Genomic DNA, 115,343 nt, shown 5'->3' with positions numbered 1-115,343 from the left:
TCTTCGCCCAGGATTTCCTTGGAATTCGCCTGGAGCCGGATCGTGATGCCTTTGTCCTCCAGCGATTTCTTCAAAAGATAGCCCGCCGCTTCGTCCAATTGCCGCTCCATGAGGTGGCCCATGATATGCACCACCGTGACATCCACGCCCCGTGCGGCCATGCCTGCGGCGGCTTCCAGCCCCAGAAGGCCACCGCCGATCACCACGCATTTGTGACCTGCGCCCAGGCCCATCATCCGCTCGGTGTCTTCCAGATCGCGATAGGCGATCACGCCGTCCAGATCATGGCCGGGCAGGGGGATCATGAACGGGTTCGAGCCGGTGCCGAGGATCAGCTTGTCATAGGGCACATGCCCGTTTTCGCCGACAACGACCTTGGCCTCGCGGTCGATCTCGAGCACCCTCTCACCGAAGCGGCAGGTGATGCCGCGCTCCGCATACCAGGCATCGTCATGGGTGACGATCTCGTCATAGGTCTTCTCGCCCGACAGGACCGGGCTCAGCATGATGCGGTTGTAATTGCCGCGCGGCTCGGCGTTGAAAAGCGTGATGTCAAACGCGTCCGGCGCGGCCTCGGTCAGGTGCTCCAACACCCGCCCCGAGGCCATGCCCGCGCCGATCACGACGAGGTTCTGTTTCATCTCTGCTCTCCCCTTGATTGGCGTGGCTGTGTCTGAACACAGGGCAGCGCCCGAGCCTGGCTGGGGGTGATAGCCCCCTCCCGGGGGGAGGGTCGGGGGCTGCCCGGCGATGCCGGGTGCAATAGGTTGATCAATGTCTGCATGCCCCTCACTCCGCCGCGATGGCCGTTTCCGGCTTTTTCGGTTTGGGTTTCGCGCCGTGCTCGTATTCCTCCAGAAAATCGAGCACTTCCTGCCGGTAGGTGTAGTAATCCGGGTGCTCCAGCAGCGCTTTGCGCGTGCGGGGGCGCGGCAGGTCCACCTCGGTGATCTTGCCGATTGTGGCCTGCGGCCCGTTCGTCATCATCACCACGCGGTCGGCCAGCAGGATCGCCTCGTCCACATCATGCGTGACGCAGATCGCCGTCACCTTCGTGCGCGACCACACCTCCATCAGCACTTCCTGCAATTCCCACCGCGTCAGGCTGTCGAGCATGCCGAAGGGCTCATCGAGAAGCAGCAGCTTCGGCGACAGCGCAAAGGCCCGCGCGATGCCAACCCGCTGTTTCATCCCGTTCGACAGATCGGCGGCCTGCTTGTCCATCGCATCGGCCAGGCCCACGCGTTCCAGGTAATATTCCACCACATCCTGCCGCTCGGCCTGGGACGCGCTGGGATAGACCTTGTCCACACCAATCGCGACGTTCTGCTTGGCGCTGAGCCAGGGGAACAGCGACGGCGACTGGAACACCACCGCGCGCTCCGGATCGGCACCTTCCACATGGCGCCCGTCGAGCTTGATCGCGCCCTTTGAGATCGCATTCAGCCCGGCCGCCATGGTCAGCACCGTCGACTTCCCGCAGCCCGAATGGCCGATCAGCGAAATGAACTCGCCCTTGTTGATCTTCAGGTCGAAATCCTCGACCACGGTCAGCGGTCCCTTGGGTGTCGGATAGACCTTGTGAAGCTGGCTGAAATCCAGGAACCGCTCCGCGATCATGCCTTCCTGCGCCTTCGCCACCGCACTGGGCACGCCGTGGATCGGCGTCACCTCGGGCAGCACCCGGCTGCCTTCGACCTTCGCCTCGATCCCCACATCCATCAAATACTTCGTCACCTCCGCACGCAGGCGCTTGAACGTCTCGTCATTGTTCATCGCGTTCCGGTCGCGCGGGCGCGGGATCGTCACCTCAAACGCCTCGGCCAACGTGCCATCGGGGTTTAACGGGATGATCCGATCGGCCAGCAAGATCGCCTCATCCACATCATTGGTGATCAGCACACAGGTCTTCTTGTCGGCCTCCCAAATCCGCTCGATCTCTTCGGCCAGATTGGCGCGGGTCAGCGCATCCAGCGCGCTCAGCGGCTCATCCAGCAACAGCATCTCGGGGTCCATCGCCAGCGCACGCGCCACATTCACCCGCTGCCGCATCCCGCCCGACAATTCCGCCGGGCGCCGCGTGGCCGCATGGCTCAGCCCCACCATCTTCACGTAATGGGCGACCTTGTCGGCGCGCTCGGCCTTGCTGAGGCCCGGAAACATCGTGTCGACCGCCAGGCCCACATTCCCGCTCACCGTCAGCCACGGCATCAGCGAATAGCTCTGGAAGATCACACCGCGCTCGGGGCCCGGTTCGGTCACCGGCGCGCCCTTGAAGGTGACACTGCCCTTCGTCGGCATCTCAAGACCCGCCATCAGGTTGATCAGCGTTGTCTTGCCGGTGCCCGAGAACCCCAGAAGGACAAGGAACTCGCCCTCCTGCACCTGAAGGTTGATGTCCTTCAGAACCGGCGTCTCGCCAAAGCTCTTGGACACGTCGTTTAGCTCAAGAACAGCCATTCCCATGCCCTCAGCGGTTGTTGGTGAAGGTGAAGAGCGATTGGATCGTGAACATCAGCCGGTCCAGCAGGAAGCCGATGATGCCGATAGTGAAGACAGCGACCATGATCTTGGCGAGGCTTTGCGACGATCCGTTCTGGAACTCATCCCAGACGAATTTGCCAAGGCCCGGATTCTGCGCCAGCATTTCGGCGGCGATCAGAACCATCCAACCGACGCCGAGCGACAGGCGCAGGCCGGTGAAGATCAGCGGCAGGGCCGAGGGCAGGACCAGTTTGGTGATCTTGGTCCAGGTGCCCATCTTCAGCACCTTCGAGACGTTGACCAAATCCTTGTCGATGCTCGCGACGCCCAGGGCCGTGTTGATCAGGGTGGGCCACAGCGAACAGAGCGTCACGGTGATGGCCGAGACCAGGAAGGATTTCTCGAACCAGCCATCATCGGTGGTGTAGACGGCCGAGACGACGATGGACACGATCGGCAACCAGGCCAGCGGGCTGACCGGTTTGAAGATCTGAATGATCGGGTTCAGCGCCGCATTGGCCGTCACCGACAGGCCCGCTGCGATGCCCAGGGGCACGGCGACGACAGTGGCGATCAGAAAGCCGAAGAAGACCGTTTTGATCGAGGTCCAAATCTGCTGATAATAGGTCGGCGCGCCGGTGAATTCGCGGTAGCGTGGCTCTTCGCCATTGGCGACGCGCTCGGCGTTACGTTCATCCTGACGCGCATAGAAAGCATCGGCGCGCTCGCGCGTGCGTTCGGCATCGGCATTCAGGTTGATGACCTGTTCCCAGACCTGCGTCGGGCCGGGAATGGCGCCGAGGGAGGTCTGGACCTGCGGTGCGACCGATCCCCAAAGAACCAGGAAGGCCGCAATCGCCAAAAGCGGCACACCCAGCAGCCGCCAGATCTCACCGACCTGGGCGCGGGGATTGTCGCCCGCCGCCGCGCGCAGCATCGGCGTGATCCAGGCCAGGCCCAAAACCTTGAACCAGGTGTCGGCCTTGTTGATCCGGGTGAAGGTCCGCTCGCGGCGGGCCTCTCGGTCGGCGTCGAAATTCGGGTCTACCGTCGTCATCTCTGGCGTCCTTTTCTGCAATGCAGCATGGGCGATGAGCGGGCGGCGTAACGGCGTGTGTAACTACAGAAAAATTACAGCTTCACGACAGGTTCATTATGCCGCTTTCGCCGCCCAATTTTTGGGCAGTCCTGCGGGCGCGCATCCTTGGCACCCGCAGCATTTTTTCGGGAACTATCCCTGCACCTCGCCATTCACGACGGTCTGTTCCCCGGTCAGACCGATGGGGAAGGCGTCGATATAGGCGTTGGGTGTGCGGCCATCATAGGTGATGCCATCGATCATCTCAGAGACCGGCTCGCGGAACCCGTCCGTGTCCCAGGGGAAGTCGGCCTCATTGGCCAAACCGTCCTCTACCAGGCTGCGCGCGGCCTCCAGATAGATGTCTGGGCGATACACCTGCGCCGCGACCTCATGGTACCATTCGTCCGTCTGCGGCTCTGCGATCTGACCCCAACGGCGCATCTGGGTCAGGTACCAGACCGCGTCCGAATAATAGGGGTAGGTCGCGTAGTAGCGGAAGAACACGTTGAAATCCGGGATCTCCCGCACATCGCCGGGCTCGAACTCGAACGTGCCGGTCATCGAGGCGGCAATCACCTCTTCATCCGCACCCACATATTCGGGGTAGGATAGGATGCTGACGGCCTCTTCGCGGTTGGCATTGTCGTTCTCGTCCAGCCACATGCCCGCCCGGATCAGCGCCCGGACGATGGCCTGTGTCGTGTTGGGGTTTTCCTCGGCAAATTCCTCGGTAATGCCGAAGACTTTTTCCGGGTTGTTCGGCCACAGCTGGTAATCGGTGATCACCGGCACACCAATCCCGCGCTGCACTGCTTGCTGGTTCCACGGCTCGCCCACGGCGTAGCCGAAGATCGTGCCGGCCTCCAAAGTGGCGGGCATTTGCGGTGGCGGCGTGACGCTCAGGAACACATCCGCATCGATGGTTCCTGTAATGTCTTCAGGGCTGTAGAAGCCGGGGTTCAACCCGCCAGCGGCCAGCCAGAAGCGGATTTCGTAATTGTGGGTCGAGACCGGGAAGACCATGCCCATGTCGAACCGTGTGCCTTCATCGCGGTATTGTTCGACCACCGGCACCAGGGCCTCGGCGCTGATCGGGTGTTGCGGGCGGCCATCGTCCATCGATGGGATATGCGGGCGCATCAGCTCCCATACCTCGTTCGAGACGGTGATGCCGTTGCCGTTCAGATCCATCGAGAAAGGTGTGATGATATTGGCCTGGGTGCCGTAGCCGATGGTGGCGGCGATCGGCTGGCCTGCCAGCATGTGGGCACCGTCCAGCGTGCCGTCGATGACGCCGTCCAGCAGGACACGCCAATTGGCTTGCGCTTCGAGGGTGACGAACAGGCCCTCATCCTCGAAATAGCCCATCTCGTAGGCAATAGCCAAAGGCGCCATGTCGGTGAGTTTGATGAAGCCGAAGGTCAATTCGTCGACTTCCAGATCCTGGGCGAGGGCCGGGCTGATCAGCGCGGTGGTCGCAGCCAAAGCAGCGATATACGTCTTCATGGAACGATGTCCTTTCCTGGCATCCAGTCGGCGCGGGGTGAGGAGGTTGGCTGACCGGAAAAACAAAAAGAGCCGCTGACACGCACCGTGAGATTTCACGGCGGGTCGAGCGGCTTTGCTCGGTCTTCCCTGTTTTGGGAAATAACGGGCCGAGACACCGTTGCCTCGGATGTATACAGGCTCACACTTCCGGAGAGGCGGCGCAAGCATCCGCATTAAGGTCGGGTCATTTGCGGGGTTGGAAATGCTGCACTGCCGAAAAATTGTGCATCAAGCCGGGCCAGGATCAAAAATGCGTCCATCGAAAAACCCATCCGGCTGCAAAAACAGCCGCCCACTCTCCGACGCCACCGGCGTCGGCTGCCGAATCGAGCCCTCGAGTTTGCTGGACGCGCCGGGCATCGGGGCGCCGGTGGGGGCCAGATGGTGCCGGTAGAGGTCGCTACGGAACACGTGGCGCGCCTTGCGGCTGGCCTGGGTTGGATCCAGCCCGGCCCGCCGCGCCACTTGTTCGGCGATCCACGCCGCCTGGCTGCGCCAGGGGAAGCTGGCCGCACCGTCGTGGAATTCCAGAAATCCAGGCGTGGCGCGCTGGTCGCCCTGTGGTGTGATCGTCAAATGGCCTGACAGGGATCGGTCAATGATTTCAGGCGCCATGCGCAGATAGTCCGGCCGCGCTAATATCTCTGCGGCCACAACCGCATTCGCAGGGACCGAGAGCCAACGCCCGGCATTCCACGTGGCGCGCATGATGCGGCCCAGCAGGCTTGGCTCGGTCTCGGCCCAATCGGTGCGGACAGCCAGAACCTTTTCCGGCGCAAACCGCCAGATCGCACTGCCTGGCAGCAACAAGCTGGCAATGCCACGCTCCACCGCGATGGATCCCCAGGGCTCGCCCACGCAAAAAGCGTCCACCTCACCGGCGGCCAACGCGTCGGCCATCAGTGGCGGCGGCACGGTATGGATTTCGGCGCGGTCGGCGGGCCACCCAACGGCCTGAAACCAATAACGCAAGATTTCGTGGTGCATCGAAAACGGAAACGGCACACCAAAGCGCAGCGGCCCGTCGATTGCCGACAGCAATGCCGCGCCCGCCGCGCCCGCATCTGCAAAGTCAAACCCATAGCCCGCGTCGCGCAGCCGCCCGGCCAATGCGTTCGACACCCCGATGGCATTGCCATTCACAGACAAGACCGCAACCGCCGAAATTGGCGTGGCCACGCCGCCCAATCCCAGCGCCATCGCCACAGGGATCGGGGATAGAAGATGCGCGGCGTCCACACGCCCGAAGGCCAGCATATCGCGGACCGAAGACCATGAGGGCGCGCGCACCAGATCCAGATGAACACCTTCATTGCGGGCGAAGCCCATTTCCTCAGCGATGATCAGGGGCGCGGCATCCACCAACGGGATGTAGCCGACGGAGACGGTCACATCGCTCATGACAACAGCCCCGCCGATGTTACCAGCGCTTCGGCCACATCTGCGACGCGGCGCCCTTGATCCATCGCCGCTTTGCGCAGCAGGGCATAGGCCTCATCCTCGCCGACGCCCTTGGCTTTCATCACCAGCCCCTTGGCGCGGTCGATCAGTTTGCGCTCTTCCAGGGCGCGGCGGGTTTCATCCAATTCGGAGCGCATCTGGCGAAACATCCGAAACCGCGCCGTAGCCGCGTCCAGCACGGGCTGCAGGCGTTCGGGTTTCAGCCCATCGACCACATAGGCCGACACACCCGCTTCAATCGCGCGCGTCGCCAGATCGCCTGCGCCGCCGCCAGAGGCAAACATCGCCACAGGGCGTTCCAACGGGCCGGTGGCAAGTGTCAATTCTTCCAACATATCGCGGGAGGGGTTTTCGACATCGATCAGCACGATATCCGGGCGCCGTGCCGCGATATGGCGCGCAAGACCGGTCATTTCGCTGATCACAAAGACGGCGTGGTCGCCATAAGCCTTCAGCGCGTCCACGATCTGAACCGCGCGGTCCCGGTCTTGTTCGACCACCACGATGGAAAGCGCCTCCGCCATGGCGCGACGAAACCGATGGGTGCGCGTCTTGCCAAGCATGCGCCCATCGCTTGGCAGCGGGCTCAGCTTTGGCTGCCGGATCTTCTGGCGACTTGCCTATTTTTTGAGCGGTTCTTGGATCGCGCCCAGCCCTCGACATCCACGGTGGTTTTGCCTTTTCTCAGGCACGTAGCGGATGATGGGGGAGGGGATGGAATGACGGCCCAGATGTTTGAGCTTTCCAACGGTCAAATCAGCGCTGGGATCACCGATTTCGGCGCCAGCTTGGTCAGTTTGCGGCTAAAAGGTTGGCCCCAAGATCTGGTGCTCGGATTTCCTGAGCTCAGCGATCAAGTGGCCGATCCCCACTATATGGGCGCGATCGTGGGCCGATATGCGAACCGCATCGCGGAGGGACGGATGCAGATCGGTGCCAAGCTTTATCAACTCGATCGCAATGAAAACGGGGTCACACATCTGCACGGAGGAAATGCGGGCTTTGCCCGGCGGATGTGGCAGGCGGCGGAGGTATCCCCGCAGCGTCTGACGCTGCGCATGGAAAGCCAAGCGGGGGAATCGGGCTATCCGGGTGCCCTGCAAGCAGAGGTGATCTATGAACTCGATGGCGCCGCCCTGCGTGTGAAGCTTATGGCGCGAAGCGATGCCGAGACCATCGTGAATCTGTGCCACCATCCCTATTTCAACCTCAGTGGAGCTACCGAGACAGACGCTCACAGGTTGTGGATCGCGGCAGAGCGCTACCTGCCGACCGATGCGGCCCAGATCCCCACAGGAGAGCAGGCACGCGTTTCAGACACGCGCTTCGATTTCACCACGCCGCGCGCGGTGCCGATGGGGGTGTTTGACCACACCTATTGTCTGCATGGGGAGCCGTCTGGCCGGATGGCCCATGCCGCAACGCTGTCCGCTGGCCCGCGCGCGCTGGAGCTTTGGACCACGCAGCCCGGTCTGCATCTTTACAATGCCGCTCATCTGGTGCCGGGGCCGAGTGGCCATCATGGGCAGCCTTATGGCCCGTATTCGGCGATTTGCCTGGAGGCGCAGGGATGGCCGGACAGCCCGAACCATCCGGACTTCCCATCGACCAAATTGCGCCCTGGCGACACATATCGCCAAGTCACGGAGTACCGTCTGTCCTAGCGGTGTCGGACCAAGGCCAAGACCGGATGCGGATCGCGCTCGCGCCGAGCGTTCAATCTGGAACGTGGCCTTCGAACAGGGGATCGGGCGTGACTCCCCGATCAGAGCCGAGCCATGCGCTATATCTGGCGGCGCAGCAGAGCGACGAAGAACACACCCCCGATCAGACCTGTGACGATCCCGATGGGCATGTCTTCGGGCGCCATGACCCGTCGTGCGATGATATCGGCCCAGAGGAGGAAGATGGCGCCTGCGATTGCTGAACAGGGCAGCACCCGCGCATAATCTCCGCCCACGATGGCGCGGACGATATGCGGGATCATCAGGCCGACAAATCCGATCATCCCCGAAAACGCTACCATCACGCCGGTGACAAGCGCCCCAATCACAAAGACCGACCGCCGGAAGGCGACCACAGGGATCCCGAGCGAGGTTGCGGTTTCGTCACCGATGGTCATTGCGTTCAGATCTGCCGCCCGTGACCAGAGCCAGATGGCACAGGGCAGTAGAACCATCAGCGGATAGATGAGGTGGCTCCATTGTGCCAATCCCAGACCGCCCAACATCCAAAACACGACCGTATGGGCCGCCCGTGGATCACCCAAAAAGATCAGCAGATTGGCGGCGGCCATAATCACGAAGGATACGGCGACCCCGGTCAATACCAGGCGATCTGCGCTGGAGGCACCAGCAAAGCGCGCCACGGCCAGCACCGCCGCAGTCGCAGCCAAGGCACCCAGAAACGCCATCAGCGGCACTGTCAAAAGACCTATGAACAGGCCGGTATGCAGCAGCGCCAGAATTGCCCCGAACCCCCCACCCGAGGAGATGCCCAGCAAGTGCGGATCGGCCAGCGGGTTGCGGGTCACCGCCTGCAGGCTCGCCCCGACCACTGCCAGCCCCGCCCCGACAATCGCTGCGAGAAGGGCGCGGGGAAACCGGATGTCCCAGATGATGGCTTCGCGACCGCTGGACCAATCCGGTGTGATCAGGCCCAACCCCATCTGGTTGGACAAGACGCCCCAAACCGTGCGCAGCGGCACCGAGACGGCGCCCACCGAGACCGCAAAGCTGAGCGAGACGAAGAGTATTCCAAACCCGGCCAGCACGATAAGTGGCATGCGCAGCGATACGCTACGTGACTGGCTGGGGCGGGACAGGCTCATTCGCCCCAGAACGCCTCGGCCAGGCGCCCGACAGCGGCGACATTGCGCGGGCCGGGGGTGGCCTCGACATAATCGAGCACGACGAAGCGATCGTTTTGGACGGCGCTGATGCCCGACAAAGCGGGGTTATTGCGCATGAAGTCCATTTTCTGTTCGGCGGTGACCTCGCCATAGTTCACGATGATCACGACCTCTGGGTCGCGTTCAACAACCGCTTCCCAACTGACGGTGCCCCAGCTTTCGCGGAAATCATCCATGATGTTCACGCCGCCCGCGGCCTGGATGAGGGCGGTGGGCATCGCGAAATGTCCGGCGGTGAAGGGCGTGTCCTCGCCGCTATCATAGACAAACACCCGCGGCGCGGGGCCGTCGGTTTCCAGGCCAGCCAAGATCTCATTCAGCTCGGCCTCGTAGCCGGCGATCAATTCCTCAGCCAGGGGCTCCACCCCGAAGATGATCCCCAGATTGCGCAAATCGTTATACATCAGGTCCAACGTGACCTGCTGCTCCATCCCCAGATGGATGCAGCTTTCGGTCAGCTCGTAGACCTTGATGCCGAAGCGGTCCAATGTCTCGGGCGTCACCTCGCCACCGACGCGCATACCGTAATTCCACCCTGCGAAGAAGAAATCCGCATCAGCGCCCGCCAGCACTTCGAGAGTGGGGTAGCGCTCTGCCAATTCCGGCAATTCGGCGACACCGGCGCGGATCTCAGGGTTCAGATGGTTCCAGCCCGAAATGCCGGTATAGCCCACCATGTGATCGGTCAGGCCCAGCACCAGCATCATCTCGGTCAGGTTCACATCGTGAGAGATGGCCGCCTGCGGCACATTGTCAAAGGTGATCTCGCGGTCGCAGCTTTGCACCGTTGCCTGGGCCAACGCAGCCGACCCCATTAGCGTTAGGCCAAAGGTGAGGAAGAGGGGTTTCATTGCAGCGTGCTCCGTTGGTTTTGCAGATGAAATGTAAAATGGCGCGCCGAGGATCGGTTGAGCCAATCGGCACGGGCCTGAACCTGGAAGGCGTCGGTCACCAATTGTTCTGTCAGCACATCTGTCGGCGGCCCAAAAGCCAGTGGATGCCCCTGATCCAGCACCAGAATGTCGTCGCAGGTCTCGGCGGCCAGGTTGAGATCGTGCAGGCTGGTGACGACGGTCACATCCAGGTGCCGGATCAACTCCAGCACCTCAAGCTGATGGCGGATGTCCAAATGGTTGGTGGGTTCGTCCAGGACCAGCAATTGCGGTTGTTGGGCCAAAGCACGGGCCACCATAACGCGCTGGCGTTCGCCGCCTGACAGAGTGCCGAACAGACGTGCGCTGAACGGCGCGAGGTCAAGCTGTGCCAGGGCATTGGCCACGATTTCAGCCTCATGGGCGCCTGCCATCTGGAAGCCTGTCCGGTGTGGCACGCGCCCAAGCGAGACAATCTCGCGTATTGTCAGCGCGAAGTCGGTGGGTTGTTCCTGCAGCACTGCCGCGACCTTGCGGGCCGCTGCGCGTGGCGGGATCGCCCAGATATCCGCGCCGCCCACCTGAATGCGGCCCGTCAGCGGAAGGTTGTAGCGGTAGAGCATGCGCAGAAGCGTGGATTTCCCAGCGCCGTTCGGGCCCACAACACCCATGATGCGCCCGGCCGACAGGGTGAAACTGGTGGGATGCAGGACAGGCGTTTCAGCGCGGGGTGCTGCCCAGGATACGTTCTCGACAATCAGCTCTTCGGCGTTCATTGCAGCACGTCCTGACGGTCTTCCATAACCGTTATCGCGGCAGGCACCCGGGCCAACGTGGTCTTGCGCAGCTTGCCGGGACGGTCGACCGACGAACACCAACCATCATCCAGATCGGCATATTGGCGCGCGAAGGTGACAAGATCGGCGATGTCCTCATCGGGATCGATATCGCCAAACAGATATGTTGCTTTGCGCGTGCCATGATAGGCGATCGTGCAGGGGCGGTCGCAGCCCGCCATGCAGGCGATCCCGGAAATTTCGAAAGTGTCGTTGATCGTGTCGCCCGCCATGTCGATGGCCAGGCGCAACCGCTGGATCAACTCATATCCTGGACGGCAATCGGTGCCCTTGTGCTTGCACGATGTGCAAACCGTAATGCGATGATGGGTGCTTGTCCGGGTCATGTCGCCCTCCGCGATGATGCGGGGGCGTCAAGGTACCAGAACCAAATGCGGCCCGTGCCGGATATTGCATTCTCAGTCTCCTTTCCGGGCACCCCGCCCGGGTTTCAGTTGGATCGAGCAATGGCAGGTCTCCTGACTTCGCGGGTCGCGGCGCATCGTCGGCCTTCCCGGGAGGGGTCCCAGTGGCGTGTTGCGAGGCGCTCACCGCTTACAGTTGCGGGGGCAGTCACGGACTTGGCGCTGTCGAAGGCGGCGCCGCACCGTGTTCCCTTTTCATCCGTCGGGCCGTGAGGCCGTCCGGAACCATTACATCTTTGACGGGTAAGTCGATTCCGCAGCTCCCGCAAGGCGAAAGAGTTTTGCGGGCGCGCGGGTCGATTTCGGCGCCTGTGCACCCTTGGGATCGCGTGGGTGTTCGAATGCGGGCGGGAATGCCGAACGGATCCGGCATTCCCGGTTTGTGCAATGACGTCAGAGCGTGATGCGATAGCGGGCAAAGCCATCCGGTCCGTCGCCCGCAGCCTCGATCGTCACGCCTTCGACGGCATCCATGAACTGCGCAGCGGCGGGGCCGGTATCAAACAGCACCGTGGTGCCCTCCATCGGCGCAAAGGTCCAATTGGCATCGGCTGAGGGGCTGACCGTGCCCTGTTCGACGATATAGCGCACGATGACGTCGCGGTTGGTATCCGGCCCTTCGAACACCACCGTTTCCGGTGAAGCGCCCGGGAAGTTGCCACCGCCGCCAGCGCGGTAGTTGTTTGTGGCGACGATGAAGACCTGCTCAGGATCGATCGGCGCGCCTTGATACATCAGGTTTACAATCCGATGCGCGTCTTGGGCGACGACCTCGCCGTCATTGTCGTAGCGCGAGGGTTGGCTGAGATCGATTTGATAGGTCACGCCATCGATCACGTCGAAATTGTAGGATGGGAAATCCGGATTCAGCAGAACCTGATCGGCCACCCCTGCCTCGATCTGGTTGAACATGCCCGCGGAACGCTCCAGCCATTCGCGCACCTCGGCCCCGGTGATCCGCACTGCGCGGACCGTATTGGGATAGAGGTACAGATCCGCGACGTTCTTGATCGCGATCGCCCCTGCAGGGACATCGGTGAAGTATTCCGGCCCACCACGGCCACCGGCCTTGAACGGCGCGGCAGCGGACAGGATGGGCAGACCTTCATTCTCGGTGCCCGCCATCATCTGCTCGATATACCAGGTCTGTGCGTTCGACACGATCTGCACCGAGGGGTCGTCGGCCACCAGAGCGAAATAGCTGTGTAATGGCGCATCACTTTGTCCAACCTCGGCGCGCACATATTCCAACGTGGCGTCATGATCGGCTTGGACGGCCTCCAGTACCGAAGGGACGCTGTCCACAAGTGGCGTGACCGAGCGGTCCTCTTCCCGGCGAGAAATCGGCCGCGCCTCAGACATATGTGAGGCGATCCGCCAGCTATTGCCGTCCCGCTCCAGCATCAGATCGACCAGACCCATATGGCTGCCCCAGAACCCGGCCATAACAGCCGGTTTGCCCATGATGGTGCCAGCCGCGGTGTCGACGCCGGGGGTTTCATCGTAGTCCGGGCCCGGGAAAACGCGGTGGTGGTGACCGGTCAGGATCGCGTCGATGCCGTTGATGGCCGCCAGCGGGATCGAGGCATTTTCCATCCCGTCAAAGTGATCCGCGCCTTCGATGCCGGAATGGCTGAGCGCGATGATCAGATCGGCCCCTTCCTCGCGCATTTGCGGCACATAGGCGCGCGCGGTCTCGATGATGTCGCGGGCCATGACATTGCCTTCCAGGTGGCGGCGATCCCATGTCATGATTTGCGGCGGAACAAAGCCGATCAGGCCGATGCGGATCGGATGCGCCTCTCCGGCGCCATCTGTGATTGTCCGGTCGAGGATCACATAGGGTGGGACGAGTGTGGTGTCTTCGGTGGGCGAAGCGCCCATTTCGGTCGCCACATTTGCGCAAACGACCGGGAAGCTTGACCCCGACAGCGAGTTCATCAGGAAATTGATGCCATAGTTGAATTCGTGATTGCCCAGGGTCGACGCATCGAAGCCGAGCGTATTCATCGCGGCGATGATCGGGTGGCTGTCACCTTCGGACATGCCTCGTTCATAGGCCATGTAGTCGCCCATCGGATTGCCCTGCAGGAAATCTCCATTGTCCAGTAGCAGAGAATTCGTCGATTCCGCCCGGACCTCTTCAATGAGAGCAGCGGTGCGGGCCAGACCAACCGTGTCGACGGGACGATCGCCATAGTAATCGTATGGGAAGATATGAACGTGCAGATCCGTGGTTTCCATCAGGCGCAGATGTGCCTGACCGGCCTGCGCGCGTGCCGAGAACGGGTGCAGTGCGATAAAGCCAGCGGTTGAGGCGAGAAAAGCCCGACGATTGAGTAGAAGCGGCATTGTAAAACTCCCGTTGTTGCAGCGCGATGCGCACGTGCTTAGTTGCAGCGAGAATGTCCGTTGTATCTCCAAAAACGGAATTCGTCCGATCCATGCTGCCGATATGTGACGATGACATGTCAGTCTCGCCCCTAAGTCGATGTTGGCACATAGGTGCAGCGCCGAACAGAGAGCGTAGGATCGGTTTGACAGTTCGGGCTGTTCGGGGATGATGCGCGCATGACAAACGCCTCTCGTCCGCCCAAGCCCAAAATCATTCCCTACCGCCCCGATCCGGACCGTTACGACAAGATGCTGTATCGCCGGTGTGGTCAATCTGGCCTGAAGCTGCCTGCCATCAGTTTGGGCCTTTGGCACAATTTCGGGGGGGATACGCCGCACAGCCTGAAGCGCGCCATGTGCCAGACGGCCTTTGACCATGGCATCACGCATTTCGACCTCGCCAACAATTACGGGCCACCTGCGGGCTCTGCCGAAGAAGCCTTTGGCGAGATCCTGAGAACCGATTTCGCCGGATATCGCGACGAGCTGATCATTTCGTCGAAGGCAGGCTATGACATGTGGCCCGGGCCCTATGGCGAATGGGGCTCGCGCAAATATCTGATCGCGTCCTGCGATCAATCGCTGAAGCGGATGGGCCTCGACTATGTCGATATCTTCTATTCGCACCGCTTCGATCCGGACACACCGCTGGAAGAGACGATGGGCGCGCTGGATCATATCGTCCGCTCCGGCCGCGCGCTTTATGTGGGGATTTCAAGCTACAACTCGCAGCGCACGCGCGAGGCGCTGGCTATTCTGTCGGATCTGGGCACGCCCTGTTTGATCCACCAACCCTCCTACAATCTGCTGAACCGCTGGGTCGAACATGATGGCCTGCTGGACACGCTGGACGAGCTTGGTGTCGGCTCCATCGCCTTTACTCCGCTGGCACAGGGAATTCTGACCTCAAAATACCTAAACGGTATCCCCGAAGGCAGCCGGGCGACCCAGGGCAAATCGTTGCTGGACGGTATGATCAACGAGCGGTCGCTTGCCAGTGTCCGTGCCCTGAATGCGCTGGCAGAGGCGCGTGGCCAAACCTTGGCGCAGATGGCGCTGGCCTGGGTGCTGCGCGGCGGGCGCGTTACCACCGCGCTGATCGGCGCCTCGCGCCCTGAACAAATTGTCGATTGCGCTGCTGTTATCGACAATCTTGAATTTAGCGACGCCGAGCTTGCGAGGATCGATGAAATCAGTTCGGAAGAGGCGATCAATCTTTGGGCCAAGTCCTCTGAAACGTCTTAAGGCGCAAGCGGACGGGTAGAGACATCGTCGGCGTTGTCAGACAGATCGCGCCGCCTTGACCGCGCCGGACCTCGGGGGGCGATCTAACCGCTCGACCCACACATACCTACTTCGTCCGCCGCGAAAGGGGCGGGGTATCCGAAAGAGCACAACGTCCAAATCGTCTGGGATGGGCGCCGATCATGTCAGTGCTCGGGCGACCTGCGCGAAAGACTATGGACTCATCCGACATCGGCCTGCTTTCTTACGGCCTGTCTGAGTAACACTGGATTGGCCATTACCACATGAAACGAATGCGGATTCTCGATACCGATGGGGGCGTCGATGATGCGCAGGCTTTGCTGATGCTTCTTGCGGCTGGCTGGGAGCCGGATTTCATCACGACCGTGTTTGGCAATGTCGCTTTGCCCGATGCGACGCGAAACATCCTCACCGTGCTTGCCGTGGCGGGCAGGGGGGATATCCCCGTCCATATGGGCGCGGATCGTCCCTTGATCCAACCGCTGTTGGACGCAACGGATATCCACGGGCAAGATGGTCTGGGCGGCGCTCCGCGTCCTGCCGCAATCCCGCAACCGGCCAGCGCCCAGGGCGTGCAGGTTCTTGTGTCCAGCCTGCAAGAAGCGGCGCGGACTGGCGATTGTGTCGATCTGCTGATGATCGGACCTCTGACCAATCTGGCCCTGGCTCTGCGGCTTGCGCCCGATTGCATTGCCGGGATCGGGCGCGTTACGATCATGGGCGGCTCGGCCCATGGACGGGGCAACATCACCCCCGCAGCCGAGTTCAATATCTTCGCCGATCCTGAAGCGGCTGCAATTGTCCTTGCCGCCGAAATCGAGATTGTCGTCGTGCCTTGGGAGACCTGCACTGGCCACCGGATCACCGGGGCCGACGTGGATGCGCTGTTTGACGCGCTCCCGGATGGGCCGGTCAAAACGTTCTCAAAAGCACTGGCCGCACATGCCCGCGCGACGATTTCGAGCTTCGGCGGTGGCGATCATTTTCGCTTTGTCGACCCTTTGGCAGCCGCGGTTGTGATCGATCCGGACATCATCACGCAGTCTTTGCACGCCTGCATGGATGTCGCACTGGCCCCGGGCATCACGCGGGGCATGACAGTGGCCGACCCATCCGGTCGCCTTGGTACACCGAAACGGGCGCTTGTTGAGCGGGTCGATATGGATCGGTTGGTTGATCTCTACCGCGCTTCGATCGCCTATGTGGCGCCAGAGGCATCGCTGGCATGACCCAGGCAGAGCGCCCAACAGATCATCTGATCAATGCCGCTGACGAGGTGAAGATCCGGCAACGGCTGGTGCGCGTGGCGCTGGGACGCGAGCCAGCAGATACGCGGCTGCGTGTGGGCAAATTGCTTGATGTGCATTCGCGGATGTGGCTGACGGACCAAGAGATTGTCATGTCGGGCCGCCGCATCGCCTATGTGGGTCCGGCGGGATCTTATCCCGGAACAATCGCCCGCGAGGTCCACGACCCCGACTTGATGGCTGTGCCTGGTTTTGGCGAAGTCCACAAACATATCGAAAGCTCCCACGTCACGCCGGAATGGGAGGCGGCGCTGGTGCTGCCCCATGGCAATACCTGGACCTGCGAGGCCAGCCACGAGTTTTCCAACGTCAATGGCGCGCGAAATCTCGAATTCTGGCTGACAGCGCGCTTGGCGGGCAGTCCTCAGAAGATTTTTCCGCTGCCTGGCTCGGCCGTGCCACCCACGGCCTATGAATGGGGTGGTGGCCATTTCGGGTATGAGGAACAGGCCGGGTTTCTGACCGAAAGCCTGATGGTGGCGGGCCTGGACGAGGTGATGGACTGGCCCGCCGTGTGGAACCCCGAAAACCCGTCATATGATCGGTTGTGGGGGATGATCGAGGCCACTTTCGAAAAGCGCGGCGTCATTGAAGGGCACGCTGCAGGTATTCGGGATATGGCTACGATCAATGGCCTTGCCGTGGCTGGTCTGGCGTCTGACCACGAGGCATGGACGACGCAAGAGGTGCTCGACAAGCTGCGCCGCGGACTGTTCATGGAATTGCGTCCGCATTCCCTGACAGAGATGGTTGAGGGCCTTTTGGAGGCGGGTCTGACGGATTGGAGCCAGTTTGCCCTGACCACCGATGATCGGTCCTGTTCGGACACGCTGAAGCTGGGGGCGACCGACCACAACGTGCGGTTGGCAATCAAAGCGGGCCTTTCGCCGGACATCGCGATCCAGATGGTCACGATAAACCCAGCGCGTCATATGCGGCTGACACCCTGGGTGGGCTCCATCGCGCCGGGTCGCTTTGCGGATATCGTCCTACTGGACGATGCCGATACCCTGTCGATCCGCAAGGTCTGGGCCGATGGGGAATTGGTGGCGGCGGATGGCAAATATCTGAAACCTGTTCCAAGGATCGAATGGCCCGGCTGGGCGACACAAACGGTCAATATCAATCGTGCCATGAAGCCCGAGGATTTCGCCATTCCGGCGCAGAACGGGCGCATCACGATGAAGGCCGCCCTTTTAAGGCCATTCCACTGGGATGACGATTTCATCACTATGGAATTGCCAGTGTCCGACGGGGTCGTTCAGCGTGACCCGGATCGCAATGTCACCAAATTCTCGATCGTCGACAGGTTCTCGGGCATCGGCAAGACATCATCGATGTTCTGGTTGGGAACCGGGCCGCGAACCGCGGATAGCGCCTTGGCCTGCTCAATGGGTCACGACAAGCACAATATCTGGGTTGTGGGATCGTCCGACACAGCCATGGCGCAGGCAGTCAACGCGTTGCGCGATATTCAGGGCGGTTGGGCCTTGGTGCGCGAGGGCCAAGTGGTTGCGACGGTGCGATACGAGGTGGGTGGTCTGATGACCTGTCGTCCGCCCGAAGCGTTGGACGCCGAGATGCAGGCGCTTTATGCCGAGGGTGGCAAAATCGATTGGATGTACGAGCCGACCTTCAGCCCGCGTTGGTTTCCCGGGTTCCCCGAGCGTCTGGCCTTCGCCACCTTGACCTGTGCGCCATGGCGTTGGGTGCTCGTGGCGCCGTCTGACCTCGCGCCGGAGGGGTTTGTGAATGTTGCCACCGGACAAACACATCCAATTGTCTGGTAGTCGCCCAATAATTGATCGTTTGCATCGTTTCGCGCCGCTAATTTGAGGGAGGAACTTGCGTGTTAACCAATCGCTCCATACGCTCCCCCCATTGATAGCACGCCTGCCTTGTCTGCCGGGCGCTATGAGAAACGGGGAAATACTATGACTATACGACGGACGTTCAGCGTCGCGGCATTTTCTGCCGCTGCCTTGCTGACAGCCAATCCGGCCTTGGCGCAGTCACGGACATTTACGGTCTCGTGGTGGGGATTTAACGGCGACGCGCTGCAGGAAATCATCATCGATCCATTCCAAGAAATGTGTGATTGCGACGTTGTGTTCGAGACGGGCAACAACGCCGACCGGCTCAGCCGTCTGCAATTGCGCGGTGGGGAAGGGGTGGATGTGATTTACCTCACGGACCGCTTCTCGCAGCTGGGGATCGAGTTGGGCCTGTTCCAGCCGGTTGATCGCGCGCAAGTCCCGAACATCGATCAGATCTATGACCTCGCCCAAGCGCCGCAGGGCGAATTTGGCCCCGCCTATACCATCGGACGCGTCGGCATCGTCTATAACAGCGAAGAAGTCGCCGAGCCGATCACGTCATGGGATGATCTGTGGCGCGAGGATCTGGCATCGCAGGTGTCGCTACCCGGCATCACCACGACCGCCGGGCCCATGGTTGTGCTGCGCGCGGGTCAGCGGGCGGGCGTCGATGCCTATGAGGATCCCGATGCCGCCTTTGCCGAAGTGGCTGATATCGTGCCGAACGTCCTGACCAACTACAATACCGGGTCAGAGATGATAAACCTCTTCTCGACCGGAGAAATCACAGTCTCCATGGCGCAGGATTTTGCGCTTGGCCGGTTGCAGGATGCCGTGCCTTCTGTGGTTTGGGCCGATCTTGAGGATGGGGCGATTGCAACGCTGAACACGATCAACATTCCAACCGGCTCGGAGAATGTTGAACTGGCGCATATGTTCCTGAACTTCGTGCTGTCGATCGAAATCCAGCAGGAGCTTGCAGAACGTGGCGTCGATGCCCCGGTGCATGCAGGCGTTGACCTGACTGAGGAGCAGGCGGCGCCCTGGACCTACGGTGATGAGATGATCTCAGGGTTGCAGCGTGTGGACTACGTTCCAATGAACGCAAACCTTGACGAGTGGATCAATCGCTGGAACGAAATCTTCGGCATGTAAGCCGAATTTGGGCAGTATCCTTCGGGGCGGGTGACTGTCCCGGGGCTTTTCCCGGATCCATCGGAAGAACCGATATGAAACGTCTTGCAGGCTGGATGCTCTCATCTCCTGCGACCCTTGCGGTGTCGCTGTTCCTGATTATTCCGGTTGCCGCCACGATCAGCGTGACCTTCACCGCACCCGCCGGGATCTTTGCGCCCTATACGGATTTCTTCGCCTCGGGCTTCCAGCGAACCGTGTTATGGCGCACTTTCGAGGTTGCCGCGATCACTACCGTGATCTCTCTCATCCTGGGGCTGCTCACGGCCTATGTCGTGTCCCGCAGCCCGCCTTGGATGAAGTCAATCCTGGTGGTCCTTGCCGTCTTCCCATTGCTGACGGGTGTCGTGGTACGCTCTTTCGCTTGGCTCATCATCCTGGGCCGCAACGGTGTTCTGAACAACACGCTGGAATGGCTGGGTCTGATCGAGCGGCCCATGGCGCTGCTCTATAGCCAGACATCGGTGGTCATCGCACTCATCTACATCTTTATTCCCCTGATGATCCTCGTCCTGATCGGGGTCTTGGAGAATATCCCAGACGATCTGCTTCAGGCGTCGTCGTCGCTTGGCGCGTCGCCCACGGCCACGTTCATTCAGGTCGTTTTGCCGTTGGCGACGCCAGGATTGATCGTGGGCGCGGTGCTTGTCTTCACGGCCAGCTTCACCTCCTATGCCACGCCGCATCTTCTGGGCGGGACCAGGCAGATGATGATGGGCACCTTCCTGCACCAGCGCGCCATGGTATCGTTCGATTGGGTCAGCGCGTCCACGGTCGCCGCCATAATGGTGGCGGTGATCATCACCACCGTTCTTGTCATGACGCGCATCGCAAAGCGTCTCAATCCGATGGCATCCTGATATGGCCTACCGCACGCACCCGCTGCTGATCGTGATGACCATCCTGGTCTATTTCTTCCTGATCGGACCGCTCATCATCATCTTCGGGGCCTCGGTTTCGGACACCACATTCCTCGCATTTCCGCCGCAGGGACTGACCCTGCATTGGTTCGAGAATATTTGGGAAATCTCGGCGTTTCGCCGCACCATCGTCACCTCGTTTCAGGTGGCGCTTTTGGGCACGTTTTTAGCCCTGCTGATCGGTATTCCCGCGGCTTATGCATTGAACCGCCATCGCATCCATCTGCCGGGCTGGCTGTCGACGCTTTTCGTTCTGCCAATCCTGGTGCCTGAGATCGTCATCGGGTTCTCGCTGCTGCGGTCGGTCAATGTGGGCTTGGGCGTGCCTGTCTTCGCCTCGCTATTGATCGGGCACACGCTTTTGGTGCTGCCCTATGTGGTGCGAGTGATTTCCGCTGCGCTGGCATCGTTCGATTTCTCCATCGAAGAGGCCGCGATTTCGTTGGGCAGCCACCCGGTGAAGACCTTTTTCACCATCGTTCTGCCCAATGTGCGCTCGGGTGTGATCGCCGCCTTCATTCTGGCCTTCATCACCTCGATCAACGACGTTTCGGTCTCGCTGTTTCTGACCGGCCCAGGGATCTCCACGCTTCCGATCCAAATTCTTGCCCATGTGGAACAATTCTTCGATCCGACCATCGCGTCCGTCTCGGTGTTGCTCATGATGTTGACCATTGTCGTCATGGTTATCGTCGAGCGGACGCTGGGCCTGACCACCGTGGCAAAGTAAAAGGCACCGCACCCCATGACCCTGCCACTTTCCATCGATAAGATCACCGCCCATTACGGGACGACCAAGGTGCTGGAGGACCTGTCGCTGACCGTCGCCGACGGGGAATTGGTGTCGCTGCTTGGCGCATCGGGGTGCGGTAAGACCACGACTTTGCGTCTGGTCGCGGGGTTCATGCAACCGACAAGCGGGACTATTCGGCTGGGGCAGAATGACCTGACGCGGCTGCCGGCCCATGGCCGTGACATTGGGCTGGTGTTCCAAAGCTACGCCTTGTTTCCGCATCTGAGCGTCGAGAACAATGTCGGCTTCGGGTTGAAGCAGCGCAAAGTATCTGCATCCGAACGGCACACGCGCGCGATGGAGATGCTGGATCGTGTCGGGCTTGCCCATCTGGCCGATCGCTTGCCCGGCGAGCTGTCTGGCGGCCAGAAACAGCGCGTGGCACTGGCCCGGGCCCTGGTGATCGAGCCGCCGCTTTTGATGTTTGATGAGCCGCTGTCGAACCTCGATGCCAAGCTACGGGTCGATATGCGGGTGGAAATCCGTCAACTTCAGCGCGCCAATGGGACAACGGCACTGTACGTGACCCACGACCAGGAAGAGGCGTTTTCAATCTCGGACCGTGTGGCGATCATGGATCAGGGCCGGATCATGCAGCTCGACACGCCTGAAACCTTGTATCAGCGCCCCGCCAATACATTTGTCGCCCGCTTCGTCGGGTTCGAGAATTTGATCGAGCTGAACGTGACCCACCGGGAGGGCGCCGTTGTGCAGGCCGAAACGCCGGACGGCGCCACGCTTAGCTTGTCGCAGGATCGGTTGGGAGCAATCCCCGACGCATTTATCCTGGCCACACGGGCCGACGGCCTGCGCGTGACCGACGAGGCGGGGGCCGAGGGGCTGCCCGCCACGCTTGGGCTTCGCACCTATCTGGGCCGGGCCTACCAATATCAATGCCAGGCGGGGCCGGGGCATCTGGTTGCCAATGGCGCACTCGGCACGCCGTTCGAGCCGGGCGCACATGTCACGCTGACCCCCAACCCGGATCAATGTGCGATCCTAAAGCCGGAATGAAAACGCTCCTCACCAATGCCTGGATCCTGACGGTCGATGCTGAGATGGCCGAGCATCGCAGCGGCTGGCTTCTGATCGACGATGACAGGATCGCCGGGCTTGGTGGCGGCCCACCGCCGCAAGCAGAGGACGCGGAGATCCGCGATATGGGCGGTGACATCGTGATGCCGGGCATGGTCAATACCCATTGCCATATGGCGATGTCGCTGTTCCGCGGGTTGGGCGAAGACGTCGATGACCGGCTGTTCCGTTACATGCTGCCGCTGGAGCGTAAATTCGTGTCGCCCCAGATGGTGCGCGCTGGCTCGACCCTATCGGCACTGGAAATGATCATGGGCGGCGTCACGAGCGTTGCGGACATGTATTACCACGAAACCGTCGTCGCCGATGTGATTACAGCGTCGGGTATGCGTGGCGTAGTGGGACAGACGCTCGCTGATTTCGACCCGCCCGACCAACGCAGCTTCGACGAAGGCTTCGCGCTTTGCGATGCGCTGGTGGAGCATTGCGCCGGGCAGCCGCGCGTCACCGCCTCCATTGCGCCTCACGCGCCCTATTCGACGGGGATGCCGATGATGGAACGGGTCGTTGATTGGCACGCGGCGCATCCTGAAACGCGCATCCAGATCCACTTGGCCGAGACCGTCGATGAAGTGACCTGGGCGCGAGACACCCACGGCATGAGCACCACATCAGTCTGCGCGATGGCGGGATTGTTGAAGCCCGGCACCATCGCCGCCCATTCCCTGATGATCGACGATGCCGACATCGAGATCCTTGCACGAACGGATACACGAGTCGCCCACAATGCGCGGTCGAACGGCAAGGCTGGGCGGGGCATGGCGCGGGTGGAGGATATGCGCCGTGCAGGCATCCCGGTGGGCCTTGCCACGGATGGTCCGATGAGTGGCAATAGCCTTGATTTGTTTGCGCAATTCGGTGTCGTGTCGATCTTCGCCAAGGTTCTGGGCGGATCGCGTAAACCGCTGCCGACGCGCGACGTGATCCGCATGGCCACGATTGAAGGCGCGCAGGTGCTAGGGCTCGACGCCGAAGTGGGGTCTTTGGAGGTTGGCAAGCAAGCGGACCTGATCTGTATCGACCTCTCTGCGCCGCGAATGCAACCGATCTATGATCCATATTCCGCGCTTGTCTTTGCGGCGATACCGTCTGACGTGCGCGACGTGATGGTCGACGGTGTTTGGCTGATGCGTGATCGTATGGTGGAGACACTGGAACCGGCCAAGGTTCTGGCCGATGCCAATCAGGTCGCCGGGCAGTTCCGTACCGAAATCGCCGCCATCGACACCGCCCTTGCCGAGGAAGGATGATCCCATGACCTCCGTGTCCGATTTGCAAGCCGTTCTGGACTACGCCGATACCCATATGGAGGACAGCCTCGCGCGGCTATTCGAGCTGGTGCGCATCCCCTCGGTCTCCACCGTCCCGGCCCATGCCGATGATTGTCGGGCGGCAGCTCAATGGCTGGCCGACCAGCTGAGCGATCTGGGTTTTGATGCTTCGGTTCGTCCAACGGACGGCCATCCGATGGTTGTGGGCCATCAGATTGACGCGACCTGCCCCCACATTTTGTTTTACGGCCATTACGATGTGCAGCCTGTGGACCCGCTGGATTTATGGGAGACCGATCCGTTCGAACCGACGCTGCAACCTCAGCCCGATGGCGATACCCATATCGTGGGGCGCGGCGCCTCCGACGATAAGGGCCAGCTTCTGACCTTCATCGAGGCTTGCCGGGCGTGGAAGGCGGTCACGGGCCGCCTGCCGATCAGGGTCTCGATGCTGTTTGAGGGAGAGGAGGAATCCGGATCCCAAAGCCTCGGGCTGTTCTTGGAAAAGACCGCTGAGGAACTGCGCGCCGACGTGATGATGGTCTGCGACACGGATATGTGGGATCGCGAGACGCCCGCGATTACCACGATGCTGCGCGGTTTGGTCGGAGAGGAATTTACGATCACCTGTGCCGACCGGGATCTGCATTCCGGAATGTTTGGGAATGCGGCACGCAATGCGTTGCAGGTGGCCAGCGAGGCATTGTCTAGCCTGCGCCGCAGCGATGGCAGCGTAACATTGCCAGGGTTCTACGATGGGGTCGAAGATCTGGCCCCTGAGATCAAAGCGCAGTGGCAGCGTTTACCTTTCGATCAGGGCGCCTTCCTGTCCGACATCGGCCTTCACATCCCCGCCGGAGAGACCGCTTATTCGATTATGGAGCAGGTCTGGGCGCGACCCAGTTGCGAGATCCATGGGGTGATCGGTGGCTACACCGAAGAGGGCTTCAAGACGGTCATTCCCGCCAAAGCCACGTCAAAGGTCTCGTTTCGCTTGGTGGCCGGACAAGATCCCGCGCGCATCCGCGACGCATTCCGCGCCCATATCCGGTCCCATGTTCCCGAGGATTGCTCTGTCGCGTTCACCTCCCACGGCGCGAGCCCGGCGCTGTCCTTGCCGCTCGACAGCCCTTACCTGGCCGCGACGCGCAATGCGCTCAGCCGCGAATGGGGCCGGGAAACGGCCTTGGCTGGCACCGGTGGATCGATCCCTATCGTCGGCGAATTCAAACGCAAATTGGGGATGGATACGCTTTTGGTCGGCTTTGCCCGCTTCGATAATCGCATTCATAGTCCGAATGAGAAATACGATCTGTCCAGTTTCGAAGGGGGTATCCGATCCTTCGTGCGGGTGCTCGCGGCGCTGTCTGAGCTTGAGGGCAACTCTGCCGCTTGATGGGACGAGATCCGCGAATTCACCGGCCAACGCCGACGCGCGCGTCGGAATGAATGTTTTGGCGCAGAGGCGCGCGCTATCCTGGGGAGTGAGACAGGCCGGTTAGGTTCCGCTTCGGCTTCGCCAACTTATCGCGCTGAAGCCCGCGAATACTATCGCCGCGACGCAGACAATGGACGGTCCCGCCGGTGTGTCGAACATATAGGCTGCGCGCAGGCCCGCAAATGCCGATACGCCACCGATCACTGCCGCGATCAGGGCCATCGCTTCGGGGGTGCGGGCAAGGCTGCGTGCGGCAGCGGCCGGGATGATCAACATGGCAGCGATCAGAAGGACACCGACAACCTTGATGGCGACAGCGACGGTAATCGCCAAGGCAAGCGTCAGGATAAGCTGCTCGCGCTTGGGGTCTATGCCGCTGGCATAGGCCAGCTCTTCATTCAGGGTCGAGGTCAAAAGCGGCGACCAGCGCCAGGCAATGAGTGCAATGACCAGGGCCGCGCCGCCCCAGATGACAAGCAGATCCGTCCGCGAAACCGCCAGGATATCGCCAAAGAGATAGGCCATGAGATCGATACGGATGCCCGATAGGAACGATACCGCCACCAGCCCAAACGCCAGTGCAGAATGGGCCAGCACGCCCAGCAACGTGTCCATCGCGTAGCCGCGGCCCGCCAACAGCGTAACGGTAAGGGCCATGATCAAAGCGACGGCGACCGCCCCAACGAAGATCGACATTTGAAGGGCCAGCGACAGTGCCACCCCCAGGATTGCGGCATGGGCCGTGGCATCACCAAAATAGGCCATGCGCCGCCAGACCACGAAACACCCCAAGGGGGCGGCCGCAAAGGCGACGCCAACGCCTGCCAGCGTCGCACGGGTCATAAAATCATCGAGCATTATTCAGCGGCCTCATGAGAATGCGGGTGATCATGCTCGTGGTCATGATCATGATCGTGTCGGTAAAGCGCCAGCGCTCCACCCGTTCCCGTGCCGAAAAGTGCGCGATATTCCGGCGCAGAGGCGACGATCGCCGGTGTCCCCTCGCAGCAGACATGGCCGTTCAAACACACCACGCGGTCCGAGGCACTCATCACCACATGGAGTTCATGGCTGATCATCAACACCGCACAGCCTGTGTCGCGGCGCACGTCCTCGATCTGCCGGTAGAAGGCCGCCGATCCTGGCTGGTCCAGGCCCTGTGTGGCCTCGTCGAGTAGCAGGATATCGGGCCGATTGATCAGGGCATGGGCCAGGAGCACCCGCTGGAACTGTCCGCCTGAGAGTTGAGACATCTGTCGCTTGAGGAGATCCGGCACCCCTGCTGCATCAAGCGCTGACATACATTCGCGGCGCGTCACCCGACCGCTGAGCCGCATGAAACGCTCGACGGTGATCGGTAGTGTCGCGTCGATATGCAAACGCTGCGGCACATAGCCGATGCGCAGGCCGGGCTTGAGATTAACCCGTCCAGCCGCAGGCTTCGTCGCGCTTATGATGGCTTTGAGCAGGCTCGTTTTGCCAGACCCGTTCGGACCAACGATTGTGACAATCTCACCGGGCTCGACCCTTAGCGACACGTCACGTAGCACGGTGTTGGCGCCGTAGCGGATGCTGAGATTGTCGACGGTAATCAGGCTCATATGTCGGTCTTTTCAGCACAGGCCGGACAGACACCTTCTGCCTCAACGACGGTACGCTCGATCTGAAAACCCGCAGCTCGCGCGGCATTTCCTATCGCCCCTTTTGTGGGCGCCGATTGGGCCTCGGCCACCGCATCGCAGAGGCGGCAAATCATGAAGGCAGGCGAGTGCGTCTTACCCGGGTGAGCACAGGCCACGAAGGCGTTGAGACGTTCCACCTTGTGAACGAAGCCGTTCTCGACAAGGAAATCGAGTGCGCGGTAGGCGACAGGCGGCTGCGATCCAAAACCAGCCTCGCGGAGCAGATCTAGGATCGCATATGCCCCGAGCGCGCGGTGCTCGCGCAGCAAAAGCTCCAATACCTTTCGCCGGACCGGTGTCAGGCGAAGCCCCTCTGCGGTGCATTGCGCTTCGGCCGATGCGAGCGCATCAGAGACGCATGCGCCGTGATCGTGATGCTGAAACCCGAGCGGTGCCGCACTTTCTGGATTTTCGGGGCGCGTATCGCTTGTCATGTTATTTTATATCATTTATGTGGCCTAAATGTTATAAAATCACGTGGGTGCAACAATGTCCAGAAAGCTTCTTTCCCTATCCGCCATGGCTGCATTGATGGGCGGCACCGCGATGGCCGAGGCGCCGCATGTGGCTGTCGATATCGCGCCGGTCCATTCGCTTGTGGCGCGTGTTATGGATGGGGTCGGGACGCCGGATCTGATCGTGCAGCCGGGGGCTTCGCCGCACGAATACAGCCTTCGCCCGTCCGAGGCCGCATCCTTGCAAGGGGCGGATCTTGTGTTCTGGATGGGAGAGGATTTGACCCCCTGGATGGAAGACGCGGTCGAAACGCTGGCTGAGGGGGCCGCTATTACGACATTGCTGGAGGCAGACGGAACGGTACTTCTGGATTTCCGTGAAGGTGCGTTGTTCGAGGCGCATGACCATGCTGAGCATGACGATGATGAAGATCACCACGATCATGACCACGACGAGCATGCTGAAGAGCATGACCATGCCGACCATGACCATGACCATGAAGAGCATGCCGAGGACGATGAGCACGGCCATGAGGAGCATGATCACGAAGACCATGCTGAGCATGACGACCATGATGGGCATGCAGGCCACGATCACGGTGAACATGATCCCCATGCCTGGCTTTCGCTGGCAAATGCCAGCACCTGGCTGAACCTGATCGCGGCGCAGCTCTCTGCCGCCGATCCGGACAATGCAGGTGCCTACTTTGCCAATGCCGCGGCTGCAATTGAGGAGATGGAGATATTATCCGCTGAGATCGCGGCAACGCTCGATCCGGTCCGCGGCGGCAGCTTCATCGTGTTCCATGATGCCTACCAGTATTTCGAGGCCGAGTTCGACTTTCCTGCGTCGGGTGCCATTTCGCTCGGTGACGCGACCGATCCAAGCCCCGCGCGGATCGCTGAAATCCAGGCTCGTATTCAAGACGAAGCCATAAGTTGCGTTCTAGCCGAGCCGCAGTTCAATCAAGGGATTGTTGAAGCGGTTCTCGGTGGCACGGAGGCCAATACTGGCGTGATTGACCCGCTCGGGGCCGAACTGGAACCGGGATCAAGCCTTTATCCGCAGCTCTTGCGCAATATGGCGACAACGCTGGCGGAGTGCCTTTAAGCGCCATTGTCTGCTCGGTCGGTGTTTTTTTGAAGAACCCGTTGTTTCGCAGAGAGAAATGCCCCGAACCGCTGGTGAAATCTCGCGAGTGATTGTGCGCAACCTCGGATCTTAACCCAGCGGCAATCAAGGTAACCTGGTCGCGACAGGAGTTGTGCGACAGCGAGCATTTGGAGCGAACGTGATGGTGGCAATGGTCGTTAAAATGGCAGAAATTGCCAAGTCGCGAGGTTATTTTACGACTGTCAGATCTGGCTCGATCATGTTCTGATCCGATGCCGAGGGCCCTTATGCGTGGAAGGCGGGCGAGAGCCGCGATACCATCCCGATGTCGCTCAGAGAAAACCGCTGGCGGCGCTGTGATCGCAGCTTGCGCCCGTATGCACAGGTCTATGGGCGCCCCAGTTCAGCGCTTTTGCCGGTCTTGCATCGATCAACACACGGTTTGTTTCCGCTCTATTTTCTTGTGAAATTTAACAAAATAGAGATACACAATTTATAACGTCATCCGTGAGAAGAGTGGCATACAGGTATAAGTCACTCATATTTTAGTTTGTTTCCAAGGCTATAGCCCACGGCAGTGGGGCTGCGAGTAGCATGGTTTTTATAAGAAAGGTGTTTGAGTATGATTCGATTTTTCTCGTTTTTGATGGCTCTGGTCATCGCAAGCCAAGCTGGCGCAACCGTATTGCGTGAAGATTTCTCAGGCGGCCTAAACGGCTGGTCCACCAGCGGTGCGGCTTTCGGGATCGAGCAATCTGGCGGACCGCTCGGTGCGGGCGATGCGTTCATGTTCGCGCTGGACAATGAAAATACAGCCATGGCGACGACGTTTGGGAACGGTTGGAGTGGTGACCTGAGCGTCTATAACCACGGAAAGCTGTCCTTTGATTTCATTCACACAAATATCGAAGAGCCCACGCTCCTCAGTAGTTTTGGCCGACTCTACGTGAATGGGACGAGCGGTTCGGTTCACGCGGATACCTATTCTGGCAGCCCCGGTGCAACGTGGACGAGCGTCTGGCTTGGCTTCGATGCGAATGCGTTCAACACCTCCGAAAGCAATTGGCAAAGCATCATTGCCGATGTGACTTCGATTGAGCTGCGTTTGGAAAGCTGGGCAGGGAACACAGAGCGTGTCGGTTTGGACAATGCGCAACTTGCGCCCGTGCCCTTGCCACAAACGGCGTTTCTGCTTCTTGCGTCAGTCGGCGGCCTCTTCATTGCGCGTCGTCGCTCAGTCTAGCTTCATGTAAGCGCGCGACCGTGACGTTCTGCGCTACGACGACGACTGGAATATCGCTGACGGGAGTTTGAGGCGAGAGTGTGTATCTACGCCTCAGTCCCCGTGGCTTACTCCAATCAACCGGCACACTAGGTTGTCTGCCCGCGGCACGTGGGCAGATGCCGTGATGCGACAGAATAATCCATTCTCAAGGGTCGGTCGGTCAGACCACCTTGCCGACCAATCCACGTGCGCACCCAGGCTGGATAGTGGCGCAGCATGAAATCGGTCCCCCAACGGTTCATATCCGCGGTTGATCCATATGCCCGATGAAACACAAACGACGCGCCGGGGACGATGCATGTCTGTTGTGGGCTTACTGCCAAAAATAGCGTGCAAGCGGAGGCGCACAGGCCGTTGAAGACCACCTGGGTGTTGCTCCGTTGAACGTTGGCAACGTCTTGAGCGTAGGCGACAACGCTGCCACCCCGGTCATTTGCAATGAACCGCACGTCGGGGCGGTTCGATGCCAGAACGATTGGAGCATTTTCAACCGTTTCACTGAATTCGGAATTCGCCTGCGCTGAAACAGCTAGCGATGAAGCCGCAAACAGCGCGGCGATGCATATTTGAAATAACGGTCGCATATATCTAGCCCTTGTCCCTCAGATGCTCACATCATCCTGCGTGATTGAGGCTAAAATCAGACGGGGAATTGTTCTCCGTTTGGTGATCCGATGAATTTTATCGCGACGCACTATTCCTTTTGCGCCTGGCGGAGTGAATCCAAAAATTATTGTTGAAAAACAAAAATTTGCGTGCTGAACGACGGTTGGGTCGATGGCTCTCTTAAACATGGGATCTCCCGTGTTAGACGACGTTCGCACCATAATCTAACGTTTGATTGCCCTTGAAGTTCCACCGCTTTCTAAGGACCATTCGGTTTGAAGCGGAAAGGTGCTCAGATGTTGTGAATCAGCGCTCAAAACCTGCCGGTTTTCTGCAATTAGATTAACGAATTGCAGTGAGTTGAGCGCGTCGAAGACTCGGCGAGAGAGTTTCAGGCGATCTGTATCTAAGGTTGGCAAGGTCCCGAAAATTACGACCAGTAAGGGTCACCATGCATCGCGTGCCGCTTCGGGTTGATCTGATCAATCACCATCAAGATCCTGTGCCGAAGTGAAGTAGAGATCCTTTTCGATCATTCCGACATCAATGGGATGCTCTAACTGGGCTTAGTCTCGCAGCGGAGGGTTGTGTTTGACGCTCGCCCTCGCGCGGTCCAGATCGTATGCGATCAGCGCGATTTGCACTTCGCTCGCTGCGATCCATCCCTTCAGTTCTGGATGTTCGACCAAGGTACGATACGACCTTTTGGCAACCATACAGGCAGTGGAGAGATGCCAGGTTTTTCGGTATCGAACCTCGGTGCGCTTAAGATACTCAAGCCAGATGATCGGTTGCGGCGATAATAACCGATTCTTCCGTAAAAGACTTTGGGATCAATGCGCGTCTGTGGCTTCAACGCGGCCCGCCGCTAATCAGCAAAAATATGGTTATTCTGAGGCTAAGTGAGACCCGTAGGACACATTGCTGACAATTTGTTTCCACTTTTCAGGGCCTAACAGACCAATCTTTTGTTGCCTTTTAGACGGCCGATGTGATCCTAATCGCGCAGACTTTAAAGATTTTTACACCACCAGCACTGCAGGGTTGAGATACAACGACCAGCTGTATACTGGTATATTAATTCAAAAGAGACCTATTACGAGTACGAGCATGGATAAAAAATTCGGAACTCTCGCCGCTCTTTCGACCCTTGTCGCCGGTTTGGCCTCGCCAGATCCCACTGCAGCGCAACAGCTTCAGGGCTTGCTGGACATCAACCAGCAATGCGGAGCAATCAATGAAATCGAAGATGACCGGACCGCGCTGCAACGCGAACTAGACCTGTTGCTGAACAACGGTCCAGGGTCATTGCTGTGTAGCCCGGGCGCATCCGAGGCGCAGAGACAGCAATGCATCGACCAATGTGTTGCGGCCCTCGCATCGCTCCTCGACATCTCGCCGGTCGCGGAATTGCCACCGGATGTCGACCCCTATTGATGCTCAGATGTGGCGCGCGGCATTTGCCAGCGCGCCGCTGACCGGCGGGCGTTTCCGGCGGCTAAATCGTCACCCACTCGCATCGCGCAGAGAGTGCCTCTTCAAGCTCTAGCAAGGTCGGTGCGCCACTCAGTCTGTCTGACAAAGCGTTTCCATCATAGGCCGGAGCAAATAGTTCTGGGCCGCCCAACACCTCCCAGATTTCGGTATCGACAGACAGCGCCGCGCGTTCAGATCGCGTATGGATAAGATGCGGATGACACAACACAACGCGTGATGCTGCTCGGGTGGCTCCGGCATTAACGATTACCGCGCCTGTCTCGTCGACAAGGCTGGAAATGTCAGCGTCCAACCGCTTGGCCTCGTTTGCATCGACAAGCGACCAATGGAGCAGTCCAACCGTCGCATCCGCGTCCAATGCGGTCGAGATCATGGAATAGATTTGCGCCAACGCTGGAGCGTCCGGAGAAAAATCCCCGACGAACAGAACATCAAGTTGTCCCTCCGCAGCGGACCATTCCTGTTGGAGTGCGCCGATTACCGGTTCGTCGCCCCAGATCAGAGCTTCGTCCGGCTCAATCTCATCGGTGGTGCGAGCGATGATGCGCTCAATGGATCGATTTGTGCATAGCAGGGCTTGTACCAAGTCGTCGCGCTTTGAACTCATTTGTATCGAAAGCGGAGCGCCCGCCGAGACAATGCGTTTTCTCCGTCCTAAGCGGTGCTGGTCAATGCGCCACAGCAAAACTGGATCGGGGTCGCCCGGCACAGCGTCCCACCCCTGAAACGCCCTGAGCGCTTCTGTTTCCATCAACAGGCTGGCTGTATTGTCTTCCAGATATTGAAATTCCGACAGCCAGTTTGGCAAAGCGACGCCGTCTTCCGTCAGGAATATCTGACGGACCATCGTAGCGCCACACGCGGTCGACTGCATGACCTCTACCTGAGTGGCGATCTTACTGGGGTGGGCGATTTCCTGGGCGCCCTGCCGTGTGATGTAGTGCCCGGTCGCCACAGCGAGGGCGGCGTTGCGTGCCGCATATTCCGGTGTAGCCGGAGCCATCTTCAGAATGCGCATTCGAGGGTCTGTCTGCGCCACATCCGCTAGTTCTTTGGAGCGGTCGGTATCGGCCCACCGATCCACCGCCAGGATCTCTAACCGAGACCAGGATTGCCGCAGAAGCGACTGTATCGCAGCTTCAGGCACCGCGCTTTCTTCGGGTGGCGTCAAAATCACCGAGACGAGCGGTGCATCCGCGGATATTTCGTCGCGCGGTGGACGCGCGGTGGTCCAGCCGCGCTCTGAGTTCGCGGGTTCAATGAAATCAGGCAGGCCGACCTGCCGATAGAGGCGGTTCAGAGCCGCACTCCATTGCATAGTCGCGCCGTCCAAGTGCCATCGCGCATTGGCGCGGGCCATGCCGATGTCTGGATCGTCAGAGAAGATCGTTTCGATCCCGTCTAAAATCGCGGTGGCTGCGGCGACATCGCCCGCTTGCAAACAGAGCCAGGACTGAACCAAACTCTTATCGCGACGCGCGGCCAATGTGTCTTCGGGCATCTCATCGGCAAAAGCGGATATTTCGTCGCGATCACCATGGGCGAAGGCCCACCGGGCCAATGCATGCGCGGCCTGTCCACGTTGTAAGTCGGGCGTGTCGGGGTCATTGCAGAGAGATATAAGCTCGTCCAATGCCCCCTGTGCGGGGCCTGTCCAAAGCTGTGCTTCGAGCTTTTCAGGGGTCGCATCCACGCTCACGGGCGCAGGGGGTGGTGCTATACAAAGGTCCGCTGCGGTTTGCGACAGCTGCCCCAGCTCATCGGCCACCGCGCTCCATGATCCAGATCGGGTCCCCGAGGGGGCTTTGCGTCGCCCAAGTGCCCAATATGGGTTGATCCCGTCATGCGCGAAATATGTGGCGGGTGCGAGATGGGCGTTGATCCGATGGCCGTTCCCAACCTGCTCTCCCGCCAGCCGCCACGCGGTGTGATAGAGCGGAAGCAATCGCACGGGATCGAATGGCTCGATCTGCTCATAGGGCCAATCTGTGTGGCCCATATGGGGCAAGAGCCAAGCGAAGGCACGTGCGAGCCCGCGTCCATCGTTCCCCTCATAATCCCACAGGTTATACCCGCAAGCTTCCGCAAGGGTGGCCAAGTTGACCCAGCATTGAAGATTGAAGCACGTGTAATGCGCAGTCTGGGTGCGCTTCATCTCATGGGGTTGCCGCCCCGTGGCTTTGAATTGTTCGAGAATACGCTGGCAGCTGTCGAAGAAGGTTCGCTCCAAAAGCTCTGCATTTCCCAAAAAGGCTGCAATCGAGCCCTGTACAAGGTCGTAGCAGGCGCCATGATTGTTCCGCGTGCGCTGTTCGGCTTGGCCCTGATCGCTGCTCTGCATCCAATCAAGGTATTCGGTCAACCAGGCCCTGAACTCGGATTGTTCGGTTTCGCTCAACTGCCCAGAAGTTTCTATGATCCGCACAGCGTCAAGGAAGTAGTACAAATCCTTCATCTCGATCAGACCGGATGCGGCGCCTGTGTCCTGCGGTGTCTGGGAGCGTATCTGCGCATAGAGAAGATGCGGGTTCATCCGCGTGGCGGGGTCCAGAAACCAGGTCCGGATCAGATGTGCGGCATGGGTCGCATGATCGGACCGACCATCGGCTAGCCAGGCCAGTGCCAAGACCGTCGTATCGTGAAACAGCTTTTCAAGCCGTGTACGGTCGTAACGGTCACTCTCCGCTTCATACAGACGGGTACCGGGCACGCGCTCCCCATCGCGATAAACGAACGGATAGCCGTCATAGGTATCCGGGTTCGGCCACCAATAGGGCGCCGGATGGAAGTAATCGTGTGGATTGCCGCTGGGGGCCAGAGTGGTCTTTTGCGTGACGGAGTAGGGTCCACGCTGAAGCGCCAGATCGGCATCCGTGATCAATCGTTCGCGGATGCGCGCCTCGGGTGTCCCGGCGTCCGCTTGGCTCAGCGCCTCAATCGCTTGCCGATCATAGAAGATGAGATTTTTGGGGTGAAAGATGCCTTTGCGCGCTTCGATGCTAAGTCGGTCCAACATGCCAGAGACAGCTTCAATCCGCGCCTCACCGCGCGCACGCAGACCCGTTTGGCCCTCTATCTCCAGTTGCCGTTGACCCGAGAACAACCGCGCCACCCAGCCGACACGGCCCACTGCGCCCCCCTCATCAGATCGTTGCGGACGCGGTAGATCCCAGCAATCATCATAGAAACGATCCCAGGGGCCCGGGATGCCCAGGCGGTAGAAAAGCTCCACCTTCGGTCTGCGCCCATAATAGTGCCGTTCATCGAACTCTTCGGAAGCGTCACAGCGGAACAAGATTTGCGGCTCGGAATCGGGTTCCAGCGCAAACGCTGGATCGTGCAGATATGCGTTATCCTCCAGCCGCGCCATGGGAACGGTGAAGTATTTCAGGTAGGATCTCGAGGTCACACCGTCGACAATGTCCGTCCAGGCGTTCTCCGTGAGGAAGCAATTGCCGTCCCAGGGCAAGACCCATTTCGCCCGCGTCTTGCCATCCCTCAGCGCCGCGTTGCGAGCGCCATTGTTGTTCATAACGTAGTTGTTCTTCAGCCGCCGCGCATGGGCTTGCGCGCGCATTTGATCGTAGGGCAGCATTTTTTCGTACTTTGCGCGTAGAAAGAATGCCAGGTCCGGGAAACCATGTAGATCCCACGCGACCGCGCCATAGTCCTCCAGATCGAATGGAATCCGCAGGTAATCCTGGCCATGCGCCTTGAGCATGTCGATGATCTGCCCTTCTTGGGCTTGATCAACGATCCGGTTCAACACCCAACGCTTTTCGCAACGCGCCAGTTCGGGTTCGTGATCCAGGATGAATTTGAGATTGGCTAGGGTTTGGCCAGTTTCATGGCGCGGCGGAAGATCATTTCCCAAAATCCGATACAACACGAAGGTATCCGCCATCGCAGCAAGGCCCGAGGCCTCACCCTCGGCGCGCAGCGCGGCAATATCGATAACGGCGGGAGCTGGCGGATCCGGGCGTGGCACACGTGGGTCAAAGCGATCCTTTGGAACCGGAGCGCTATGCACGTATTGCGCAAGGTCCAAGGTTTGACGCGCCGGATGGTCTTGGGCACTGAAATCGATCAGCGTCGTCCCCCGCCATTTGCGCCAAATGCGCTGAAACCGCCGGGAAAAGACCTCGGCTTGAGACGCGCCCGCATAGATATCGGCCGGAAAGTACTCGTAGGTGACGCCCGCACGGATAAAGACAGATTGGTCTGACGCGTCGGTGATGAAGACGGTTTTGACGGTCCTGTCGGACAGGATTTGTTGTTCGATCCGGCGCATGGTGCTGGCAAGCGCGTCGAGTGTTAGTCCGAACAAGGTGATGAACAATGTCTCGGTTTCGGTGCTGCTTTGAGCGGCAAAATGCCCGGCCCGCGGCGTCAACGGCGTTTTCGGATTGCGCAGAAGCGGCCAGGTGTCGGGCACGACGAGCGGATCGTGCTGGCGCGGCGGCTCGGATGCTTCCGGTCTGGCGGGCGCCCAATCTATCGTGATCGTCTGATCGCTGTCATTCTGATCGCTGGCGCGTTCATATATCTTCGCGACACGACGCAAATGTTGCGCGATTGCGGTCGGGCCCTGTCCCGGCGGATGGTTGGATTTTCGCCGCGTATCGCTCAATAGACACCTGCAAGATTGCTGAGTATGTCCGCCGCATCTTGGGCGCCGTTTGTTTGGTCAAACGAGGCGCAAGCCTGCCGGACCGCCGCATTCGCGGATGGGTTGAGGAGGGCCTGACACAGGGTAGGAAACATCGTCAATTCTTCATCGGTTAGATCGAAACCGGCACCGTGGTCTTGGGCAAACTTTGCCCGGGCACCTTGATCATCCATGGAGGGATGCCGGTTCGCATAGAAGATCGATGGCAAACCGCTGGCGATGACCTCATGGAACGTATTGTAGCCGGCTGCCGCGACGGAAAAGTCAAACGCATTGAAGAACCGAGCCATTGGGAAGCCACGTAGCACCCGGGTGCCAGGCCATTGCGGCAGGGGCATGGCCACATCGGCCCATTCCGCGATCACGATTTGCGTTCCGTCGAAGCGTTGCAAATGGCCGACAAATTGATCGATCAAACCGACGATATCCTGATTTCCTCCTGATCCGAGATGGATCAGCACAGCGGGCCGGTCTGGATCCAATCCCAGTGAGGCCCGCGCCTCAGCGCGGTCGAGCGTTTCATGTGCATCCAATAGCCGTATGGGCGGAACCGCCTGCACTTGGTGGCGCAGCGGTTTTGTCGGGCCGTTATCCATCTCGGCGGCGTATTCGCCGGGCTCAATGATGCAGTCAAAGAATTTGGAATTGCCCAGATACGGCGATGGACGCCCCTGACCCATGGCTCGCCGAACCCAGGCCAGCTTGGCGTCGCCATGGCTCATCACTGCCGACACCAAGCCCGCGGTGGGGTTGTTGCCGTCATAAACCACCATCTCCGGCTGGTACTGATCCAGCATATCCGTCACATCCAGCCGGAACCATTGGCTCCATTGGGAGAGTGACGCACTGATATCGCCATGGGAGGGCACATATTCGGCGCGATATCCGAACCGTTCGACGATTGAGGTCACTTTACCCAGACATAGAAAAATGGGCTCGATATCAGCGTGCAGGCGCCTGGCAATTGCCAACAGGCGGCTGGCATGGCCCAGGCCGACACCGTTCGACGAGATGAAAAGGGCCGTCTTTCGCCTCTGATCGATTTGTAAGGCGGGTGCCGATGGAGGCGCTTCTTGGCCAGGGCATGTGGTCTGGGGTCGACCTATCAGCGCATCGATCCGGCCCAGATACGCTTCTTCTGAAAACAGCCTTGCGCATTGCGCCTTGGCCTGCTCACCTAAATCTTCGCGCAACGCATGGTCTTCCAACAGCTCAGTCACGGCGGCGGCGGCCTCACTCGGTTCCACGTATCGGGGCCCCGGACCGAAATGGCCACTCAGCGCCGGAGGCAACACCACCGGAATACTGGACATCAGCGCCGTTGTGATAGCAGCCTCGGGCAATTCCGCATTTGTCTGACGCGGGAAGTACACCATCGCGTCAATCGCTTCGAGAAAGCGCGCCACCGACATATCGCGACCGCTTATGAGTGTCCGGCCCTGTTCCAAAGCATCCTTGGGATACAGCTTCGAGGGCGTCGTCCCGTGGATCCAGACGTCAAATGCAGGGTTTCGCGGGTAGATGGTGTCAAATTCTTCTATCGTTGCCGGCCACTCGCCCCTTGTCGTTCCGCTGATCCGGCCGACCACTGGGCGCAGCCGAGCGGGCGCGAGCGGAGATCGGGCGCGGCGCGGTGCGGCAATGGCGCGCCAATCCTCCTCCAGCATTGGCACCGGTGAATTCAGATCCTGCAGACGCCCACGGACCCAACGATTTGTGGGGGCCCATATCATCGGTCCGAAGGCGAAGCTCCACCAAAGGCCCATCTGCTCGATGTTCGGCGCGCTATCGACCACAAGGACCACGCGTTCCGCCGTCAAACTGGGCAGCGCGACGGGCGCAGAAACCCGACCAGGCCCATAGACAAGCGCCAGCTTTGTCTGGACCTCTGCGTCAGGCTCGATGATCGTGGCCAAAGCCTCCCAAAGGCATCTCTGGATATCGGGGTGGATCTCTTTCCTGGACGGAACCGGCAAATGATAGAGACCGCATCGGTAGCCTGCATTGGCAAGCGAAATGAGCTCTTGTCGGATCCGATAGCCCATGTCGCCGTAGCGTGTCAGGTCCGCCAACATCACCACGTCGTAGCTGTGCGGCTCATGTATCAAGACAGACCAACCTTCTGTCTGTGGCATGCGCCGGGCACGGCAAGGGTCTTTTGCTGCCAGTTGAGCACCTGCTCTTGCGCTCGGAATTGCCGTTGAATGTGTTTTGCATCTTGTGACGTTATCGTTGGCCAGGTCGCGATTTCACGCTCTCCTCAGCACGCTAGTTCCCTGGGGTCAAAACGCAAGCGAGCAGCAAGGCCTTATCGACTATTATTTTTTTCCAGCGGTCGTTCGACATTTGGATCTGCGGATGAAGAGGCAAAGGCTGGTGCGAAGCCGTTCCATTTGTCGGGTTCAGAACGCTCTGTCCTACCCTTGGCATTTGACGCCGATGCTGAAGCCAACAAGCGTGGTTCAACTCGTCATCAACGCATCAATCGTAGCTAGCAGTTTAGAATAGGGTCCTTGGTCACCATGGCGGCTGCCCTAACCGCCACATTCGGTGGTGTCGAAGATCGCGGGCTCGACGGTATCGCGGCTTGTCTCAGGGGCGAGGTCAGCCAGACCGTCACCACCTTTTCTGGTCGCGAGAAGTTCAGGATATCCCTGAGAAAGCTATAGCAACTAAGGGAAGATCCGCGCTTGGAACAGGCAGCCCGTACCTCTGATATCGCATCCGCTCTTGCGCCTATGTCGGTCCCTCCCTGCCATAAGGATGCCCATGACCGAGGCGCGCGCGACGTTGCGATGCCGCCAACGATAAGAGACATATTGTATATGTGCTGGCATCGTCGACCTCACACAACGCAAGACCAAGCAGCAATTCGATGAATGAATGCCGAAGGTCGTTTTCGTCTATTCAACTCGACTGGGATGAGCGCGCGTTCTCATCATATTGTTTTCCATGAGATCACCTTCTTCTCCCGCTCCGCTGTGGCAATGGCGGACCCCAAAAAAACAAGAGGCACCGCAAACAGAAAGCTTGTGGAGAGGGGCAGTCTGAAGATCAGAAGATCCGCCAGGATCGGCCACCAGAGCGCCATGTATTCGAACGGCGCAAGCCGCGCCGCCTCGGCGTGACGGAAGGCAAGGGTCATCGCGATATGCGCAAATCCACCGAGGAGGCCTGCCCCGATCAGCAAAAGAAGCGCCCAGCCGCCGGGCATCACCCACCCCATTGGCAATGTGGCCAGGGCCCCAACCATGGAGGCAAGAACGAAATAGAGCGCGATTGCGCCGGGACTTTCCGTGCGATTGAGGCTCCGAACCATGATCAGCGCAAATGCGGAGAGCGCGGTGGACAGCAACCCCAGCACGAAACCGACAAGCCGTTCACCCATGGCACCGCCGCCGACAAGGTCTGGCCAGACCAGCACCTCAACGCCAGCAAACCCGAGGGCAAGGCCACCGACCCGCCAGATGGTCGGGCGTTCCCCGAGCAGCCCAACGTCGGCGATTGCCATCAGGATGGAGGATAGCTGCGCGATCAGGATGGCTTCGGCCATGTTCTACCGTGCAATGGCCGCGAAAGAGGCGAACAAGGCCGCAGCATCAAAGCTTGCCCGCAAGAGGTGACCCATGGGCGCTTGGCCGCTAATCCCTGTGGAAATTCACGTCATATCCACAGGAAGAGGATCAACGGGATCAGGGCAAAGGCAGACCTGAAGAAAACGATCTCGCCCAACGGCACATCCGCGCTGACGGCTTGACGCAGACAAACATCGCCGCCACCAGCACCCCGGAGAGGATGCGCGGCCCGATGCCAAGGCCGGGGCTGTCCGTGGCCGTCATGCCCGGCTTTCCTGTTCTGCCAAAGCGTCGCGCAGGGCGTCGCCGGTCAGGTTGATGGCAAGCACGCAGATCACCACTGCCAACCCGGGCCAGATCATCTGCAGTGGGGTGGAGCGCATATGTATCCGCGCATCGAGCAGCATCGTGCCCCATTCCGGAATCGGCGGCTGCACCCCGAACCCAAGAAAACCAAGAGCGGATATGCCCAGGATCGCGCGGGCAAACATGCCCGTCCACACAACAGTGAGGGACGGCAGAAGCGACGGCAAGTAGTGCCAACGCGCAATCGCCAGCGGGGACAGGCCGGCAAGCCGCGCCTGCACGACATATCCGCGGTTTTGCAAGGACAACCCGATGCCACGCGCGACCCGGGCATAGCGCATCCAGCCGGTTACCGTCAGGGCAAAGATCAGGCTGCCGGTTCCCGCCCCCAACACCCCGGCGATGACGACGGCGGCGACAAGGTCGGGGAACGCCAGAAAGGTATCCGTTGTGCGCATCACCACCCAATCCGCGCGCCTGCCCCCAAGGGCCGCGACTAGACCGGCAACCGCGCCGAGGCAAAGGCCGACAACGGAGATCAGGAAGGCGAGGCCAAGCGACCAACGCGCGCCATGCAGCAGCCGCGACAGGATATCCCGGCCCAATGCATCCGTGCCCAACCACCACCCGGCACCTGGCGAGCTCAGACGGTTTGGGATGTCGATCTGCGCGGGATCATAGGGCGCAAGCACAGGTCCGATGAGCGCCAGCAGAACAAAGAAGGTGACAAGGACAGCAACACTACGCATCCCGGTCTCCGATCCGGGGGTCAAGCGTGCGATAGATCAGGTCGATTATCAGGTTGACGGTCACGAAGAGCACTGCCGCCAGAACCACCACCGCCTGTACCTTGGGAAAGTCGCGGGCTTCAATGGCGTTCACCAGAAAGCTGCCAAGTCCGGGGCGGGCAAATATCACCTCGACCATGACCGCACCTTCCAGCAGGAAGGCCAGCTCGAGGCCAAAGACGGTCACCACCGGCACGGCGGCGTGCAAGGCGACATGGTCACGCTCGATGTCGCGCCGGGCGACGCCGCGCCGCCTGAACGCGGGCAGAAAGGGCTGGCCGCGCGCTTCGAGGATACCAGACCGCAAGATACGCGTCAGCGACGCGGCAACGCCAAGCCCCAGTGTAAGCGCAGGTAAGACAGCATGCGCCGGTGTGCGGGCTCCCATGGCCGGTAGCCACCCCAGTTGCACGGCAAAAAGCAGGATAAGCAACAGGCCCAGCCAATATGCCGGGATGGACGCGCCGATGGAGGCCAATGCCACAGCGCAACGATCCAGCCAGCCTCCGGGCCGTCGCGTGGCGACAAGCGCAAGCGGCACGGACAGCAGAAGACCGATGAGAAGGCCAGCCAGCGCAAGCGGCACCGTGTAGGAGATGGCCGTCACAAGCTCGGGCCAGACATCCCGCCCGGTGACCGAGGATTGCCCGAAATCACCCAGGAGCAGTGGGAGGATCCAGGCCCGAAAGGCCGGCCAGAACCCGGCATCGAAACCGGCTTCCGCGCGGATTTGATCCACCACCTCAGAGGATATCACCGCGTCGTAGCGGGCCAGCGCAATGGCAAGGGCCGGATCGCCGGGCGCGTGCCACAAAAGCGCAAATGTGGCCAGTGCTGTGCCTGCCAGCACAACGGCGGCCCGCAGGAAAAGGCTGGCAAGAACGCGGCTCATGCAACACGCTCCAACGCGCCCAGGGCAAAGGCGGCGTCGCGCAAAATCCGGCCATACTCGGATTGTGGCGCCTCTACAAAGGCGGGCGATGCGGTGAGTTCTTCGATGCGCCCCGCACGCAATACGGCAATGTCGTCGGCAAAGGCTGCCGCGTATCCCAGATCATGGGTCACGATCAGGGCTGCAAACCCCTCCGCGCGTTGCAAGTCCGCGATCAGACGCGCGGTGTGTTTTTGAGTAACCGCATCCAGAGCCGAGAGCGGCTCATCGAAAAGCACCAGCGGCGGGGCCGCCAGCAGCGCGCGAAGGATACCGATACGCTGCGCCTGACCAATCGACACCTCGCCTGGGCGACGCTCCAAAAGGTCGGGCGGAATTTCCAAACCACGGCAAAGCTTGTCCAGACGGTCCGGGTCAGCCCTCACGCGCCGCGCGACAACAGGTTCCATCACCGAGTGGTGCAGCGAAAGGCGCGGGTTAAATGCGCTGCGTGGCTCTTGCATGACAAGCGCAGGTCGGCAACGGCGGACCGGCGCACCATCCCAGGATACCTGCCCCGTGGCGCAGGGCAAAAACCCGAGGATCGCACCGATGAGCGTGGATTTCCCCGCCCCGCTTTCCCCAACCACGGCGAGCGTTCGGCGCGGTGCAAGAGACAGGGACACGTCTTGCAGGGTCAGTTCCTTTCCCCGCCGGACAGAGACCTGATCAACTCTCAACATGGCAGTTCCAGCCAATTACGATGGGCGCACAGCGATTTGGCCGCAGGCGTTTTCGGCGCAGACAGGAACTGCGCTGTCGGCGCGTCCTCGACAATCCGGCCATCATCCATGATCATCAATCGCTCCACCCGCCGCGCGGCAAGGCCAAGGTCATGGGTGATCAGCAAAAGCGCCGTGCCTCGATCTGCAAGACAGGCCTCCAGCAGGTCCATCGTATCCGCAGCCACCACCGGATCCAGCGCGGATGTAGGCTCATCCATGACCAGGAGGTCCGGCGTGCCGATCAGAGCCATGGCGATGACAAAACGTTGTTGCATGCCCCGGCTCCAGCCCCATGGGCGTTTGCGCAGATCGCCATCTTCGATCCGCAGCGCCGCAAAAAGGTGCCGCTGCAGCGCCGGATCACGATCAAGGCCAAGCGCGCGCTCGGCTTCACGCCAGTGGAAAGTCATCGAGCGCAAAGGATCCAGCGCCTCGTCAGGGCTTTGCGGCACATGGGCAACGCTTTCGCCCCGCGCGCGCAACGCATCAATGAGCACGTGACCCAGCGTGGATTTCCCGGAACCGGACGCGCCGACAAGCCCGAGGCGTTCGCCGGGTTTGATATCCACCCGGGTCGGGTGCAGAATCGTGCGGCCTGAGCGGATTGCGCTCAGGCCGGAAAGGGTGATTGTCATTCGGTCAAGGCAGTCTCATGCGTGATCCAATAGGTCTCTGTCGGGTGCACCGCGTACCCGGTCAGCCCGGGCCGCGCCACGTTCACCTGGCTTACGTGAAACACCGGGATCATCGCCGCCTCTGCTGAAATGATCTCCTGCACACGGTCGTAAATCTCCGCGCGCGCCTCTTGATCAAAGGTCGTACGGCCCGTCGCCAGCAGTTGATCCAGTTCGGGGTTGTTGTAGCCACCCGCATTGGACCCGCCGGTGGATTTGAGCAGCGCCTCCAGCACCGCGCCGGGATCACCCTGCGGCGTTGTCACCCAGGCCTGCAGGAACATGTCGGCGGTCCCATCGGCAATCGCGTCGTTGCTGGCACCGTATTCGCCCACACGCACGTTTGCCCGAACGCCGATGGCTTGCAGGAAGGCCTGCGTCAATTCTGCCGTGGGCGGCAGAGCAGCGCGGGAGGAATAGGTCACGATGTCAATCTCCAGCGGTGCGCCGTCCAGCATCCACGTCCCGCCTTCTTTCGCCGCGCCCGCTTCGGCCAGCAATTCTTCCGCCAATGCCGGATCATAGACAGGGTCGATCTGCGCCGCCCAGCCTGTGCCAGCCGGATAGACCGTGCCCGCGGGCACGCCACCGACGCCTGACAGCGCGGCATCCACGATCCCCTGACGGTCAATCGCAGCAGAGACCGCGCGCCGGATGAGCGGGTTGGCCATCGGGCCATTCGTGGCGTTCATGGTATAGAAATAGAGACGTGCCGTGGGGGCGGAGAACCCAAGCGCCCCCGTCTCCTGAATACGCGCGAAATCCGCCTCCGGGTAGTTGATCACCATATCAACCTCGCCCGCCTCAAAGGCCAGAGCAGCGGCGCCGGGGTCAGGGACACCCACAACACGCACTTCCTGCAGACCGGGCGTGCCGAGACGATAGTCTATGTTCGCCTCGGCGCGGTAGAGCTGTTCCGGGATGGCTTCGCGAAAGATATAGGGGCCGGTTGCGTTGATCGGGAACTCATCAGACACAGGACCAAGTATTGCAATGCCCGGCTCTGACAGGGTCCAGGGGAAGGCCGCGTTGGGGCTGTTCGTCTCAAACACCACAACACGGTCGCCCTCCGCGGACAAAGCAGCCAGATCAAGCAGGCTGGCGACGCGCGCATTATGGCCCGGGTGATCCTGATCAGAGATCGGCGCAATTGCCTCCACTACGGCCTGCGCCGTTACCGGGGTGCCGTCGTGGAACTGCAGACCTTCGCGCAAGGTTACACGCCATGTGGTGGGCGAGGCTTGCGCAATCGCTTCGGCCAAACGCGGATAAAGGTTCAGCTCATAATCGATACCCAACAGGGTTTCCGTCACACCGGTCTGGTTCGACATCCAGCCGTTATAGCCCGCGCGCGGGTCGGGCACTTCGGCTGTGGGGCCGGAGCCGACGGAAATGGTGAGGCTTCCCTCCTGAGCGGAGATGGGCGACGCGGTGCTCAGCGCCATCAGACTGGCGGCAGCAAGTCTCGCTACAAAAGACATCGGCGACTTCCTTTAGGGTTTTGAATGATTGGCGGATGGGCGTGCGTAGACGTCACGCGCGAGCGTCTTGGCTTCGATTGTTGCAAGCGATGACAACGCCTCTTCGGCGCTTAGGCCTTTCGCCAGAGCCTTTTGCCAGATGCGCCGCGCGGAGGCTGGCGACCATGGCAAGGCAGCCTGAGAGAGCCATTGCCGAAGGGGTGTTGGTAAGGCGTCGTAGGCGCGCATCGGGTCGATGGACTGGCGTTTTCTGCGGAGGCTTGTATCCCCGAGATTGCGGTTTTTCATTCCGCATCCTCCAAGTCAAATACAGGGTCGAGCACAAGAACCAGCCGCGTCTCGCCCGTGCCCTCGATCGGTGGCGACCGATGTAGGAGACCAGAGGCAGGGATCTCCGGCCAGCGTGTACCGCGCAATAGGATCGGCGCGCCGGTCGGCACCGTGAAAATGCGCGCGGGCTCGTTACCATGAGGTGAAACACCGTATTGGGTGCCTGTTCCGCGATAGGTGCAGACCAGTCGCGCGGTGACTGCATCGATATGGAACTTGCGACAGGCGTTGGAGGTCACTGCCTGCAGCCGCAATCGCAGATACGGCGCGTTCATCAGGTCTGAAAAAATGTCCGCCAGATCGGCGATATCGTCGATAAGCTGTGCCCGCTGCGGGCAAGGTAGTGTCTGCGACGTCTCGCAGAGCGAGGCCAAGACAGTGTGCACTTTATGAGGTTGCACGACGACCCGCCCTTGTGGGAGGCATGACGGCTCCAGAGCATTGACCCAGCTCTGAAACTCTTGCACGAGCTGCCGCCGCCAAATTGCTGCCGCACAGCCTGGACGCAGAAAAGCCTTCAGGTTCTTTGGCTTATCCGCGACGGCGACGCCCACCGCCGCGTTCTGAACGGTTGCGCGTATGAGGTTCACGCCGCCGCCTCTGCCCGTCGCCAAATTGGAAAGGGGTCGATATAGTCTGGCAACGCCTCCGGGCAGGTCGCAACGCGTTCGGGCACAAGGCAGGCATCAAGCCGTGCCTTTATCGCGGGCCAGTCAATCCCGGCACCGATGAATACAAGTTCCTGTCGCCGGTCTCCCCAAGGCTCTTGCCAGTGATCTGCTATGTAGGCCTTTGCGCTATCATGATCGGGCCAGCGCTCCTTTGGCACGTTGGCCCACCAAGTCCCAAGCGGCGTTACGCTCGACAAAGCCCCGGCAAGCGAGAACTCGGCGACCCAATCCGGGCGGGTGGCAATCCAGAAATGCCCCTTGGCTCGGATGACGCCCGGCGGGTCGTCATTCAAGACCTCCAATATCTTCTCCGGGATAAACGGCTGTCGCGCGCGATAGACATAAGAGGCAACGCCATATTCTTCGGTTTCAGGCACGTGATCGGCGAAACCGTATAACTCCTTCGCCCACATCGGGTGCTCATGCGCCTTTTCGAAGTCAAAAAGCCCGGTATCGAGGATCGCATATGCAGGGACGTCGGAGTTATCTGTCTCGATGATCTCGGCATCGGCGTTCAGGCTGCGGATGATCTTGCGGGCCGCATCCACTTGGGTCGGTCCCGCGTCGGTGACCTTGTTCAGAATGACGACATCTGCAAACTCGATCTGATCGGTCAGCAGATGAACCAATGTGCGATCATCTTCCTCGCCTATGGTTGCGCCGCGATCCCGCAGGAAATCATGGCTGGAATAGTCCTTTAACAGGTTCACAGCATCAACCACTGTTACCATGGTATCAAGGCGGGACACATCTGCGAGGCTGTCGCCGAATTCATCTCGAAAATCGAAAGTCGCCGCCACGGGAAGTGGTTCGGATATACCCGTCGACTCGATGAGCAAGTAGTCAAAGCGCCCGTCCATCGCGAGCCGTCGCACCTCTTGTAGAAGGTCGTCCCGTAGCGTGCAGCAGATGCATCCGTTTGACATCTCAACAAGCGTTTCGTCCGTTCGGCTGAGTTCCGTGTCAGCGCGCACGAGATCCGCGTCGATGTTCACCTCTGACATGTCATTGACGATTACCGCGACCCGGCGGTCTTCGCGATTGTTCAGAACACGGTTAAGAAGCGTGGTCTTCCCCGCCCCCAGAAAGCCGGAAAGCACCGTGACGGGAAGGCGTCTATCTGACATCTTTGGTTCCAATCATTGCCTTGCAAGTCAGGTAACTTACGCAGTTACTAGATTAACGCAACACAAAAAGTTACATTGCGCAGCGTGCTTGGAGAAGAACCGCTCATGAAACGCAACTCACGCCTGTCGCTCGCCCTCCACACTCTTGGCCATATGGCCGGCGACCCGGAGCGCGTGCGAACATCGGCGGATATCGCCGCGCATGCCGGAACAAACCCGGTTGTAGTGCGCCGCGTTTTGGGAAGGCTGAGGGAAGCGGGGTTGCTGACCTCCGAAAAGGGGCATGCGGGCGGGTGGCGTCTTGCGCGTGGACCCGACCAAATCACGTTGGCAGATGTCTATCTTGCGCTGGATGAAAGCCTTGTCGCCACAACCGCAGAAGAGGAAACCCCCGCCTGCTCGGTAGAGCACGTTCTGCAAAGAAAAGTGGCGTCAGTCTTAGAAGAGATTGAGCACAGCTTAATCGAACGGCTGGCCCTGACCACAATTGCAGAAGTGCGACAGACAGGGGACTTGGCCCAAAACTGACCCGACGGCGTATCGCATGCGACACATCCGCTGAACGGTCAGCCACATGCCTTCGATATGTTCTTGGGAGACGTTCAAGCAGGCCGCAGCGATCAGCGGCATCACTTGCGGCCAGAACCGGACATGAGAAGAACTGCCCGGACGGCTGGGTCTGGGATCGCCAAGGACGCCATTTGGTTCTCCCTGTCGATTGACGGCGCCGTGCGGAAGATGCGGGCGCCTGTCATATCGATCTAAACCTTTGCCATTATCCGGCAATCAGACAGACCCCTTGTTGATGCGGCGGCGTGGTGGGCTTGGCCCGGCGGCGTGAGTGCTTAGATGCAACGAGTAGATTCGCTCAAACGCGATCATTCCTCAGGCCGGACGCGTGGCATCCAGGTTTTTGGCAGGACAATATGCACGATGGTTGATCGGTGTCCTTCAGACGCGCCTCGCCTGAAGAACGATATCTCGCCGGACTTGTCGGTGTGGCTGGATTTATTGCGCATCGGTGCCGCGTTCGTGGTGGTGCTTGGCCATGCTGGGAACATCCGCTTCACGGATGGCGACTTGTTCTGGGTGCGAGACTGGACCCTCGCGCCAGACGCTGTGATCGTCTTTTTCGTTATTTCGGGCCTCGTCATTGGGCGCGCCGCAACCAGGGATGCCGATTGGTCGACCTATGCGTTCAACCGTCTGACGCGGCTCTTGAGTGTGATCCTGCCAGCCTTGATCTTGACGCTGGTTCTTGACGCTATCGGTCGGGCAATCGATCCTGGCGCATACACGTCAGCCCATTACTCCGAGCTTCCGGTCGTAGAATTCCTGCTGCGCGGCACCAGCTTTTCGCAGGAGTGGCGCGGGGTCGGTGCCCCCGTCCAGCTCGGATCGAATGCACCGCTTTGGTCGCTTAGCTTCGAGGCGGCGTATTACCTGCTGCTCGGCGTCGCGCTGTTCATGCAGGGTTGGAGGCGGATCGTCGCCTTGGTTTGTCTTGCCTGGTTGTTCGGATTGGGCATTCTGGTGCTTCTCCCGGCTTGGCTTTTTGGCGTGTTTGTCTGGCATCGTATCCGGACCGGCCAGAGGCCGCGGACGGTCCGCATCGCCCTGCTGCAGGCGATCCTCCCAATCGCCGGGCTGATCGTGGCCAAGCTTGCCGGAGCCGACCATGAACTGCTTCGCATGACGCCGGAATGGCTCGTTCCGCAAAGACACCCGATGGCGTATAATTACGCGCGTGAGGTGCTGTGGAATACAGCAATCGCAATCGGCCTCTGCATACATCTGTTGGGGATGAGTCGCGTCGCACCGCGGTTCGGCTCGACCGCCAGCCGTGTCATCCGCTGGTGTGCTGGAGGAAGCTTTTCGATCTATGTGATGCATTATCCAGTCATGCACTTGATGGATGCCGGACTTCCTGAGGGTATTCCCGCGAAAGCCCTGTTGTTCGTCGCACTGCCCGTCGTTTTTTGCCTTCTGTTCGCACAGGTATTTGAGCGACCTCTGTCGGGGTTTCGCAGGTGGCTGGCCGGGACAATAGGGCAAGCAAAGTGAAATTGCGGGTCTGAGTGAGATCAGCCTTGAAGGAGGGGAGCCGCGGGTACGGCTCCCCTCCGAAGGCTCAGACGAAACTGAACATGTCAGTGTCAAGGTCTGCCATCTGCACATTCCGCAAGGTCAGGCTGGCGTCGTCACCGAATTGGAAGGTCACGGCATTTCGGGATTCGTAGGCCGCGTCCATGAGCGCCGCGAAACTATCCACGCCTTGAATGTCGATCACGATCTGGTCGGACGGTCGGCTGAAGACCCACCAGTTAACCCCTGTGTCGAAATCCTGGATCAGGTCATTCCCACCGTTGAAGACAAAGGTATCGACGCCAAAGCCCCCCGTCATCAGGTCATCCCCGGCACCGCCATCCAGCAGGTCACTGCCGAAGCCTCCGTTCAGCCGGTCATCCCCTTCGCCGCCCAACAGCACGTCATTGGACCAGCCGCCCTTCAGCACGTCGTTATCCGCGCCGCCATCGAGGGTGTCGTCACCCCAGCCGCCGTTGAGCCGATCCCGGCCCGCATCGCCCCGCAGGTGGTCGTCCCCCCAGGCCCCGTTCAGGCGGTCGTCGCCTTCCCCGCCTGAGATCAGATCATCACCGGAACGGCCATTGATGCGGTCGTCATCCGCGCCACCGCGCAACAGATCGTCGCGGAAGGTGCCGCGATAGCGATCCTCGGAGGCCGCGGCTTCTTCGGAGGTGGTGAAGTTGAACGTTGAGGTGTCGCCTTCCTTGATCCCTTCGAAGCTCTGGCCTTCGCTGTCCTCAAAGGCCCCGTCCTCGATCTCCACCGCATAGCGCGCATCCGCGTCCAGATGAGAGGGTGGCGTGATCGTTACCGTATCTTCGTCGAAGCTGACGAGCCTGTCATCGATGACGTCAATCTCGATGCGCGCCCCAGTATCGCGGTTGACCAGCGTGAGGGTGCCTTCACCGGCCGCGACCTCTTCGGTGAAGGTCAGGATCAAGGCCGCGTCATTCTCCACATCCCGACCGTTGTCGGAGGGCGTCGCGGATTTGAGGAAGGGGGCAGGATCAGCCTCGAAATCAACCTCCTGCGGAGTATAGATCGACCCATCGGAGGCATAGCCCAGCCGCCCGTCCGAATTCGACCCCCAAGTGAAGACGGCACCGGTGTCGCTGACCGCGATGATCGAATTCGGCCCGGTCTGGATTTCGACGATGTTCACGTCATCGAGTTCTGCGATCTTGGTCGGCAGGAAGCTGACATCGCTTCCGGCCTCCGGATCACCGTCAAGTCCGCCGGTCGGGCCTTCGTCGTTCGGCCCCCAGGCATAGACATCGCCGTCCTCGGTCAGCGCCACGGCCCAACGGGCCCCGCCTTTCACGTCGATTACCCCCTCTGGCAGGCCGGTAAGCTCGACCGGTACCGCCACATCCGCAGGATCGACAGTGAAGGTGCCATCGCCATTGTCACTGCCTTGTAGCAACTGTCCGGTGTCGCTTTGCCCCCACCCAAAGACACGACCGTCGGCGCTGACGGCGAAGGAGGTTTTGCCATCCGCTGTGACACCTACGATGTCAGCAGGCAGGCCTTCGACCAGAACGGGGTCGATCACGCGGCGATCTTCGCTGCCACTCACCTGATTGTCAGTGTTACTGCCGAACGCACAGACTTGCCCGTCTTCCGTTAGCGCCAGCGTGTGCGAGGTGCCAGAGGACACGGCCACCACGGTTTCACCCGCCAGAGCCTCAACCGCCGTAGGCACCAGGCGTTCATCCTGATCGCCTGTGCCGAGCTGTCCATTGGTGTTGCTGCCCCAGGCGTAGAGCGTGCCCTTGGCCGAGATGGCATAGGACACGCCGTTGCCATTCTCGATGCCGGTGATCTCGACATCGTCCAGCGCCTTGATCTTGACCGCCGACTGGCGGCTTTCTTCATCGCCCACACCCAGCGGGCCACGGTTGTTGAAGCCAAAGGCGTAGACGTCGCCGTCCTCTGTCAGGAAGGTTGTGTGCAGCATGCCGGCAGAGACAGATTTGATCGTGCCGTCAAACCCTTCGGGCATTTCCACGGCGATCGGCGCCTTGACGTCGAAACCGACACTGCCGTTGCCCAATTGGCTGACGACATTTTCACCGGCGCTATAGAGCACACCGTCCTGAAGGAAAACAGAAAAATGGTTGCCCGCGCCTACGGTGCTGGCAACCATCTGCGTTTCGCCCTCATAGGCCTCGACCGCGCGCGGGCGGATCAACTGGCCGTCATATTGGTCTGAGCCGAAGATCACCGTTTCACCCGCATCGAAGAAATCGCCGTCGCCGTTGAGGTTGGTCAGTTTGACCACATTGGCGTCGCCCGCAAAGCTGTTGGCGGTCAGGATCAGCCCGCCGTCCTTGTCCGTGGCCAGGGAGAAGCCGATCTCGGCGGCGATGCCACCCGGCATCATGTTTGCATTCCAGACTTCCGTGGCCTCATAGACCTGATCGATCAGACCCGACCCGTCGAAGTCATTCAGGCGGTAGATCTTGAGAACCTCGTTGCCCTCTGGGAACCACGTGAGTGTGTAGAGCGCGCCATCCACCCCGACAGCACTGGAGATATCGACAGGTGCGCCAAAGTTCATGTCATCCGAGATGAAATTGGTGACTTCCTCGGCCTGGATCGTGCTATCGCCGTTGATGTCCTCGATCCGGTAGATCACATCCGTGGCCGTGCCGGTCAGGTCATTGAGGTAGGCGACATTGCCGTCAAAGCTCAGGTCGAAGGGCACGGAGGTGTCGATCACGGTCTGCAGGTCGAGCCAGACCGTCGCCTCGCCTGCATCATTTGCATCGCCGTCGCCGTTCAGATCAACGGTGCGATAGATTGCATCCTGCGGTGTCGATGTCGTGCCGGCGTTGGCGATATAGATCGCACCGTCGGCGCCCTCGGCAATGCCGTTGGGCGTGACCGTCGACAAGCCGCCCGCGTTCTCGGCAGAGAACCAGACGGACGCCTCGCCCGCATCCTGTGCGTCACCATCGGCGTTTTCATCGGTGAGCCGGTAAATCGTGTCGCTTGTGCCATCGCCGATATAGACAGATTTGTCCGACGCCTGATGCACGGAAAACACATTGTTGGTCGGCATCTCCAGGCCGCTGGCGTTTGTGTCGTCGAAGAAGACGGTTGTCTCTTCCGCCCCGCTGGTCGTGCCGTCCCCGTCCAGATCCTGCAACAGCAGCACCTGATCCTTGCGTTGATCCGCCACCAGAATACCGGTTGTTTTACGTGTAGATATGCGTCCCATTTGGCCACCCCTCAGAAAAGAGTGAGCGCCTCGCGACCAGCTGGGTACTCGATTGTTTGATATGTGATGCGCTGCATCACAGCTGTCTTGAGCGATCTAATCGAAGAAATGAAGCCCCTATCTTGCGAGAGGCGGTTTGCCGAGGGGAAACCATGGGCAAGCCGTCAAGATGGGCGCATGAGGGGCTCTTACTCAACGGTCGTTCGAAACACTCATTCGCCCGCTGACCAACAAACTATCGCGAACACACCAGAAGGCAGACCGCAGAAGCAACCGAATGAAAAGCCCTCAGATGGCGATCACGAAAGCGCCGGAGTTTTTGCATGCCTCGATCATTCTTGAATCTGCGCGACAAGTTGGCACACAGAAGTAATCGGATACACCTGTAAATCTCGACCTTACCGTTATTTAGTCAGACGCTATGACACCGAACTGGAACCAAACTTCCCAGCGTAAGAACAAGATGCGATTTTTGGCGTTTGCCGGAGCGGTCGTGATCAGCGGGATCGCGGTGGTCTGGACCCTCACATCCAATAGCTCGCGAAGCCCCGCATCCTATGAGATCGCGGGGTTCGAACCGATGACAGGGGATGAGATGGCGGAGAATTTCTTTCTCGTTGCGCCGGAAATGCTCACCACCGTTTATCGTGCCTTTAATGAAACCGACGAGGGCGCGATTTACGACAGCTTGGCCCAGGTGGCGGCAGGCGAGGCGCTGGAGGAGCTTTACCTGGAACGTGTTGGCGCGATGGTGGGCGGCGGGCTCGATCCCTCGGAGGAAGCGGACCAGGAGATCCATACGATGGAGATGATCCGCATTGATCAGGAGCGGGAGGGAGAGACCTTTATCTGGAATTCTCGTTGGCGTGTTGTCGGAACAGTGGGCCACGCGACCCATATGCATGTCCGCGGAAACACCTACGCCGCCGTTCTGACGCTGGAGCCGGTGGAGGGCGCTTGGCGGCTGACCGGGTTTGACCTGACGGACGTGGACCGGTCGGAGGCTGGGGAAATGGTGGCAGCCGCGCCGTGATCGAGCTTCGTGATATCGCCTTTTCCTATCCCGGCAGTGACTTTCGCCTTGCCGTGCCAAGTTTCAATCTGTCCGAGGGCGAGCGGGTCGCGGTTGTCGGTCCAAGTGGCACTGGCAAGACCACCCTGCTGAACTTGATCGCGGGCATCGCGGTGCCGCAAGCGGGTCAGATCATGCTGGATGGTCAAGAAATGACGGGTCTTTCGGATGGCGCGCGGCGCACGTTGCGCGCGGACAAGATCGGGTTCGTGTTTCAGGATTTCGCGTTGCTCGATTATCTGAGCGCCCGAGACAACATCCTCTATCCGTACCGTATCACATCCGGTGCGCCCCTGAATGCAGAGGCGCGGGCCCGCGCCGATCACCTGGCCGAGGCCTGCGGGCTGAGCGGCAAGCTTGGGCGCAGGCCTGGCGCGTTGAGCCAGGGCGAACAGCAGCGGGTAGCGCTCTGCCGAGCGCTGGTGCGCCAACCTAAGCTGATCCTTGCGGACGAAGCGACGGGCAATCTCGACCCAGAGAACAAGTCTGCGATCCTCGATCTGTTGTTCTCGCGCACGCGCGAGGCTGGGGCGAGCCTTCTGGCGGTGACCCATGACCACGATCTGTTGCCCCGCTTCGATCGTATTATCGACTTTGCCGATTATCGCATGGATGCGGAGGGTGCTGCGTGAACACGCTCTACCTGGCCTTCGCCTATCTTAGGTTTCATTGGTTGCGCTCGGCCATCCTCGTGCTTGTGGCCGCGTTGATCCTTTCGGTCCCATTGGTCAGCCAAGTCTTGCTGGACGGTGCACGCACATCGCTGACGGATCGGGCCGAGGCCACACCGTTGGTGCTTGGCAATCGCGGCAGCCAGCTCGACCTGATCATGAACGCGCTCTATTTCTCCGACGACCGGGCAGAACCGGTGACCATGGCCGCGGCGGAAGACGTCTGGGATAGCGCAATGGCCATTCCTATCCCACTCAACACCGCGTTCGAAACCAATGGCGCGCGGATTGTCGGCACCAGCCTCGACTATTTCGAGTTCCGCGACCTCTCCATCGCCGAGGGCCGCCAGCTTGCCGTGTTGGGAGAGGCCGTTCTGGGCGCGGCTACCGCGGAGCGGCTTGGCCTGAGCCCCGGGGATACGGTCGTCTCCGCGCCGCAAAACCTGTTCGATCTCGATGGCGTCTATCCGCTGGAGCTGAACATTGTAGGTGTTCTCGCCCCGACGGGTACGCCCGATGACGAGGCCGTCTTTGTCGATATCGCCACGACCTGGGTGATCTCGGGCATCGGTCACGGCCATGAGGGCGTCGTGGCAACGGATGCCGATGCGGATGAGGTTGTTGCGAACGCGGCTATCGTCGAGTTCAACCGTATCATGCCTGAGAACATCGACAGCTTTCATTTCCACGGCGACCCGGACACCTATCCGGTTTCCGGTATCCTCGTTGTGCCGGATGATGAGCGTGCCGGAACGATCCTGCGGGGTCGCTATCTGGATACTGCCAACCCCTTGCAAATCGTTGTCCCGGCAGAGGTTGTGGGCGAGTTGGTCGACCGCATTTTCCGCATCAAGTCGCTGCTCGACGCGGTTACCGTGATTGTGGGGGCGGCTGCATTCGCCGCTGTTGGTCTTGCGGTTTTTCTAAGTTACCGTCTGCGGGCGCGAGAGATGCAGACGGCGTTCAAATTGGGGGCGCGCCCCGGAATGATCATACGTCTGCTGGCGTCAGAAACCGTGATCCTGCTGGCATGCGCCGGAATGATCGCATTGGCCATCGTCATGGCGGTGCAATCCTCAGGCGATACCATCGTGACATGGCTGCTGGCCACTTAGCGCAAACGACACCTTTGAAGACACGGGGAAATACTATGAAACTGACATTTGCAACGATCTTGACGACCACGGCGCTAAGCGCTGGTGCGGCGCTGGCCCATTACGGCATGATCATCCCATCCGATCCAATGATCAGCCAGCAGGACGGGCGGTCCGTGAGCCTGGAGGTTTCGTTCTCGCATCCGTTTGAGTTGGACGGGATGGAATTGGTCGCGCCGGTTTCCTTTTCGGTGACCCATGATGGCGAGACGACGGACCTGTTGGACCAATTGCAGCCTGCTACATTGATGGAAAACGCGGGCTACACGCTGGATTATGATCTGGAGCGTCCCGGCACCTACATCTTCGCGATGGAGCCCGAACCCTATTGGGAGCCAGCCGAGGACAGCTACATCGTGCACTACACAAAAACCTATGTCAGCGCTTATGACGATGACGAGGGGTGGGACGCCCTTCTGGGTCTGCGCACCGAGATTGAACCGCTGACCCGGCCCTTCGGCATCTGGGAAGGCAATGTCTTCCAGGGCCGCGTACTGCTCGAAGGCGAGCCGGTGCCCTTCGCGGAGGTCGAGGTGGAATATTATAACGAAGATCAGTCGGCCACGTCGCCGTCCGATCTGATGATCACCCAGACCATCGTTGCCGATGCCGACGGCGTCTTCAGCTATGCCACGCCCAGTGCCGGATGGTGGGGCTTCGCCGCGCTCAACACTGCGCCTGAGACGCTGGAGTTCGAGGGTGAAGACAAGGCCGTCGAATTGGGTGCCGTGATTTGGGTCCACTTCGAGGGCTGGACCGGCCAATGAAATGGCTGGTCGCCATGCTGACGGCGGTGGTGGTCATGTCCACCGCCGCCCTGGCGCACCAGTTGAACGTCTTTGCCTATGTCGAAGAGGGCGTCGTGATCGTGGAGAGCCGGTTTTCCAATGGCAACCTGCCGCAACTGGGTGAGGTCAGCGTGCTGGACGCAGAGGGTGAAGCACTGATGCTCCTTCCGGTGGGGGAGGATGGCGTAACACGCTTCCCACTCGATCCCGCTCATGCCGATACGGGCCTGCTGATTGAGGTCCGGACCGGTGAGGGCCACGATAATTACTGGATCCTGACGCCCGAAGATATCGCTCGCGGCTCTGGGAGTTGACTATGACCTATCCGCCTCTCTCCCGTCGCACCCTGATCGGCCTAACCGTGGCCGCGGTTTCAAGCGCCATTGGCGGGCGGGTCGTCGCTCAGCAGCGTTTGCGGATAGCAGCCGTAAACTATCCTCTGGCCTATTTTGCGGAACGATTGGCCGGGGATCTGGCCGACGTCACATTCAACGTGCCGGGCGATGTCGATCCGTCGTTCTGGCGACCGGGTATAGCCGATATCACCGCGATCCAGTCGGCCGATTTGATCCTGCTAAACGGTGCAGGCTTTGCCGATTGGACGGCCCGCACGACCCTACCACGGTCGCGGACCGTGCTGACCTCAGCCGCGTTCGAAAGCGACTTCATCGCGACCGAGACCATAACCCATTCCCACGGCGAGGGTGGCGCGCATTCCCACACCGGCGTGGCGAATTACGTCTGGCTCGATTTCGCTCAGGCAGCCCTGCAAGCAGAGGCCATCGCTACCGCGTTGATCCGCCGGGCGCGCGCAGACGAGACTGCTATTGCGGATAATCTCGCGTCTTTGACGCGGGACCTCAGCGCGCTGGATGCGGAGGCCCGCGAAATCGGAGGCGCGGCGGCGGAGATCCCCTTGATCGCATCCCATCCGCGTTACCAATATTTTGCGCGAGCCTATGGTTTCGATGTGGCCGCGCTGGACTGGGACCCTCACGAAACCATAGGCGAGGACCAATGGGCGATGCTTGAGACCTTGATTGCAGAGACGGGCGCGCAGGTGTTTCTTTGGGAAGCCGAACCGGACGCCGTCGCCCTTGCGCGCGTCGAAGATCTGGGCCTTCAAAACGCGATTTTTCCGCCTTTAGCCAATCGGCCGGAGGAGGGAGATTTTCTATATGCGATGTCGGCGTCTCTGAGCGAACTCCGCCAAGCAATATACGGTCGACGGTCAACTGAGTAAGCTTGCTTGCATGTAAAAGTGGACTACCCCAGGCAGAGATAGAAGCGCTTAGTAGAATGGCTTGGACCTGTGCTGTTGTCGTGCCGCCCCAAGCGCTCGTTTAGGCCACCTTCCGTTCGAGGGCGGCGGGACTTTTCCAACACAAAGCTGAGTGCCCTCGGCATGGAATATAGAAGCCGTTGATGTATTCGAAGATTCCGAGGTTGTCGCTCTCTTGCGCCAGGTGATCGATGTTGTCGTCATCGAAGATTCCGGGCCCGAAGGGACCAACGTCGCGCTCTCGGGGCGCATTGGTCCACTGATCGATCCGGCTTGGGGGTTTTCGATGGTAGCGGAGGAGGGACTTGAACCCCCGACACGCGGATTATGATTCCGCTGCTCTAACCAACTGAGCTACTCCGCCACAACGGGCGCGAATTAGGACGTTGCGCGCCTCGGGTCAATACGAAAGTGTCAGCGATGGCCTAACCGAGCCTCCGGCGCCGCCACACGCAGGATTTGACGTGCGATGACTTGGCCGGACGTGTCGTAGGCTGCGAGCCGGATTACCAGCAGCGCGGTGTGGCGGTCTACAGACAGGGCGACTGATTGCGCCATATCCGTCATTTCCGCACTGGCTTCGGCGCTTAGCCGCGCGGCGCTTATGCCGTGATGTTCCAGAAACTCGGCCAATTCGACCGGGGCGTCATCATCCAAGCTGTCGATCAATGCTTCAGGGACAGCAATGGCATCCATCGCAGCGCGCGCGCTGTTCAGCTTCAATGTCCGCTCCAGAACCGAAACGCGGGCTGTGTTCATATGCTCGGCTTCGGCAGCGGTCGCTTGGCGCGTTTCTTGCCGGGCGCGAAATGTCGCCAATTCCAGCAGCGCGCCGCTTTTGTCGGTTAAAACAGGCAATAGTGTTTGCGCTGATCCGGAGGCTGCTTCGGGTGAGTTGGCGGCAACAAGCGTGCCGCGACCGGGCTTGCGGTTCAATAATCCCATGCCTTCGAGGCTGATCAAGGCACGGCGCATGGTTCCCTGGCTGACGCCGAATTCTTCGGCCAATTGAAACTCGTTGGGCAACCTGCGCCCGATTTCCCAGTCTCCTCGTTGGATGCGAGCGATCATCTCGGTTTCGGCGGCTTTATACAAAGGCATGCGCGACATCTTGAACTACTCCGAACACTACGCCCTGACTATGCCGCAGTGCAGCATATAGCGCAATGACAGCGATGCCGCAGCGGCACCTGCCTCAGTTCAAGTGGCCAATCAAACGCTTATGGCGATCAAAGGCGGTGATAAGTGCGCGTAAGGTCTCAATTCCGGCGGCGTGAAGCATGGGAATCATCCGTTCCATCGCTTCGCCCGTGCCAAGCGCGTCGCCAAGCGCGCTGTGCCGCGCATCTTCGGGGATGCGAACCGCCAGCCGGTCGCAGAGCGCATCCAGGGTGTGTTCCTCAGTCTGGCCGTAGAGGATGGCCGAACACAGGACGGTATCCAAGATCGGCTGATCAAACCGTGCGCCGATCTCGGCCTCGCGGCGGCGCAGGAAGGCCATATCGAACGGCGCGTTATGGGCGACCAGCACCGCCCCGTGGGCAAACAGGTGGAATCGCCGCAGAGCCTCGGTCACCGGTGGCGCGCTGACAACCATATCGTCATCGATGTGATGTACTTCGGTGGAACTGGGCGGGATCGGGCGCCCGGGATTGACCAACATGTCAAACCGTTCGGCGCCCACCACGCGGCCATTGACCATACGCACCGCAGCGATTTGGCAGACCTCATCCACGGCGGGGTTGAGCCCAGTGGTTTCCGTGTCGAACACAACGTAGCTGAGATCCGATAGCGCGCAATCGGCCAGGTCATCGGGCAGATCTGCGTCCAGCAGGTCAAAATCGTAAAGCACTTGGGGCTGAGGCGCGGATTGTTTCGCGGCGGCATTCGAAAGAGGCAGGCACAGCGTCGCGCCATTCTTTTCCACCTGCAAAGCTATGCCATGGCAGGTCAGCACATCTTGGCCCGCAAAGCTTGATAAGCCTGGCGACAGAGGGGTGGTCAGCCAATCGTGCCAGCCGTCGGGCAAGGGTCCGTTTGCGGACAGGCGCAGACCGTCGGAGAGACGCAGGTCGCCGCCCCCGCCGCCATGCCATTCCAAGGCCAGCCTTTCGAGCAGGCGCGTGATGGCAAACCCATCGCATTTCACCGGGTCATCGCCCAAATCGCAGGTCATCGTAACGCCTTTGCGCGCCAAACGCGCCTTAAGTGCCGCGCCGAGATCCGAGGCGGCCAGCACCTCCATTGGCCACCATTCGGTGTCTGTCGCAGTCTTGCGCGCGGCCAGATCATCAGCCTGGGCCGCGTTTACCTTGCGCAAGCAGTCGATCGCATCATCCAGCAGCCGAGCCCGCTCCGCCAAGACAGGCAGATCGCCAGACACGTCGCGCAGGCTCAGCACATAGCCGGGTCTTTCGGTTTCTTGCCCCTCCAGCCGCATGAGGCGCATCCTCGCCTCCAGCAAGCGCGCCCCAGCCCGTGTGGTGACCAACACGTCCGCTCCGCCTTCGGTATTCCCTGCAACAAGCCGCTCATAGGCCATGGTGACCGGGCCCATGCGCAGTAGGCCCGACAGAGGCCGGGCCAATCCCAATGCTTCGGGCGCGCCAACCAGATCGGCGACGCGCCCGTTATACAGGGCGAGCTTGTGATCGGGGGTGCAGAACACTACCCCATCCGGGAGATCGGCGAGCAAGGCCTCCAGCCGTGCCTTTTGAGTTGTCAGCCGTGCGGTCTCGCGCCCAACGGCAAGGGCCATCGCATTGCGTGTTTCGGTCAGGGTTTCTGTAACCGCGGCGGCGGCGGGTGCCAGATCGCCCAGATATCCCGCACGATCGGCGTCCAGATCGGCCGCCACATCCGCATGGGCGCGGGCGCGCATGTCTGCCGCTAGGCGTTCGACCGGTTTGGCGACATTTTCGTCGAACAAGGTCCAGATCCAGGTGGTCAGACCAAAAATCGCAAAGACTGCGATGACGCCCGCGATTAGAAATGCGGACAAAGCATGGGTTTCGCCCAGCCGGACATATCCCATTGCCAGACCCGCAATGGCCAAACCCGAAGTGGCCGCCGCCAGAAAGGCAAATAGTAGAAAAACGCGCAGGCGAAGTGACAGATGGACCAACATAGTATGGGGCCTCCTCCTTGCCCCGGAATTCCGCGCGGCGTCTAACTCGCCGCGCAGACCGAGGGGATTACCGGATCATCCGGTCCGTCACCCACAGGGCTTAGCCCCTCAGGCCGCCCCTCGTCGTCAAAGGTGGTATCTGCCGCGATGTCGAAACGCAGTTCGCGGGCGCAATCCACCAAAACCGGTCGAATTATCGCGGGCTGCCAACGTTCACGGATATGGGCTTGGATCACATAGACCTCTGATCCTTCCATTGTCTCGACCGTTTCGCTCGGGGCAAAGGCAATGAAGCCACGCACCCAGGGCTGGACATAGGTCCACGGCTGATAAACCGCTTGCTGTTCGCGCGTCGACAGAACCACTGCATCGGGTGGTAGATCGTCCAAATTGTTGGGGAACCAGGAATATTCCTGTGCGACTGTGCCTGCGATCATGGCAATCCCGGCGAAGACCGGCATGATCCCCTTGGGCAAGCGATTGCCCGACAATTTGCGCAAAGCCATCGCGATGCCCGCCCCGGCAAGGCCCGAGAAAACGGCGGCGATCAAGGTCCAGAACATTCAGAAGGCTCCCTCAACTGAAGTATCCGCGGCCAGATCCGGCGGCGGATTGCATTGTTTTTACCACGACGAACGCGTCGCGCAGATGGCTACGTTCAAAATCCGATAGAGCGGCGGGCGGCATGAAATTGTCGGGCGCCTCACCGCGTTTGATCTGTGTGGCCTGATGTTCCAGCCGAGTGTCGGCGATCAGGTCATAGGCATCCAGCAGATCGCGCCCGCCTGCTGCCGAGACCGCCCCCTCGGCCATCCCCGCGACGATACGGGCGCGTGTATTGGCCTGGGTCAGCGCACCGGTCAACGCATAAATCCGCCCCAGATCAACAATCGGCACCACACCGTTATGCTTGAGATCAATTGTATTCTTGTGCTCTCCCGCACGTGCCATCGCAAACCCCCGGAACAGGCCGAGCGGAACGGTATGCTTCAGCGAATTGCTGACCATATGCGCGACGAAGATCGAATTGCTTTTCGCGGTGTCCAAGGTCTGTTCCTGCAGCCCATCGAAAAGCGCTGTCGTGCCGCCGATCGGGCGCAGGTCGAACATCACCGAAGCGAGCATCTGCGCTTGCGGGTCGGGCTTGTCGATCCAGCCTTGAAAATAGCGTTTCCAGATGGCCAGGGGTTGTCGCCATTGTAGGTTGGTCGCCATCATGTCGCCCGGACAATAGAAATATCCGGCCTGGTCCAATCCGTCGCTGACCGATTTGGCCAAGGCGGCAAAATAGGCGTCGTCCGCATCGGTCGCATCATCATGGAGGATCAGACAATTGTCCTGATCGCTGACGCCGGTTTGTTCTTGCCGCCCCTGACTTCCACAGGCGAGCCAAAGATAAGGCACCGGCGGAGGGCCGAGCCTCTCCTCCGCCAACACGAGCAATCGCCGCGTCGCCGCGTCGCCGATATCGGTGATCAAACGCGTTACCGTTTGGTGCGGGTTCTGCGCGCTGACCAACTGCACCAGCAATTCCGGAATGCGCGCAGTGACCTTCGCAATCGAAGCTGCATCGGGCGCTTTCGCGATGTCGTGGATCAACGCCGCTGAAGAGGTCGCTTGAAACCGGGTCAGATCGGTTTGCGTGAGGATGCCCACCAAGCGCCCCGCCTCGGTCACCGGCATATGAGTGATCGCGCGTTCGACCATCGCGTTTAGGACATCGGCCACCATCGCGCTGGGCGGCAATGTCAGGGGATCGGGCGTCATGATTTGCGCGACAGGCGTAGACAGGTCCAACCCCTCAGCCACAGCGCGTGACGTGATGTCGCCCGTCGTCAGGATACCGCGCACCGCGTCATCTTCGGCGACGATGATGCAGGATACCCCCAACGCCCGCATTTTCCCTGCGGCTTCGATCAGCGGAGCGTCGGGCGTGCAGGTTAACGGCGTGCGTGTCATCAGATCGTCCACCGCGATGGTGGTAATGTCCTGGCGTTTGGCACCTGCGGACCGGGTTCGGTCGAAAAAGCGATGCGCCACAGGATGGGCATCAATCATCGCCTTAAAGGCTTCGATCGAGATCGCGATGACTTGGGTCGGCGCCACGGCGACGGCATTGACGGGTGCCATGCCATCGCGCATCAGCCCGCGCTCGCCAAACGAATTGCCGGGCCCCAGGATGGACAGCACTTCGATGCCATCTGCACCCGTGATATGAACCTGCCCCGAAACGATCAGACACAATGCTGTGACGGGTGCGCCAAGGGCATAAATCACATCCCCGTCCGCAAACTCCAAGGTTTCGGCCCCCGCTGCTAAGGTCATGCGGTCGGCGGCGGGCAAAGCATCATAGGGGTGCGTGCGGGCCAGCAGATCGGTGATGGATGTCTCGGTCATGGGGCAGGGTCCCGTTCGACTAAAAAAGCGCACCCCAACCTTGTCGGGATGCGCCTTGGGTTTTGCAATGGGGCCGATGGTCCTGCCATCGGCCCCAAAGGATCAGTGACCCGTGGCCGCACCCGCACCGCGAGGGATGCGAACGCTTTCCACAAGATCCTGGATCTCCTGCGGCGGAGCGGCGGTTGCCCGCGACACCAGGAAGGCAACACCGAAGTTGAAGGCAGCACCGATCGGCCCGAAATGGGTCGGCGGGATACCGAACAAATACTGGTCGCTCGTCAGCATCGCCGTGCCGGGGATGAAGAACCAGCCCAGGAACAGGAACAGGTAGAGGCAGGTCGAGATGATGCCTGCCAGCATCCCTGCGATGGCGCCCGCGGAGTTCATCCGCTTGGAGAAGATGCCCATCATCAGCGTCGGGAACAGCGAGGCTGCCGCCAGACCGAAGGCCAAGGCCACGGTTTGTGCCGCAAAGCCTGGCGGGTTCAGCGCCAGCAATGTCGCCCCGACAATCGCCACGATCATCGAGATACGGGCCGCCATAAGCTCTCCCTTTTCCGAAATGTTCGGATTGATCACAGACTTGATCAGGTCATGGGAGATCGCCGAAGAGATCGCCAAGAGCAGGCCCGCCGCCGTGGACAGGGCCGCCGCGATACCACCGGCAGCGATCAAGGCGATCACCCAGGGCGGCAGGTTGGCGATTTCTGGATTGGCCAGCACAAGGATGTCACGGTTGAATGTGACAAGCTCGTTGCCTTCCAGACCATTGGCTTCGGCAAAGGCCTGACCTTCGGGTGACGCATCGTTGTAGTATTGGATACGACCGTCACCGTTCAGATCTTCGACGCCCAGTAGGCCGGTGACCTGCCAAGTGTTGAACCAATCGGGCAGTTGGTCTGCCTCGACGGCCTCGGACTGCGTGCCTTCCGGCCACATGGTGGTGATGATGTTCAGGCGCGCCATCGCACCAACCGCAGGCGCGGTAAGGTACAGCAGAGCAATGAACACCAACGCCCAGCCAGCGGACCAGCGCGCATCAGACACTTTCGGCACCGTGAAGAAGCGGATGATCACGTGGGGCAGGCCCGCGGTCCCGATCATCAGCGACAAGGTGTAGAGCGCCATCAACCAGGGGTTCGTGGTGGCCGTGTACTCGTTAAAGCCCAAATCGGTCAGCAAACCGTCCAGTGTGACCAAAAGCGGGGTCCCCGCCTCCACACCACCGGCAAGACCATCGTTCATATTGCTGAACAGACCCAGACCCGGGATCGGGTTGCCGGTCAGTTGCAGCGAGATGAAGATCGCTGGGATGGTGTAGGCCACGATCAGGACGCAATACTGCGCCACCTGCGTGTAGGTGATGCCCTTCATGCCGCCCAAAACCGCGTAAACAGCCACAACGCAGGATGCGATGATCAGGCCAGCAGTCGAGGAAACTTCGAGGAAGCGCGAGAACGCCACGCCTGCACCGGTCATCTGCCCAATCACGTATGTGGTCGAGATGATGATCAGGCAAACCACCGCCACGACGCGCGCCGTGTTGGAGTAATACCGGTCCCCCACAAATTCTGGCACGGTAAACTTGCCGAACTTACGCAGGTAAGGTGCCAAAAGCATCGCCATCAGGACGTAACCACCGGTCCAGCCCATCAGGAAGAGTGAATTGTTGTAGCCCGTAAAGGCGATCAGGCCAGCCATTGAGATGAACGACGCCGCCGACATCCAGTCCGCCGCGGTGGCCATGCCGTTGACCACTGGGTTCACACCCCGGCCAGCAGCATAGAACTCAGATGTAGAGCCTGCACGGGCCCAAATCGCGATACCGAAGTAGAGCGCAAAGCTGAGCCCCACAACGACAAAGTTAAGTACTGTTTGATCCATGTCCCTCAGCGCTCCCTATTCGTCCACGCCGTGATCTTTATCGATCTTGTTCATGCGCCAGGCGTAGAAGAAGATCAGAAAAAGAAAGACCAGGATTGACCCTTGCTGGGCGAACCAAAAGCCCAGATCTGTGCCACCCACTTCGATTCCCGCGATTAGCGGGCGGAAGAGGATCGCAAAGCCATACGAGCACAGCGCCCAGATAACCAAACAGATGGTCACCAGACGCAGGTTCGCTGACCAATACGCATTATTTTCCGACATGTTATTCTCCCTTTATGATGACTGCCGTCGGTCCTCCCAGACCAAACGGCAGAAGATCCGCCGCGAGATGCCGTTTCCCCGCGACGGAACCCTTGATGCGCCCTACGTGCTGGCGCGATTTTCAATCAGATCATCGACCACCGATGGATCGGCGAGCGTGCTGGTATCCCCCAGCGATCCGAAGTCGTTTTCTGCAATCTTGCGTAGGATGCGGCGCATGATCTTTCCCGAACGGGTCTTGGGCAGGCCCGGTGCCCATTGGATGACATCGGGCTTGGCAATCGGGCCAATCTCGCGCCGGACCCAATCGCTGAGCGTCTTTTTCAACTCGTCAGATGGCGTTTCGTCATTCATCAGCGTGACGTAGCAATAAATGCCCTGCCCCTTCACCGGATGCGGATAGCCGACCACCGCGGCCTCGCTGACGGTCTCGTGGGCGACCAAGGCGCTTTCCACCTCGGCCGTGCCCATGCGGTGACCCGAAACGTTGATCACATCGTCAACGCGACCCGTGATCCAGTAATCGCCATCCGCGTCACGGCGACAGCCGTCGCCGGTGAAGTAATAGCCTTTGTAATCGCTGAAATAGGTTTTCACGAAGCGCTCGTGATCGCCCCAAACGGTGCGCATCTGCCCTGGCCAGCTATCGGCGATCACCAGAACACCTTCGACGCCGTCGCCGTCCACAACCTCACCCGAGGTCGGCTCCAGCACCAGCGGCTTGATCCCAAAGAACGGATGCTGAGCCGAGCCAGGCTTCAGCGCATGGGCGCCCGGAAGCGGGGTCATCAAATGTCCACCGGTTTCTGTCTGCCACCAGGTGTCAACGATCGGGCATTTCCCCTTGCCCACATGCGTGTTGTACCAATTCCAGGCCTCGGGATTGATCGGTTCGCCAACCGTGCCCAGCACCTTCAGATCGCTCAGATCGTACTTTTCAACGAATTCCGGCCCCTTGCCCATCAGCGCGCGGATTGCGGTGGGGGCTGTATAGAATTGGTTAACCTTGTGCTTTTCACAGACCTGCCAGAACCGGCCCGCGTCGGGGTAGGTGGGCACGCCCTCAAACATCAATGTCGTCGCGCCATTGGCAAGCGGACCATAGACAATATAGCTGTGCCCGGTCACCCAGCCCACATCGGCGGTGCACCAAAAGACATCACCCTCTTTATAGTCGAAGACCATCTCGTGGGTCATTGCGGCGTAGACGAGATAGCCGCCCGTTGTATGCACAACACCTTTGGGCTGGCCGGTCGAGCCGGAGGTGTAGAGAATAAATAGCGGGTCTTCGGCATTCATCTCTTCAGGTGGGCACTCGGCGCTGACGCGCGCGGCGACATCGTCGTACCAGATGTCGCGGCCACCGACCCAAGCGACCTGTTCGCCCGTGCGCTTCACGACCAGGCATTTCGTGTCGATGACGTTGTGCAAAAGCGCTTTGTTGACGTTGTCTTTCAGCTCGGTGACGCGTCCACCGCGCGGCGCGCCATCGGCGGTGATCACCAGTTTGGCCTGGCTGCCATTGACCCGCGCGGCCAATGCATCCGGTGAGAAACCTGCAAAGACAATCGAATGGATCGCGCCGATCCGGGTGCAGGCCAGCATCGCATACGCCGCTTCGGGGATCATCGGGAGGTAGAGCACCACCCTATCGCCTTTGGAAACGTCGCAATCCTTCAGGACATTGGCGAAGGTGCAGACCTTTTCGTGCAGCTCCGCATAAGTGATGTGCTGCGCGTCTTCGTCAGGGCTGTCGGGTTCGAAGATGATTGCGGTCTGATCGCCGCGGGTGGCCAGATGCCGATCGATACAATTCGCGCTGACATTCAGAGTGCCATCCTCGAACCATCGGATATGCACGTCATCATGCTCAAACGATGTATCTTTCACCTTAGTGTAAGGTTTGATCCAATCGATGCGCTTGCCATGTTCGCCCCAAAACGCCTCTGGATCATTGATCGATGCGTCGTACATCGCATCATATCGGGCGGGGTCGACATGGGCGTTGGATAGCAACGGCGGCATGGATGTGTCGGTCAAAGCGGGTCTCTCCTCGTTCCCAGGACGACGCTCGCCTTGGCCATCGCGTCATGCAATGGCGCTACACGGCCCGGCTATGCGATTGCACATCCGCGTGTGACGATCTCGTAAACCGTGCGCTTCCTCTGGCGCGTCATCCATTTCTCCCCGGGGTCTCTAGGTTACGCGCCTCCACGCATTAGACCTGTCAGACCCGCTGGACATCGCGACGATGACACTCTTTGCGAGTCAAACGAACGCCTTTGCTTGCTCGCCTCTGGATTGTGTAACAGAACTTCACAAATATCACTCTGGTATGTAAATAACTTTACAATACACAAGAAAGCTAAGGAGAGGTTCACTCGCCCGGCGCGGAGCTTTCTATGAACGCGACAATGCTCGGCACCGCGTCTTCATGTAAGGGAAGGTTCGGATCCGTGTAGGTCGCATAGGGCTGGCCCGTCACATCACGTTTGAGCATGTGGGTTGCTTCGGCCAGCGTCACAGTCGCGGCCTGGGGCAGGGCAGCTGCCAGCCGTTCACCATTTTCCGGACCTATCTGAATATCGGCATTGCCTTGCAAGATCAGAGCTGGCCCGGTCCAGTCACGCGCCACATCCGCCGGATCGTAGGAGAACAGGTTGATCATGTAGCGTTGCAATCCGTCCGAGAATAATGGCTGGAGAATCGGTGATATCGTTTCCGGATCGCGCATATCCCCACCTTCGAGACCTGAGATAATCGTTTGCAGTTCCGGAAGGAACGGTGCATTTGCGGGGTTCGCCTCCAGCTGCTCCAACATCAGCTGCCCAACGGGGCGCCCAGGTGCCGCCATCAGGATCACACCGCAGAGTCCATCGGGTGGGTCTTGCGCGGCGACCAAAGCCACAAGTCCGCCCTCGGAATGCCCGGCGAGCCACACGCAGGGTGCGATCTCGGCCGCGCGCGTGACCCAGTCTCGGGCGTCTTGGGCATAGGCCTCGATGGTCACATCGTTGGGGTCGTCTATCGCGGTCTCGCTGTCGTAGAAACCGCGTTTGTCGATCCTCAGCGATGCGATGCCGCGCTCGGCCAATCCCTCGGCCAACAGGCGATAGGTGTCGGAATTCAACCCCATCTGCGGGGCATTGCCGTCGCGGTCAGTCGGGCCGGAGCCTGGGATGATGACCACAGCGTGCGTGGCGCCCGAAACGGTGATCGCCTCAGCCGCCAGCGGACCGTTTGGGCCTGGAATTTCGACAATGTCCGCTAAGGCAACGCTCGGGAAAAGGGCGGCGATCAGAGAAAGCAGGCGCATTGAGGATTCCATGGTCGGTGCTGATGCGGGTCAGCTTGCCGCGAATTGCGCCCGCAGACCAGAGTGGCATCGCGTCTAGCGCGAGATCTCGTGCGATTTAGAGATCACGTCGACGCCCATCTGCGCCAACAGGTCAATGTAATCCAACAAGACCCAATTTTCTGCGATCAAACCGTCCTCGCAACGGTAGAAGTCCATCACCTTTAGGGTCAGCGCACGATCCGTAGCTGGCACGCCCAGATAGGTCGCTTTGTGGGTCATGGTCATCGACGGCCAGCCTGAGACTGCCGCGAAGTTGCCGTCGCCGATTCGGCAATAATGGTTGCCGCCCTTGCGGTCGGGGAAGGCGCGCAGGAACGGTCCGCGATGGTGGTGAACGAACCCGTCCCAAGCGACCGTCGATCCGATCCCGCCCGGGCCGTACCAGGCAAAATCCGGCGTCCAGGTGCCGCCAGCGCCCACCTGCCCATCCGATCCATAGGTTTCCGGGTTGTAGACGTGCAACGCGCTCAGCATGGCTTCGACAACATCCAGGGATGCGGTGCCGTCGGCCTGATTTCCAGGGCAGAGGCCATCTTGCGTCGCGGGCGGCGGAAACACGGTGGGGGCACCGTAATGCGCCTCGTCCAAGGGCCAGCGACCGGTCTGATAGATGAGATCCAGCAGGTCGACAATGATCCGTCCTTCGACGATCTTATCACCCTCGATGCGCCAAAACTCTCCGATCCGAAGATAGGCCAGCTTGTCGCTGGGCGCGATGCCCCAGAGCGTATCGATGAACAGCCCGGTGATATGGGTCACACTTGCCACCCATTCCCCGCCGTAGTCGCGCCGGTTCTGGCCGCCGATCAGCATCAGGTCCCTGCGCCGTGCGGGCACGAGCGCGCGACGCAGGGGCGTGATCAAGCCTTCCGCGATCTCTGACGGTCCGGTCAGCCGTCCGATTGGCGCCGACACGTCGATCTCCGCCTCGGGGGCAAAGAGCTGCGCAGCGATCTGGCCCAGATCCACCGCGTCGGCCGTGAAGAGCCGCGCCAGAGCGGCGCGAATGTGCGCACGGGGATCTTCCATAATGCACCTCGGACTTGAACTTGCGCGAAAAGGCTTGCCAGATGAAAGCGGCGGGCACTAGCGTATTCTTGCAAACCTATGCAAATTCGGCAGAGTGCCCGAAGCATGGCGCCCCCGACAGGGCGCATATGCGCAAAAAAACGTTGGTCGGCCGAGGGTAGACTTCGGACCGAAGACAGGGAGAAGACGAGATGTATGTGAAACAAATTGCCTTGGCGGGGGCGATCAGCCTGGCAGCGGGCGCGGCCTATGCCGATGGCCACGCGACCTGCAGCTTCGAGAACGAGAGCGAAGTCACCATGCTGAGCGCCGCGTTCGAGGCTTGGGTCGCGGTGACCGACGCGATGGCCACCTGTGGGAACTTCTCACCCGAGTTGGATCAGGAATTCCGCACCAAACAGCCGGAGGGGTTTGCCGCCAATCCGTCGCTTTACCAGTTGGGCGGCGTGTCGAACGGAACGATCACCCCGCTGCTGAATGCGGGCACCATCCGTCCTCTGGATGATCTGATCGCGGAATACGGGCAGGATTTGACGCCGAACCAGTTGATCCAGATCGACGGCCAAACCATGGCCGTGGCGATGATGGTGAACACGCAGCACCTGATGTATCGCAGCGATATCCTGGAAGAGCTTGGTCTCGATGTACCCTCCACCTGGGAAGAAGTGCTGACCGTCGCCGCTGCTATCGATGAGGCGGATGTCGTCGACTACCCGCTGGGCGCCACCTTTGCGTCGGGCTGGAATCTGGCGCAGGATTTCAACAACATGTTCCTGGGCTTCGGCGGAACATTCGTCAATGACGACAACACGCCCAATGTGAATTCCGAAGCTGGCTTGGCCGCGCTCGATGTCATGATGCGTATGACCGAGTACATGGACCCCGAATTCCTGGCATCGGATTCGACCTACGTGCAGCAGCAATTCCAGCAGGGCCGCATTGCCATGGCAAACCTCTGGGCGTCGCGTGCAGCGGCCATGAACGATGAAGCGGAAAGCGAAGTTGTTGGCCTTGTCGGGACCGCTTCCGCACCTTTGGCCATGGAAGGTGGCGCACCCGCGACCACGCTATGGTGGGACGGGATCGTCGTAGCCTCGAACATCTCGGATGAGGAAGCCGCCAATGCGTTCCGCCTGGCGATGGAGGGCGTGAATAGCTCAACCGTTGAGGCGGCGCCTGATGCGGCGATCTGGTTGATCGAAGGCTATGAGCCGAATGAAATGTCGGCTGGCGCCATTGCGACGGCAACCGCCTCGCCCGCGCCGACAGCCTATCCTTCGACCACCCAGATGGGACTGATGCACACGGCGCTTGGCAACGAGCTCCCGGCCTTCTTCACGGGCGATGTATCTGCCGAAGCTGCGCTTGCGGCGGTTGAGGCATCCTACACGGTGGCCGCGCAAGAAGCGGGTTTGCTGGAGTAATCCAGCCATCGACCGGGGGCGCAAATCCGTGCCCTCGGTCATCCAGGGGGACATTTGGTGGCGCGATCGGTCAAGCATTGGAAACGGCAAGATGTGGCGGGGTGTGAAACCTGCCGCTTGAGCCGGACCGACCAAGGCTGGCGGCTTGACGGCGTTACCATTGATGAAGATGGCGGGGCGCCGCGCGGATTTAGATATATTGTATGTCTTGATGCCGCCTGGCGCCCCAAATCGGCGAGAGTGACCGGCTGGTCCGATGAAAACGACTTTGACCTGACCCTGGATCGTCACCCGACCGGTTGGGCGGTCAACGGCACCGTCGATCCTGCATTGCAGGACGCTACCGACATCGATTTGGGCTTTACCCCTGCCACGAACCTCTGCGCGATACGGCGATTGGATCTGGCGATCGGCGACAGCGGCGAAAGCCAGGCGGTTTGGTTGAACGACAACACCTGGCAGGTTGCGCCGCTGCGTCAGAGCTATCGTCGTCGCAGCGCCACGCGCTATGACTACCGATCGCAAACCGGTTACGAGACCACCTTGACCGCTGACGAAAACGGTTGGATCGTCACATATCCGGGCCTTTGGCAGGCCCATGGGGGACATGCGCCATGAAATTCCGGACATTTATGGGGTTCGTCGGGCCGTCACTGTTTTTGATGATTTTGTTCATCGCGATACCGTTGGTCTCGGTATTCCTTGGGTCCTTTCAAGTGACCCAGCCGGTGATGGAGCAGGTTGAGGTTGAAAGCTGTACCGCAGGTTTCCTGACGCAGAACTGCACGACCGAATTGCGCTCGCAACCGGTGCTGGATGACAACGGCCAAATGGTCACGACGACGGAATGGGTGGGCTTTCTATCCTATGCCCGTGTCCTGGAACCCGAGCGCGCATGGCAGGCTATTCGTAGTTTTGACTATGCGGCGCTGATGCAAATCGATTTCTGGGCTGCCTTGCGGTTTACTCTGATGTTCACGCTGGTGACTCTGCCGCTGGTCATTGGTGTTGGCCTCGCCATTGCGCTGGCCGTGAACAACGCCGCGCGCTCGATCCGCGGCCCGATCATCTTCGTGTCGCTGCTGCCCTTTATCATCACACCGGTTATCGGTGCCTTGGCCATCCGATGGCTGTTTATCGGCGACGGCATCCTGACGCGAGGACTAGAGGCCTGGCTTGATCAGGACATTGCGATGTTTGCCCAGGCCTGGACGATTGAACTGCTGATGCTGTTCTACCGCGTCTGGCATGTCGCGCCATTCGCCTTTGTGATCTTCTATGCGGGCCTGCAGACAGTGAACCAAGACACGCTGGAATCGGCGATTATTGACGGTGCCAGCCGGTTCGACCGCCTGCGCTATGTGGTGATCCCACATTTGATGCCTTTGATCATCTTCATATCGCTGATCCATCTGATGGATGCCTACCGGGTCTTCGAGGAAATCGTCGGCTTCAGGGCGCAAGCGCATGTAATCTCACTGCAATGGCTGACCTTTGATTTCCTGTCGCCGGATGATGCGGGCAACCGCGCGTTCAGCCGTGCCAATGCGTCGGCCATGCTGACCATGGTGGGCATTGTGATCATTCTGATCCCATTGCTGCGTCGCACTTGGCGCGATCACAAAGGGAGCTCGCATTAAGATGGTGACTGTCTTTGACCTGCGCGCCGAGGCGCTGTCCTATCAGGAGTGTCGGATATGAGTGACATGCCCCGCGCGATGCGACAGCCCCTTGGACTCAGGCTCGGCTCTGCCGCCTTTCTGGCCTTCTGGTGTTTGATCGCGGCGTTTCCAATCTTCTGGATCACCGTGATGAGCTTCAAGTCGCCCGTCGATGCGTTTGCGGCCAATCCGTGGGACGTGATTATCGGCCCTGTCACGCGCGATCGCGGCAATGGCCTGTCGACAATCGATATCCTGCTTGGTCTGACCGTCCTTTTCTTCACGATCAAACTTGCGTTGAGTTGGCTGCCCGAGAAGGTCCGCACGCTCAGCCCGGCGGGGCAGGTTTGGGCGGGATGGATCATCGGTGTCGTTGGCTACGCGCTTGGCTTCATCCTGGTGTTTTTCTACGCGCTGCCCGCGATTTTGGCGCTTTTGAATCCCGTGCTCGGCCCCCTTGGCACGCCCATCATCGGATTGACCACGGAGCACTACCAAAGCATTTGGGTCGAGCGTGACTTCCATCAGAATTTTATCAACTCGCTGATCGTGACAGGTGGTGTGGTGACGGTGTCCCTGACGGTCGGCACTTTGGCTGGATATGGTCTGGCACGGTCCGGGTCGAATATTGCGTTCTGGCTGCTGATCACCGCCCTTATTTTCCGGGCCTTGCCCCATTCGGTGCTGGTCGCAGGCTACCTGCCGGTATTCGTCAATTCTGCAGAGCTATTGGCGCCGATCCTCGGAGACAACGCGCCAACGCTCTATGGTCAGCCTCTGGCTGTGATTGCGGTGCTGGTGTCGATCAACCAGCCCTTCACGATCTGGATGCTGCGTTCTTTCTTCCAGAACATTCCCAATGAACTCGACGAGGCCGCTCGCGTCGACGGCTGCACGCATTTCCAGGCATTCCGCTGGGTGATCATGCCTGTCATGTGGCCCGGAGTGATAACAACCGGGCTGTTCAGTTTCCTGCTGGCCTACAATGACTTCTTGGTGACGTCGCTGCTGCTTGATGCCACGAACCAGACCATGGTTCCCGCGATCGCGAGCTTCTTCAATCGAGAGACGACGACCACTGACCAAGTTATCGCAGTGGCCGCTGCCGTCTCAATCATTGCGCCCCTGTTCCTGCTGGTGATGGTCTTCCAGCGCCAGATTGTCAGCGGCCTGACCGCTGGAGCTGTAAAGGGATAGTGAATGCCCTTCGGCGCTTTCCAATCGGGAACCGGTATTCGCACGAATTCTGGATGGAGAGCGCTGGTTTTCCGGGCTGAGCCCGAGGGCTTATCCCAAGATTTGAAAGCTATCGCCCAGCCAGGGCATCTGCTCTAGCCCCGGATCCGCAAAGTGTACGCCGATCAATTCGCGTGACAGTTCGGCAATTCGCGCCGGGATATCCCCAGACCAACCCGCGGTTACATAAAGGACGATCTTACGCGATATTGGCCTGCCGGGCAGGGGATGCGCGTCAATGCCGCCAGCGAACCGTCCGCCACGCAGCAGTGACAAGGGGGTTGTGATCGTCCAGCCGGAGCCGGCAGCCACCAACGCGGAGATCGATTGGTTCGAATCCATCTCAAACCGTTTCGGCGGGACGATATTGCCGGCTTCCAGCCACGCCTCGATTTGCTGACCCATCACCTGATCCAAGTCGCGGCGCAACAGCGGCAGATCATACAAGTCTGCCAGCCCGCCGCTGACATCGCGGCCTTTTGGGACGGCGAGGATATAAGGATCGCTCAGCAATGGCAGAGCGACCGTGTCGGGCGGTTCCGACATACCGGCCGCACAGATCACCATATCCAGGTCTCGGTTTGCGATTTGCGCCTGCAGCGCGTGGCTCGCGCCGGTTTTTAGGGTAAAGGCGCATTGGCTCATGGCTTCGGCCAATCGCTGCGCCAGGTTGGGTGTGACCTCGTTCTCGAAATCTTCGATCACGCCCAGGGACAGCGCCGATAGGTCGGTCAGATCCAAGGCGGTCAAATCGCGCTGGCCAGCTCGCAAGGCGCGCAGCGCTGTTTGCGCCTGGCCCAGAAACAGCCGCCCGGCAGGGGTCAAGATCATCGGGCGTCTTGAGTGGTCGATCAATTCGACCCCCAAGGCCGCATCCAGGTTCTTCAATTGTTGTGATACGGCCGGTGCGCTCATACCCAAATCAGATGCTGTCGCCGCGACCGATCCTGTCCGCGCCAACGTTTCGAACACTTCCAGACCGCGCAGGGTCAGACCTTTCAGAAGGGGGGCTGCCATAACATCCGATTACGCGTTGACGATCTGGGCCAGCAGATCTGAGGGGAGGGCGACGGGCTGTCGCGCGGCGACCGGCGGGGCGGGGGGCATCCCCGCCAACAGATTGCCCACATCGGTGACATTTGGATCCATTGCGGCGATCCATCCCGAATAGGCGACGGGCCCACCCAGCGGCGTGTCTGCCGCTGGCGGCGCCAATTGCAACAGGCTTGCCAAAGCATCTTCGGCATCCGTTGGGCCCAATATGGCGGCGCGGTCGGCGCGGGGTCGGATCACATGGGCCGCACCTTCCGCGCGTAAGGCGACACCCGCCATGTTCGCCTCGGCCAAACTGGCCATGGCATGGGCCATCGGGCCCGGCTCGCTGGCATTCCGCAGATGGATCACGGCCATACCTTGCCCGCGCGCCAGATCGATGAGCTGCGGCACAGCCTGCGCCAATGCGGCGGCCGCAAACCCATGCTCCGCATCGACCCGAAGTACAGAGGGTGCGGCGACTTCGATACGTGGTGTCGCCTGAGGTCGCAAGCGCCCGTATCTTAGCAATCGGATATCACGCAAAAGGCCGAGAAAGCCGCCTTCGCTGGCGCCGTCAAGTTCGTTCAGCGCGACATCCCGAGCGACAATATCCGCCACATCCGCCGGAACGCCCGCGCGGACCAGACAATCCCGCGCCAGAGCGTCCAAATCACCAGGATCATAGAAGTCCGCCATGTTCTCAGTGTTTCCATCGCATAGCGCGCCGTCAATGGCCTATGCGTGCGATCCGCAATCGCTGTGTGCTTAGCCTTCCAAAACCAGGTCCGGGAAGCGCCGCGCTGTGTCGCGGATCGCATTGGCCAAGCGCTCATACGCCGAAGCGGCGCCAGTGCTGGACCGCCACACCAATCCGATGGAACGTGCAAAGCGCCTTCCGCGGAACGGGCGCACCACGACATCCTCTGCGCGCCCCTCTATCTCGGATTTGACGTAGAGCGCAGGAAGAAACGTCAGGCCCATATTCATCGCCACCATTTGGCGTAGGGCGTCGAGTGATGTTCCTTCATAGTCGCGCGACATATGCGCCCCGATTTCGCCGCACAACGCCGAGATCTGATCGTGCAGCGCATAGCCTGGCGACAACGACAGGATCGTCTTCCCGGCTAATTCTGGCCCCTCCAATTGGGGGGCGTCAGCCAATTCATGGCCCGCGGGCAGAGCCACACCAAGTGGTTCGCGGAACAGTCGGGCGACTGTCAATGTCGCGCCCGAGACCGGAAGTTGCGTCAAAATCAGGTCGTGTAGCCCGTCATTCAACTCACGAAGCAGGTTCTGAGGCGCCCCTTCTCGGATGTAGAGTCGCAAGTCCGGATGCGACCGGTGTAAATCATCGATGACATGTGGCATGAGATATGGGCCCAGTAATGTCGACGTTCCCAGCCGCAAGGTTCCGCCCAGCCCAGATTGCAGCGTGGCGGTCAAATCAACGATGCCTTGACCCGCATCCAGGATGTCGCGACCGCGCCGCGCGACCTCTCGTCCGGCCTGAGTTAGACGCACGGGACCGCGTCCACGTTCCACCAATGTCAAGCCCAGAGAATCCTCTAACGACTTGATCTGTACAGATAAAGACGGCTGCGAGATACCACAGGCCTCGGCGGCCTCTCGGAAGTGATGGGTGTCTTCCAATGCGGTCAGATAGCGAAGCTGGCGGAGCGTGAAGGGCAAAATGTGGTGCTGCATTTTGGATAGCTTTTTCCAATGGAAAAATAGGGATGATAAGCCTTTTCCTATAGAAAGGCATCTGTATATTCAAGCTTGCAAGGTGAGGTGGTAAGCTGGCCTGACACGGAGACCAGCCTACCGCACGCCCTCAAAAGACCAAGGTCGATGTCCCTATCACCGCTCACTGGTCTTTTGGGGTTCTACCCCGGATGATCCGCCGCGGCCCCTGCCGTCAGCTGCGGAGGATTGTCCGGGGTTTTATTTTTTTTATCAGGCATATAGGATTTTGCTATCGTTTTTTATAATTCATAAGGATTGACCTATCGATAGCGGAGCCCTACGTGTCCGTGCATCCGGCACGGCGCCCCAAATACCCGTCATGTGCTGGACCTCGCGGCTTATCGCGCCAAATTGAGCGGCAGACCGGCCATAGACGACACTCCTCTGCTTCTCCGGCAGGGCACTAAAGGACGAAACGACGTGGCAGATGGCGGCGTGCAAGTGCCACGGGTGGCCGGCGGCCCGGCTGGCTGGATCTCGGTATTGATCCCGGCAATTCTCTTTGCTTGGTTTTGTCAGTTCCTGGTGCCGGTTGCGCGGGGCGACGTGATTTTGGCTGGCATCGATTGGGTGCCGTCGATGGACATTCGCTTGTCGCTGCTGATCGATGGGCTGTCTTTGACATTCGCGCTTCTGATCACCGGCATCGGCACCTTGGTGACGCTGTATTCCACCAGCTATCTGGGCAAGCATCCGGAATATCCCCGTTTTGTCCTTTATCTGATGATCTTTATGATCGGCATGTTGGGTCTGACGCTGTCCGACAACCTGATCGCCTTGTTTGTGTTTTGGGAAGTGACGACGATTTCGTCCTACCTGCTGATCGGGTTCACTTCCGACAGCGCGAAGTCACGGCGCTCAGCATTACAGGCCTTACTTTTGACGGGCACCGGAGGCCTTGCTTTGCTGGCCGGTATGATCTTGCTGGGCAATGCAGCGGGCACGTTTTCCCTGGCCGAAATCTTAACCCAAGGCGATGCGATCCGCGAACATGAGCTCTATATCCCAATCTTAATTCTGTTCTTGGCAGGCGCCTTCACCAAATCGGCGCAATTTCCTTTTCACTTCTGGCTGCCCAACGCGATGGCCGCGCCCACACCTGTATCCGCTTATCTGCACTCGGCGACGATGGTGAAGGCGGGTGTGTATCTCATGGCGCGCATGAACCCGTCACTCGGCGGAACGGAGCCCTGGTTCTGGGCGCTGGTGATTGCAGGCGGCTTCACCACGGTCTTTGCCTCCATGCTCGCAATCCGGCAAACCGACATCAAACAAGTCCTTGCCTACACGACGCTGATGGCTCTGGGCGCTCTGACGTTGTTCATCGGGGCGGGCTCCAGCGACGCGATCAAAGCGGCAATGCTGTTCCTGGTGGTGCACTCTCTCTATAAAGCGGCCTTGTTCTTGATGATCGGCATTGTCGATCACGGCGCTGGCACGCGAGATGTCGACAAGCTGCGCGGACTGGCACGCAAGATGCCGATCACCTTCTTTGCCGGCGCTCTGGCGGCGATTTCAATGGCAGGGTTGCCGCCCTTCGTCGGCTTCATCGGCAAGGAATTCCTGTACAAAGCCGGCCTCGAGGCAGAGGTCGCGGCGACTTGGATCGTCGGTACGATCTTTGCCGCATCGGTTCTGATGTTTGTGGCGGCGGGGATCTCGGTCGCGCGCCCCTTCTTCGGCCGCCTGCCTGACACATTGAAAGATGCCCATGAAGGTCCGATCCCGATGTGGGTTGGCCCTCTGATCCTTGGCACGCTGTCATTCTATTTTGGCGTTTTCGCCGACATCCCAGAGGTTTGGCTGGTCGCCCCTGCCACCTGGGCGGTGTATGGCAGCACGGTCGAGGTGGATCTGTACCTGTTCCGGGAGGTCAATACCGCCTTCATCTTGTCGATGATCACCTTCGCCGTCGGCTTTGTTATCTATTTGATGCATGCGCGTATCCGCGCGCTGCTGGGTCGTATCTTTGCGGCAAACCCGATCAAGTTTGATCCAGGTTGGGATCATGTATTGGATGGGCTTAAGGCGCTGGCGGCTTGGCAAACCCGTTACCTGCAATCGGGCGTGCTTCAGAGCTACATCTTCATAATTTTCGCAACCCTCGCCGTTGGGATCGGCGCCACGATGTATCTACAGGATGCGCTGAATTTCACAGTGGACATCGCCGCGGAACTTGAGGGTTTGGTGTTCAAACACTGGGCGGTTTTGCTCTTTATCACCGCCGGGGCGCTGCTCACGGCCTATACCGGTTCCCGCATGGTGGCGATTGTCGCGCTCGGTGTTGTGGGCATTGGTGTCGCGCTGATCTTCATCCTGTTTTCAGCGCCTGATGTCGCGATCACCCAGCTTCTGGTGGAAACCTTGGTTGTGGTTCTTGTTGCGGTTGCGATGCTGAAATTGCCGCATCTTGAGCTGCGCAGTTCGCAACCTGCGCGCCCGGTTCATGCGTTGTTGTCGATTGCGCTGGGTGTGCTGACCACACTGGTTCTGGTTGGGGTGTTGCAATCCGATCTGGATCTGCGCTTGACCGAGTATTTCGAGGCGACCTCTTGGCCCGAAGCCTTTGGGCGTAACATCGTCAACGTCATTCTCGTCGATTTCCGCGCATTGGATACGTTTGGTGAAATTGCGGTGGTCGTGATCGCCGCGCTTGCCGCCTACGCGCTTCTGCGCGGGACACGCTACGAGTCGACCAGCGACGAAGAGGGGGAGAAGTGAGATGATGAATTCAATCATCCTCAACGCCGCAACTCGGCTGCTGACCGCGATCTTGCTGCTCTTTTCCGTCTATATGCTCTTGCGAGGGCACAATCTGCCGGGCGGTGGCTTTATCGGCGGTCTGGTCGGCGCCACCGGTTTTGTGCTCTACGCCATTGCTCAAGGGGCGCAGGCCACCCGCGCCACGCTTGGGGTGGAGCCGCAGAATATTGCAATGATCGGTCTTGGCATCGCCCTAGCAGCCGGAGTTTACCCGGTCTTTTTCAACGATGCGTTTTTCACGGGCCAATGGTTGTTCATTGGTGAAACCGAGGATGACAAGGGTTTGCCGATCAGCAGCGTCTTGTTCTTTGACATCGGCGTTTACCTGGTGGTCTTCGGATCGATCCTGACCCTTGTTCTTGCGCTGGAAGAGGAGGTCTAGGGATGGAGCTTCTTGTTGCCATCATGGTCGGCGCATTGGTCGCAGCCTCGGTCCACCTGATGCTGGCGCGCAATGTGTTGCGCTTTCTGTTCGGACTGATCCTCATCTCGAATGCCGCCAACCTGACTATCTTCGTTGCGGGCCGACTGACGCCTGAAACGCCGCCTCTAATCCCAGATGGCGCCGACGCGCCGATGGTCGATGTGGCCAATGCGCTGCCGCAGGCTCTGGTTCTGACGGCAATTGTGATCGGCTTTGGGCTTTTCGCCTTTGCTCTGATGCTTGTTTACCGAACCTATCAGAACCTTGGCACGCTCAACTCCGATGAGATGCGTCTGGCCGAACCGATCGAAGACGACACGGCGCCTGTCGCCTCAAAGTCCTATATCGCCGAGGGCAAGCCATGAGCTGGATCCTGGCGGCGCCGATCATCATCCCCTTTGCAACGGCCGTGCTGGCTTTCTTGTTTCGCCATGGGCCGGAGGGGCGTTGGCTGAGCGTATTGGGCTCGGCTGCGATGCTGATCGCCTCAATCGTGTTGATGACGCATGTGCTGGATAACGGTGTCGTGGCCGCGCAAATGGGTGAATGGCCGGCGCCGTTCGGGATTACCCTTGTTGCCGATCTGCTCAGTGCGGTGATGGTTGTCATCACCGGGATCACCGGCCTCGCCGTGGCTGTTTATGCGCTGGCCGATGTGGATGAGCGCAAGGAACAGCTCGGCTATCACGCGCTCTACCAAGTGCTGCTGGCGGGTGTATGCGGTGCCTTTCTGACCGGTGACCTTTTCAACCTTTATGTCTGGTTCGAGGTCATGCTGATCGCGTCCTTTGGTCTGCTGATCTTGGGCGGCACCAAGGCGCAGCTGGATGGCGGGATCAAATATGTGACGCTGAACCTGGTCTCGACGATCATGTTCCTCAGTGGGATCGGTCTGCTTTATGGAATGACCGGTACGCTCAACATGGCCGACCTGCACTCGGCGGTTCAAAACGTTGAAAACCCCGGCCTGTTGATCGTCGTGGCGGTGATGTTCATGATCGCGTTCGGCGTCAAAGCTGCGGTCTTCCCGCTATTCTTCTGGCTGCCTGCCTCATACCACACGCCCGCGATCAGCGTGTCGGCGATCTTTGCAGGTTTGTTGACCAAGGTCGGTGTCTACAGCCTGATCCGCATGTTCACGCTGATTTTCACCACCGACATTGCCTATACGCATACGCTGCTGCTGTGGGTTGCGGGATTTACCATGGTCACCGGTGTTCTGGGTGCTGCGGCGATGAATGACTTTCGCCGTATCCTGAGCTTCCACATCGTGAGTCAGATTGGCTACATGATCCTTGGCCTGGCGTTGTTCACGCCGCTGGCACTGGTAGGCGCTGTCTTCTATCTGGTGCACCATATCATCGTGAAGGCGAACCTGTTCCTGGTCGCAGGTGTGGCGCGGCGGATCGCGGGATCGACCAACCTCGATCACATCGGCGGGCTTTACAAAACCGCGCCTTTCCTCGCGCTTTTATTCCTGATACCAGCGTTCTCCCTTGCAGGTTTCCCGCCTTTGTCCGGGTTTTGGGCCAAGTACGTTTTGGTCAAGGCGGCGTTGGATGATGGTGGTTACGTCATTGCCGCGGTGGCGCTGGTGGTGGGCCTGCTGACCATCTATTCGATGACCAAGATCTGGGGCCTGGCATTCTGGAAACCTCACCCGGCGGGCGTGAACCCGACCCTGTCGAGCCTGACGTCTAAGGATCGTGCGGCGCTGTTGTCACCCATCGCCGTGTTGGCCGTGCTGACCTGTATCATCGGCCTGTTCCCAGAGCCGTTTGTTCAATTTGCCGAGCGCTCAGCCGAACAACTTTTGAACCCAGAGGCGTATGTTGCGGCGGTGCTCGGGCCGGATAACACCAGTTTCGCGGAGGGCACGGAATGAACGTCTTTGGGTTAAATGTCGCCCTTGCGGTGATCTGGTCAGCCTTGACCGGTGGCGTCACGCTAGAAAACCTATTGGTCGGTTTTGCCTTGGGATCTGCGGCGTTGTTCATGACGCGCCCACTCTATCCCGGTTGCGACCGCTATTTCTCACGCGGTATCCGTTGGGTGAAGCTGATCCTGACGTTCCTGCTCGAACTGGTGCTCAGTTCGGTTCAAGTGGTCTATGATGTGCTGACCCCGCAGCACAAATCACGGCCAGGGATCGTATCGGTGCCGTTGGAAGATCACAGCGAAATGGCGGTGCTGGTTCTGACCAACTACATCTCGCTGACGCCGGGCACGCTGTGTCTGGACGTGACCGAGGATTGCCGCACGCTCTACATCCACGCGATGTTTGCAGATGATCCCGAGGAGATCCGGCAAGGGATCAAAGACGGGGTGGAGCGTCGCGTCGCCTCAGCTATGGAGTGATTTGAGACATGAGCAATGTGTTGACCACAGCCATCGATATCACCTTCGTTCTCGTCATGTTGGGTGTTGTGGGCGGGTTCATCCGCCTGGTCAAAGGTCCCAGCCTCCCTGACCGTGTCGTGGCCTTCGACCTGATGACCATCCTGATTGTGTCCTTTTGCGGTCTTTACGCGATCCAATCCGGTGAGACCGCCTTTGTGGATGTGGCCATTGTGTTGGCGCTGATCGGGTTTTTGGCCACCGTCGCTTTGGCCCGCTTCGTTGAGCGACGCCAGAATGGCCGCCTTCGGAACGGCGGGGAGGAGGCGTCATCTGCACCAGGACCCGAAGCTGAGGAGCGTGCGCCATGATTGTCGACTACATCCTCGCAGCGCTTATCCTGTTGGGCGGATTCTTCTGTTTCGTAGCCGGTCTAGGTGTGCTGCGCCTGCCAGATGTGTTGATCCGTATGCACGCCTCGACAAAGGCCGGCACGTTGGGCGCAGGTTTGATCCTGATCGCTGTCGCCGTCTTTTTTGCTGATACCGCGACCATCACGCGCGCCGTGGCCACTATCGTGTTTCTGCTGATCACCGCGCCTGTCGCCGCCCATATGATCGGTCGCGCCGCGTTTCGTTCCGGTGTGCCGCTTTGGAACACAAAAGTTGAAAATGGCGCGAAAGAAAAGCTCACGCGTTAGGGTTAATAGCGGAACCGAGATAGGCTTTCTTTGCCATCGAAGCCGAGGGTGTGACCGCATCAGGTTTGCAGGAAATCGTATCTGCCATCGGGGCGGATCGCACATGCGGTCAATCGGCCCGTGCGCCAGGCCCCGGTATCCGTGGCAATGCGCCCATCATTGGCATGGGGTGCCTCAAACTCGGTATGGCCATGGGCAACCCAGATGTCATCAGCCCGTAGAGCGCTGTCAAATTCCGGATGCCCCCAGAGCAGAACGCGTGCGGTTTGATCTTCCATCGCGTGGCCCGGATCCGCACCGGCATGCACGGCCCACAGGTTTCCCGATGACCAACTCATTGGCAATGCGCGAACCCATGCAAGAACCTCTTTCGGGATTGCGCGGGCCAAAGCGCGCGCGACCCCCGGAAAGGCGTCAAATTCACTGCCCTTAGACAGGTTTGAGGTGGCAATTCCGTAGGATTTTAGGGTTTCTTTCGCGCCAGCGCGCAACCAGCGAGGGCCGCGCGTGCTAGGGTTTTCGAGAAAATCCAGCATCATCCGCTCGTGGTTGCCCATCAGACATGTGACGTTGTCCGGAAAGTCCGTTTGCAATTCCCGCATTCGGGCCAGCACCGTCGCGCTGTCGGGACCAAGATCGATATAGTCACCGACAAAAACCAATTGCGGGTTGGTTGCGCTAGTGCCGCCGATATGGGCATCGATCAATTCTAGCATCTGCTCCAACAGATCGGCGCGACCGTGGAGATCGCCGATGATGTAAGTCGGCGTGTCGGGGCGTGGCAGATCGATAGATGCACCATCGGCGTCTCCCTCGACCCGATTGGATGTCGGACGGCGACCAAGCAATGATCTGACGGAACGCAACATAGGCCCTCAGGTGCGTGTTTGCGCCGCGCTTGGCAAGAGGAAAGGCGCTGCGCTATTCCCGGGCGCGTAAGATCTGCGCTGGACGCGCCGCAAGGGGGCGTAGTGCAAAGGCGAGGCCCGACACCAGAGTGGCCAGTGCCCCGCCAATCACAATTGCAATCGCTGAGAACGGCTCAAACCGATAGCTGGTATCCATCACAAAGGTCATAACGGCCCATCCGCCCAAAGCACCCGCCAGAATGGCAACCAAACCCGCAGCGGCGCCCAAAAGAGCGGCGCGCAAGGCGAAACTGCGCAAGACCATCCCGCGCGATGCGCCCAAGGTCTTTAGAACCGCCGCCTCGAACGTGCGCCCACGCTCACCGGCCGCGGCGGCTCCAATCAAGACGATGAAGCCGGTCAGCAGCGTGGCCAGGGCCGCGTAGGAGGTGGCCGAGGCGATCCCACGCAAGGCCTCCGCCACTTGATCCAAGGCGTCGCGGACCCGGATTGCAGTGATATTGGGCGCCGCACCCGCAACGTCGCGCAAGATCTGTGCCTCGGCGGCCTCTTCGGCATAAACGGTGGCAATATGGGTGTGTGGTGCACCCGCCAAGGCGCTTTCATTCATCGTCAGGATGAAACCGATGCCAGCATTCTCGAAGGATACCTCGCGCAGGGCGGCGATTTCAGCCTCGATATCGCGGCCCAGGATGTTGACGGTCAACGTGTCACCGACCGCGATCCCAATCTCCAACGCCTCTTCTGCGGCGAAGGCCACCAGGGGCGGACCGCTGTAATCATCAGGCCACCAGGCCCCCGCCACAACTTCGCTTGGGTCCGGCGCCTCGCTCAGATAGGTCACCCCGCGATCCCCCTGCAAGACCCAGTGATCTCCAGCGACATCCTGCGCGCGCGCCCCGTTGATCTGCGTGATGATCCCCCGCAGCATCGGGGCGGTGTCCACCCGGCTGACTGCGGGATCATTTGTGACGCGGTCCAGGAATGCGCCAAGCTGGTCGTTCTGGATATCGACAAAGAAGTAGGATGGCGCAACGTCGGGTAGATCCCGTTGAATGGCGCTGCGCAGGTTGGTGTCGATCTGTCCCACAGTCGCCAAAACGGTCAGGCCGAGCCCAAGGGACAAGACGACCGATCCTGCCTCGGAACCAGGGCCACCCACTGCGCCAAGCGCCGCCCGTAAGGCCGTGCGCCCACGGGCCATTTGGCCCCGCGCCAGGCGGCGCGCCAATGCACGGATTGCCCAGGCCGACAAGGCCAGCAAGATCAATGCCCCCAACAATCCGCCTGCGGTGCCAAGTGCCAATCGCGGAATGCCCGACAGCCAAACCGCGGCGCCGACAAGGGCCGCCAGAAGAATGGCGATGATCACCAAGAAATGCGGCGCGGGCCAATCGCGCGTCGGCGAGATCGCATCGCGAAACAAGGCCGCCGCGCGCACCTGCTCGGTGCGGGCCAGGGGCCACAGGGTGAAGATCAGGGCCGTGAGCGCGCCGTAAAGTGCCGCCTCAGCCAAAGGGGTGGGATAGACTCCAATGGCCACCGGCACCGGCAATTGCGCCTCAATCAGTGGGCCAAACGCGATGGGGGCGGCGGCGCCAAGCGTCAGACCCAGGGCCAACCCGATAAGTGTCAACAATCCGACTTGTGCGAAATACACGGCAAAGATCGTCCGCCCCTCGGCCCCCAAGGTCTTGAGCGTCGCAATCGTGGCGATTTTACCGTCCAGATAGGCGCGCACCGCGGCCGACACACCGACACCGCCCACCGCCAGGCCGGCGAGGCCGACCAGTACCAGAAAGGCGCCAATGCGATCCACGAAGTCCGACACACCGGGGGCGCCATTGCGCGAATCTCGCCAACGTGCGCCGGTTTGCTCGAACGCACGCGCCTCTGCCTCCAACGCGGTGAGATTGGCGCCGTCGGGAAGCGCGATGCGATATTGACTGTCAAAGAGTGTGCCCGGCTCCAACAGGCCAGATCCGTCCAGGCCGGATAGCGACACGATGGTGCGTGGGCCGAGGCCAAAGCCAGAGGCAGCGCCATCGGGCTCATCCGTCAGAACAGCGCGCAATTCGAAATTTTGGGTGCCCAGTCGGAATGTGTCGCCGACGCTCAACGCCAACCGGTCGACCAGCAAAGGCGCCATAACGGCGCCTGGGAGCCCCCGTGTTTCAAGCGCTTCGGCGATCGGCATCGGTGGGTCCAACCCGGCTTCACCGTAAAGCGGCCACGCCGCGTCGACACCGCGCACTTGGGTCAATCCGCGTTCGATCGGATCGCGATCAACCACCACCATCGATCTGAAATCGACAGTTTCCGACACCGCTTCGGCGATAGTGTCCATGAAGGCACGCTCGGTCTCATCCGCGAAGCGATACGTGAACGACATCTCTGCATCACCACCCAGGATCGCCGCGCCCTCGCGCGCCAACCCTTCTTCGATCGATACGCGGATCGAGCCGACAGCGGCGATGGCCGCAACACCGAGCGCGAGGCAGGCCAGAAACACTCGGAACCCGCGCAAGCCACCGCGCAATTCGCGCCGGGCGATGCGGAGGGCAACGCTCACCGACGAATTCCCAGATTCCAGGGCGGCAGGTCGGTGTTTACCAGATTTTCTGTCATGGATGCGGCGGCCATCGGATCATCCCAGCGATGGATATAGACACCCACATTCGCACCCTCCAAAAGGGCCTGGCGCGCCATCGGATGCGGCCGATCCAATACGGAGCGCAACCAACCGTATTTGATATAGCGGATCGCACCGCCCTCGATGCTCAGCCGACCGTCGGCCTCCACGTCATGTTCAACCAGCGCCACGATGCCTTGCGGATCCTCGGGGCAGGGACGGTCCAACGCAACGCCTTGACCATCCAGAACCAACGCGCCGATCCCTTCATATCGCCAATTTCTCGTCATTCCGCAGCATCCCTTAGGCCGGTATCGATACGTCCATCCCGCAGGCGCACATCTCGGTCGCAGCGCGCGGCCAGTTCAGGCGCGTGGGTGACCAGGATCAAAGTGGCCCCGTGGCGGTCTCGCAAATCCATCAGCAGATCCATGATCTGCAGGCCCGTGGCGCCGTCCAAATTGCCCGTCGGCTCATCGGCGAGAAGGATATCGGGCCGCGGCGCCGCCGCGCGCGCCAACGCAACACGCTGTTGTTCACCCCCCGACATCTGCGCGGGGTAGTGACCAATGCGATGACCAAGTCCCATCGCCGCAAGCTCGGCCTCCGCCCGCTCAAAGGCATCAGACATACCGGCAAGTTCCAGCGGTGTTGCGACATTTTCCAGCGCCGTCATGGTGGGGATCAGGTGGAAGCTTTGGAACACCACCCCCATATGTTGGCGGCGAAACCGGGCCAGTTGGTCTTCGGACATCGTCGTCAGATCGTGGCCCAGGGCCGAAACCGATCCGCCGGTGGCCCGTTCCAGCCCGCCCATGACCATAAGGAGTGAGCTTTTGCCGGATCCCGACGGCCCTGTCAGCGCCACCGTCTCACCGCGTGCAATGTCCAAGGTGATGCCGCGCAGGATATCGACACGCCCTGCATTGCCATCGAGTGACAATTGCATGTCCGTGAGGGACAGGATTGGTGACATTTGCGATCGCCTCCATGCCGCGTTCTCCCGGGGATATGGGGTCTTGCGCGTCGCGGGCAAGGCGGGCGTGCTGGGTATCGCGGCTTTGCCGGTTGCCGCCCAAGAGGTCACGATTGCCGCGTTGGGTGACAGCCTGACGCAGGGGTTCGGGCTTGTGCAGGAAGACGGATTCGTCCCGCAATTGCAGGATGCGTTGCGGGGGGCGGGCCATGACGTTCGGATCATTAATGCAGGTGTTTCAGGCGATACTACAGCCGGTGGATTAGCAAGGGTGGGTTGGACGTTAACCGATGATGTGGATGCATTGATCGTCACACTTGGCGCAAACGACCTTTTGCGCGGCATCCCGCCGGAGGTCAGTCGCGCAAATTTGACCGGTATCCTGGAGGCTGCCGCAACCGCAGAGGTCGAGGTTCTGCTGGTCGGGATGCAAGCGCCCGGCAATTATGGGCCAGAATACAAGGCGGCATTCGACGCGATGTATCCCGAACTCGCCGCTGAATTCGGCACGCTTTACGCCGAAAGCTTTTTCATGGGGTTCGAGGTGGCCAGCCCGGGCGATATATCGGAATTCATGCAGTCCGACGGCCTTCATCCCAGTGCCGATGGGGTGGCGGTGATCGTCGAGAGCCTGACCCCCTTTGTTGAAGAGCTGATCGCACGCGTGCCGACAGAGTAAAAATACGAACAATAGCGCGCGAAAAAATTGACAAAACGAACATGAAGTGAGACACCGCGCCATCCGGATCGGAGGGATCTTCCATGGACAAACCCTATGACCTGTTCGTCATCGGTGGCGGCATCAATGGCTGTGGAATTGCACGTGACGCAGCAGGGCGCGGATTAAGCGTTGCTCTGGCCGAGATGGGAGACCTTGCCGGTGCGACATCGTCGGCCTCCACCAAGTTGTTCCACGGTGGTTTGCGGTATCTGGAATATTTCGAGTTCAGCCTGGTCCGCCATGCGCTGGAAGAACGAGAGACGCTGCTGCGCGCCATGCCGCATATCTCATGGCCAATGCGGTTCGTCCTGCCGCTCAGCCGGGACATGCGGTTTGACAATTCCACGCCCACATCAAAGCTTTTGACAACGTTCATGCCTTGGATGAAGGGCCGTCGGCCGACTTGGCTGATCCGGTTGGGCCTGTTTCTGTATGACAATCTTGGCGGACGGAAGATCTTGCCGGGCACGACCTCGCTGGAATTGTCAGGCGCACCCGAGGGTGTCCCCTTGCAAGACCGCTTTGCCAGAGCCTTCGAATATTCCGATTGCTGGGTCGAGGATTCGCGGCTGGTGGTTCTGAATGCACGCGACGCCGAATTGCGGGGCGCTGATGTGATGGTACGGACCGAAGTACTGAGCGCTGAACGGCAGGATGGTCTTTGGCAGATCAAGCTTCGCGATGCAGACGGGCAGCGCACGGTCCGGGCCCGCGTTCTAGTCAATGCCGGTGGTCCCTGGGTCGCCGATGTCGTCCGCAATGTGGTGCGGCAGAATTCCAGCGAAGGCGTGCGGTTGGTGCGTGGGTCGCATATCGTGACGCGAAAGCTCTACGACCATGACAAATGCTATTTCTTCCAGGGCACGGATGGGCGGATCATCTTTGCGATCCCGTATGAAACCGATTTTACCTTGATCGGCACGACGGATGCCGAACACACTGACGATCCACGCAAGGCGGAATGCACGCCCGACGAACGCGACTACCTTTTGCGCTTTGCCAATGACTATTTCGAGGAAACGCTAAGCGTTGACGACGTCGTCTGGACCTATTCCGGTGTGCGTCCCCTCTATGACGACGGGGCGAAATCTGCGACGGCGGCAACGCGGGATTATGTGCTGTCGCTCGACAAAGGCGATGCGCCCTTGTTGAGCGTGTTTGGCGGAAAAATCACTACCTACCGCAAGCTGGCCGAAGACGCTTGGGACAAACTCGCGCAATTCTTCCCACAGGCATCGGGTCACTGGACGGCAGGTGTTGCATTGCCGGGGGGCGATTTCCCGGTGGATGGTGTGGCCAATCTGGTAGTTGACTTGCGCGCGTCTTTTCCGTTTCTGACCGAACGCTGGGCCCTGCGATTGGTGCGCGGCTACGGCACCGACGCGCGCACGATCTTGGGCGATGCACGGGGCGCCGATGATCTGGGCCGCGATTTTGGCGCAACCTTGACCGAGGCAGAGGTGCGCTGGTTGATCGAAAAGGAATATGCACGCTCCGCGGCCGATATCCTGTGGCGCCGATCCAAGCTGGGCTTGCGGTTTTCGCCCGATCAGGTTGCGGCGCTGGACAGTTATGTAAGCGACACAGGCCCTACCACGTCGATTGCGTCTGTCTCTTGAGCTGGTCTTGACGGCCCCGACGAAACGGCGATCATCGCGATAAGGACAGATGCGGGGCCTTGCTGCTGCCGCTTCGCAATACGGGAGGAAGGTCAGACATGACCCAGGTTTTGGCCATCGACCAAGGCACCACGTCATCGCGCGCGATCATATTTGATAGGGATATGCGCCCGAAGGCGACCGCTCAGCGGGAATTCACGCAGCACTTCCCGGCATCAGGCTGGGTCGAGCACGACGTGGACGAGATTTGGGACAGCGTATTGCATACCTGTCGCGAGGCCCTGGCGCGGGGCGGCGATGTGGCCGCGATCGGTATCACAAACCAACGCGAGACCGTGGTGCTTTGGGATCGCGAAACCGGTGAAGCCGTCCACCGCGCCATCGTCTGGCAAGACCGGCGCACGGCAGAGCTATGTGCGCGCCTGAAGACCGATGGGCACGAGCCCATGGTGCAGGAAAAGACCGGCTTGCTGCTCGATCCCTATTTCAGCGGGACGAAGCTGGCTTGGCTGCTGGACAATGTCGATGGCGCGCGCACGCGCGCCGAAGCCGGAACGCTGGCCTTCGGCACTATCGACAGTTTTCTGATCTGGCGGCTGACCAATGGCGCCCGCCACGTCACCGATGCGACGAATGCGGCGCGGACGCTGCTCTACAACATCCGCGATGGTCAATGGGATGAGGATATCCTGCGCCTTCTGAACATCCCTGCGGGTATTCTGCCTGAAGTTCTGGATAGCGGCGCAGATTTTGGTGAAACGGCTGTGTTTGGCGGCACGATCCCGATCCTTGGCGTGGCAGGGGATCAGCAAGCGGCCACAGTTGGACAGGCCTGTTTTGAACCCGGTATGCTGAAATCCACCTACGGCACCGGTTGCTTCGCGCTGCTCAATACCGGGGATGCGCTGGTGCAGTCCAAGAACCGGATGCTCAGCACCATTGCCTACCAATTTGATGGAAAACCCACCTATGCGCTGGAAGGCTCGATCTTTATCGCGGGCGCGGTTGTGCAATGGCTGCGCGATGGGCTGAAGATCATCGAAGCGGCGCCGGACAGCGCCGATCTGGCCGCGACGGCGGATGAAACGCAATCGCTCTACCTGGTTCCCGCCTTTACCGGCCTCGGCGCGCCCTATTGGGATCCTGATGCGCGCGGTGCGATCTATGGACTGACGCGGAATTCCGGGCCCGCGGAAATCGCCAAAGCCGCGTTGGAATCGGTCGGGTTTCAGACCCGCGACTTGTTGGAGGCGATGATGGCGGATTATCCCGGTGACACAGGCACCGTTCGCGTCGATGGCGGCATGACGGCCAGCGATTGGACGATGCAATTCCTGTCCGACATTCTCGGCGCTCCGGTGGATCGGCCCGAAGTACTCGAAACGACCGCACTGGGCGCCGCCTGGATCGCGGGCAATCGGGCGGGTATCTATCCCGATCGTACGGAATTTGCGGCAACTTGGGCCTTGGAACGCACCTTCACTCCACAGATGGATGATGCCACGCGCGATGTGCGTTACTCTGGGTGGAAAGATGCAGTGGCGCGGACCTTGAGTGACCATGGCTGACCCCTTGCGCCTCGCCATCGGTCAAATGTGCTCTGCCGACACGCACGGGCCGAACATTGCCACCGTAGCGGAACTGGCAAAGCGAGCCGCGGGGGAGGGGGCCGATATGCTCGCCCTGCCAGAGGTGGCCGGGCTGCTGAACGGCAATCGCAAGGCAACGGACGCTTTGGTCGGAGAGGCTGCCGATGATCCCTATATCGTTGCCTGCCGCGAACAGGCGGCGAAACATGGGCTGTGGATCCATTCCGGTTCGACACCCGTGCGCGCGCCGGACGGGCGGTTTTGGAACCACAGCAATCTGATCGATGATCAGGGCGCGATCCGTGCCGATTACAACAAGATCCATCTGTTCGACGTAGAGATCGAGGGCAAAGTCTCCTTCACTGAATCCAAAGCCTTCGCACCGGGGGACCGCGCGGTGGTCGTGTCGACGCCATGGGGCAAGATCGGCCTGACGATCTGCTACGATCTGCGCTTCCCGGCGCTCTATCGGGCCTTGGCGGAAGCGGGCGCCGAGGTGATCTTCACCCCCGCCGCCTTCACGGTCCCCACCGGTGAGGCTCATTGGCACATTCTGCTGCGGGCGCGTGCGATTGAAACGGGGTCTTTCGTGGTGGCGCCTGCCCAGGCGGGCCACCATGCCGATGGGCGAACAACCTATGGTCATGCTTTGGCAATCAATCCTTGGGGCGACGTGATTGCTGATCTGGGCAGCGCGGCGCCTGCGATCCAAGTGGTCGATTTGGACCTTCGCGAGGTTGCCCGGATGCGCGCGCAGATCCCGTCGCTGGATCATGCGCGGCCCTTCACGGTGACACATTCCTAGGTGCGCGCCGCCTCGAACTTCGCCCAGACCTCTTCCAGCAGATTGATGTCAAAGCCGTTCGCACGCGCAGGCTCCAATACAATGGCCTCACTGGCGATCACTGTCTCAATAGCTGCTTTCAGGGTTCCAACCACAGCTTCCGGGATGACCAATGCGCCGTGTCGGTCGGCATGGATCAAATCCCCTTGGTGAACCTGTAGCCCATGGATCGAGACGGGCGTACCGATATCGACCACATGGACATAGCCGTGGCTCACACCAATGGATCCGGCCAGCACGGGAAAGCCATCATCCATGACATCCAAGTCCCGCATCACGCCGTTGGTCACCGCGCCCGCCAGGCCCAGCCCCTTATGAACGGCCACATGGACTTCTCCCCACCATCCGGCAATGCAGTTGGGATAGTCCAGATCCTCGACCACCGCCGCGGTCGGACCCTCGCCGCCCGCCATCGACCGGAAGTAGTCCATGCGGCGCGCACGGATCGTGGCGGCATCCTCCAAAGGCGGTGCGAGGCCCGCGATCTTTGCAGTCCTCGCATAACCCACAATCGGTGGATCGCCGGGGCGAGAATGCTGCATCGTGCCTTTGGTAAAGCGGTTGAAGCCACGCCGACCCTGCGCCACCTCGATGGCGTTGCAGACGGTCGGCGTGTCGACCTGACGCAACAGCGCCAATAGATCCACTGGCAAATCAGCCATGCCAGGTGGGTCCTGCGGCGTCATCGGTGGCAACCACATGATACAATGCAGCCTCACCCGTCATCGACGGAATAGCCATGTGGTCGAGGTTTGCGGGCACGCTCATCGTGTCGCCGGGGGCGAGGGTCGTTTCGCCCGCGGCGTAATCCGCGTTGGCTTCCCAAGTGACCCGCCAATGCCCCTTGACCGGCATCAGGACGGAGGCGCGGTCATGGCGGTGCATATCCGGGCTTGCCGAGGCGCGGGTCAGAAAGCCCACCTCAAAACCAGGTTTGTCGCGCAACATCCCGCCCTCGCCGATCACCAGCGCCGGGTCACGGTCGGCCAAAGCGACCATATCCCAATAACGCGCCACATAGTTCGGGATCACATCTGCGGTCGTGGGTTCGGGGAACGCCTCTAGCTCGTCATCTGTCAGCAACGGCATCGGTCTGACGCCATCGGGCAGCGCTTCACCTTTCTTGGTGTCGTAAAGGCGGCCGGTCTCCGACAGGACCAGACCATGGTCTGCGGCGTCCTCGATCACCTGCGGTGCCCAGATCACGCCGCCGCCCGCATCGTCACCGCCCAGGATGGCCATGATCATTCCGTAATCATCGCCGATATTCTCAAACCCGCGGAAAATACCGGTGGGGATGTTGAAGATATCACCCTCTTCCAGCGTCACCTCACCGGCATTGCCCCACCGGCCCCAGAAGAAGCGCCAGCGGCCCTTAAGCACGAAGAACACCTCCGCCGTGCGGTGCGAATGCAGCGAGTTCCGGCATTTTGGCGGCTGACCTGCGGCGCCGATATTAAACCCGATCTGGTCGGTGATGTGGACGTGTTGATCGGGGCTTTCGCTGACGCCGCCGCCGATGATGGTGAAGTTCTCCTTCTGGTCGCTGCCCGGTGTATGGGCGTCGATGAATGCGGTTTTGCAGGGGCGCAATTCGCCGTAGCGGACGATGTTACGTGCCATCTGGCCTTGGGGCAGGTCTTTCATGTCACTCTCCGTGTCTGGTCAGGTGCGGATCCGATCCCCGGTGCTGGGATCGAAGAGGTATAGATGATTGGGGTTCAGCTTGATGCCGACGACGTCGTCTTGATCTTTGCGCAGGTGGCGATCGCCGCGGGCAATGACGCGTTGTTTGCCCCATTGCACGGTCAGAAGCGTGCTTTCGCCGGTATTTTCGAACGCGTAGATCGTCACGTCTATATCGCCCTGGCCGGGATCATGCACGCTCATATCATCGGCGCGCACGCCCAATATAGCATTGTCGCGATCCGGCCCACCGATACCCACCAGTCGGGTGCCGCCGGTGGTGACAAACATGCCCGATTGGACCGAGCCATTGATCAGGTTCATGGCCGGTGAGCCGATAAAGCCCGCCACGAACATGTTGGCGGGGTCGTTGTAGATCTCGTCGGGGGTGCCAAGCTGCTGGATCACACCGTGACGCATCACCGCGACGCGGTCGGCCAATGTCATCGCTTCGATCTGATCGTGGGTCACGTAGACCGTCGTGATCTGCAATTCGCGGCTGAGATGCTTCAACTCGGCCCGCATCGTGACGCGCAGCTTCGCGTCCAGATTGGACAACGGCTCGTCCATCAAAAAAACCTTTGGTGTCCGCACGATAGCCCGCGCGAGCGCCACACGCTGCCGCTGTCCGCCGGAGAGCGCTTTGGGCTTGCGGTGCAGGAATTCGGTCAGTTCCACCTGCTCCGCCGCCCTCTCGACCCGGGGCGCGATATCGGCCTTCGGCGTGCCGCGCACTTTCAACGGATAGGCGATGTTGTCGAAGATCGTCATATGCGGATAGAGGCCGTAATTCTGGAACACCATCGCCACATCGCGGTCTTTCGGCAGGTCGTCATTGACCAGGCGGTCGCCGATCCAGATCTCCCCCGCCGTCGGGTCCTCAAGCCCCGCAATCATCCGCATCGTCGTGGTCTTGCCGCAGCCCGAGGGGCCGAGCAGGACGAGGAATTCCTCGTCATGGATGTGCAGCGACTGGTCGTCGACGCCGATGAAATCACCCCAGCGTTTGGTGAGGTTGTTGAGCCGGATTTCAGCCATCACTCGGACCCTTCTGCCCTGTCATGAACCTGTAGTGATCCTGTAGTTTTTCTGTAACTACATGGGTCAGGCAAAGTGCGCGGTCGGAGCGCAATCTCATCGCACCGCTCCCATCGTCATGCCCTGCACGAAATACTTTCGGATCGCGAGGGCCAGCACGAACATCGGCGCCATGATGATGATGCCCGCCGCCGACAGCAGGTTCCAAAGATCGCCCTCCTCCCCACGGAACAGAGCCAGACCGATGGGCAAGGTCACCGCGTCACGGTTCGTGAGGATCAGCGCGAAGAGAAATTCGTTCCAGGCGAGGATGAAACAGAAGATCCCCGCCGTCAGAAGCCCCGGTGCGGCCATGGGTAGAACGATGTTCCAGATCACTTGCAACCGGGACGACCCGTCGACCATCGCGGCCTCTTCGGTGTCCATCGGAATGCCGTCGATGAAGCCTTTGATCATCCAGATCGCAAACGGCATCACGATGGCCAGATTCACCAGGATCAGCCCGAGCCGTGTGTCCAGCAGCCCCAAATCGCGGAACATCACGAAGAAGGGCAGGATGATCACCACCGCCGGCACGAATTGCGTGGCCAGAATGATCACCAGAATCGTCGTTTCGAATTTCAGGCGAAAGCGGCTGAACGAATAAGCCGCCATCGTGGCGATGGGGATCGCGAAGAGGACGGTCACCGCCGCAACAATGGTCGAGTTCCACAGCTTTGCGCCGAGATTATACGGCTCTTCAAACACCTCGCTGTAGTTGTCCAGCGTAGGCGTGAAGAACAGGCGCAGTTGATAGACCTCCACATGGGATTTGAACGAGGCGAGAAAAATCCAGATGATCGGGATCAGCATCACAAACGCGGCGATCAGGATCAGAACGGTTTGCAGGCTGTGCCAGATGCGTTGCCGTTGTTTTCCGGTCATCCGATCACTCCTTCCGGAACACGAATTTGGCGTAGAAATAGGTCAGAATGATCATCGGGACGACCATCAGCCAGGCGACCGCGGCGGAGTAACCAATCTGCCCGTAGCGCAAGCCGTTGGTGTAGATGTAATGGCTGAGCGTCTGGGTGGCCGTGCCGGGCCCGCCATTGGTCAGCATGAAGACTTGATCGAAGGTCTTCAGGCTGAAGATGGCTTTCAGGATGATCACCACCGCCAAAACCGGCATCAATTGTGGCAGTGTGACGTCCTTGAACACCCGCCAGCCCGAGGCGCCATCGACTTGGGCGGCTTCAATCGTGTCTTGCGGCACGCTGGCCAGACCACCGATCAGGACGAGGGTCAGGAATGGGATCCAACCCCACACATCGGCCATCACCACCACGGCGAAGGCAAGATCGGGATCGGCCAGCCAGGACACATCGGCCAAAGGTGGAAAGACCACACCGAAAAAGGCGTCGAACAGGCCGAATTCCGGGTTGAACATGAACCGGAAGGACACGCCGATCAGGGCGGGGCTCATGGCGAAGGGCAGGATCAGCAGGGTCTGCACCCCGGATCTTAACTTGCCGCCGGGCGCCAGCAACATCGCAAGCCCCAACGCGAAGAGGGTGGTCAGGACCACGGTGACGAATGTGTACAGGCCCGTCACCCAGACCGAATTCCAGAAGGGCGGTTCGTAGAGAAAGGCCCAGGAATAGTTTTCAAACCCCAGATAGCCTTGCGGAAAGTCAGGGCGGTTCATCCGGCCTTCGGTGAAGGACAGACGCAGGCTTTCGGCCAAGGGCCAAACCGCGGTGGCAAACACCACCAGAACCGCTGGGACGACCAGCAGATATTTAAGGGTTCGATCACGCATTTGGCGTTCGGCGGGACCGATCCGGCCCCGCCGCCTCGTTTGAGGTTACTGGATGCGACCCGCGCGGCGCAGGACGCGGTCGGATTGTTCGGCTGCGGCCATCATCAACTCGCGCACATCGCCGCCTGCCGCCGCCTCTGCGATGGCGGCCGACAGGATGTCGCCCACTTCGGGCCATTCCGCGATCTGGGGCATGATGTCGGAGTTCCGAAGGCTGTCATAGGCGGCCTCCTGAATGCCGGCATTGGCCGCGTTCACGTCGGGGTCGGTCAGAGAGCTGACATGGGTGACCACGTTGTTGATAATGGTCTCGCCGCCGACCTCGCGTTCGATGGCGTTGGCGCGGTCCATATCGGGGTTCGACAGCCATTTGAGGAATTCCCAAGCGGCCTCTTGGTTCTGCGAATAGGTTGAGATCGAGAACGGCATCGAGATCGCATAGGTTGCGGTTGTGCCTTCGTAGGACGGCATGCCCACAAAGCCCACCTGATCGGCGGTCAGCGTCGAACTGTCGGGGTTGATGAAGCCCGAATAGGCCCACCACCAGACCGGGATCATCGCCGAATTGCCCTGCATGAAGCTTTGCCGGGCGTCCTGTTCGACAAAGGCGAGGCTGTTGGGGTTGGTGACCTGATGTTCGGTATGAAGCGCGATATAGGCCTCGGTCGCGGCGATGGCCTCGTCGCTGGTCCAACCGGCGGTGAAATCATCGTTGAAGATGCGCCCGCCAGCGGCCCAGAGGAAGTTGATCCAGATGAACAGGTTCTGCCGGTTGCCGTCATTGTTGTAGTAGAGCGCAAGCGGCGCGATATCCGGGTTGCTTTCGGCCAGTTCTCCGCCGATGCGGATCACGTCATCCCAGGTTTCCGGCGGCGTTTCGATCAGATCCTTGCGGTAGAACATCAATTGCGCATGGGCGCGCAGCGGGAAGCCGAGCGTTTCGCCCTCATATTGCGCGGAGCGGGCGAACGCGGGCGGGTAACGGTCCATCGAGATCCCGTCGCGGGCCATCAGATCGTCGATGCGGGCCAGCCAATGGGCGTTGGGTGGGCCCCAGGAATCCAGGTAATTGACGACGTCGAAGGTGCCGTTCGCCGCGATCCCCTCGGCATTCACGCGTTCCTGCAGCGATCCAAACGGGATGAAGGTCCATTCCACATTGATGCCGGTGAGTTCGGTGAATTCCTGATCGCGCAGCCGGAGGCCGTCGAATTGCGGCGTGACCACCGATAGAACGTTGATGGTCGTGCCCTCAAACGGGCGCCCCGGGGTCAGTCCGAAGGGGATGTCTTGGGCCATCGACAGGCGCGGCAGACCCGCCACCATGGCCAGGGTGGAGACACCCGTTAGGAACGTCCGTCTTTGCATCGCTCTACCTCCCAATATGCGATTCTCTCAACTCGTGGCGAAAGCTTAACCGGGAAATGACCTCACACAAACAGTTTTTGCATTCGTATGCAGAATGGAGTTTGACCGCAAAGTCATGCGATTGTCGCGTCGACGTGATTGAAGCGACCTGAAGGTTGCACTTCTTGAACATGACATTGGCGCCTGACGGATCCACAGAGGTCAGCCCCGTCCGCGCGTGTCTCGCCTGAGGGATGGATCGGCCCGAAACCCGGCAGACGGTCTTTGACGGTCGAAGAGATGCCATCCTGCACAACGTACCCGCACGCCGCATATGGCGATGACCTCTCGACCGCGATGGGCCGTCTGACATCAGGTCGCGGGCCTAGGCTAGGATGGTGTCATCTGCACCCTATCTAGGGCGTCGCGCCATGCAGAAGCTTTTGAACCTCGGCTGCGGGCATGGCCTTGGCAAAGTAGAAGCCCTGGACCTGGTCGCAATTGTGATGGGCCAGCCATTCGAATTGCTCCCGCGTTTCGACGCCTTCGGCCACAGCTTTCGCTCCGATCTGCTGGGCGAGCGATAGGATCAAGCGGACGATCGGGCCCGATTGCGGCAGTTGCGCAATGAAGGATCGGTCGATCTTCAGGCGGTGCAGGGGAAACCGCGAGATATAGGACAGGTTCGAATAGCCGGTCCCGAAATCGTCAATCGCGATCTCGAACCCCATATCGGTGATCTTGCGCAATTTGGCCGCGATCCCGTCATGTTCACCGATCAGAACGCTTTCGGTGATCTCCAACTCGATCTGGCCGGGGACAAACGCGTCGCTTTTCGAGCAGGCCTCCAACGTTTCCAAGAGGGCGGTATCGGCGAACTGACGGGGCGAGATATTCAGCGACACGCAGGTATCGAGATCAGCCTCTTGCCAGATGCGCGCCTGTTGAAATCCCAGCCGCAAAACATGTTGTCCAAGCGCCTCGATCATCCCGGTTTCTTCGCAGATCGGGATGAATTCGTTCGGCATGACAAGCCCGCGTTCGGGATGCATCCACCGCGCCAAGCCTTCGACCGATGCGATGCGACCGGTCCGCACGTCGATGCGGGGCTGGTAGTGAAGCACAAATTCCTTGGCATGAAGGCCACGTTCAATCTCGGCCTCGGTGCGGCTGCGCTGTTCAACCGCTTCCCCCAGTTTCGCATCGTAGAACGTGTAGCGGTTCCGCCCTTCATTTTTGGAAATATACAGGGCCTTGTCGGCCTGGCGGAGGACGGTGTCCAATTCAACATAGCCGGGATGGAACACCGACACGCCCATGCTGATCTTGGTCGGGATGGTCGTTGTGCCACAGCGAACAGGTTCGCAAAGCGATTGAAACAGGCGATCCACGCGCGCCTTCAGCGAAGCATGATCATCCGCATCCGAGATCACGACGACAAATTCGTCGCCGCCCAAACGGGCCACGACATCATCGGGCCCCGCCAAATTGCTGACCCGCGTCGCCAATTCGATCAGCACCGCATCCCCGGTCTCGTGCCCGAACGTGTCGTTGATCTGCTTGAACCGATCCACATCAAAGAACAGCAATGCCTGGCGCGTCCCGGCCAATGTCGTGCTGCGCGCCATGTAGTGCTGAAGATAGGCGCGGTTGAAGCAGCCGGTCAGTTGATCGCGATTTGCCAGATAGCGCGCGCGATCCTTCGCATTCTTCAATTCACTGACGTCAATTGCGGTGATCAGGATCGCCGGTTCGCCGGTAATCGCGTCGCTGCATTGCTTCGCGGACAGATCGAACCACCGCTGTCCGGCGGCGGTGTAAACGCGTGCGACGCGACGATGTTCACCCGTTGCCTCAAGCTCGAACATCAGGATCGAGTAATCATCATCGTCGGTGAACATCTGCGAGAGCGACGCATTGGCCTCATGGCAGACGTTCCGCGCGGCGGGGTTCATGTAAAGAGGTGGCCCGGAATAGCCAAACAGCGTGATCATCACGTCGGTGTGCAGCAATGCCTCGGCGCTGCGTAGATTTTCCGGCTGGTCGTCCGCTTCGCCAAAAACTTCGCATTGCATCGCCATGCGGCCATCCAACAGGCGGAACCCGCGGAAATGCACCATCACATTGGCGGGGGCGCCGGCGGGATACAATGTCCACATCTCTTTGAACGTCGCATCGCGTTCAATGAAATCGGCTTTGTATTGCTGCAATCTTTTATAGACCGTGGGAGACATATCCTGCGACATGTCGCGCTTCTGCAGCTCTGCCTCACTGTCGGCATGCCACAGCGCGCAGGCTGCCGGGTTGGCATGAAGCACCCGGCAGCTGTCGATGTCGTAGATCCATGTGGGCGTCTGAAGTCCACGCGCCGCCGCAAACTGATCAACCGGACCGATAAAGGGTGTCTGATCGGTTGCCATCGGTTGTGTCACATCTAAGTCGACGAGGCGTGTGTCAGGCATGGCTTGCAACGGCACCCTTTAGATCAGGCGGCGCGCAATTCGGCTTGGCCAAGTTCTGATAGCGGGCGGAACCCGTCCGTGGCGCGAACCGCATCGATCCATCGCGCAATCGACGGATAGTCCAACAGGCTAAGGCCCGCTTCTTCCAGAACGTGAACATATCCAAATACTGCTATATCCGCAATTGAATAGCCAGACTTTAGCATAAAAGGACGGGATTCCAGATGTGTATCCAGATGATGCAATCCGACGGCCGCCCTGACATGCCAATCGGCGATATCTTCGGCGCGTGCCGCGCGTTCGCCGGGTAGGATGGTGGTGAAGAAGCGCGCGGGGGAAATGAACGGCTCCAGCTTGGATTGTTCATAGAACATCCATTGCAGCGCTTCGGCGCGCTCTTCGGCCGTGTCGGGCATCAAATGCGTGCCTTCTGCGATGAACCACAGCATCGCGTTGCTTTCGCCGATGTCAGCGCCAGCATCGGTTTGCAAGAACGGCACCACCCCCGCAGGATTGATCTGCAGATAACGGTCCGATTTCTGTTCACCCTTCAACACATCGATCAGCTCGACATTCACCGATTGGCCTGTCTGGTGCAGCGCCAGCCAGGGTTTGAAACAATTGCCGGATCCTAGGCAGGCAAATAGAGTGTGCATGTATTATCCCTCTTGATAGCTCCGCTGCCCACTTATCGCTTCAAGTGTTAATCATAGTTGAAACCTAAGCTTGCCAATTGCCTGCATTCGAGGAAACTTCTGTATAAAATTGAGAAGATTGACTGCGCGAACAGCGTCATTCTGTATCTCTCAAATAAAGACGGTTAACGCTGTATTCACACGTACCTGGATACAGGTTTTACGGGTGCGCGTTAATAATGTGCACAAAAAAACATCTATTTCCCAGGGTGTTAACTAGATTTGTTCATTTTGCGAATAATTCGTCGAAAATTAACACCTCTTAAGAATAAAGGCTCTATATCCGGCAAGAATCAAGGAGGTAAGTACGCATGCCGCAAAGAGTTGAGTTTCGTTTAGCGGAGTCGAGTTTCGATCAACCGATTGCCCAATCCATCTGGGCCCAAAAGTATCAGTATCGTAAGAATAGGCGCGATGTGGATCGTGATGTCACCGATACATGGCGCCGCGTTGCCCATGGCCTGGCCTTGGCCGAACCGGAAGACAAGCGGGCGCAGACCGCGCGCGTTTTCCAATCGGCCATGGAAGGGTTCAAATTGCTGCCCGCGGGGCGGATCCTGGCCGGATGCGGCACGGATCGGAACGTCACATTGTCCAATACATTCGTGATGCAAACCATCGACGATTCTGTCGAAGGAATTATGGAGACAGCCAAGCAGGCCGCATTGACCATGCAGATGGGTGGCGGCCTTGGATACGACTTTTCAACCATTCGCCCCAAAGGTGCCTATGTGTCGGGTCTGGATTGCCCGGCCGCGGGGCCCATTGCCGCGATGGAAATTTTCGATTCCGTTTGTGCCATGATCGTCCAAGGGATGGGACGGGGTGCCATGATGGCCACGATGCGCTGTGACCACCCCAGCATTGAAGATTTTGTAAATGCGAAATCTGATCCGTCGAAATTGCGGAACTTCAATCTTTCCGTGATGGTGACCGACGCCTTTATGGAGGCCGTCGAGTCCGACGCGATGTGGAATCTGACCTGGGATGGGCAAGTCGTGCGCCGCATCGCCGCGCGCGATCTTTGGCAGATGATCATGACCCGCACCTATGAGGCGGCGGAACCCGGAGTTCTGTTCATCGATCGTATTAATGCGATGAACCCGTTGAATTACCTGGAAGATATCTCTGCAACCAATTCCTGCGCGGAACAGCCTTTGCCGCCAAACGGGACCTGCCCGCTGGCGTCGATCAACTTGGCAAGGTTGGTACGCAACCCGTTTACAGCCGAGGCGCAGTTGGATGTCGAAGAATTGCGACGCCTGGCAGGCGTCGCGGTGCATATGCTCGACAATTCGATCGAGGTGTCCCGGTTCGCTAATGAGCTTCAGCGTCAGGAGGCCCTGTCGAAGCGCCGTATCGGCGTTGGATTGACCGCTGTTGCCGATGCGCTGGTCATGGTCGGGGTCACCTACGGCACCGAAGCGGCGGCGGATATGGTGGGCGAATGGATGCGGATTGTTCAAAACGCAGCCTACCGGAAATCGGCAGAGCTTGCGGAAACGCGCGGTGCATTTCCGGCCTATGATCCGGCCGCCCATCAGGACCATCCGATGATCGCACGTCTTGATCCCGATGTGCGGCGGTTGATCATGCGCTACGGGTTGCGAAATGGCGCGCTGACCTCGATTGCGCCGACGGGGACGATTTCGATGTTTGCCGGCAATGTCTCGTCGGGGATCGAGCCCGTCTTTTCCAGATCTTATACCAGATATATCACCAATGCCGACGGCTCCAAACGGACCGAGCGGGTCGAGGATTATGCTCTGTGGCTGTTCCGGCGCCAGTTCGGGCCGTCAGCGGACCTGCCCGACGCCTTCGTGACAGCGATGGATTTGGACCCGATGGATCACGTCAAGATGCAGGCAGCGGTTCAGCACTGGGTCGATAGCGGCATCTCGAAAACGGTGAATTGTCCTGAGCAGATCCCGTTCGATGCGTTCAAAGACGTGTATCGTTATGCCTTCGAAAGTGGCTGCAAAGGGTGTACGACATTCCGGCCAAATGCGACCACGGGATCAATCCTGGCGGTGTCATAGCCGGAGAAACGACATGGACGACCCGACATCGACCGATCAGGGTCGTCAAGACGGAGCTTGGGCGCCGACCGATCCATCGGATTGGCGCCCGACACATCGCCACAAGAAGGGCGGACTTTACCGCGTACTGGCTGGCGGTATCGACGAGGCCGAGCGCAAACCGGTGGTGATCTACGATGATCGTGAGGGCCAGATTTGGGTGCGTTCCGCCGAGGAGTTCTGGGACGGTCGGTTCACGCAACTCGACAGCCAGGGCCGCTAGTTCACCCCGCTCGGAGCACGTTGCGTGTCACGCCGATCGAAAGACCCGGCCTTGCGTGGTGACCGACGGCGCCCTTCGGTATCCTTTTGCTCGAACACAATTCAACGTGCTTTAATCCGCGCCGTTGATGTAAGCGGCAAGTGCCGCCTCGGTGCCTTGGGTCCAGATTTGATCCAGCCAATGGGTAAACGCCGATGCGAAGCCCGCGTGCTCGGCCAAATCGCCATAGATCGTTGATTGCGCCAGCCATTGCGGCGGGTCATCACGCGCAGTCTGGGCGGCTTGAGACAGGCTGCCCCAAATAGGATCATTCGCTTCGATCTGCGTGCCATCCTCGCGCGTACCTGCGCACATGCGCGCCCAAAGGGCCTCGACCAGCGCCAAGCCCTCAAACGACGTGCCAGCCGCCAACCGCTCTCGCAGGATGGGCAGCACAAAGCCCGTGTGCCGCGATGCGCCGTCAAAGGCGACCCGGCGGGTGGTGTCGCGGATCTCTGGATTGGCGAAGCGACGCTTGATCAGCTCCAGATACGCCTCGGGTGCCATACCGGGCACGGGCGCGACTTGAGGCACAATCTCGTCCCGTTCGACCTTGTCGAAAAACGCCGCAACACGCGGATCGGCCATGCAGGCGTCAATCGTGTGCAAAGACAACAATTCACCGGCATTTGCCAAAACCTGATGGCCCGCATTCAACATGCGGATCTTCATGGCCTCGTAGGCATGAACGTTGTCGGTGAAGGTTGCGCCCACGGTGTCCCAATCGGGCCGCCCGGCGCAAAAGGCGTCTTCCAACACCCATTGGCGGAAATTCTCATGGCTGACGGGCGCTGCGTCTTCGATACCGAAGCTGCGGGCAAGCGCCAATTCGGCGGGGCCGGTGGCGGGCACGATGCAATCGACCATCGAGTTCGGAAACGCGCCCTCAGCCTCGATCCAATCGGCCAAGGTGGGATCGCTCAGGCGCGCCAGACCGACGACGCATTGCCGCAAGATCGCGCCATTGCCGGTCAGGTTGTCACAACTGAGCCCCGTAAATGGTCGCTGGTTCGCCTGATGGCGCAGCCGCAGGGCTTCGACCATGGCGCCAAAGGCGCTGCGTGGCGTCGATGGATGCGCCGCATCATGCTCGATATCGGGATGCCGGACATCCAAGAGACCCGTCACCGGATCCAGATAATATCCGCCCTCGGTCACTGTCAGCGACACGATGCGAATTGCCGGATCCGCCATCGCGGCGATCAGTGCGCGATTGCCTTCGGTAATGGGAACATAGTCGATCATCGGACCGATGATCTCGGCGGAGCGTCCCTCCGGCGCCAACTCGATCAGGGTCGAGAGGCAATCCTGAGCCATCAGCTTGTCGCGCATCGCGCTGTCATAAGGCCGTATGCCCGCCCCGATGATCGCCCAATCCTGCGCCGCGCCCGTTTGCATCAAGCGGTGCAGATACCACGCCTGGTGAGCACGGTGGAAATTCCCCAAGCCGATATGGACAATGCCAGGCCGCAGCGCATTGCGGTCATAGCGGGGCCGTGCAACATCCGCCGGAAGCTGCGCGAGGGCCGCATTCGACAGGACGACCGGCGTTTTTGACTTCAGCTCATCCATTGGCCGCCATCGATGTTGTAGCATTGTGCCACGATGTATTCCGCCTCATCGGTGGCCAGGAATATTGCCATACCGGTCAGATCCTCGGCCCGCCCCATCCGCCCGAATGGAACGCTTTCGCCGACCTCTTTCTTCTTTTGTCCCGGGGCTTTACCTTCATATTTGGCAAAAAACGCATCGACGCCGTCCCAATGCTCACCATCGACGACGCCGGGTGAAATGGCGTTCACGTTGATGCCGTGCTGAATCAGGTTGAGCCCCGCCGATTGCGTCAGGCTGATCACCGCGGCTTTTGTGGCGCAATAGACGCCCACCAACGGTTCGCCGCGCCGCCCGGCCTGTGAGGCCATATTGATGATCTTGCCCTTGATGCCGCGCTCGACCATGTGGCGGGCAACGGCCTGCATTGTGAACAAGGTGCCGCTGACATTGATTGCGAACACACGATCATAATCTTTACGCGCGATCTCTGTGATCGGGGCGGCGGTGAACAGGGCGGCGTTGTTGATCAGAATGTCGATCTGCCCGAGCGCCTCAGCGGTTTGATCAACGGCCGCGTCAATGCTGTCTTGCCGGGTCACGTCCAATTCGATGGCGATGGCCGCGTCGCCGATCTCCTGCGCCGTTTCCCGGGCCCGCGCGATGTCGATATCGGCAATGGCGACGCGTGCGCCTTCCCGAATATAGGCTTCGGCAAACGCGCGCCCTATGCCGCGCGCCGCGCCTGTAATCAGGGCGGTCTTCCCAGCGAGCCGGTTCATGGGATGCGCAGCCCGTCCGCGTCGAACCGGTGCAATTGTTGCGCATCGGGCGTGAGGAAGATCGTATCGCCGTAGTGGATGTCGACCTCACCGCCGACGCGGACGGTCAGCGGCTCAGACATGCCGTCACAGGTGACGTGGAAAAAGGTGTCGGATCCCAAATGTTCCGAGACACCGACGGTCCCTTTCCAATCGCCGCTCTCGGAGGACACGCTGATATGCTCGGGCCGGATGCCGATGGTTGTGGCCCCCTGCGCCTCGGCCAGCTTGCCGGTGATCAGGTTCATCTTCGGCGAGCCGATGAAGCCCGCCACAAACAGATTGCGCGGTGCGCGATACAGTTCCAGCGGCGATCCGACCTGCTCGATATGTCCGGCCCGCAGAACCACGATTTTGTCGGCCATGGTCATGGCCTCGACCTGATCGTGGGTCACGTAGATCATCGTGGTGGCAAGGCGCTTATGCAGTTCGCTGATCTCCAGCCGCATGCCCACACGCAAGGCGGCGTCCAGGTTGGACAGCGGTTCATCGAAGAGGAAAGCCGCAGGTTCGCGCACAATCGCACGCCCAATGGCCACGCGCTGACGCTGGCCGCCGGACAATTGCCCGGGCCGGCGATCCAGATAATCGGTCAGGTTCAGCACATCTGCCGCGGCCTCGACCCGCCGCGTCTGCTCGGCTGGATCCATCTTCGCCATGCGCAGGGGGAAGGCGATGTTCTTGCGCACCGACATATGCGGGTAAAGCGCGTAGCTTTGAAACACCATGGCCAGGCCGCGCTTGGCCGGGGGCACCAGTGTGGCGTCTGTGCCATCGATGCGGATTTCGCCATCCGAGACATCTTCAAGCCCCGCGATCAGGCGAAGAAGCGTGGACTTGCCGCAGCCGGACGGGCCGACAAAGACCACGAATTCGCCATCCTCAATGGTCAGATCAAGCGGAGGGATGACCTCCACATCGCCGAAAGCTTTCCGGACTTTTTCAAGCGTGATGCGCCCCATGGTCGGGTTCTCCTATTTCACCGCGCCGAAGGTCAGGCCCCGGACGAGTTGTTTCTGGCTGAACCAGCCAAGGATCAGGATCGGTGCGATGGCCATTGTGCTGGCCGCCGAGAGCTTTGCGTAGAATAGCCCCTCTGGGCTGGAATAGCTGGCGATGAACGCGGTCAACGGCGCCGCATCGACGGTGGTCAGCGTCAGCGTCCAGAATGCCTCGTTCCAGGCCAGAATGATGTTGAGCAGGACGGTCGACGCGATGCCGGGGATCGCCATGGGCGTCAGCACGGCGGTGATCTCCTCCCACATGCCAGCCCCGTCCATCCGGGCGGCTTCCAGGATCTCGCCCGGAATTTCGCGGAAATAGGTGTAGAGCATCCAGATGATGATCGGCAGGTTGATCATGGTCAGAATGAAGATCAGCGCGCCTTTGGTATCCAGTAGACCCAATTCGATCAGGATCAAACGGATCGGGTAAAGCACCCCCACCGCAGGCAGCATCTTGGTCGACAACATCCACAATAGGACGTCCTTCGTGCGCTTGCCCGGCACGAAGGCCATCGACCACGCGGCCGGTATCGCAATGACCAGACCAAGGGCTGTGGAGCCGACCGCAATGGCGACGGAATTCCAGAGGAACCGGAAATAATCCGAGCGCTCTTGCACCTGGATGTAATTCTCAAGCGTCCAGTCGAAGTTCAGAAAGACGGGCGGATCGGCGATGGCCGTGGCCTCGGTCTTGAAGCTGGTCAGGATCGTCCACAGGATCGGGAAGAAGATCAGCAATGCGATGATCCAGGCCAGCGCGCTGAAGGCGATGCGACGAGAGGTGGGGATGGATCGGGCCATGGGTCTCGCTCACTTGTCCAGGTTTTTGCCGACGATGCGCATCAGGAAGATGGCAACGATGTTGGCGAGGATGACGGCGAAGATGCCCCCGGCGCTTCCAAGGCCGACATTCTGGCTTTCGATCACGCGTTGATAGACCAGGTAGGTCAGCGTTCGGGTGCCGAAGCCGCCGCCGGTCGTCACGAAGATCTCGGCGAAGATCGACAGCAGAAAGATGGTTTGGATCAGGATCACCACGGTGATCGCCCTGCTCATATGCGGCAGGATGATGAAGCCGAAGCGCGCGAAGGCACCGGCGCCGTCCATCTCGGCGGCCTCAAGCTGTTCTGAGTCGAGCGACTGGATCGCTGTCAGCAGGATCAGCGTTGCAAAAGGCAACCACATCCAGGCGACGATCAGGATGATCGAGAAAAGCGGCGCCTGGCTGAGCCATTGCACCGGTTCGGCGCCGAAAAACTCCCACAGATGCGCGAGCAGGCCGTTCACCGGATTCATGAACATGTTCTTCCAGACCAGCGCGGCGACCGTCGGCATCACGAAGAAGGGGGCGATGACCAGCAGCCGGACGATGCCTTGGCCCCAGATCGGCTGATCCAGCAACAGCGCCAGAAGGATACCGCCGATCACGGTGATGCAGAGGATGCCGCCCACCATCATCAGGGTGGTCAGCACCGCGTCTTGAAAGCTGGAGGATGAGGCGAAGCGGATGTAATTGCCCAGACCTTCGCAGCATTCATAGGTGCCGCGCAGCGGGCGATAATCGTGGATCGAAAACCACAGCGTCATGCAGAGCGGCACCAACATCCACACCAGAAGCAGAAACACGGCGGGTGCGTTCATCAGGCGTGCGGCGGATCTGGAATGTTGCGTTGCCATACCGGGCCTCGGATTTCGGGCATGAACTGGGACAGCGGCCAAGTGCGCTGTCGCGGGTCACGTCAATCAGGGTTGGTCTTTGGGGATTGACTGGGGCGCGTCACTGCGCCCGCAGTCCGTGGTATGGAATGGGCGGAGTGACCTCCGCCCATCGCGCCGGTTAGTAACCGGCCGCTTCCATTTCTTCGGTGGCCAGGTCTTGGGCCTGGGCCAGAGCATCCTCGGGCGACATCTGACCGGCCAGTGCGGAGGAGAAGACCTGACCGATTTCGGTGGCCAGACCCGCAAATTCCGGGATCGCCACGAATTGGACGCCGGTATAGGGCACCGGATCCACAGTCGGGTTGGTCGGATCGGCCGCGAGGATCGAGTCGAGCGTCATCTGGGCAAAGGGCGCTGCGTCCAGATAGGCCTGGTTTTCATAAAGCGAGGTCCGTGTGCCCGGAGGAACATTGGCCCAGCCTTCACGCTCTGCCACGATTGCTACGTAGTCCGGACCGGTTGCCCAGTTGATGAACTCCATCGCGGCCTCAGGCGCGTCCGACGAGGCCGGGATGGCCAGCGACCATGCCCAGAGCCAGTTGGACCGACGGCCAAGCCCGGTATCGGGTGCCAAGGCAAAACCGACGCTATCGGCGACTTCGCTGTCATTTGGGTTCGTCACGAAGGAGGCCGCGACGGTGGCGTCGATCCACATCCCGCACGATCCCTGCTGGAACAGCGCGAGGTTTTCGTTGAAGCCGTTGTTCGATGCGCCCGGAGGGCCTGCTTCGTTCAGCAAATCGACGTAGAAGTTGAACGCGGTGGCCCATTCTTCGCTGTCGAATTGCGGGGTCCAATCCTCATCGAACCAACGCGCACCATGGGCATTGCCGACCGTGGTGATGAACGCCATGTTCTCGCCCCAGCCGGGTTTGCCGCGCAAGCAGACGCCGTAGACGTTGTTGTCAGGGTCATGCATGGCCAGCGCGGCCTCGCGGATGAAATCCCATGTCGGCGCGTCGGGCATGTCCAGCCCGGCGGCCTCCATCAGGTCGGTGCGATACATGACCATCGAGCTTTCGCCGTAGAAGGGCGAGGCGTAGAGGTTTCCGTCAACCGTCAAACCGCCGCGGATGGCGGGCAGGAGATCGTCGATATTGTAGCTTTCCGGCAGATCGTTCAACGATGTCAGCCAACCGCGCTCTCCCCAGATCGGGACTTCATAGGTGCCGATGGTGATGATGTCATACTGACCACCGCCCTGGGCGATATCCGTCGTGACGTTCTGGCGCAGGACGTTTTCTTCCAGCGTGACCCATTCGACGTTGATGTCGGGGTGCTGTTCGTTGAACACCTCGGTCAGACCCTGCATCCGGATCATATCGCCGTTGTTCACGGTTGCGATGGTAATGGTGGTGGCGTGGCCGTCGGCCAATGCGACTGATGCGGTGAGGCACAGCGATATCGCCGTTGCCGCCCGCAGAGCGTTCCTGGAGCGCATCATTTTCCTCCCTGATGCTTATTCGTGTGCCTAAACGCTAGGCGAAACCTGGACGCCGGGTCAACAATTTCTTGACGCGCGTAAAAGTTATTTGGAATTTGCTTTTGAAACAAAGGCTCAGGCGGAGTTGCGTGTGATCAATCTGCCTGCGAACAACCAATCTTCTCGATTGGCCGGACGGCTTCCCGATTCGATCAGAGACATCAGCGTCTCGACCCCTTTCGACGCGATCGAGTCGTAATCTTGTGCCACGGTCGTCAGGGAGGGGCAGGTGAAGCGGGAAAACGGATGGTCGTCATGCCCTGCGATGCGCAACGCGCTGCCGGTGCCGCGCCCCACGCGCAGACCGCTTTCATAGGCGGCTGCCAAAAGACCGATCGCCAGTCTGTCATTGCTGCACAGAATAGTATTCGTCATCAACCTGTGCTCGCTCAGCACCCGCATGCCTTCGCGAAACCCGATATCCTCAAACTCCCACCCGGCGCCGGGTACGTGGATGATTTGCGGTTCATAGCCAAGTTGCTCCATCGCGCGCAGATAGGCATGGCGCCGCTTGTTGGCGTTGGGGTTGGGGGGTGTCTGCATCTCAAAGAATACCGGCGGCTCGCCCGTATCTGTGAGATATTTTATCATAATATCAATTGATTGCGGGTTATCCATTCCAACAAAAGCGTCTCCGACACCGTCGACATTGCTGTCGAACAGAACGGTTGGCACTTGCGCGCAGAACTTCTCGATGGCGCCGCGATCTGAGGCGCGACCCAGCGGCGCCAGCAATACGCCCGCAGGCCTCAATGACAGCAGGTTTTCGAGGTTCTCGACCTCTTGTTCCGGAGCGCCATGGGCGCTGAGCAGGATTGGTCGAAAGCCCGCTTCGATGCACAGGGTTTCGATCTTGCGGGCGATTTCGGCAAAGAACGGATCGGCCAGGAATGGGACCATAATGCCGATATTCTTCGTCAATTGGCGGTTTTGGTTCACCGCGTAGATGTTCGGGCGATACTCATATTGCGCCAAAGCGGCTTCGATACGCTGACGTGTCGAATCGCGCACAGAGGCGGGGTCATTGAAGTATTTTGAAACGGTTGGCCGAGAGATCCCGCTGAGCGCGGCAAACTGCTCCATATTCCTTACTTTTTCGTCTGCCAACCTTGCCTCCCTCGGGGCTCCGCCTGCTCGGCCGGCGCCCGTGATCTCCATCTACCTTATACAATTTGCGCGGCATGGAAGCAAAAAGATGCCGCGCGTAAACTATTTGATGGCACAGACATGCCGGTTGAAGCGCATCGGCGCGACGATCAAACACATTGCCACGCTTCGAAACCGGAACAGAGAGAGGCTGGCGCTATATGTCGCCTTTCAGGTGCCGCAAAACGTGCGCGACGGCGGACATCGCGCTAGACCGCAGCGTCTTCGTTCACGACCTCGGCGAATGATTTGAAGAATTTGGCGGCCAGCTTTCGAGCCGTGCTTTGAACCAGGCGACTACCCAATTGCGCCAGTTTCCCGCCGATATCGGCTTTGGCTGCGTAGCGCAGGATGGTTGTGTCTGGGCCATCGGCGGTCAATGTCACATCCGCACCCCCCTTCGCGTGACCCGCCGCGCCGCCATTGCCTTGACCGGTCAACGAAAACGCGTCCGGGGCGCCGTCTGTGTTGAGCTGTACGTCGCCGTTGAAGCGCGCCTTTACGGGGCCGACTTTCAGCACAACCTTTGCCGTAAGCTCGGTCTCGGAAAGCTTGGTCAGCTCTTCGCAGCCGGGGATACAATGTTGCAGAATGTCAGGGTCATTCAGCGCGGCATAGACCCGCTCCTTGGGAGCGTTGATGATGATTTCGTCAGAAAGTTCCATGGCATGTCCTTATCAGCAACAGGGGAATTTAATGGTGGCCAGACGCTCGGCCTGTTCCGGTGTTAGCGCCCAACTGCGCCGCAATCGCGAGATCAGCGTTTTCAGGTTTCTCATGACGGCTCCGCAGCGACAGTGTCTTTCAGTGCCGCATACGCCTCCGGCGTATCGATATCGGCATAGAAGCCCCGCGCGGGGAGATCGTGAAACTGGACGTGTTCGGGATGCGCACGGGTGAACTTCTTGCACCCTGGCGCCCGCGGATCAGTCAGCAAGCGGGTGCGCAATTGGGCAGGGATCACGATGGGATTGCCCCGTGTCTCACCATTTCGAGGGATTGAGATTTTGCCGGGATCAGCGGCTTTATGGGCGGCCAACAGGCCCCGCAGATCCGAGATGGCGAGCAACGGCTGATCGCCAAGACCCATCAAAAGCAGGTCGGCCTTGGGCACATTTTCAAGGCCACAGATCACGGATGTCACTTGCCCGTGTTCGAAATCAGCGTTGTGCACAAGATCCACCGGAAGGTCCGCCAAGCTGGCCTCGATTTCGGTCGTCTGGTGCCCGGTGACCACCAGAACCCGTCCCTGAAATGCCGCAAGATATGTCTGCGTCAGGTGTCGGATCATCGGGACGCCCTTGATCGGCAACAACAGCTTGTTGCGCGGGCCCATGCGGCGCGACAGCCCGGCGGCCAGTAGGATCGTGGCGATTTCAGGCATTGGCGCGTACCATGGATTTGCGGCGCACCGCCAAAAGCTCAGCCAAGATCGAAAGCGCGATCTCCTCGGGTGTGACGGCCCCCAGATCCAACCCCGCAGGAGCTTTGACGGCATCGATCAAACTCTGATCTACGCCCTTCGCGGCGAGCTTGCCTGCCAGCACGTTGAACTTTCGGGCGCTTCCGACAAAAGCCACATAGTCGGGCACAGTTGAGAGCGCGGCTTGCAATGCATCCATGTCGCCTTGCCCTTGCGTGGCAATGACGATGACGCGCTGTTGATGCGCGGGGCGTTCGGCTGGCAGCGGCGTGTCTTCTGTGACCGCCCAATGAAATTGCGGGGCGAGATCTGTCAACGCCCGGGCCACCGGCGAGGCCCCCAGCACGACAAGCTGTGGCATGGGCAAACACGGCTCGATGAAGATGTCGACCGTGCCCCGCGAGGGGCAGCCGTTGCGGGCAAACCGTGTGCCGTCCACTTCTTGCCCGGCCGACACCCCCCTTTCGGCCAGCAGATCCTCTGGCGCGACGGAGACAAGTTGCGGTTTGCCGTCTTGAAGGGCCTGCACCGCCGCGCGTTTCACAGCCCCGCGCGTGCAGCCACCGCCGAGCCACCCGTGCAAAATCGTTCCATCCGCGCTGAGAAGTGCCTTCGCGCCCGGTTTCGCAGCGGTCGATCCGGCCGTGCGGACGATGGTGGCAAACGCAAATGGTTCGTCTTTCGCGCGTAATTCCTGCGCAGCCTCGGCCAGATCATCGGAGAGGAGTTCAGCAGGGGTCATATCGTGGTCAGCTCCCGATCCAGGGCCGCCAGATCAGCCAGCGTGTTGGCGGCCGCAAATAGGTCCAGATGCGGGAGTGCCGCCGCCATCCCTCGGGCCACGGGTTCGTAATCTCGCCAGCCTTTTAATGGATTGAGCCAAATGATCTTGCAGCCGCGTTTCTTCAGTTGTGTCAGGGCGCGCGCCAAGACCTCGGGTGGGCTGGTATCGTAACCGTCCGATAGGATCATCACCACGCTGCGCCCATCAACAAAGCGTCTGGCATAGCTATGCGTAAAAAGATCAAGGCAGGATCCGATCTTGGAACCACCTCCAAACCCATCGGCCATCAGGGACATACGCCCGATGGCGCGCATCGTGTCCTTGTCACGCAGGGCCTCGGTGATCCGCACCAGCCGAGTGTGAAAGAGGTAGGCGTCGGCTTGCATGTCCGCGCGCATCAAACCCGCCAGAAATGCCAGGAAAACCTGGGCGTAAACGCTCATTGAGCCCGAGACATCGCACAGCGCCACGATCTTGCGAGTACGGTCCGGTCGGCGCTTGCGCAAAAGACGCAGCGGCTCCCCGCCGGTGGCAAGGCTGTTGCGCATGGTCTTGCGAAAATGCAGCCGGTCGCCTTTGCGCGCGGCGATCCGGCGACGGGACCGTTTGTCCCGCAAGGCCGCCCCCAGGCGTCGGGCAACGCGTTCGGCCTCGGCGATTTCATCGGCCTGCACGAGGTCCCGCAGATCCTTGCGCGATAGCTTGCGAAGCTCCGTCGCGATGAGCTTGCCGGTGCCGTCGCTATCGGCTTCGTCCCCCTCCCCATCGGGTGCTGTCGCGGATCCGGTGGAGCTGGCATCCGTCCCCTTGGTGTTGCGTGATGAATGGACATCGCCATGGGCGGGTGGGGGCGTTTTGATCACCCTCTGCTTTATCCGGCCGGCATCCATCCAATAGCTGTCGAAAAGAGCATCAAAGCGGTCCGCCTCATCCTTGCAGCCCGTGCACACGGCGCGCAGGGCGCGGCGGCAGGTCTCGGGCTGGGCCGCGTCGGTATGGGTGAGCGCGCTTAGAGAGAGTTCAACTTCGGCCACGCCAAGGCGCAATCCGTTCTCACGCAGATGCGCGACAAAGCCCGCCACGCGCGCGGCGGGGCCGGGGTCGCGACCCGCAAAGCGCGTGACGCGGGTCATGCCGCACGTCCTGCAATTCGGCCCGCAACTTCCAGTGTGATCTGAGCCTGATCGGATTGGGTCTTCAGCAGGGTGGTCAGCGTCATCTGCAGGACAGCAGGATCAGTTGTTAGGTCCGCGATGCCCAACCCCATCAAAGCTGCGGCGAAGTCCAGTGTTTCGGCAATGCCTGGCGTCTTTTCCAGTTCTTCTTCACGCAATTTCTGGACGAAGCCCACAACTTGTGTGGCCAACCGTTCCTCAATCCCGGCGCAGCGCGCCCGTAAGATTGCCAGTTCGGTCATGCGGTCCGGATAGTCGACATAGGTGTAAAGGCATCGCCGCCTTAGCGCATCCGACAGATCGCGCGTGCCGTTCGATGTCAGGATCACGATCGGCTTCGTTGTGGCAGTGATCGTGCCAAGTTCAGGGATTGTGACCTGAAAATCTGACAAGATCTCAAGAAGATACGCTTCGAATTCCTCGTCTGCGCGGTCGATCTCATCGATCAGAAGAACGGGCGGCACCTCTTGAGTGATTGCCGCCAGAAGTGGTCTTTCCAGCAGAAAATCGCGGGAAAAGATCCGGTTTTCGACAGATTGGCCGGTTTCGCCATCCTCGGCTGCCGCTCGGATGGTCAGCAATTGTCGTTGATAGTTCCATTCGTAGATGGCCTGCGCCGCGTCGAGCCCTTCGTAGCATTGCAGACGGATCAGACGTGTGTCGCGCACGGTCGAAAGAGTACGCGCCACGTCTGTCTTACCCACACCGGCCGCGCCCTCCAGCAGCAGGGGCCGGTTTAGCGTCAGCGCAAGATGCAGCGCGACAGACAGATCGTCCGACGCCACATAGCCATGTTCTTCAAGCTCATTTTGCAAGGCACGATAGCTCACGGGTCCAGGCCTTCTCTTCCTCTGGCTCAAAATACCCCGGAGGGGGTGCGGGGGAGGCGGCGCCTCCCCCACGCGGGTTCAATGTCTTGAAGA

Annotated in this window: 101 protein-coding genes, 1 tRNA gene and 1 riboswitch (1 of these 103 only partly in view); of the genes, 38 read left to right on the top strand and 64 right to left on the bottom strand. The window is 60.1% G+C overall.

Features of this window, described 5'->3' with window-relative positions:
* From nirB to V8J82_RS05445, 6 genes are all read right to left on the bottom strand, one after another.
* Positions 1-641: the beginning of a nitrite reductase large subunit NirB gene (gene nirB, locus V8J82_RS05470; RefSeq protein WP_339972959.1), read on the bottom strand. It extends 1,792 nt beyond the left edge of the window; 641 of the gene's 2,433 nt are visible here — the first part of the coding sequence; the start codon lies at positions 639-641; its stop codon lies beyond the left edge, outside the window.
* 148 nt (positions 642-789) lie between these two features.
* Entirely contained in the window at positions 790-2,460 is a 1,671-nt protein-coding gene (locus V8J82_RS05465; RefSeq protein ID WP_339972957.1) for an ABC transporter ATP-binding protein, read from the bottom strand.
* Positions 2,461-2,470: 10 nt separating this feature from the next.
* Positions 2,471-3,541, bottom strand: coding sequence for an ABC transporter permease (locus V8J82_RS05460; RefSeq protein WP_339972955.1), 1,071 nt, complete (start codon positions 3,539-3,541; stop codon positions 2,471-2,473).
* A gap of 174 nt (positions 3,542-3,715) precedes the next feature.
* On the bottom strand, positions 3,716-5,071 hold the full coding sequence (locus V8J82_RS05455) for a CmpA/NrtA family ABC transporter substrate-binding protein (protein ID WP_339972952.1): 1,356 nt from the start codon (positions 5,069-5,071) through the stop codon (positions 3,716-3,718).
* Positions 5,072-5,341: 270 nt separating this feature from the next.
* Complete coding sequence (locus V8J82_RS05450; RefSeq protein WP_339972950.1) at positions 5,342-6,514, bottom strand: ABC transporter substrate-binding protein; 1,173 nt, start codon at positions 6,512-6,514, stop codon at positions 5,342-5,344.
* The gene (locus V8J82_RS05445; RefSeq protein ID WP_339972948.1) at positions 6,511-7,098 is read right to left on the bottom strand and encodes an ANTAR domain-containing response regulator; all 588 of its coding nucleotides are present in this window, start codon (positions 7,096-7,098) and stop codon (positions 6,511-6,513) included. Before V8J82_RS05445 ends, V8J82_RS05450 begins: the two co-directional genes overlap by 4 nt.
* A gap of 195 nt (positions 7,099-7,293) precedes the next feature.
* Here V8J82_RS05445 and V8J82_RS05440 point away from each other — a divergent pair, with 195 nt between their 5' ends.
* Positions 7,294-8,238: an aldose epimerase family protein gene (locus V8J82_RS05440; protein WP_339972946.1), complete on the top strand. Its 945-nt coding sequence runs from the start codon at positions 7,294-7,296 to the stop codon at positions 8,236-8,238.
* A gap of 119 nt (positions 8,239-8,357) precedes the next feature.
* Here V8J82_RS05440 and V8J82_RS05435 read toward each other — a convergent pair whose 3' ends face one another.
* From V8J82_RS05435 to V8J82_RS05415, 5 genes are all read right to left on the bottom strand, one after another.
* Complete coding sequence (locus V8J82_RS05435; protein WP_339972945.1) at positions 8,358-9,359, bottom strand: FecCD family ABC transporter permease; 1,002 nt, start codon at positions 9,357-9,359, stop codon at positions 8,358-8,360.
* Positions 9,360-9,400: 41 nt separating this feature from the next.
* The gene (locus tag V8J82_RS05430; protein ID WP_339972943.1) at positions 9,401-10,336 is read right to left on the bottom strand and encodes an ABC transporter substrate-binding protein; all 936 of its coding nucleotides are present in this window, start codon (positions 10,334-10,336) and stop codon (positions 9,401-9,403) included.
* Positions 10,333-11,133: an ABC transporter ATP-binding protein gene (locus tag V8J82_RS05425; RefSeq protein ID WP_339972940.1), complete on the bottom strand. Its 801-nt coding sequence runs from the start codon at positions 11,131-11,133 to the stop codon at positions 10,333-10,335. Before V8J82_RS05425 ends, V8J82_RS05430 begins: the two co-directional genes overlap by 4 nt.
* Complete coding sequence (locus tag V8J82_RS05420; protein WP_339972938.1) at positions 11,130-11,540, bottom strand: DUF1636 family protein; 411 nt, start codon at positions 11,538-11,540, stop codon at positions 11,130-11,132. Before V8J82_RS05420 ends, V8J82_RS05425 begins: the two co-directional genes overlap by 4 nt.
* A 105-nt stretch (positions 11,541-11,645) precedes the next feature.
* Positions 11,646-11,863, bottom strand: a riboswitch (cobalamin riboswitch).
* Positions 11,864-12,011: 148 nt separating this feature from the next.
* Complete coding sequence (locus V8J82_RS05415; protein ID WP_339972936.1) at positions 12,012-13,970, bottom strand: bifunctional 2',3'-cyclic-nucleotide 2'-phosphodiesterase/3'-nucleotidase; 1,959 nt, start codon at positions 13,968-13,970, stop codon at positions 12,012-12,014.
* Between the two features lie 219 nt (positions 13,971-14,189).
* Here V8J82_RS05415 and mgrA point away from each other — a divergent pair, with 219 nt between their 5' ends.
* The 9 genes from mgrA (at position 14,190) to V8J82_RS05370 (ending at position 25,071) form a co-directional block, all read left to right on the top strand.
* Positions 14,190-15,257 (top strand): L-glyceraldehyde 3-phosphate reductase, encoded by a 1,068-nt coding sequence (gene mgrA / locus V8J82_RS05410; RefSeq protein ID WP_339972934.1) that lies wholly within the window; start codon positions 14,190-14,192, stop codon positions 15,255-15,257.
* 293 nt (positions 15,258-15,550) lie between these two features.
* A complete protein-coding gene (locus V8J82_RS05405; protein WP_339972932.1) occupies positions 15,551-16,507 on the top strand; it encodes a nucleoside hydrolase in 957 nt (318 codons plus the stop codon).
* Positions 16,504-18,375 carry an adenine deaminase gene (locus tag V8J82_RS05400; protein WP_339972930.1) on the top strand — a complete coding sequence of 624 codons (1,872 nt, stop codon included), beginning with the start codon at positions 16,504-16,506 and terminating at the stop codon, positions 18,373-18,375. The genes V8J82_RS05405 and V8J82_RS05400 overlap by 4 nt, the downstream gene beginning before the upstream one ends.
* Positions 18,376-18,519: 144 nt before the next feature.
* Positions 18,520-19,557, top strand: coding sequence for an ABC transporter substrate-binding protein (locus tag V8J82_RS05395; protein ID WP_339972928.1), 1,038 nt, complete (start codon positions 18,520-18,522; stop codon positions 19,555-19,557).
* Between the two features lie 74 nt (positions 19,558-19,631).
* Entirely contained in the window at positions 19,632-20,456 is an 825-nt protein-coding gene (locus V8J82_RS05390) for an ABC transporter permease (protein ID WP_339972926.1), read from the top strand.
* A gap of 1 nt (position 20,457) precedes the next feature.
* On the top strand, positions 20,458-21,246 hold the full coding sequence (locus V8J82_RS05385) for an ABC transporter permease (protein WP_339972924.1): 789 nt from the start codon (positions 20,458-20,460) through the stop codon (positions 21,244-21,246).
* A gap of 15 nt (positions 21,247-21,261) precedes the next feature.
* Positions 21,262-22,323, top strand: coding sequence for an ABC transporter ATP-binding protein (locus V8J82_RS05380; RefSeq protein WP_339972922.1), 1,062 nt, complete (start codon positions 21,262-21,264; stop codon positions 22,321-22,323).
* Positions 22,320-23,654 carry an amidohydrolase family protein gene (locus V8J82_RS05375; protein ID WP_339972920.1) on the top strand — a complete coding sequence of 445 codons (1,335 nt, stop codon included), beginning with the start codon at positions 22,320-22,322 and terminating at the stop codon, positions 23,652-23,654. Before V8J82_RS05380 ends, V8J82_RS05375 begins: the two co-directional genes overlap by 4 nt.
* 4 nt (positions 23,655-23,658) lie before the next feature.
* Complete coding sequence (locus V8J82_RS05370; RefSeq protein WP_339972918.1) at positions 23,659-25,071, top strand: dipeptidase; 1,413 nt, start codon at positions 23,659-23,661, stop codon at positions 25,069-25,071.
* Between the two features lie 102 nt (positions 25,072-25,173).
* On the opposite strand, the gene V8J82_RS05365 is transcribed toward V8J82_RS05370, so the two are convergent.
* The 3 genes from V8J82_RS05365 to V8J82_RS05355 are packed head-to-tail and all read right to left on the bottom strand — an operon-like array spanning position 25,174 to position 27,229.
* The gene (locus tag V8J82_RS05365) at positions 25,174-25,971 is read right to left on the bottom strand and encodes an iron chelate uptake ABC transporter family permease subunit (RefSeq protein WP_339972916.1); all 798 of its coding nucleotides are present in this window, start codon (positions 25,969-25,971) and stop codon (positions 25,174-25,176) included.
* On the bottom strand, positions 25,971-26,714 hold the full coding sequence (locus V8J82_RS05360; protein ID WP_339972914.1) for a metal ABC transporter ATP-binding protein: 744 nt from the start codon (positions 26,712-26,714) through the stop codon (positions 25,971-25,973). The genes V8J82_RS05365 and V8J82_RS05360 overlap by 1 nt, the downstream gene beginning before the upstream one ends.
* Positions 26,711-27,229: a transcriptional repressor gene (locus V8J82_RS05355; protein ID WP_339972912.1), complete on the bottom strand. Its 519-nt coding sequence runs from the start codon at positions 27,227-27,229 to the stop codon at positions 26,711-26,713. Before V8J82_RS05355 ends, V8J82_RS05360 begins: the two co-directional genes overlap by 4 nt.
* A 55-nt stretch (positions 27,230-27,284) precedes the next feature.
* On the opposite strand from V8J82_RS05355, the gene V8J82_RS05350 reads away from it, so the two are divergent.
* From V8J82_RS05350 to V8J82_RS05340, 3 genes are all read left to right on the top strand, one after another.
* Positions 27,285-28,361 (top strand): zinc ABC transporter substrate-binding protein, encoded by a 1,077-nt coding sequence (locus V8J82_RS05350; protein WP_339972909.1) that lies wholly within the window; start codon positions 27,285-27,287, stop codon positions 28,359-28,361.
* 625 nt (positions 28,362-28,986) lie between these two features.
* A complete protein-coding gene (locus tag V8J82_RS05345; protein WP_339972907.1) occupies positions 28,987-29,607 on the top strand; it encodes a VPLPA-CTERM sorting domain-containing protein in 621 nt (206 codons plus the stop codon).
* Positions 29,608-31,365: 1,758 nt separating this feature from the next.
* Entirely contained in the window at positions 31,366-31,692 is a 327-nt protein-coding gene (locus V8J82_RS05340; protein ID WP_339972905.1) for a hypothetical protein, read from the top strand.
* Between the two features lie 61 nt (positions 31,693-31,753).
* On the opposite strand, the gene V8J82_RS05335 is transcribed toward V8J82_RS05340, so the two are convergent.
* The 12 genes from V8J82_RS05335 to V8J82_RS05280 form a co-directional block, all read right to left on the bottom strand.
* On the bottom strand, positions 31,754-36,382 hold the full coding sequence (locus tag V8J82_RS05335; protein ID WP_339972903.1) for an alginate lyase family protein: 4,629 nt from the start codon (positions 36,380-36,382) through the stop codon (positions 31,754-31,756).
* Entirely contained in the window at positions 36,379-38,556 is a 2,178-nt protein-coding gene (locus tag V8J82_RS05330; protein WP_339972901.1) for a glycosyltransferase, read from the bottom strand. Before V8J82_RS05330 ends, V8J82_RS05335 begins: the two co-directional genes overlap by 4 nt.
* An 803-nt stretch (positions 38,557-39,359) precedes the next feature.
* A complete protein-coding gene (locus tag V8J82_RS05325) occupies positions 39,360-39,974 on the bottom strand; it encodes a DMT family transporter (RefSeq protein WP_339972899.1) in 615 nt (204 codons plus the stop codon).
* Between the two features lie 139 nt (positions 39,975-40,113).
* Positions 40,114-40,260: a hypothetical protein gene (locus V8J82_RS05320; protein WP_339972897.1), complete on the bottom strand. Its 147-nt coding sequence runs from the start codon at positions 40,258-40,260 to the stop codon at positions 40,114-40,116.
* Positions 40,257-41,051: an ABC transporter permease gene (locus tag V8J82_RS05315; protein WP_339972895.1), complete on the bottom strand. Its 795-nt coding sequence runs from the start codon at positions 41,049-41,051 to the stop codon at positions 40,257-40,259. The genes V8J82_RS05320 and V8J82_RS05315 overlap by 4 nt, the downstream gene beginning before the upstream one ends.
* Positions 41,044-41,982 carry an ABC transporter permease gene (locus V8J82_RS05310; RefSeq protein ID WP_339972893.1) on the bottom strand — a complete coding sequence of 313 codons (939 nt, stop codon included), beginning with the start codon at positions 41,980-41,982 and terminating at the stop codon, positions 41,044-41,046. The genes V8J82_RS05315 and V8J82_RS05310 overlap by 8 nt, the downstream gene beginning before the upstream one ends.
* Positions 41,979-42,704 carry an ABC transporter ATP-binding protein gene (locus tag V8J82_RS05305; RefSeq protein WP_339972891.1) on the bottom strand — a complete coding sequence of 242 codons (726 nt, stop codon included), beginning with the start codon at positions 42,702-42,704 and terminating at the stop codon, positions 41,979-41,981. Before V8J82_RS05305 ends, V8J82_RS05310 begins: the two co-directional genes overlap by 4 nt.
* Entirely contained in the window at positions 42,698-43,381 is a 684-nt protein-coding gene (locus tag V8J82_RS05300; protein WP_339972889.1) for an ATP-binding cassette domain-containing protein, read from the bottom strand. Before V8J82_RS05300 ends, V8J82_RS05305 begins: the two co-directional genes overlap by 7 nt.
* Entirely contained in the window at positions 43,378-44,865 is a 1,488-nt protein-coding gene (locus tag V8J82_RS05295) for an ABC transporter substrate-binding protein (RefSeq protein ID WP_339972887.1), read from the bottom strand. Before V8J82_RS05295 ends, V8J82_RS05300 begins: the two co-directional genes overlap by 4 nt.
* 48 nt (positions 44,866-44,913) lie before the next feature.
* Positions 44,914-45,189: a DUF6525 family protein gene (locus V8J82_RS05290; RefSeq protein ID WP_339972885.1), complete on the bottom strand. Its 276-nt coding sequence runs from the start codon at positions 45,187-45,189 to the stop codon at positions 44,914-44,916.
* Entirely contained in the window at positions 45,186-45,821 is a 636-nt protein-coding gene (locus V8J82_RS05285; protein ID WP_339972883.1) for a DUF1826 domain-containing protein, read from the bottom strand. Before V8J82_RS05285 ends, V8J82_RS05290 begins: the two co-directional genes overlap by 4 nt.
* Entirely contained in the window at positions 45,818-47,029 is a 1,212-nt protein-coding gene (locus V8J82_RS05280; protein ID WP_339972881.1) for a GTP-binding protein, read from the bottom strand. Before V8J82_RS05280 ends, V8J82_RS05285 begins: the two co-directional genes overlap by 4 nt.
* Before the next feature lie 105 nt (positions 47,030-47,134).
* Here V8J82_RS05280 and V8J82_RS05275 point away from each other — a divergent pair, with 105 nt between their 5' ends.
* On the top strand, positions 47,135-47,557 hold the full coding sequence (locus tag V8J82_RS05275) for an RrF2 family transcriptional regulator (protein ID WP_339972879.1): 423 nt from the start codon (positions 47,135-47,137) through the stop codon (positions 47,555-47,557).
* 405 nt (positions 47,558-47,962) lie between these two features.
* On the top strand, positions 47,963-49,093 hold the full coding sequence (locus V8J82_RS05270; protein WP_339972877.1) for an acyltransferase family protein: 1,131 nt from the start codon (positions 47,963-47,965) through the stop codon (positions 49,091-49,093).
* Between the two features lie 67 nt (positions 49,094-49,160).
* Here V8J82_RS05270 and V8J82_RS05265 read toward each other — a convergent pair whose 3' ends face one another.
* Positions 49,161-52,340, bottom strand: a complete 3,180-nt coding sequence (locus V8J82_RS05265; RefSeq protein ID WP_339972875.1) for an Ig-like domain-containing protein — start codon at positions 52,338-52,340, stop codon at positions 49,161-49,163.
* A gap of 463 nt (positions 52,341-52,803) precedes the next feature.
* Here V8J82_RS05265 and V8J82_RS05260 point away from each other — a divergent pair, with 463 nt between their 5' ends.
* From V8J82_RS05260 to V8J82_RS05235, 6 genes are read left to right on the top strand one after another with little or no spacing between them, the layout of a single operon-like run.
* Positions 52,804-53,373 (top strand): hypothetical protein, encoded by a 570-nt coding sequence (locus tag V8J82_RS05260; protein ID WP_339972873.1) that lies wholly within the window; start codon positions 52,804-52,806, stop codon positions 53,371-53,373.
* Complete coding sequence (locus V8J82_RS05255; RefSeq protein ID WP_339972871.1) at positions 53,370-54,044, top strand: ABC transporter ATP-binding protein; 675 nt, start codon at positions 53,370-53,372, stop codon at positions 54,042-54,044. Before V8J82_RS05260 ends, V8J82_RS05255 begins: the two co-directional genes overlap by 4 nt.
* Positions 54,041-55,198, top strand: a complete 1,158-nt coding sequence (locus V8J82_RS05250; RefSeq protein WP_339972869.1) for an ABC transporter permease — start codon at positions 54,041-54,043, stop codon at positions 55,196-55,198. Before V8J82_RS05255 ends, V8J82_RS05250 begins: the two co-directional genes overlap by 4 nt.
* A gap of 35 nt (positions 55,199-55,233) precedes the next feature.
* Positions 55,234-56,004, top strand: coding sequence for a DUF4198 domain-containing protein (locus V8J82_RS05245; RefSeq protein WP_339972867.1), 771 nt, complete (start codon positions 55,234-55,236; stop codon positions 56,002-56,004).
* Entirely contained in the window at positions 56,001-56,339 is a 339-nt protein-coding gene (locus V8J82_RS05240; RefSeq protein WP_339972864.1) for a hypothetical protein, read from the top strand. Before V8J82_RS05245 ends, V8J82_RS05240 begins: the two co-directional genes overlap by 4 nt.
* A gap of 2 nt (positions 56,340-56,341) precedes the next feature.
* The gene (locus V8J82_RS05235) at positions 56,342-57,268 is read left to right on the top strand and encodes a metal ABC transporter substrate-binding protein (RefSeq protein ID WP_339972862.1); all 927 of its coding nucleotides are present in this window, start codon (positions 56,342-56,344) and stop codon (positions 57,266-57,268) included.
* Between the two features lie 326 nt (positions 57,269-57,594).
* Here the strand turns inward: V8J82_RS05235 and V8J82_RS05230 are convergent.
* From V8J82_RS05230 to V8J82_RS05185, 10 genes are all read right to left on the bottom strand, one after another.
* A tRNA-Met gene (locus V8J82_RS05230) sits at positions 57,595-57,671 on the bottom strand.
* 50 nt (positions 57,672-57,721) lie between these two features.
* Positions 57,722-58,408 (bottom strand): GntR family transcriptional regulator, encoded by a 687-nt coding sequence (locus V8J82_RS05225; RefSeq protein WP_339972860.1) that lies wholly within the window; start codon positions 58,406-58,408, stop codon positions 57,722-57,724.
* Between the two features lie 94 nt (positions 58,409-58,502).
* On the bottom strand, positions 58,503-60,434 hold the full coding sequence (locus V8J82_RS05220; protein WP_339972858.1) for a 3'-5' exonuclease: 1,932 nt from the start codon (positions 60,432-60,434) through the stop codon (positions 58,503-58,505).
* 41 nt (positions 60,435-60,475) lie between these two features.
* The gene (locus V8J82_RS05215) at positions 60,476-60,997 is read right to left on the bottom strand and encodes a hypothetical protein (RefSeq protein ID WP_339972856.1); all 522 of its coding nucleotides are present in this window, start codon (positions 60,995-60,997) and stop codon (positions 60,476-60,478) included.
* Positions 60,998-61,010: 13 nt separating this feature from the next.
* Positions 61,011-62,831 (bottom strand): DUF294 nucleotidyltransferase-like domain-containing protein, encoded by a 1,821-nt coding sequence (locus V8J82_RS05210; RefSeq protein WP_339972853.1) that lies wholly within the window; start codon positions 62,829-62,831, stop codon positions 61,011-61,013.
* Between the two features lie 102 nt (positions 62,832-62,933).
* Complete coding sequence (locus tag V8J82_RS05205; protein ID WP_339972851.1) at positions 62,934-64,718, bottom strand: sodium:solute symporter family protein; 1,785 nt, start codon at positions 64,716-64,718, stop codon at positions 62,934-62,936.
* A gap of 15 nt (positions 64,719-64,733) precedes the next feature.
* Positions 64,734-64,982, bottom strand: coding sequence for a DUF4212 domain-containing protein (locus V8J82_RS05200; protein WP_339972849.1), 249 nt, complete (start codon positions 64,980-64,982; stop codon positions 64,734-64,736).
* Between the two features lie 102 nt (positions 64,983-65,084).
* A complete protein-coding gene (acs, locus tag V8J82_RS05195; RefSeq protein WP_339974525.1) occupies positions 65,085-67,007 on the bottom strand; it encodes an acetate--CoA ligase in 1,923 nt (640 codons plus the stop codon).
* Between the two features lie 352 nt (positions 67,008-67,359).
* Positions 67,360-68,298: an alpha/beta hydrolase gene (locus V8J82_RS05190; RefSeq protein ID WP_339972847.1), complete on the bottom strand. Its 939-nt coding sequence runs from the start codon at positions 68,296-68,298 to the stop codon at positions 67,360-67,362.
* Positions 68,299-68,373: 75 nt separating this feature from the next.
* Positions 68,374-69,369, bottom strand: coding sequence for a nuclear transport factor 2 family protein (locus tag V8J82_RS05185; RefSeq protein WP_339972845.1), 996 nt, complete (start codon positions 69,367-69,369; stop codon positions 68,374-68,376).
* A 191-nt stretch (positions 69,370-69,560) separates the two neighbouring features.
* On the opposite strand from V8J82_RS05185, the gene V8J82_RS05180 reads away from it, so the two are divergent.
* Genes V8J82_RS05180 through V8J82_RS05165 form a run of 4 tightly spaced genes read left to right on the top strand, consistent with a single transcriptional unit; the run spans position 69,561 to position 73,651 of the window.
* The gene (locus tag V8J82_RS05180; RefSeq protein ID WP_339972842.1) at positions 69,561-70,793 is read left to right on the top strand and encodes an ABC transporter substrate-binding protein; all 1,233 of its coding nucleotides are present in this window, start codon (positions 69,561-69,563) and stop codon (positions 70,791-70,793) included.
* 57 nt (positions 70,794-70,850) lie between these two features.
* Entirely contained in the window at positions 70,851-71,411 is a 561-nt protein-coding gene (locus V8J82_RS05175; protein WP_339972840.1) for a putative glycolipid-binding domain-containing protein, read from the top strand.
* Positions 71,408-72,433 (top strand): carbohydrate ABC transporter permease, encoded by a 1,026-nt coding sequence (locus tag V8J82_RS05170; RefSeq protein ID WP_339972837.1) that lies wholly within the window; start codon positions 71,408-71,410, stop codon positions 72,431-72,433. Before V8J82_RS05175 ends, V8J82_RS05170 begins: the two co-directional genes overlap by 4 nt.
* Before the next feature lie 57 nt (positions 72,434-72,490).
* Positions 72,491-73,651 (top strand): carbohydrate ABC transporter permease, encoded by a 1,161-nt coding sequence (locus tag V8J82_RS05165; RefSeq protein ID WP_339972835.1) that lies wholly within the window; start codon positions 72,491-72,493, stop codon positions 73,649-73,651.
* A gap of 90 nt (positions 73,652-73,741) precedes the next feature.
* On the opposite strand, the gene V8J82_RS05160 is transcribed toward V8J82_RS05165, so the two are convergent.
* The 3 genes from V8J82_RS05160 to V8J82_RS05150 form a co-directional block, all read right to left on the bottom strand.
* Positions 73,742-74,707, bottom strand: coding sequence for a LysR family transcriptional regulator (locus V8J82_RS05160; protein WP_339972833.1), 966 nt, complete (start codon positions 74,705-74,707; stop codon positions 73,742-73,744).
* A gap of 9 nt (positions 74,708-74,716) precedes the next feature.
* Positions 74,717-75,421 carry an Ldh family oxidoreductase gene (locus V8J82_RS05155; protein WP_339972831.1) on the bottom strand — a complete coding sequence of 235 codons (705 nt, stop codon included), beginning with the start codon at positions 75,419-75,421 and terminating at the stop codon, positions 74,717-74,719.
* A gap of 69 nt (positions 75,422-75,490) precedes the next feature.
* On the bottom strand, positions 75,491-76,429 hold the full coding sequence (locus V8J82_RS05150) for a hydrogen peroxide-inducible genes activator (RefSeq protein ID WP_339972830.1): 939 nt from the start codon (positions 76,427-76,429) through the stop codon (positions 75,491-75,493).
* 462 nt (positions 76,430-76,891) lie between these two features.
* Between V8J82_RS05150 and V8J82_RS05145 the strand changes: the two genes are divergently transcribed.
* From V8J82_RS05145 to mnhG, 7 genes are read left to right on the top strand one after another with little or no spacing between them, the layout of a single operon-like run.
* On the top strand, positions 76,892-79,192 hold the full coding sequence (locus tag V8J82_RS05145) for a putative monovalent cation/H+ antiporter subunit A (RefSeq protein WP_339972828.1): 2,301 nt from the start codon (positions 76,892-76,894) through the stop codon (positions 79,190-79,192).
* A gap of 1 nt (position 79,193) precedes the next feature.
* The gene (locus V8J82_RS05140) at positions 79,194-79,616 is read left to right on the top strand and encodes a Na+/H+ antiporter subunit B (protein ID WP_339972826.1); all 423 of its coding nucleotides are present in this window, start codon (positions 79,194-79,196) and stop codon (positions 79,614-79,616) included.
* Positions 79,617-79,618: 2 nt separating this feature from the next.
* Positions 79,619-80,023 carry a Na+/H+ antiporter subunit C gene (locus V8J82_RS05135; RefSeq protein WP_339972825.1) on the top strand — a complete coding sequence of 135 codons (405 nt, stop codon included), beginning with the start codon at positions 79,619-79,621 and terminating at the stop codon, positions 80,021-80,023.
* Positions 80,020-81,543 (top strand): Na+/H+ antiporter subunit D, encoded by a 1,524-nt coding sequence (locus tag V8J82_RS05130; protein ID WP_339972823.1) that lies wholly within the window; start codon positions 80,020-80,022, stop codon positions 81,541-81,543. The genes V8J82_RS05135 and V8J82_RS05130 overlap by 4 nt, the downstream gene beginning before the upstream one ends.
* Positions 81,540-82,016, top strand: coding sequence for a Na+/H+ antiporter subunit E (locus tag V8J82_RS05125; RefSeq protein ID WP_339972821.1), 477 nt, complete (start codon positions 81,540-81,542; stop codon positions 82,014-82,016). The genes V8J82_RS05130 and V8J82_RS05125 overlap by 4 nt, the downstream gene beginning before the upstream one ends.
* Positions 82,017-82,024: 8 nt before the next feature.
* Positions 82,025-82,366 carry an MrpF/PhaF family protein gene (locus tag V8J82_RS05120; RefSeq protein ID WP_339972819.1) on the top strand — a complete coding sequence of 114 codons (342 nt, stop codon included), beginning with the start codon at positions 82,025-82,027 and terminating at the stop codon, positions 82,364-82,366.
* Positions 82,363-82,695, top strand: coding sequence for a monovalent cation/H(+) antiporter subunit G (gene mnhG, locus V8J82_RS05115; protein ID WP_339972817.1), 333 nt, complete (start codon positions 82,363-82,365; stop codon positions 82,693-82,695). Before V8J82_RS05120 ends, mnhG begins: the two co-directional genes overlap by 4 nt.
* A 59-nt stretch (positions 82,696-82,754) precedes the next feature.
* Here mnhG and V8J82_RS05110 read toward each other — a convergent pair whose 3' ends face one another.
* Genes V8J82_RS05110 through V8J82_RS05095 form a run of 4 tightly spaced genes read right to left on the bottom strand, consistent with a single transcriptional unit; the run spans position 82,755 to position 87,172 of the window.
* Positions 82,755-83,564, bottom strand: coding sequence for a metallophosphoesterase family protein (locus tag V8J82_RS05110; protein ID WP_339972815.1), 810 nt, complete (start codon positions 83,562-83,564; stop codon positions 82,755-82,757).
* Between the two features lie 52 nt (positions 83,565-83,616).
* Positions 83,617-86,136, bottom strand: coding sequence for an ABC transporter permease (locus V8J82_RS05105; protein WP_339972813.1), 2,520 nt, complete (start codon positions 86,134-86,136; stop codon positions 83,617-83,619).
* Positions 86,133-86,486 carry a hypothetical protein gene (locus V8J82_RS05100; protein ID WP_339972811.1) on the bottom strand — a complete coding sequence of 118 codons (354 nt, stop codon included), beginning with the start codon at positions 86,484-86,486 and terminating at the stop codon, positions 86,133-86,135. Before V8J82_RS05100 ends, V8J82_RS05105 begins: the two co-directional genes overlap by 4 nt.
* On the bottom strand, positions 86,483-87,172 hold the full coding sequence (locus tag V8J82_RS05095) for an ABC transporter ATP-binding protein (RefSeq protein WP_339972809.1): 690 nt from the start codon (positions 87,170-87,172) through the stop codon (positions 86,483-86,485). Before V8J82_RS05095 ends, V8J82_RS05100 begins: the two co-directional genes overlap by 4 nt.
* Positions 87,173-87,215: 43 nt before the next feature.
* Between V8J82_RS05095 and V8J82_RS05090 the strand changes: the two genes are divergently transcribed.
* The 4 genes from V8J82_RS05090 to V8J82_RS05075 all read left to right on the top strand — a co-directional run bounded on the left by V8J82_RS05090 (position 87,216) and on the right by V8J82_RS05075 (position 91,906).
* A complete protein-coding gene (locus tag V8J82_RS05090; protein ID WP_339972807.1) occupies positions 87,216-87,851 on the top strand; it encodes an arylesterase in 636 nt (211 codons plus the stop codon).
* 83 nt (positions 87,852-87,934) lie between these two features.
* Positions 87,935-89,512 (top strand): glycerol-3-phosphate dehydrogenase, encoded by a 1,578-nt coding sequence (glpD, locus tag V8J82_RS05085; protein WP_339972805.1) that lies wholly within the window; start codon positions 87,935-87,937, stop codon positions 89,510-89,512.
* Between the two features lie 98 nt (positions 89,513-89,610).
* Complete coding sequence (glpK, locus tag V8J82_RS05080; RefSeq protein WP_339972803.1) at positions 89,611-91,080, top strand: glycerol kinase GlpK; 1,470 nt, start codon at positions 89,611-89,613, stop codon at positions 91,078-91,080.
* Positions 91,073-91,906: a carbon-nitrogen hydrolase family protein gene (locus V8J82_RS05075; RefSeq protein WP_339972801.1), complete on the top strand. Its 834-nt coding sequence runs from the start codon at positions 91,073-91,075 to the stop codon at positions 91,904-91,906. Before glpK ends, V8J82_RS05075 begins: the two co-directional genes overlap by 8 nt.
* Here V8J82_RS05075 and V8J82_RS05070 read toward each other — a convergent pair.
* From V8J82_RS05070 to V8J82_RS05035, 8 genes are all read right to left on the bottom strand, one after another.
* Complete coding sequence (locus V8J82_RS05070) at positions 91,903-92,607, bottom strand: RraA family protein (RefSeq protein ID WP_339972799.1); 705 nt, start codon at positions 92,605-92,607, stop codon at positions 91,903-91,905. The genes V8J82_RS05075 and V8J82_RS05070 overlap by 4 nt on opposite strands.
* A complete protein-coding gene (locus tag V8J82_RS05065; protein ID WP_339972797.1) occupies positions 92,600-93,592 on the bottom strand; it encodes a cupin domain-containing protein in 993 nt (330 codons plus the stop codon). Before V8J82_RS05065 ends, V8J82_RS05070 begins: the two co-directional genes overlap by 8 nt.
* Positions 93,593-93,610: 18 nt before the next feature.
* Entirely contained in the window at positions 93,611-94,669 is a 1,059-nt protein-coding gene (locus V8J82_RS05060; RefSeq protein ID WP_339972795.1) for an ABC transporter ATP-binding protein, read from the bottom strand.
* Between the two features lie 96 nt (positions 94,670-94,765).
* A complete protein-coding gene (locus tag V8J82_RS05055; protein WP_339972793.1) occupies positions 94,766-95,593 on the bottom strand; it encodes a carbohydrate ABC transporter permease in 828 nt (275 codons plus the stop codon).
* 4 nt (positions 95,594-95,597) lie between these two features.
* Positions 95,598-96,164 carry a carbohydrate ABC transporter permease gene (locus V8J82_RS23675; protein WP_439650034.1) on the bottom strand — a complete coding sequence of 189 codons (567 nt, stop codon included), beginning with the start codon at positions 96,162-96,164 and terminating at the stop codon, positions 95,598-95,600.
* A gap of 351 nt (positions 96,165-96,515) precedes the next feature.
* Entirely contained in the window at positions 96,516-97,838 is a 1,323-nt protein-coding gene (locus tag V8J82_RS05045) for an ABC transporter substrate-binding protein (protein WP_339972789.1), read from the bottom strand.
* Between the two features lie 395 nt (positions 97,839-98,233).
* Positions 98,234-100,279 (bottom strand): putative bifunctional diguanylate cyclase/phosphodiesterase, encoded by a 2,046-nt coding sequence (locus V8J82_RS05040; protein WP_339972787.1) that lies wholly within the window; start codon positions 100,277-100,279, stop codon positions 98,234-98,236.
* Between the two features lie 23 nt (positions 100,280-100,302).
* Positions 100,303-100,935, bottom strand: coding sequence for a glutathione S-transferase family protein (locus V8J82_RS05035; protein WP_339972785.1), 633 nt, complete (start codon positions 100,933-100,935; stop codon positions 100,303-100,305).
* Between the two features lie 350 nt (positions 100,936-101,285).
* On the opposite strand from V8J82_RS05035, the gene V8J82_RS05030 reads away from it, so the two are divergent.
* Both V8J82_RS05030 and V8J82_RS05025 read left to right on the top strand, forming a co-directional pair.
* Entirely contained in the window at positions 101,286-103,013 is a 1,728-nt protein-coding gene (locus tag V8J82_RS05030) for an adenosylcobalamin-dependent ribonucleoside-diphosphate reductase (RefSeq protein WP_339972783.1), read from the top strand.
* A gap of 13 nt (positions 103,014-103,026) precedes the next feature.
* The gene (locus V8J82_RS05025; protein ID WP_339972781.1) at positions 103,027-103,275 is read left to right on the top strand and encodes a DUF1653 domain-containing protein; all 249 of its coding nucleotides are present in this window, start codon (positions 103,027-103,029) and stop codon (positions 103,273-103,275) included.
* A 111-nt stretch (positions 103,276-103,386) separates the two neighbouring features.
* Here the strand turns inward: V8J82_RS05025 and V8J82_RS05020 are convergent, their stop codons facing one another.
* The 12 genes from V8J82_RS05020 to V8J82_RS04965 form a co-directional block, all read right to left on the bottom strand.
* Positions 103,387-104,886 (bottom strand): mannitol dehydrogenase family protein, encoded by a 1,500-nt coding sequence (locus tag V8J82_RS05020; protein WP_339972779.1) that lies wholly within the window; start codon positions 104,884-104,886, stop codon positions 103,387-103,389.
* On the bottom strand, positions 104,874-105,647 hold the full coding sequence (locus V8J82_RS05015; protein WP_339972777.1) for an L-iditol 2-dehydrogenase: 774 nt from the start codon (positions 105,645-105,647) through the stop codon (positions 104,874-104,876). Before V8J82_RS05015 ends, V8J82_RS05020 begins: the two co-directional genes overlap by 13 nt.
* Entirely contained in the window at positions 105,644-106,648 is a 1,005-nt protein-coding gene (locus V8J82_RS05010; RefSeq protein ID WP_339972775.1) for an ABC transporter ATP-binding protein, read from the bottom strand. Before V8J82_RS05010 ends, V8J82_RS05015 begins: the two co-directional genes overlap by 4 nt.
* A 12-nt stretch (positions 106,649-106,660) precedes the next feature.
* Positions 106,661-107,491 (bottom strand): carbohydrate ABC transporter permease, encoded by an 831-nt coding sequence (locus tag V8J82_RS05005; protein WP_339972773.1) that lies wholly within the window; start codon positions 107,489-107,491, stop codon positions 106,661-106,663.
* A 9-nt stretch (positions 107,492-107,500) separates the two neighbouring features.
* Positions 107,501-108,367 carry a carbohydrate ABC transporter permease gene (locus V8J82_RS05000; RefSeq protein WP_339972771.1) on the bottom strand — a complete coding sequence of 289 codons (867 nt, stop codon included), beginning with the start codon at positions 108,365-108,367 and terminating at the stop codon, positions 107,501-107,503.
* A 160-nt stretch (positions 108,368-108,527) separates the two neighbouring features.
* Positions 108,528-109,850, bottom strand: coding sequence for an ABC transporter substrate-binding protein (locus V8J82_RS04995; protein ID WP_339972769.1), 1,323 nt, complete (start codon positions 109,848-109,850; stop codon positions 108,528-108,530).
* Positions 109,851-109,967: 117 nt separating this feature from the next.
* Positions 109,968-110,999 (bottom strand): LacI family DNA-binding transcriptional regulator, encoded by a 1,032-nt coding sequence (locus V8J82_RS04990; protein WP_339972766.1) that lies wholly within the window; start codon positions 110,997-110,999, stop codon positions 109,968-109,970.
* 248 nt (positions 111,000-111,247) lie between these two features.
* Positions 111,248-111,703: an SRPBCC family protein gene (locus V8J82_RS04985; protein WP_339972764.1), complete on the bottom strand. Its 456-nt coding sequence runs from the start codon at positions 111,701-111,703 to the stop codon at positions 111,248-111,250.
* Positions 111,704-111,813: 110 nt separating this feature from the next.
* Positions 111,814-112,422 carry a nucleotidyltransferase family protein gene (locus V8J82_RS04980; RefSeq protein ID WP_339972762.1) on the bottom strand — a complete coding sequence of 203 codons (609 nt, stop codon included), beginning with the start codon at positions 112,420-112,422 and terminating at the stop codon, positions 111,814-111,816.
* Complete coding sequence (locus V8J82_RS04975) at positions 112,415-113,203, bottom strand: XdhC family protein (RefSeq protein ID WP_339972760.1); 789 nt, start codon at positions 113,201-113,203, stop codon at positions 112,415-112,417. Before V8J82_RS04975 ends, V8J82_RS04980 begins: the two co-directional genes overlap by 8 nt.
* Positions 113,200-114,378: a vWA domain-containing protein gene (locus tag V8J82_RS04970; RefSeq protein ID WP_339972758.1), complete on the bottom strand. Its 1,179-nt coding sequence runs from the start codon at positions 114,376-114,378 to the stop codon at positions 113,200-113,202. Before V8J82_RS04970 ends, V8J82_RS04975 begins: the two co-directional genes overlap by 4 nt.
* Positions 114,375-115,250: an AAA family ATPase gene (locus V8J82_RS04965; protein WP_339972756.1), complete on the bottom strand. Its 876-nt coding sequence runs from the start codon at positions 115,248-115,250 to the stop codon at positions 114,375-114,377. The genes V8J82_RS04970 and V8J82_RS04965 overlap by 4 nt, the downstream gene beginning before the upstream one ends.
* Between the last annotated feature and the right edge of the window lie 93 nt (positions 115,251-115,343).

The organism is Gymnodinialimonas mytili (genome assembly GCF_037544085.1).
Taxonomy (GTDB): Bacteria; Pseudomonadota; Alphaproteobacteria; order Rhodobacterales; family Rhodobacteraceae; genus Gymnodinialimonas; species Gymnodinialimonas mytili.
Note: the sequence above shows the minus strand (reverse complement) of the source record. Positions and strands in the feature narration are given on the sequence as shown.

Coding starts and splice junctions, on each gene's coding strand:
- V8J82_RS05455 (WP_339972952.1), bottom strand. CDS start 5,071: ATGAAGACGTATATCGCTGCTTTGGCTGCGACCACCGCGCTGATCAGC.
- V8J82_RS05440 (WP_339972946.1), top strand. CDS start 7,294: ATGACGGCCCAGATGTTTGAGCTTTCCAACGGTCAAATCAGCGCTGGG.
- mnhG (WP_339972817.1), top strand. CDS start 82,363: ATGATTGTCGACTACATCCTCGCAGCGCTTATCCTGTTGGGCGGATTC.
- V8J82_RS05210 (WP_339972853.1), bottom strand. CDS start 62,831: ATGACCGAGACATCCATCACCGATCTGCTGGCCCGCACGCACCCCTAT.
- V8J82_RS05295 (WP_339972887.1), bottom strand. CDS start 44,865: ATGGCGCTGAGCACCGCGTCGCCCATCTCCGCTCAGGAGGGAAGCCTC.
- V8J82_RS05430 (WP_339972943.1), bottom strand. CDS start 10,336: ATGAAACCCCTCTTCCTCACCTTTGGCCTAACGCTAATGGGGTCGGCT.
- V8J82_RS05070 (WP_339972799.1), bottom strand. CDS start 92,607: ATGGCTGATTTGCCAGTGGATCTATTGGCGCTGTTGCGTCAGGTCGAC.
- V8J82_RS05075 (WP_339972801.1), top strand. CDS start 91,073: ATGGCTGACCCCTTGCGCCTCGCCATCGGTCAAATGTGCTCTGCCGAC.
- V8J82_RS05185 (WP_339972845.1), bottom strand. CDS start 69,369: ATGGAAGATCCCCGTGCGCACATTCGCGCCGCTCTGGCGCGGCTCTTC.
- V8J82_RS05155 (WP_339972831.1), bottom strand. CDS start 75,421: ATGGCGGACTTCTATGATCCTGGTGATTTGGACGCTCTGGCGCGGGAT.
- V8J82_RS04980 (WP_339972762.1), bottom strand. CDS start 112,422: ATGCCTGAAATCGCCACGATCCTACTGGCCGCCGGGCTGTCGCGCCGC.
- V8J82_RS05100 (WP_339972811.1), bottom strand. CDS start 86,486: ATGACGAGAAATTGGCGATATGAAGGGATCGGCGCGTTGGTTCTGGAT.
- V8J82_RS05180 (WP_339972842.1), top strand. CDS start 69,561: ATGTATGTGAAACAAATTGCCTTGGCGGGGGCGATCAGCCTGGCAGCG.
- V8J82_RS05275 (WP_339972879.1), top strand. CDS start 47,135: ATGAAACGCAACTCACGCCTGTCGCTCGCCCTCCACACTCTTGGCCAT.
- glpD (WP_339972805.1), top strand. CDS start 87,935: ATGGACAAACCCTATGACCTGTTCGTCATCGGTGGCGGCATCAATGGC.
- V8J82_RS05140 (WP_339972826.1), top strand. CDS start 79,194: ATGATGAATTCAATCATCCTCAACGCCGCAACTCGGCTGCTGACCGCG.
- V8J82_RS05420 (WP_339972938.1), bottom strand. CDS start 11,540: ATGACCCGGACAAGCACCCATCATCGCATTACGGTTTGCACATCGTGC.
- V8J82_RS04995 (WP_339972769.1), bottom strand. CDS start 109,850: ATGCGCTCCAGGAACGCTCTGCGGGCGGCAACGGCGATATCGCTGTGC.
- V8J82_RS05450 (WP_339972950.1), bottom strand. CDS start 6,514: ATGAGCGATGTGACCGTCTCCGTCGGCTACATCCCGTTGGTGGATGCC.
- V8J82_RS05015 (WP_339972777.1), bottom strand. CDS start 105,647: ATGAACCGGCTCGCTGGGAAGACCGCCCTGATTACAGGCGCGGCGCGC.
- V8J82_RS05320 (WP_339972897.1), bottom strand. CDS start 40,260: ATGACGGCCACGGACAGCCCCGGCCTTGGCATCGGGCCGCGCATCCTC.
- V8J82_RS05445 (WP_339972948.1), bottom strand. CDS start 7,098: ATGGCGGAGGCGCTTTCCATCGTGGTGGTCGAACAAGACCGGGACCGC.
- V8J82_RS05460 (WP_339972955.1), bottom strand. CDS start 3,541: ATGACGACGGTAGACCCGAATTTCGACGCCGACCGAGAGGCCCGCCGC.
- V8J82_RS05245 (WP_339972867.1), top strand. CDS start 55,234: ATGAAACTGACATTTGCAACGATCTTGACGACCACGGCGCTAAGCGCT.
- V8J82_RS05010 (WP_339972775.1), bottom strand. CDS start 106,648: ATGGGGCGCATCACGCTTGAAAAAGTCCGGAAAGCTTTCGGCGATGTG.
- V8J82_RS05000 (WP_339972771.1), bottom strand. CDS start 108,367: ATGGCAACGCAACATTCCAGATCCGCCGCACGCCTGATGAACGCACCC.
- V8J82_RS05020 (WP_339972779.1), bottom strand. CDS start 104,886: ATGGATGAGCTGAAGTCAAAAACGCCGGTCGTCCTGTCGAATGCGGCC.
- V8J82_RS05190 (WP_339972847.1), bottom strand. CDS start 68,298: ATGCGCCTGCTTTCTCTGATCGCCGCCCTTTTCCCGAGCGTTGCCTTA.
- V8J82_RS05355 (WP_339972912.1), bottom strand. CDS start 27,229: ATGACAAGCGATACGCGCCCCGAAAATCCAGAAAGTGCGGCACCGCTC.
- V8J82_RS05365 (WP_339972916.1), bottom strand. CDS start 25,971: ATGCTCGATGATTTTATGACCCGTGCGACGCTGGCAGGCGTTGGCGTC.
- V8J82_RS05380 (WP_339972922.1), top strand. CDS start 21,262: ATGACCCTGCCACTTTCCATCGATAAGATCACCGCCCATTACGGGACG.
- V8J82_RS05315 (WP_339972895.1), bottom strand. CDS start 41,051: ATGCGTAGTGTTGCTGTCCTTGTCACCTTCTTTGTTCTGCTGGCGCTC.
- V8J82_RS05375 (WP_339972920.1), top strand. CDS start 22,320: ATGAAAACGCTCCTCACCAATGCCTGGATCCTGACGGTCGATGCTGAG.
- V8J82_RS05125 (WP_339972821.1), top strand. CDS start 81,540: ATGAACGTCTTTGGGTTAAATGTCGCCCTTGCGGTGATCTGGTCAGCC.
- V8J82_RS05030 (WP_339972783.1), top strand. CDS start 101,286: ATGCCGCAAAGAGTTGAGTTTCGTTTAGCGGAGTCGAGTTTCGATCAA.
- V8J82_RS05160 (WP_339972833.1), bottom strand. CDS start 74,707: ATGGCAGCCCCCCTTCTGAAAGGTCTGACCCTGCGCGGTCTGGAAGTG.
- V8J82_RS05305 (WP_339972891.1), bottom strand. CDS start 42,704: ATGTTGAGAGTTGATCAGGTCTCTGTCCGGCGGGGAAAGGAACTGACC.
- V8J82_RS05360 (WP_339972914.1), bottom strand. CDS start 26,714: ATGAGCCTGATTACCGTCGACAATCTCAGCATCCGCTACGGCGCCAAC.
- V8J82_RS05170 (WP_339972837.1), top strand. CDS start 71,408: ATGAAATTCCGGACATTTATGGGGTTCGTCGGGCCGTCACTGTTTTTG.
- acs (WP_339974525.1), bottom strand. CDS start 67,007: ATGCCGCCGTTGCTATCCAACGCCCATGTCGACCCCGCCCGATATGAT.
- glpK (WP_339972803.1), top strand. CDS start 89,611: ATGACCCAGGTTTTGGCCATCGACCAAGGCACCACGTCATCGCGCGCG.
- V8J82_RS05240 (WP_339972864.1), top strand. CDS start 56,001: ATGAAATGGCTGGTCGCCATGCTGACGGCGGTGGTGGTCATGTCCACC.
- V8J82_RS05370 (WP_339972918.1), top strand. CDS start 23,659: ATGACCTCCGTGTCCGATTTGCAAGCCGTTCTGGACTACGCCGATACC.
- V8J82_RS05260 (WP_339972873.1), top strand. CDS start 52,804: ATGCGATTTTTGGCGTTTGCCGGAGCGGTCGTGATCAGCGGGATCGCG.
- V8J82_RS05350 (WP_339972909.1), top strand. CDS start 27,285: ATGTCCAGAAAGCTTCTTTCCCTATCCGCCATGGCTGCATTGATGGGC.
- V8J82_RS05110 (WP_339972815.1), bottom strand. CDS start 83,564: ATGTTGCGTTCCGTCAGATCATTGCTTGGTCGCCGTCCGACATCCAAT.
- V8J82_RS05205 (WP_339972851.1), bottom strand. CDS start 64,718: ATGGATCAAACAGTACTTAACTTTGTCGTTGTGGGGCTCAGCTTTGCG.
- V8J82_RS05135 (WP_339972825.1), top strand. CDS start 79,619: ATGGAGCTTCTTGTTGCCATCATGGTCGGCGCATTGGTCGCAGCCTCG.
- V8J82_RS05200 (WP_339972849.1), bottom strand. CDS start 64,982: ATGTCGGAAAATAATGCGTATTGGTCAGCGAACCTGCGTCTGGTGACC.
- V8J82_RS05165 (WP_339972835.1), top strand. CDS start 72,491: ATGAGTGACATGCCCCGCGCGATGCGACAGCCCCTTGGACTCAGGCTC.
- V8J82_RS05345 (WP_339972907.1), top strand. CDS start 28,987: ATGATTCGATTTTTCTCGTTTTTGATGGCTCTGGTCATCGCAAGCCAA.
- V8J82_RS05220 (WP_339972858.1), bottom strand. CDS start 60,434: ATGTTGGTCCATCTGTCACTTCGCCTGCGCGTTTTTCTACTATTTGCC.
- V8J82_RS04975 (WP_339972760.1), bottom strand. CDS start 113,203: ATGACCCCTGCTGAACTCCTCTCCGATGATCTGGCCGAGGCTGCGCAG.
- mgrA (WP_339972934.1), top strand. CDS start 14,190: ATGACAAACGCCTCTCGTCCGCCCAAGCCCAAAATCATTCCCTACCGC.
- V8J82_RS05385 (WP_339972924.1), top strand. CDS start 20,458: ATGGCCTACCGCACGCACCCGCTGCTGATCGTGATGACCATCCTGGTC.
- V8J82_RS05130 (WP_339972823.1), top strand. CDS start 80,020: ATGAGCTGGATCCTGGCGGCGCCGATCATCATCCCCTTTGCAACGGCC.
- V8J82_RS05390 (WP_339972926.1), top strand. CDS start 19,632: ATGAAACGTCTTGCAGGCTGGATGCTCTCATCTCCTGCGACCCTTGCG.
- V8J82_RS05325 (WP_339972899.1), bottom strand. CDS start 39,974: ATGGCCGAAGCCATCCTGATCGCGCAGCTATCCTCCATCCTGATGGCA.
- V8J82_RS05005 (WP_339972773.1), bottom strand. CDS start 107,491: ATGGCCCGATCCATCCCCACCTCTCGTCGCATCGCCTTCAGCGCGCTG.
- V8J82_RS05340 (WP_339972905.1), top strand. CDS start 31,366: ATGGATAAAAAATTCGGAACTCTCGCCGCTCTTTCGACCCTTGTCGCC.
- V8J82_RS05280 (WP_339972881.1), bottom strand. CDS start 47,029: ATGTCAGATAGACGCCTTCCCGTCACGGTGCTTTCCGGCTTTCTGGGG.
- V8J82_RS05405 (WP_339972932.1), top strand. CDS start 15,551: ATGCGGATTCTCGATACCGATGGGGGCGTCGATGATGCGCAGGCTTTG.
- V8J82_RS05040 (WP_339972787.1), bottom strand. CDS start 100,279: ATGCCTGACACACGCCTCGTCGACTTAGATGTGACACAACCGATGGCA.
- V8J82_RS05150 (WP_339972830.1), bottom strand. CDS start 76,429: ATGCAGCACCACATTTTGCCCTTCACGCTCCGCCAGCTTCGCTATCTG.
- V8J82_RS05425 (WP_339972940.1), bottom strand. CDS start 11,133: ATGAACGCCGAAGAGCTGATTGTCGAGAACGTATCCTGGGCAGCACCC.
- V8J82_RS05235 (WP_339972862.1), top strand. CDS start 56,342: ATGACCTATCCGCCTCTCTCCCGTCGCACCCTGATCGGCCTAACCGTG.
- V8J82_RS05400 (WP_339972930.1), top strand. CDS start 16,504: ATGACCCAGGCAGAGCGCCCAACAGATCATCTGATCAATGCCGCTGAC.
- V8J82_RS05300 (WP_339972889.1), bottom strand. CDS start 43,381: ATGACAATCACCCTTTCCGGCCTGAGCGCAATCCGCTCAGGCCGCACG.
- V8J82_RS04970 (WP_339972758.1), bottom strand. CDS start 114,378: ATGACCCGCGTCACGCGCTTTGCGGGTCGCGACCCCGGCCCCGCCGCG.
- V8J82_RS05330 (WP_339972901.1), bottom strand. CDS start 38,556: ATGCCACAGACAGAAGGTTGGTCTGTCTTGATACATGAGCCGCACAGC.
- V8J82_RS05215 (WP_339972856.1), bottom strand. CDS start 60,997: ATGTTCTGGACCTTGATCGCCGCCGTTTTCTCGGGCCTTGCCGGGGCG.
- V8J82_RS05060 (WP_339972795.1), bottom strand. CDS start 94,669: ATGGCTGAAATCCGGCTCAACAACCTCACCAAACGCTGGGGTGATTTC.
- V8J82_RS05095 (WP_339972809.1), bottom strand. CDS start 87,172: ATGTCACCAATCCTGTCCCTCACGGACATGCAATTGTCACTCGATGGC.
- V8J82_RS05120 (WP_339972819.1), top strand. CDS start 82,025: ATGAGCAATGTGTTGACCACAGCCATCGATATCACCTTCGTTCTCGTC.
- V8J82_RS05045 (WP_339972789.1), bottom strand. CDS start 97,838: ATGCAAAGACGGACGTTCCTAACGGGTGTCTCCACCCTGGCCATGGTG.
- V8J82_RS05065 (WP_339972797.1), bottom strand. CDS start 93,592: ATGAAAGACCTGCCCCAAGGCCAGATGGCACGTAACATCGTCCGCTAC.
- V8J82_RS05270 (WP_339972877.1), top strand. CDS start 47,963: ATGGTTGATCGGTGTCCTTCAGACGCGCCTCGCCTGAAGAACGATATC.
- V8J82_RS05435 (WP_339972945.1), bottom strand. CDS start 9,359: ATGCCACTTATCGTGCTGGCCGGGTTTGGAATACTCTTCGTCTCGCTC.
- V8J82_RS05265 (WP_339972875.1), bottom strand. CDS start 52,340: ATGGGACGCATATCTACACGTAAAACAACCGGTATTCTGGTGGCGGAT.
- V8J82_RS05225 (WP_339972860.1), bottom strand. CDS start 58,408: ATGCCTTTGTATAAAGCCGCCGAAACCGAGATGATCGCTCGCATCCAA.
- V8J82_RS05465 (WP_339972957.1), bottom strand. CDS start 2,460: ATGGCTGTTCTTGAGCTAAACGACGTGTCCAAGAGCTTTGGCGAGACG.
- V8J82_RS04985 (WP_339972764.1), bottom strand. CDS start 111,703: ATGGAACTTTCTGACGAAATCATCATCAACGCTCCCAAGGAGCGGGTC.
- V8J82_RS05395 (WP_339972928.1), top strand. CDS start 18,520: ATGACTATACGACGGACGTTCAGCGTCGCGGCATTTTCTGCCGCTGCC.
- V8J82_RS05055 (WP_339972793.1), bottom strand. CDS start 95,593: ATGACCGGAAAACAACGGCAACGCATCTGGCACAGCCTGCAAACCGTT.
- V8J82_RS05290 (WP_339972885.1), bottom strand. CDS start 45,189: ATGAAAAACCGCAATCTCGGGGATACAAGCCTCCGCAGAAAACGCCAG.
- V8J82_RS05025 (WP_339972781.1), top strand. CDS start 103,027: ATGGACGACCCGACATCGACCGATCAGGGTCGTCAAGACGGAGCTTGG.
- V8J82_RS05310 (WP_339972893.1), bottom strand. CDS start 41,982: ATGAGCCGCGTTCTTGCCAGCCTTTTCCTGCGGGCCGCCGTTGTGCTG.
- V8J82_RS05035 (WP_339972785.1), bottom strand. CDS start 100,935: ATGCACACTCTATTTGCCTGCCTAGGATCCGGCAATTGTTTCAAACCC.
- V8J82_RS05415 (WP_339972936.1), bottom strand. CDS start 13,970: ATGCCGCTTCTACTCAATCGTCGGGCTTTTCTCGCCTCAACCGCTGGC.